103 protein-coding genes and 1 tRNA gene (2 of these 104 cut by a window edge) are annotated in these 113,580 nt (G+C 68.0%); 77 read left to right on the top strand and 27 right to left on the bottom strand.

Annotated elements, in window-relative coordinates; all coding sequences use genetic code 11:
• The 3 genes from ACWV14_RS17750 to ACWV14_RS17740 all read right to left on the bottom strand — a co-directional run.
• Positions 1 to 601, bottom strand: the 5' portion of a protein-coding gene (locus tag ACWV14_RS17750) for a Bug family tripartite tricarboxylate transporter substrate binding protein (RefSeq protein WP_454902873.1). Its footprint begins 392 nt before the window's first position; the window shows 601 of its 993 coding nt (coding positions 1-601); it begins with the start codon at positions 599 to 601; its stop codon lies beyond the left edge, outside the window.
• A gap of 42 nt (positions 602 to 643) precedes the next feature.
• On the bottom strand, positions 644 to 2,482 hold the full coding sequence (locus ACWV14_RS17745) for a CocE/NonD family hydrolase (protein WP_454902872.1): 1,839 nt from the start codon (positions 2,480 to 2,482) through the stop codon (positions 644 to 646).
• A gap of 807 nt (positions 2,483 to 3,289) precedes the next feature.
• Entirely contained in the window at positions 3,290 to 3,916 is a 627-nt protein-coding gene (locus tag ACWV14_RS17740; RefSeq protein WP_454902871.1) for a porin family protein, read from the bottom strand.
• 247 nt (positions 3,917 to 4,163) lie between these two features.
• Here ACWV14_RS17740 and ACWV14_RS17735 point away from each other — a divergent pair, with 247 nt between their 5' ends.
• Both ACWV14_RS17735 and ACWV14_RS17730 read left to right on the top strand, forming a co-directional pair.
• Positions 4,164 to 4,718, top strand: coding sequence for a 2'-5' RNA ligase family protein (locus ACWV14_RS17735; protein WP_454902870.1), 555 nt, complete (start codon positions 4,164 to 4,166; stop codon positions 4,716 to 4,718).
• A 1-nt stretch (position 4,719) separates the two neighbouring features.
• A complete protein-coding gene (locus ACWV14_RS17730; RefSeq protein ID WP_454902869.1) occupies positions 4,720 to 5,259 on the top strand; it encodes an endonuclease V in 540 nt (179 codons plus the stop codon).
• A 21-nt stretch (positions 5,260 to 5,280) separates the two neighbouring features.
• Here ACWV14_RS17730 and ACWV14_RS17725 read toward each other — a convergent pair whose 3' ends face one another.
• Positions 5,281 to 6,195 carry a LysR family transcriptional regulator gene (locus tag ACWV14_RS17725; RefSeq protein ID WP_454902868.1) on the bottom strand — a complete coding sequence of 305 codons (915 nt, stop codon included), beginning with the start codon at positions 6,193 to 6,195 and terminating at the stop codon, positions 5,281 to 5,283.
• Between the two features lie 127 nt (positions 6,196 to 6,322).
• On the opposite strand from ACWV14_RS17725, the gene ACWV14_RS17720 reads away from it, so the two are divergent.
• The 7 genes from ACWV14_RS17720 (at position 6,323) to ACWV14_RS17690 (ending at position 11,361) form a co-directional block, all read left to right on the top strand.
• Complete coding sequence (locus ACWV14_RS17720; RefSeq protein ID WP_454902867.1) at positions 6,323 to 7,312, top strand: 2Fe-2S iron-sulfur cluster-binding protein; 990 nt, start codon at positions 6,323 to 6,325, stop codon at positions 7,310 to 7,312.
• Between the two features lie 21 nt (positions 7,313 to 7,333).
• Positions 7,334 to 8,590 (top strand): aromatic ring-hydroxylating dioxygenase subunit alpha, encoded by a 1,257-nt coding sequence (locus tag ACWV14_RS17715; protein WP_454902866.1) that lies wholly within the window; start codon positions 7,334 to 7,336, stop codon positions 8,588 to 8,590.
• A complete protein-coding gene (locus tag ACWV14_RS17710; RefSeq protein ID WP_454902865.1) occupies positions 8,587 to 9,069 on the top strand; it encodes an aromatic-ring-hydroxylating dioxygenase subunit beta in 483 nt (160 codons plus the stop codon). The genes ACWV14_RS17715 and ACWV14_RS17710 overlap by 4 nt, the downstream gene beginning before the upstream one ends.
• Positions 9,070 to 9,083: 14 nt before the next feature.
• Positions 9,084 to 9,452, top strand: coding sequence for a chorismate mutase (locus tag ACWV14_RS17705; RefSeq protein WP_454902864.1), 369 nt, complete (start codon positions 9,084 to 9,086; stop codon positions 9,450 to 9,452).
• Positions 9,449 to 10,417 carry a Bug family tripartite tricarboxylate transporter substrate binding protein gene (locus ACWV14_RS17700; RefSeq protein WP_454902863.1) on the top strand — a complete coding sequence of 323 codons (969 nt, stop codon included), beginning with the start codon at positions 9,449 to 9,451 and terminating at the stop codon, positions 10,415 to 10,417. The genes ACWV14_RS17705 and ACWV14_RS17700 overlap by 4 nt, the downstream gene beginning before the upstream one ends.
• Before the next feature lie 26 nt (positions 10,418 to 10,443).
• The gene (locus ACWV14_RS17695) at positions 10,444 to 10,764 is read left to right on the top strand and encodes a non-heme iron oxygenase ferredoxin subunit (RefSeq protein WP_454902862.1); all 321 of its coding nucleotides are present in this window, start codon (positions 10,444 to 10,446) and stop codon (positions 10,762 to 10,764) included.
• A 105-nt stretch (positions 10,765 to 10,869) separates the two neighbouring features.
• Positions 10,870 to 11,361 carry a RidA family protein gene (locus ACWV14_RS17690; protein ID WP_454902861.1) on the top strand — a complete coding sequence of 164 codons (492 nt, stop codon included), beginning with the start codon at positions 10,870 to 10,872 and terminating at the stop codon, positions 11,359 to 11,361.
• Here the strand turns inward: ACWV14_RS17690 and ACWV14_RS17685 are convergent, their stop codons facing one another.
• Positions 11,362 to 12,429 (bottom strand): DUF72 domain-containing protein, encoded by a 1,068-nt coding sequence (locus ACWV14_RS17685; protein ID WP_454902860.1) that lies wholly within the window; start codon positions 12,427 to 12,429, stop codon positions 11,362 to 11,364.
• A 62-nt stretch (positions 12,430 to 12,491) separates the two neighbouring features.
• Here ACWV14_RS17685 and ACWV14_RS17680 point away from each other — a divergent pair, with 62 nt between their 5' ends.
• From ACWV14_RS17680 to ACWV14_RS17645, 8 genes are all read left to right on the top strand, one after another.
• Entirely contained in the window at positions 12,492 to 13,997 is a 1,506-nt protein-coding gene (locus ACWV14_RS17680; protein WP_454902859.1) for a sensor histidine kinase, read from the top strand.
• The gene (locus ACWV14_RS17675) at positions 13,994 to 14,635 is read left to right on the top strand and encodes a response regulator transcription factor (RefSeq protein ID WP_454902858.1); all 642 of its coding nucleotides are present in this window, start codon (positions 13,994 to 13,996) and stop codon (positions 14,633 to 14,635) included. Before ACWV14_RS17680 ends, ACWV14_RS17675 begins: the two co-directional genes overlap by 4 nt.
• Before the next feature lie 115 nt (positions 14,636 to 14,750).
• Entirely contained in the window at positions 14,751 to 15,251 is a 501-nt protein-coding gene (locus ACWV14_RS17670; RefSeq protein WP_106934582.1) for a GlcG/HbpS family heme-binding protein, read from the top strand.
• A 2-nt stretch (positions 15,252 to 15,253) separates the two neighbouring features.
• On the top strand, positions 15,254 to 15,952 hold the full coding sequence (locus ACWV14_RS17665; protein WP_454906005.1) for an ankyrin repeat domain-containing protein: 699 nt from the start codon (positions 15,254 to 15,256) through the stop codon (positions 15,950 to 15,952).
• A gap of 43 nt (positions 15,953 to 15,995) precedes the next feature.
• A complete protein-coding gene (locus ACWV14_RS17660) occupies positions 15,996 to 16,640 on the top strand; it encodes an FMN-binding negative transcriptional regulator (protein WP_454902857.1) in 645 nt (214 codons plus the stop codon).
• Position 16,641: 1 nt separating this feature from the next.
• Positions 16,642 to 16,878: a hypothetical protein gene (locus ACWV14_RS17655; RefSeq protein WP_454902856.1), complete on the top strand. Its 237-nt coding sequence runs from the start codon at positions 16,642 to 16,644 to the stop codon at positions 16,876 to 16,878.
• Positions 16,868 to 17,992: a tRNA adenosine(34) deaminase TadA gene (tadA, locus tag ACWV14_RS17650; RefSeq protein WP_454902855.1), complete on the top strand. Its 1,125-nt coding sequence runs from the start codon at positions 16,868 to 16,870 to the stop codon at positions 17,990 to 17,992. Before ACWV14_RS17655 ends, tadA begins: the two co-directional genes overlap by 11 nt.
• Positions 17,989 to 18,963 (top strand): LD-carboxypeptidase, encoded by a 975-nt coding sequence (locus ACWV14_RS17645; RefSeq protein ID WP_454902854.1) that lies wholly within the window; start codon positions 17,989 to 17,991, stop codon positions 18,961 to 18,963. Before tadA ends, ACWV14_RS17645 begins: the two co-directional genes overlap by 4 nt.
• A 31-nt stretch (positions 18,964 to 18,994) precedes the next feature.
• Here ACWV14_RS17645 and ACWV14_RS17640 read toward each other — a convergent pair whose 3' ends face one another.
• Positions 18,995 to 19,330, bottom strand: coding sequence for a hypothetical protein (locus ACWV14_RS17640; protein WP_081270588.1), 336 nt, complete (start codon positions 19,328 to 19,330; stop codon positions 18,995 to 18,997).
• Between the two features lie 336 nt (positions 19,331 to 19,666).
• On the opposite strand from ACWV14_RS17640, the gene ACWV14_RS17635 reads away from it, so the two are divergent.
• The 3 genes from ACWV14_RS17635 (at position 19,667) to ACWV14_RS17625 (ending at position 21,728) form a co-directional block, all read left to right on the top strand.
• Positions 19,667 to 20,617 carry an adenylate/guanylate cyclase domain-containing protein gene (locus ACWV14_RS17635; protein ID WP_454902853.1) on the top strand — a complete coding sequence of 317 codons (951 nt, stop codon included), beginning with the start codon at positions 19,667 to 19,669 and terminating at the stop codon, positions 20,615 to 20,617.
• A gap of 109 nt (positions 20,618 to 20,726) precedes the next feature.
• A complete protein-coding gene (locus ACWV14_RS17630) occupies positions 20,727 to 21,080 on the top strand; it encodes a hypothetical protein (protein ID WP_422086806.1) in 354 nt (117 codons plus the stop codon).
• Between the two features lie 300 nt (positions 21,081 to 21,380).
• Positions 21,381 to 21,728 carry a hypothetical protein gene (locus tag ACWV14_RS17625; protein WP_454902852.1) on the top strand — a complete coding sequence of 116 codons (348 nt, stop codon included), beginning with the start codon at positions 21,381 to 21,383 and terminating at the stop codon, positions 21,726 to 21,728.
• 7 nt (positions 21,729 to 21,735) lie between these two features.
• Here ACWV14_RS17625 and ACWV14_RS17620 read toward each other — a convergent pair whose 3' ends face one another.
• From ACWV14_RS17620 to ACWV14_RS17600, 5 genes are all read right to left on the bottom strand, one after another.
• Positions 21,736 to 22,098 (bottom strand): response regulator, encoded by a 363-nt coding sequence (locus ACWV14_RS17620; RefSeq protein WP_422086804.1) that lies wholly within the window; start codon positions 22,096 to 22,098, stop codon positions 21,736 to 21,738.
• 73 nt (positions 22,099 to 22,171) lie between these two features.
• On the bottom strand, positions 22,172 to 23,395 hold the full coding sequence (locus ACWV14_RS17615) for a hybrid sensor histidine kinase/response regulator (RefSeq protein ID WP_454902851.1): 1,224 nt from the start codon (positions 23,393 to 23,395) through the stop codon (positions 22,172 to 22,174).
• A complete protein-coding gene (locus ACWV14_RS17610) occupies positions 23,385 to 23,987 on the bottom strand; it encodes a chemotaxis protein CheB (RefSeq protein WP_454902850.1) in 603 nt (200 codons plus the stop codon). The genes ACWV14_RS17615 and ACWV14_RS17610 overlap by 11 nt, the downstream gene beginning before the upstream one ends.
• Positions 23,984 to 24,865, bottom strand: coding sequence for a CheR family methyltransferase (locus ACWV14_RS17605; RefSeq protein WP_454902849.1), 882 nt, complete (start codon positions 24,863 to 24,865; stop codon positions 23,984 to 23,986). Before ACWV14_RS17605 ends, ACWV14_RS17610 begins: the two co-directional genes overlap by 4 nt.
• On the bottom strand, positions 24,862 to 28,362 hold the full coding sequence (locus ACWV14_RS17600) for a response regulator (RefSeq protein ID WP_454902848.1): 3,501 nt from the start codon (positions 28,360 to 28,362) through the stop codon (positions 24,862 to 24,864). The genes ACWV14_RS17605 and ACWV14_RS17600 overlap by 4 nt, the downstream gene beginning before the upstream one ends.
• Positions 28,363 to 28,507: 145 nt before the next feature.
• Between ACWV14_RS17600 and ACWV14_RS17595 the strand changes: the two genes are divergently transcribed.
• Positions 28,508 to 29,563, top strand: a complete 1,056-nt coding sequence (locus ACWV14_RS17595; protein ID WP_454902847.1) for a DMT family transporter — start codon at positions 28,508 to 28,510, stop codon at positions 29,561 to 29,563.
• Here the strand turns inward: ACWV14_RS17595 and chrA are convergent, their stop codons facing one another.
• On the bottom strand, positions 29,564 to 30,931 hold the full coding sequence (gene chrA / locus ACWV14_RS17590) for a chromate efflux transporter (RefSeq protein WP_454902846.1): 1,368 nt from the start codon (positions 30,929 to 30,931) through the stop codon (positions 29,564 to 29,566).
• Between the two features lie 159 nt (positions 30,932 to 31,090).
• Between chrA and ACWV14_RS17585 the strand changes: the two genes are divergently transcribed.
• The 12 genes from ACWV14_RS17585 to bioD all read left to right on the top strand — a co-directional run bounded on the left by ACWV14_RS17585 (position 31,091) and on the right by bioD (position 42,744).
• Positions 31,091 to 33,409, top strand: a complete 2,319-nt coding sequence (locus ACWV14_RS17585) for a helicase C-terminal domain-containing protein (RefSeq protein ID WP_454902845.1) — start codon at positions 31,091 to 31,093, stop codon at positions 33,407 to 33,409.
• Positions 33,410 to 33,417: 8 nt separating this feature from the next.
• Positions 33,418 to 34,035: an alpha-ketoglutarate-dependent dioxygenase AlkB gene (locus tag ACWV14_RS17580; protein ID WP_454902844.1), complete on the top strand. Its 618-nt coding sequence runs from the start codon at positions 33,418 to 33,420 to the stop codon at positions 34,033 to 34,035.
• The gene (locus ACWV14_RS17575; protein WP_454902843.1) at positions 34,032 to 34,622 is read left to right on the top strand and encodes a DUF4304 domain-containing protein; all 591 of its coding nucleotides are present in this window, start codon (positions 34,032 to 34,034) and stop codon (positions 34,620 to 34,622) included. The genes ACWV14_RS17580 and ACWV14_RS17575 overlap by 4 nt, the downstream gene beginning before the upstream one ends.
• A gap of 89 nt (positions 34,623 to 34,711) precedes the next feature.
• Positions 34,712 to 35,731, top strand: a complete 1,020-nt coding sequence (locus tag ACWV14_RS17570; protein ID WP_454902842.1) for an acyl-CoA dehydrogenase — start codon at positions 34,712 to 34,714, stop codon at positions 35,729 to 35,731.
• Positions 35,719 to 36,480 (top strand): PIG-L deacetylase family protein, encoded by a 762-nt coding sequence (locus ACWV14_RS17565; RefSeq protein WP_454902841.1) that lies wholly within the window; start codon positions 35,719 to 35,721, stop codon positions 36,478 to 36,480. Before ACWV14_RS17570 ends, ACWV14_RS17565 begins: the two co-directional genes overlap by 13 nt.
• Positions 36,477 to 37,082, top strand: coding sequence for a class I SAM-dependent methyltransferase (locus tag ACWV14_RS17560; protein ID WP_454902840.1), 606 nt, complete (start codon positions 36,477 to 36,479; stop codon positions 37,080 to 37,082). Before ACWV14_RS17565 ends, ACWV14_RS17560 begins: the two co-directional genes overlap by 4 nt.
• On the top strand, positions 37,079 to 37,777 hold the full coding sequence (locus tag ACWV14_RS17555; protein ID WP_454902839.1) for a glycosyltransferase: 699 nt from the start codon (positions 37,079 to 37,081) through the stop codon (positions 37,775 to 37,777). Before ACWV14_RS17560 ends, ACWV14_RS17555 begins: the two co-directional genes overlap by 4 nt.
• A 135-nt stretch (positions 37,778 to 37,912) precedes the next feature.
• Positions 37,913 to 38,224 (top strand): plasmid stabilization protein, encoded by a 312-nt coding sequence (locus ACWV14_RS17550; RefSeq protein WP_454902838.1) that lies wholly within the window; start codon positions 37,913 to 37,915, stop codon positions 38,222 to 38,224.
• Between the two features lie 18 nt (positions 38,225 to 38,242).
• Positions 38,243 to 39,106, top strand: a complete 864-nt coding sequence (locus ACWV14_RS17545; RefSeq protein ID WP_454902837.1) for an NmrA family NAD(P)-binding protein — start codon at positions 38,243 to 38,245, stop codon at positions 39,104 to 39,106.
• Between the two features lie 296 nt (positions 39,107 to 39,402).
• On the top strand, positions 39,403 to 40,782 hold the full coding sequence (gene bioA / locus ACWV14_RS17540) for an adenosylmethionine--8-amino-7-oxononanoate transaminase (RefSeq protein ID WP_454902836.1): 1,380 nt from the start codon (positions 39,403 to 39,405) through the stop codon (positions 40,780 to 40,782).
• Positions 40,766 to 42,001, top strand: coding sequence for an 8-amino-7-oxononanoate synthase (gene bioF / locus ACWV14_RS17535; protein ID WP_454902835.1), 1,236 nt, complete (start codon positions 40,766 to 40,768; stop codon positions 41,999 to 42,001). Before bioA ends, bioF begins: the two co-directional genes overlap by 17 nt.
• Complete coding sequence (gene bioD, locus ACWV14_RS17530; protein WP_454902834.1) at positions 41,998 to 42,744, top strand: dethiobiotin synthase; 747 nt, start codon at positions 41,998 to 42,000, stop codon at positions 42,742 to 42,744. The genes bioF and bioD overlap by 4 nt, the downstream gene beginning before the upstream one ends.
• Here bioD and ACWV14_RS17525 read toward each other — a convergent pair.
• Entirely contained in the window at positions 42,727 to 43,779 is a 1,053-nt protein-coding gene (locus tag ACWV14_RS17525) for an aldo/keto reductase (protein WP_454902833.1), read from the bottom strand. The two genes, bioD and ACWV14_RS17525, sit on opposite strands and share 18 nt — an antisense overlap.
• Positions 43,780 to 44,009: 230 nt before the next feature.
• On the opposite strand from ACWV14_RS17525, the gene ACWV14_RS17520 reads away from it, so the two are divergent.
• The 3 genes from ACWV14_RS17520 to ACWV14_RS17510 all read left to right on the top strand — a co-directional run bounded on the left by ACWV14_RS17520 (position 44,010) and on the right by ACWV14_RS17510 (position 47,331).
• Positions 44,010 to 45,011 carry an AraC family transcriptional regulator gene (locus tag ACWV14_RS17520; RefSeq protein ID WP_422086786.1) on the top strand — a complete coding sequence of 334 codons (1,002 nt, stop codon included), beginning with the start codon at positions 44,010 to 44,012 and terminating at the stop codon, positions 45,009 to 45,011.
• 21 nt (positions 45,012 to 45,032) lie between these two features.
• A complete protein-coding gene (locus tag ACWV14_RS17515) occupies positions 45,033 to 45,974 on the top strand; it encodes a cation diffusion facilitator family transporter (RefSeq protein ID WP_454902832.1) in 942 nt (313 codons plus the stop codon).
• Between the two features lie 121 nt (positions 45,975 to 46,095).
• A complete protein-coding gene (locus ACWV14_RS17510; RefSeq protein WP_454902831.1) occupies positions 46,096 to 47,331 on the top strand; it encodes a class I SAM-dependent methyltransferase in 1,236 nt (411 codons plus the stop codon).
• On the opposite strand, the gene ACWV14_RS17505 is transcribed toward ACWV14_RS17510, so the two are convergent.
• Positions 47,295 to 47,708 (bottom strand): RidA family protein, encoded by a 414-nt coding sequence (locus tag ACWV14_RS17505; protein ID WP_422086783.1) that lies wholly within the window; start codon positions 47,706 to 47,708, stop codon positions 47,295 to 47,297. The genes ACWV14_RS17510 and ACWV14_RS17505 overlap by 37 nt on opposite strands.
• A gap of 135 nt (positions 47,709 to 47,843) precedes the next feature.
• Between ACWV14_RS17505 and ACWV14_RS17500 the strand changes: the two genes are divergently transcribed.
• Positions 47,844 to 48,821 carry a LysR substrate-binding domain-containing protein gene (locus ACWV14_RS17500; RefSeq protein WP_454902830.1) on the top strand — a complete coding sequence of 326 codons (978 nt, stop codon included), beginning with the start codon at positions 47,844 to 47,846 and terminating at the stop codon, positions 48,819 to 48,821.
• On the top strand, positions 48,818 to 50,305 hold the full coding sequence (locus tag ACWV14_RS17495) for an MFS transporter (protein ID WP_454902829.1): 1,488 nt from the start codon (positions 48,818 to 48,820) through the stop codon (positions 50,303 to 50,305). Before ACWV14_RS17500 ends, ACWV14_RS17495 begins: the two co-directional genes overlap by 4 nt.
• Before the next feature lie 6 nt (positions 50,306 to 50,311).
• On the opposite strand, the gene ACWV14_RS17490 is transcribed toward ACWV14_RS17495, so the two are convergent.
• Positions 50,312 to 50,749: a GNAT family N-acetyltransferase gene (locus tag ACWV14_RS17490; protein WP_454902828.1), complete on the bottom strand. Its 438-nt coding sequence runs from the start codon at positions 50,747 to 50,749 to the stop codon at positions 50,312 to 50,314.
• Between the two features lie 253 nt (positions 50,750 to 51,002).
• On the opposite strand from ACWV14_RS17490, the gene mgrA reads away from it, so the two are divergent.
• The 5 genes from mgrA (at position 51,003) to ACWV14_RS17465 (ending at position 53,570) form a co-directional block, all read left to right on the top strand.
• Positions 51,003 to 52,043 (top strand): L-glyceraldehyde 3-phosphate reductase, encoded by a 1,041-nt coding sequence (mgrA, locus tag ACWV14_RS17485; protein ID WP_454902827.1) that lies wholly within the window; start codon positions 51,003 to 51,005, stop codon positions 52,041 to 52,043.
• 127 nt (positions 52,044 to 52,170) lie between these two features.
• A complete protein-coding gene (locus ACWV14_RS17480; RefSeq protein ID WP_454902826.1) occupies positions 52,171 to 52,368 on the top strand; it encodes a hypothetical protein in 198 nt (65 codons plus the stop codon).
• A gap of 109 nt (positions 52,369 to 52,477) precedes the next feature.
• Positions 52,478 to 52,624 (top strand): hypothetical protein, encoded by a 147-nt coding sequence (locus tag ACWV14_RS17475; protein ID WP_454902825.1) that lies wholly within the window; start codon positions 52,478 to 52,480, stop codon positions 52,622 to 52,624.
• Between the two features lie 135 nt (positions 52,625 to 52,759).
• Positions 52,760 to 53,167: a hypothetical protein gene (locus ACWV14_RS17470; protein ID WP_454902824.1), complete on the top strand. Its 408-nt coding sequence runs from the start codon at positions 52,760 to 52,762 to the stop codon at positions 53,165 to 53,167.
• A 142-nt stretch (positions 53,168 to 53,309) separates the two neighbouring features.
• Positions 53,310 to 53,570 carry a DUF1488 family protein gene (locus tag ACWV14_RS17465; protein WP_454902823.1) on the top strand — a complete coding sequence of 87 codons (261 nt, stop codon included), beginning with the start codon at positions 53,310 to 53,312 and terminating at the stop codon, positions 53,568 to 53,570.
• Between the two features lie 32 nt (positions 53,571 to 53,602).
• Here the strand turns inward: ACWV14_RS17465 and ACWV14_RS17460 are convergent, their stop codons facing one another.
• Genes ACWV14_RS17460 through ACWV14_RS17450 form a run of 3 tightly spaced genes read right to left on the bottom strand, consistent with a single transcriptional unit; the run spans position 53,603 to position 59,556 of the window.
• Positions 53,603 to 54,547, bottom strand: coding sequence for an ornithine cyclodeaminase family protein (locus tag ACWV14_RS17460; protein ID WP_454902822.1), 945 nt, complete (start codon positions 54,545 to 54,547; stop codon positions 53,603 to 53,605).
• Positions 54,548 to 54,587: 40 nt separating this feature from the next.
• Positions 54,588 to 58,052 (bottom strand): molybdopterin-dependent oxidoreductase, encoded by a 3,465-nt coding sequence (locus tag ACWV14_RS17455; protein ID WP_454902821.1) that lies wholly within the window; start codon positions 58,050 to 58,052, stop codon positions 54,588 to 54,590.
• A gap of 25 nt (positions 58,053 to 58,077) precedes the next feature.
• A complete protein-coding gene (locus tag ACWV14_RS17450; protein WP_454902820.1) occupies positions 58,078 to 59,556 on the bottom strand; it encodes a short-chain fatty acid transporter in 1,479 nt (492 codons plus the stop codon).
• Positions 59,557 to 59,692: 136 nt separating this feature from the next.
• On the opposite strand from ACWV14_RS17450, the gene ACWV14_RS17445 reads away from it, so the two are divergent.
• The gene (locus tag ACWV14_RS17445; protein ID WP_454902819.1) at positions 59,693 to 60,634 is read left to right on the top strand and encodes a LysR family transcriptional regulator; all 942 of its coding nucleotides are present in this window, start codon (positions 59,693 to 59,695) and stop codon (positions 60,632 to 60,634) included.
• Between the two features lie 16 nt (positions 60,635 to 60,650).
• Here ACWV14_RS17445 and ACWV14_RS17440 read toward each other — a convergent pair whose 3' ends face one another.
• Positions 60,651 to 61,364 (bottom strand): Crp/Fnr family transcriptional regulator, encoded by a 714-nt coding sequence (locus ACWV14_RS17440; RefSeq protein ID WP_422086771.1) that lies wholly within the window; start codon positions 61,362 to 61,364, stop codon positions 60,651 to 60,653.
• Positions 61,365 to 61,488: 124 nt separating this feature from the next.
• Positions 61,489 to 62,229: a Crp/Fnr family transcriptional regulator gene (locus ACWV14_RS17435; RefSeq protein WP_454902818.1), complete on the bottom strand. Its 741-nt coding sequence runs from the start codon at positions 62,227 to 62,229 to the stop codon at positions 61,489 to 61,491.
• 224 nt (positions 62,230 to 62,453) lie between these two features.
• Here ACWV14_RS17435 and ACWV14_RS17430 point away from each other — a divergent pair, with 224 nt between their 5' ends.
• From ACWV14_RS17430 to ACWV14_RS17365, 14 genes are all read left to right on the top strand, one after another.
• A complete protein-coding gene (locus ACWV14_RS17430; RefSeq protein ID WP_454902817.1) occupies positions 62,454 to 62,669 on the top strand; it encodes a hypothetical protein in 216 nt (71 codons plus the stop codon).
• A gap of 9 nt (positions 62,670 to 62,678) precedes the next feature.
• Positions 62,679 to 62,897, top strand: a complete 219-nt coding sequence (locus tag ACWV14_RS17425) for a hypothetical protein (protein ID WP_454902816.1) — start codon at positions 62,679 to 62,681, stop codon at positions 62,895 to 62,897.
• A gap of 134 nt (positions 62,898 to 63,031) precedes the next feature.
• Positions 63,032 to 63,277 (top strand): hypothetical protein, encoded by a 246-nt coding sequence (locus ACWV14_RS17420; RefSeq protein ID WP_454902815.1) that lies wholly within the window; start codon positions 63,032 to 63,034, stop codon positions 63,275 to 63,277.
• A 10-nt stretch (positions 63,278 to 63,287) separates the two neighbouring features.
• A complete protein-coding gene (locus tag ACWV14_RS17415; protein WP_454902814.1) occupies positions 63,288 to 64,412 on the top strand; it encodes a sensor histidine kinase in 1,125 nt (374 codons plus the stop codon).
• Positions 64,413 to 64,548: 136 nt separating this feature from the next.
• Positions 64,549 to 65,553, top strand: a complete 1,005-nt coding sequence (locus ACWV14_RS17410; RefSeq protein WP_454902813.1) for an LLM class flavin-dependent oxidoreductase — start codon at positions 64,549 to 64,551, stop codon at positions 65,551 to 65,553.
• Positions 65,554 to 65,588: 35 nt separating this feature from the next.
• Positions 65,589 to 66,926 carry an LLM class flavin-dependent oxidoreductase gene (locus ACWV14_RS17405; protein ID WP_454902812.1) on the top strand — a complete coding sequence of 446 codons (1,338 nt, stop codon included), beginning with the start codon at positions 65,589 to 65,591 and terminating at the stop codon, positions 66,924 to 66,926.
• Positions 66,926 to 67,474, top strand: coding sequence for a GNAT family N-acetyltransferase (locus ACWV14_RS17400; protein ID WP_454902811.1), 549 nt, complete (start codon positions 66,926 to 66,928; stop codon positions 67,472 to 67,474). Before ACWV14_RS17405 ends, ACWV14_RS17400 begins: the two co-directional genes overlap by 1 nt.
• On the top strand, positions 67,471 to 69,291 hold the full coding sequence (locus ACWV14_RS17395) for an amino acid ABC transporter permease/ATP-binding protein (RefSeq protein WP_454902810.1): 1,821 nt from the start codon (positions 67,471 to 67,473) through the stop codon (positions 69,289 to 69,291). The genes ACWV14_RS17400 and ACWV14_RS17395 overlap by 4 nt, the downstream gene beginning before the upstream one ends.
• Positions 69,292 to 69,334: 43 nt before the next feature.
• On the top strand, positions 69,335 to 70,255 hold the full coding sequence (locus ACWV14_RS17390) for an ABC transporter substrate-binding protein (protein WP_454902809.1): 921 nt from the start codon (positions 69,335 to 69,337) through the stop codon (positions 70,253 to 70,255).
• Entirely contained in the window at positions 70,255 to 71,199 is a 945-nt protein-coding gene (locus ACWV14_RS17385; RefSeq protein ID WP_454902808.1) for an ABC transporter substrate-binding protein, read from the top strand. The genes ACWV14_RS17390 and ACWV14_RS17385 overlap by 1 nt, the downstream gene beginning before the upstream one ends.
• Positions 71,196 to 72,203 (top strand): LLM class flavin-dependent oxidoreductase, encoded by a 1,008-nt coding sequence (locus ACWV14_RS17380; protein ID WP_454902807.1) that lies wholly within the window; start codon positions 71,196 to 71,198, stop codon positions 72,201 to 72,203. Before ACWV14_RS17385 ends, ACWV14_RS17380 begins: the two co-directional genes overlap by 4 nt.
• Before the next feature lie 167 nt (positions 72,204 to 72,370).
• Positions 72,371 to 72,446 (top strand) — tRNA-Ala (locus tag ACWV14_RS17375).
• A 68-nt stretch (positions 72,447 to 72,514) separates the two neighbouring features.
• The gene (locus tag ACWV14_RS17370; RefSeq protein WP_454902806.1) at positions 72,515 to 73,837 is read left to right on the top strand and encodes an SDR family NAD(P)-dependent oxidoreductase; all 1,323 of its coding nucleotides are present in this window, start codon (positions 72,515 to 72,517) and stop codon (positions 73,835 to 73,837) included.
• Positions 73,827 to 74,990, top strand: a complete 1,164-nt coding sequence (locus tag ACWV14_RS17365; protein ID WP_454902805.1) for a hypothetical protein — start codon at positions 73,827 to 73,829, stop codon at positions 74,988 to 74,990. Before ACWV14_RS17370 ends, ACWV14_RS17365 begins: the two co-directional genes overlap by 11 nt.
• On the opposite strand, the gene ACWV14_RS17360 is transcribed toward ACWV14_RS17365, so the two are convergent.
• The 5 genes from ACWV14_RS17360 to ACWV14_RS17340 all read right to left on the bottom strand — a co-directional run bounded on the left by ACWV14_RS17360 (position 74,981) and on the right by ACWV14_RS17340 (position 83,348).
• Positions 74,981 to 76,633, bottom strand: a complete 1,653-nt coding sequence (locus tag ACWV14_RS17360; RefSeq protein WP_454902804.1) for an ankyrin repeat domain-containing protein — start codon at positions 76,631 to 76,633, stop codon at positions 74,981 to 74,983. The two genes, ACWV14_RS17365 and ACWV14_RS17360, sit on opposite strands and share 10 nt — an antisense overlap.
• A gap of 149 nt (positions 76,634 to 76,782) precedes the next feature.
• Positions 76,783 to 77,304 (bottom strand): response regulator transcription factor, encoded by a 522-nt coding sequence (locus tag ACWV14_RS17355; RefSeq protein ID WP_454902803.1) that lies wholly within the window; start codon positions 77,302 to 77,304, stop codon positions 76,783 to 76,785.
• 229 nt (positions 77,305 to 77,533) lie between these two features.
• Complete coding sequence (locus ACWV14_RS17350) at positions 77,534 to 79,456, bottom strand: esterase/lipase family protein (RefSeq protein WP_454902802.1); 1,923 nt, start codon at positions 79,454 to 79,456, stop codon at positions 77,534 to 77,536.
• Positions 79,456 to 80,481, bottom strand: a complete 1,026-nt coding sequence (locus ACWV14_RS17345) for an Lnb N-terminal periplasmic domain-containing protein (RefSeq protein WP_454902801.1) — start codon at positions 80,479 to 80,481, stop codon at positions 79,456 to 79,458. The genes ACWV14_RS17350 and ACWV14_RS17345 overlap by 1 nt, the downstream gene beginning before the upstream one ends.
• A gap of 164 nt (positions 80,482 to 80,645) precedes the next feature.
• Positions 80,646 to 83,348, bottom strand: coding sequence for a bifunctional acetate--CoA ligase family protein/GNAT family N-acetyltransferase (locus tag ACWV14_RS17340; RefSeq protein WP_454902800.1), 2,703 nt, complete (start codon positions 83,346 to 83,348; stop codon positions 80,646 to 80,648).
• Between the two features lie 140 nt (positions 83,349 to 83,488).
• Between ACWV14_RS17340 and gspG the strand changes: the two genes are divergently transcribed.
• From gspG to ACWV14_RS17265, 15 genes are all read left to right on the top strand, one after another.
• Positions 83,489 to 83,959, top strand: coding sequence for a type II secretion system major pseudopilin GspG (gspG, locus tag ACWV14_RS17335; protein WP_454902799.1), 471 nt, complete (start codon positions 83,489 to 83,491; stop codon positions 83,957 to 83,959).
• Positions 83,960 to 83,964: 5 nt separating this feature from the next.
• Positions 83,965 to 84,987: a type II secretion system minor pseudopilin GspK gene (gene gspK, locus ACWV14_RS17330; protein ID WP_454902798.1), complete on the top strand. Its 1,023-nt coding sequence runs from the start codon at positions 83,965 to 83,967 to the stop codon at positions 84,985 to 84,987.
• Positions 84,984 to 86,144: a type II secretion system protein GspL gene (gene gspL, locus ACWV14_RS17325; RefSeq protein WP_454902797.1), complete on the top strand. Its 1,161-nt coding sequence runs from the start codon at positions 84,984 to 84,986 to the stop codon at positions 86,142 to 86,144. The genes gspK and gspL overlap by 4 nt, the downstream gene beginning before the upstream one ends.
• Positions 86,141 to 86,722 (top strand): type II secretion system protein GspM, encoded by a 582-nt coding sequence (gspM, locus tag ACWV14_RS17320; RefSeq protein WP_454902796.1) that lies wholly within the window; start codon positions 86,141 to 86,143, stop codon positions 86,720 to 86,722. Before gspL ends, gspM begins: the two co-directional genes overlap by 4 nt.
• On the top strand, positions 86,719 to 89,334 hold the full coding sequence (gene gspD / locus ACWV14_RS17315) for a type II secretion system secretin GspD (protein ID WP_454902795.1): 2,616 nt from the start codon (positions 86,719 to 86,721) through the stop codon (positions 89,332 to 89,334). The genes gspM and gspD overlap by 4 nt, the downstream gene beginning before the upstream one ends.
• Positions 89,331 to 90,755, top strand: coding sequence for a type II secretion system ATPase GspE (gene gspE / locus ACWV14_RS17310; RefSeq protein ID WP_454902794.1), 1,425 nt, complete (start codon positions 89,331 to 89,333; stop codon positions 90,753 to 90,755). Before gspD ends, gspE begins: the two co-directional genes overlap by 4 nt.
• A 17-nt stretch (positions 90,756 to 90,772) precedes the next feature.
• A complete protein-coding gene (gene gspF / locus ACWV14_RS17305; protein WP_454902793.1) occupies positions 90,773 to 91,978 on the top strand; it encodes a type II secretion system inner membrane protein GspF in 1,206 nt (401 codons plus the stop codon).
• Positions 91,979 to 92,161: 183 nt separating this feature from the next.
• Positions 92,162 to 93,418, top strand: a complete 1,257-nt coding sequence (locus tag ACWV14_RS17300) for a substrate-binding domain-containing protein (RefSeq protein ID WP_422086748.1) — start codon at positions 92,162 to 92,164, stop codon at positions 93,416 to 93,418.
• A gap of 269 nt (positions 93,419 to 93,687) precedes the next feature.
• Entirely contained in the window at positions 93,688 to 94,440 is a 753-nt protein-coding gene (locus ACWV14_RS17295; RefSeq protein ID WP_454902792.1) for an STN domain-containing protein, read from the top strand.
• Complete coding sequence (locus ACWV14_RS17290) at positions 94,437 to 94,991, top strand: RNA polymerase sigma factor (RefSeq protein ID WP_454902791.1); 555 nt, start codon at positions 94,437 to 94,439, stop codon at positions 94,989 to 94,991. The genes ACWV14_RS17295 and ACWV14_RS17290 overlap by 4 nt, the downstream gene beginning before the upstream one ends.
• 8 nt (positions 94,992 to 94,999) lie before the next feature.
• Complete coding sequence (locus ACWV14_RS17285) at positions 95,000 to 96,007, top strand: FecR family protein (RefSeq protein ID WP_454902790.1); 1,008 nt, start codon at positions 95,000 to 95,002, stop codon at positions 96,005 to 96,007.
• A 47-nt stretch (positions 96,008 to 96,054) separates the two neighbouring features.
• The gene (locus ACWV14_RS17280; RefSeq protein WP_454902789.1) at positions 96,055 to 96,426 is read left to right on the top strand and encodes a FecR/PupR family sigma factor regulator; all 372 of its coding nucleotides are present in this window, start codon (positions 96,055 to 96,057) and stop codon (positions 96,424 to 96,426) included.
• A complete protein-coding gene (locus ACWV14_RS17275; protein WP_454902788.1) occupies positions 96,423 to 109,181 on the top strand; it encodes a filamentous haemagglutinin family protein in 12,759 nt (4,252 codons plus the stop codon). The genes ACWV14_RS17280 and ACWV14_RS17275 overlap by 4 nt, the downstream gene beginning before the upstream one ends.
• Before the next feature lie 120 nt (positions 109,182 to 109,301).
• Positions 109,302 to 109,922, top strand: coding sequence for an RNA polymerase sigma factor (locus ACWV14_RS17270; RefSeq protein ID WP_454902787.1), 621 nt, complete (start codon positions 109,302 to 109,304; stop codon positions 109,920 to 109,922).
• Between the two features lie 58 nt (positions 109,923 to 109,980).
• Positions 109,981 to 110,619 carry a transposase gene (locus tag ACWV14_RS17265; protein WP_454912776.1) on the top strand — a complete coding sequence of 213 codons (639 nt, stop codon included), beginning with the start codon at positions 109,981 to 109,983 and terminating at the stop codon, positions 110,617 to 110,619.
• Positions 110,620 to 110,628: 9 nt separating this feature from the next.
• Here ACWV14_RS17265 and ACWV14_RS17260 read toward each other — a convergent pair whose 3' ends face one another.
• Positions 110,629 to 111,072 (bottom strand): type II secretion system protein N, encoded by a 444-nt coding sequence (locus ACWV14_RS17260; protein WP_454902785.1) that lies wholly within the window; start codon positions 111,070 to 111,072, stop codon positions 110,629 to 110,631.
• Between the two features lie 108 nt (positions 111,073 to 111,180).
• On the opposite strand from ACWV14_RS17260, the gene ACWV14_RS17255 reads away from it, so the two are divergent.
• From ACWV14_RS17255 to ACWV14_RS17240, 4 genes are read left to right on the top strand one after another with little or no spacing between them, the layout of a single operon-like run.
• On the top strand, positions 111,181 to 111,666 hold the full coding sequence (locus ACWV14_RS17255; protein ID WP_454902784.1) for a prepilin-type N-terminal cleavage/methylation domain-containing protein: 486 nt from the start codon (positions 111,181 to 111,183) through the stop codon (positions 111,664 to 111,666).
• Complete coding sequence (gene gspI, locus ACWV14_RS17250) at positions 111,663 to 112,046, top strand: type II secretion system minor pseudopilin GspI (RefSeq protein WP_454902783.1); 384 nt, start codon at positions 111,663 to 111,665, stop codon at positions 112,044 to 112,046. Before ACWV14_RS17255 ends, gspI begins: the two co-directional genes overlap by 4 nt.
• Complete coding sequence (locus tag ACWV14_RS17245) at positions 112,047 to 112,664, top strand: PulJ/GspJ family protein (RefSeq protein WP_454902782.1); 618 nt, start codon at positions 112,047 to 112,049, stop codon at positions 112,662 to 112,664.
• A gap of 58 nt (positions 112,665 to 112,722) precedes the next feature.
• The gene (locus ACWV14_RS17240; RefSeq protein WP_454902781.1) at positions 112,723 to 113,217 is read left to right on the top strand and encodes an arsenate reductase/protein-tyrosine-phosphatase family protein; all 495 of its coding nucleotides are present in this window, start codon (positions 112,723 to 112,725) and stop codon (positions 113,215 to 113,217) included.
• 17 nt (positions 113,218 to 113,234) lie between these two features.
• Here the strand turns inward: ACWV14_RS17240 and ACWV14_RS17235 are convergent, their stop codons facing one another.
• A protein-coding gene (locus ACWV14_RS17235; RefSeq protein WP_454902780.1) for an alginate O-acetyltransferase AlgX-related protein crosses the window boundary here: on the bottom strand, positions 113,235 to 113,580 show its 3' portion. Its footprint extends 767 nt past the window's final position; only the last 346 of its 1,113 coding nucleotides appear in the window; its start codon lies off the right edge, out of view — the gene reads right to left on this strand; it ends in the stop codon at positions 113,235 to 113,237.

Below are 113,580 nucleotides of genomic sequence, written 5' to 3'. Positions count from 1 at the left end.
CGGCGGTCAGCGCGGCTGCCGACCCCCTATAGGGCACGTGCATTAACTTAACCCCCGCGGTCGACGCGATCAGTTCCATCGCGATGTGGGTGGAGTTGCCGATGCCAGCACTGCTGAAGGTTAGCTCGCCGTTCTTCTGCTTTGCCAGCTCAAGGAACTGGGCAAAAGTCTTGACGCCGCTCTTGTTGCTCGTCACCAGCACGAAAGGCGTGTCCGCGATCGGCGCAAGAAAGGTGAAATCCTTCAGTGGGTCGTAGGGCAGGCTCTTGTACAAAGCCGGGTTGAAGGCGATCTGCGAGACGCCCGCCAGCACCAGCGTATAGCCATCGGCCGGCGCCTTGGCCACGGCGCCGAGTGCCACGAGGCCGTTGGCCGCCGGATTGTTCTCCACCACCACGGCTTGGCCTAGTTGCTGCGCCAACCGATCGCCGAGCAGGCGCGCAATCACGTCGGAGCCCGAGCCGGCGCCCTGCGGCACCACGAGCTTGACCGGTCGTGAAGGCCAGGGCGACTGAGCCCAGGCCGACAGTGGCATGGACAGGGCTGCCGCGCTGGCCAGTGCCAGCAGCGGAAGGATCGAGCGACGGGTGACGCGAGCCATGGCGTGTCTTTCTTTGAAGTTGAACGAAGGGAAAGCGCGGCGTTATCGCGGCGCGGCGCGCAGCGGAAGATCGAACCAACTGGCGTCGGCGCCGCGAAGAATCTCGAGCCGCGGCGGACGCCCGTGTGGCACCTGCGGGCCGTGGCCTTCGTCGCTGCCACCGATGGACAGTCGCAGGCGGCTGCCGACCGCAAAGGTCCAGGACACCGGCAGCAGCGCGAAGCTCAGCCGCGCGGGCTCAAACGGGATCAGCGGCCGGGCGGAAGCGCGGTCATAGGTGTTCACCGGCCAGCTCGCCACGTAGTCAGAAGAGTGCGACAGCCCCTCGCGGTGCAGGGCGCGCAGCAGACCTTCAGTGACGTAGCGGCAGCTGCCGTCGGCCAGCACCTCGGTGAGATAGACGTAGACGGCGGCGTCGGCCTCTGAAGAGGTCAGTAGAAGGCTTGCGCTCACGTGACCTGTCAGTTCGGCCGGCGCGGTCAGCGGAGCGCTGGTGTAGTGCAGGTACTGCGCCTGGCGCTCGGTCCAGTCGGGATAGTAGTGCTCGACGCCGGCGGCACCGAGCCGCTCCAGGCGTGTTTGGCGGCCCGTCGAGACAGTGAAGTCGATTTGGTAGCTGTCGTGGCCGGCCACCGCAGGGGCTCGCAACGCCAGGACGCCATCGGCATCGGGATGGACGCGGTGGGTTCCCTCGAATGGCGGCCATGCATCGGCGGCCTGCCATTGCTCGTCGTGGATGGTGAAGTAGTGCACCGGCTGCTCCCGCTCGAGACCGGTCTCGATCCCGCGCAGGTGGTGGTCGAAGAAGCGCAGCACTTCGGCCAGCAGCGGGAAGTCCGAGCCCACCTGCTCGCGCCAGGGCGAGACATTGCTGCGTGCGCCGTGGTCCCAGGGGCCGAGCAGCAGGCGGTGCTGGTGCCTGGGCAGCGTCAGGAAGCGGGTGATCGCCGAGTTGCTGTAGCCGGCACCGTCGTACCAACCCGAGATGGAGTAGATCGCTACATCTTCGGGAATTTGGCGTGCATAGTGGCCGGGGCTGCACACGTCCAGGGTCAAAGCGGGGTCGTGCAGCGTTCCATCGTGCTGGAACGGAAGCTCGCGGGCCAGGTCGTTCAGCCGGCAGTTGCTGCGGTGCTGGTGCAGTGCCTGGGCCAGGAGCTGGCCGTCGGTATCGGCATCCACTGGCTGCGGTCCAGCAAACAAGGGGTTGCCGTAGTACGCGAACTTGGCAAGGGCGGGGCGGGCGTCCTGGTCGAGCGCGACCATGAGTTCGTCATATCGACCGGTCCAGATGGTCGAGAGCACACCACCCACATAGAGCTGGTCGGTATAGATGTCGGTCACAGCAAACAGCGGCGCGATGGCCTTGACGGCGGGGTGTCGGGTGCTCGCAAGGAACACCGCCGCTGCGCCAAGGTACGAAATGCCAGTCGCGCCGATGTGCCCGTCGCTCCACGACTGCTGCACGACCCACTCGGCGATCTCGTAGTAGTCGTCGCGCTCCTTCGGAGAGCGCAGCGCATCGCGCGTGCCGAAGCTCGCGCCGGTGCCCCGCACGTCCACCACCACCACCGCGTAGCCATGCGGCACGAAGAAGTCGCGGTAACGGCCGCAGTTGGGGCTGACCTCGACCGAGGGGTCCGTGGTCACGAAGCGCCGGTAGTAGGGCGTGAAGATCACGATGGTCGGCACCCGAGCTGGCGGCGTCGAGCCTGCTTCGATCTGCGGCAAGTAGTAGTCCAGCGCGATCCGGCAGCCGTCGCGCATCGTGATGTAGAGCGACTTCGGCTTGTCGGGAATGCCGAAAGCGGGCGTACGGCTGGCAAGGTAGGCGCTAGGCGGCAGGTGCCAGGCGCTTGTCGTGGCGTCTCGGTCCGACATGGTGCGTGCGGGTGCTTTCTTGAAATGACGGCGGCGGTGTACCGTTCCGTCATTTTTGGTATTTGCACCTGCGCTGAAAAATGCGAAATTACAATTCGTCCATAGGTTATTCCTATGACTAAGTGGCGGCCCGCTGCGTCTGGCTAGCTAAAGCTCAAGATGGCTCAAGATGGACGCGCCAGTGGGATCGATATACGGGGACTTCACGTCTTCACGAGTCAGGAGGGGAAGCGTTCTCACGCCAGGTTGGGAACCTTCCGGGCAGTCAGTCTCCCCTGTCACCACCGTCTAGCCCAACGCTGAAGGAGCCGCACGCGCCGCCGATTTCGCCGACCGCGTCCGCTCCGTCGTAGAACTGCCAGTAGTTTGGTAAACCCCCTTGTGCAACACGTTCAGCGTCTCGCCTTGCCAGCGAAACAGTATGCCCACGCTGCTGTTTCCATCAGCAACAGTAGCTGCGCATCTGATCGGATAGATCGAGCCAAGGGCGATGTCGCCACCGTCGTCCGTGCGATTGCACGGCGTTACCCAATCAAGGCCGGTCGTGCTTGAGCGTGCTTCACCACACACTTACAGCCGAACAGGCGGGATGACGGTAAATGCGACGGTAAAGCACGTTGCCATGACCTTAGAAAGCAATGATCCATGCGGGATTCCGGCTCTCGGAAATCATCGAGTGGGAGTGAGTTGCCGCATTTCGCGGGCATTCGGTCTGAAAATTCCTGTTTCGAGTGCGCTGTCGGTTGCGCATTCGCCGACTACCGCGACTGGCGTGAGTGCGCCAGTCGCTCGTCGCTACACCAGCGCTTAGAAGCTGGCCTTCAAACCCACCGACAGCATGCCGCCCTTGGCCTGCTTCGACAGCTTGCCGAAGTAGTCGTAGTCGGCGGTGATCGCGAGGTTCTGCGTCACGCGGTATTCGGCACCGAAGCCCGCCATTAGGCCGGTCGAACTGCCCGAGAAGCGCTGGCTGCCGGGTTGCCACAAGGAGCCGCCATTGTTGTCGCCGCCGGAGATGCGGCCGCGCGAAACACCCAGGCGGCCGTTGAGGGCGAAGGCATCGCCCAGCGGCAGGCGTGCCGTGGCCGCTGCGTAGAAGGCCTGGCCGGTACCGCTTTGCAGGCTCGAGTAGCCCAGGCCCGCCGCCGTCCACTGGCTCACGCGGCCAAGGCGCGCGTAGCCGACTTCCACGCCGAAGTTTTCCGTCAGGCGATAGCCGCCGTACAGCTTGTAGGCGGTGCCGGCCTTGCTGGCTTTCTGGCCGCCCCACGGGGTGGGCACGGTGTTGGAAGATGAGAGGCTGTAGCTCGAGCGGCCGACGGAGCCGCCCACGTAGAGACCGGTGTCCTGTGCGGGGCCGGCGGCGTAGGCGCCGATGGATGCGGTGCCGAGCAGAAGTGCGGCGAGGACGGTGCAGGCTTGCGTTTTCGTCAAGATGAAATTCCTGGTTGGAGTCGTTGGGATCATTGAGACCGGTGGCGGCTTGAAGCCATGCCATCAGCGCTCAGCGATTCTGAAATTCCAGCCTGAAGACGAGCTTGGTGCTTGCTGAAGAGCACCTGAAGGCACCTGATCGATGGGCGATGATCGAGGGATGTCTCAACAGCTTCTTCTTCCCGGTATCGATCCCCCGCCGCGGCCCTTGCCGCGCCCCCGCAGCAAGGCGCGACGCGCCGAGCCGATGCCGCATTCGCTCTTCTTCGCATTGCTTCCCGGCGCGCAGGACGCCACGACGATTGCAGCTCTCGGCGAGCGCATGAATTTCCAGCACGCATTGAAGGGCACGGTGGTCGAGGCGCACCGCCTGCATGTCACGCTGTTCGACCTGGGCGACTACGCAGAGGTGCCGCGCGACAAGGTCGAGCAGGCCCTGGCCGCCGCAGCGACCCTGCCGCCACCCGCATTCGATGTCGTCTTCGACGAAGCCATGACCTACGCGAAGAACCATGCGCTCGTGCTGTATGGCGACGACGCGGGTGTCGAGGCGCTCATGGCCTTCAGGCAGCGGCTGGGCGAAGCGCTGGCCGACGCCGGCTTCAAGCCCAAGCGCAGCTTCACGCCGCACATGACGCTGGTGTACGCGAGGCGCAAGCTAGAGAAGCACGCCATCGAGCAGCCGATGCGCTGGAGCGCCGGCAAGCTCGCGCTGATCGACAGCCATGTGGGGCAGGGCGTGCACGAGGTGCTCGGCCAGTGGCCCGCCGCGGCGCTCGAATCCGAAGCAACGGAGGCCTGAGATGGAAGCGCCGCTGCTGGTCTGCCTCGACGTCGACTATCGCGCCGAAGGCATCGCCGTGGCGGCCGGTGTCTGGTTTCGCGGCTGGACCGCGGAGCGCGAAGAAACACAGGCCGTGGCCGGCTTCAGCGAGGTGGCGCCGTACGAGCCCGGTGCGTTCTACAGGCGCGAATTGCCTTGCCTGCTGGGTGTTCTGCGCAATGGCCCGCAGGCGGACCTGATCATCGTGGACGGCTACGTGACGCTGGCACCGGGACATCCGGGCCTGGGCGCGCATCTGCATGAAGCGCTGCAGCGCAAGGTGCCCGTGGTCGGTGTCGCGAAGACGCGCTATCACAGCGCGACCGATGCCATCGAGGTGCGGCGCGGCCAGAGCGAAGCGCCTTTGTTCGTGACGGCCGTCGGCATCGACGCTTCGGCTGCCGCCACGGAGGTTGTGCGCATGCACGGCCCGTACCGCGTGCCGACGCTGCTGCGCAATGTCGATCAGCTTGCGAGGCACGGCATGCCCGATCGCATCGAGCCTCTGAAGGCCGACTGATAGCCGGCATCGGCCAACCGGTCAGCCGCCGTCCGCAAAGTTGTCGAACAGCAAGCCACGCATCCACTGGTTGCCCGGGTCGCGGTGCGCCTTCGCGTGCCAGAACAGGTTGATCGCGATCTGCGGCAGCGCCACCGGGTGAGGGCGCCACACCAGCCCGAAGGGCTCCGCGATGCTCTGCGCGAGCCGCTCGGGCACCGTTGCGATCATGTGGCTCGAGCGCAGGATGTGGCCTATGGCCACGAAGTGCGGCACGCGCAGCTTGATGCGCCGCTGGATGCCCTGCGCCGCTATCACGTCGTCGGCCTTGCCGTGGCCGGTGCCGGCGGCCAGGACCTGCACGTGGTCGGCCGCGCTGAAGTCCTTCAATGAGATGCTGCGCTTTTTCGCGAGCGGATGCGCTTGAGAGAACAGGCACACGTAGTGCTGCAGGAACAGCCGGCGCTGGAACACACCCGCCTTGAGCTGTGGCAGCAGGCCGATGGCGATGTCGACGTGGCCGGCTTCCAGCTCGTCGCGCAGGTTGGTCGCGGTGTTGTTGCGCAGGGTGCTCACGGTCACGCCGGGCGCGGCCACCGAGAGTGCTTCCATCAGCTTCGGGGTGAAGTAGATCTCGCCGATGTCGGTCATGGCGAGCGTGAAGCTGCGCGTGCTGGTGGCGGGGTCGAACACCACCTGCTGGTTGAGCGCCGTGTGCAGTGCGCCCATGGCATAGGCCACCGGCTCGGCCAGCTGCAGCGCGAAGGGCGTGGGCTCCATGCCGCGCGCGGTGCGCAGGAACAACTCGTCGCCCAGCAGCTTGCGCAGGCGCGCCAGCGCATTGCTGATGGCCGGCTGCGAGAGGCCCAGCGATTCGGCCACGGCCGACACGCGCTTCTCGGCCAGCATGCGGTCGAACACCAGCAGCAGGTTGAGGTCGATGTCCTTGAGTTGCACGGCGGACCTTTATTCAGCGCAGTGATGAAGAGGATTCACCGAATTCTATTGGTCAATCGGGAAGGCCCGCGCATCATCGCCTCCCAGAGACAAGCCGGCACCCACGCCGGCGCAAGAGAACCCCACGATGGACCTGCACATACATCCCCTTGCCCGCACCCTCGAGGTCCGCCCCGGCGCGAACCTGCTCGAAGTGCTGCGCGAGCATCACGTGCCGGTGTCTTACAGCTGCATGTCGGGGCGCTGCGGCACCTGCCGCTGCAAGGTGGTGTCGGGCCAGGTGCTCGACGGCGGACAGGACGCCATACGCCCAGACGGCCAGGGCGAGCGCTACGTGCTGGCTTGCCAGAGCACCCTGACCGAAAGCTGCACGATCGAGATTCCCGAGCCGGACGAAGTGGTCGTGCATCCGGCGCGCACCCTGAAGGCCGTCGTGACCGGCATCGACGAACTGACCCACGACATCCGCCGACTGCGCCTCAAGCCCAACAAGCCGCTGGAGTTTTCTCCAGGCCAGTACGCGCAGCTGCAGTTCGCCCCCGACCTCGCCCGGCCGTATTCGATGGCGGGTCTGAGCCGCGACGCGGAACTCGAATTCCACGTGCGCCGCGTACCCGGCGGGCGCGTCACGGCGCATATCTTCGAGCAGTTGCGCATCGGCGATTCGGTGCGCGTGAGCGGGCCGCTCGGCACGGCCTACCTGCGCACCAGGCACCGCGGGCCGATGCTCTGCGCGGCGGGCGGCACCGGGCTGGCACCGATTCTTTCGATCGTGCGCGGCGCCATCGCGGCCGGGCTCACGCAGCCGATCCACCTGTACCTCGGCGTGCGTTCCGATGCCGACGTGTACGGCCTGCAGGAACTGCGGGAGCTGCAGGCGCAGCACCCGGGCCTGAACGTGCAGGTGGTCGTCGTCACCGGACCGGCTAACGGAAAGCAGCGCGTGGGCCTCATCACCGACGCGATCCGCGCCGACTGGCCCGGCAGCCTCGACGGCTGGCGCGCCTACCTCTGCGGCTCGCCGCCGATGGTCGAGGCCGTGACGCAACTGGTGCGCGGCCGGGGCCTCGCACCCGAGCAGACGCATGCCGACGCCTTCTACCTGCAAGGCACCTGAACACAACAAAGGAGACCCACGATGACCACGCAAGCCGTGTTCCCCGTCGAACTGAAATGGGAGAGCGAGCAGACCAGCCGCATTCCCTTCATGGCCTACACCGACGAGGCCTTGCACAAGAAGGAGCTGCAGCGCTTCTTCTACGAGAAGCACTGGTGCTACGTCGGCCTGGAGGCCGAGATTCCGAACCCGGGCGACTTCAAGCGCACCGCCATCGGCGAGCGGTCGGTCATCATGTCGCGCGACGAGGCGGGCGAGATCCATGTGTTCGAGAACGTCTGCGCGCACCGCGGCATGCAGTTCTGCCGGGAGCGCCACGGCAACCGCAAGGAGTTCGTCTGCCCCTACCACCAGTGGAACTACACGCTCAAGGGCGACCTGCAGGGTGTGCCGTTCCGGCGCGGAGTGAAGCAGGACGGCAAGGTCAACGGCGGCATGCCCGCGGACTTCAAGACCGAGGAGAACGGCCTCACCAAGCTCAAGGTGGCGTCGCGCGGAGGCGTGGTGTTCGCGTCGTTCGACCATGGGATCGAATCGTTCGAGGACTTTCTCGGGCCCGACATCCTCCACTACTTCGACCGGCTGTTCGACGGCCGCAAGCTGAAGATCCTCGGCTACAGCCGCCAGCGCATCCCGGGCAACTGGAAGCTGATGCAGGAGAACATCAAGGACCCATACCACCCGGGCCTGCTGCACACATGGTTCGTGACCTTCGGCCTCTGGCGCGCCGACAACAAGTCGGAGCTCAAGATGGACGCGCACGGCCGCCACGCCGCGATGATCTCCACGCGCGGCAGCGCCGGCAAGGCCGCGCAGGTGACGCAGGTGTCGAGCTTCAAGGAGAGCATGCAGCTCAAGGACCCGCGCTTCCTCGACATCGTGCCCGAGCCCTGGTGGGGTGGCCCGACGGCGGTGATGATGACGCTGTTCCCGAGCCTGATCCTGCAGCAGCAGGTCAACAGCGTGTCGACCCGGCACATCCAGCCTGTGGGGCACGACGCCTTCGATTTCGTCTGGACGCACTTCGGCTTCGAGGACGACACCGAGGAAATGACCCAGCGCCGCCTGCGCCAGGCCAACCTGTTCGGGCCCGCGGGCTTCGTCTCGGCGGACGATGGCGAGGTCATCGAGTTCTCGCAGGAAGGCTTCGAGCAGAAGCCTTTTCACCGCACGCTTGCCGAGCTTGGAGGCCGGGAGGTCGCCAACACCGACCACATGGTGACGGAGACGCTGATTCGCGGCATGTACCGCTACTGGCGCGAGGTGATGGAGGCATGATGAAGCTCGACGCCGACACCTACCTCGAACTCTCGCGGCTCTACGCCGCCTACGCGCACGCCGTCGATTCCGGCCAGTGGGGCCTGTGGCCGGGCTTCTTCATCGAGCAGTGCAGCTACCGCCTGCAGCCGCGAGAGAACCACGAACGCGGCCTGCCGCTGGCCACGCTCTCGTTCGAGAGCCGGGGCATGCTCGAAGACCGGGTCTACGGCATCCAGGAGACGCTGTTCCACGACCCGTACTACCAGCGCCACGTGGTCGGCCTGCCGCTGGTGCACGCGGTCGATGCCGACGGCAAGATCCACAGCGAGGCCAACTACGCGGTGTTCCGCACCAAGCTCGACCAGCCCTCCACCGTGTTCAACGTGGGCCGCTACATCGACACCGTGGTGCCCACGCCCGAGGGACTGAAGTTCGCGTCGCGCCTGTGCGTGTTCGACAGCGAGATGATCCCGAACTCCATCATTTATCCGATCTGAAACCTGAGTCAGCCATGCAGCAAAAAGAACCAGAGACACACGGCGCGCCGCTGCGCCGCTTCACCGACCCGGCCTATGTGCCGCTGTGCGCCAACCTCGCCGAGGTGCGCGAGAACATCGACCGGCTCGACCACCAGATCGTCGCACTGCTTGCCGAGCGCGGCCGCTACGTGAAGGACGCCGCTCGCTTCAAGCGCGACGCCTTCCAGGTCTCTGCGCCGCAGCGCCAGCAGGAGGTGATCGACAAGGTGAAGGCGCTGGCCGAGGAGAAGGGCGCCTATCCGGAGGTGGTCGAGGCCGCCTACCGCGCGCTCATCGCGGGCTTCATCGCGCGCGAGCAGCAGGACCACCTGGGCATGGTCGCGGTGGAGGCAAAGGCATGAGGCTCGCCCGGCTCGGCATCGCCTTCACGGCACTGGCAATGGCTGCGGCGGCCCACGCGCAGAGCTGGCCGCAGCGCCCGATTCGCATCGTGGTGCCGTTCGCGGCCGGCTCGTCGCCCGACATCCTCGCGCGCATCCTCAACGACAAGCTGGCCGCGCGCATCGGCCAGCCGCTGATCGTCGACAACAAGCCCGGCGCGGGCGGCAACACCGGCACCGACCAGGCCTCGAAGGCGCAGCCCGACGGCTACACCTTCCTGCTGTCGGTGAACGCGCCGCTGGTCTACAACACCGTCCTCTACAAGAACCTGCCGTACGACCCGTTCAAGGACCTGGTGCCGGTGTCTCTCGCGGCCACCACGCCCAACGTGTGCGCGGTGTCGAATTCGATGAACGTCGATTCGGTCAAGGGCTGGCTCGACGCGATGAAGCGCAACCCGGGCAAGTTCAATTTCGCGTCGACCGGCAACGGCTCGATCTCGCACCTGGGCGTGGAGCTCGTCAAGCTCAAGACGAATTCGTTCGCGGTGCACATTCCATACGCTTCGTCGGGCCAGGCGGTCACGGCCATCATCCAGGGCGACGTGCAGTTCGCCTGCCTGCCGCCGGTCTCGGTGATGCCGCAGGCCAAGGCCGGGCGGCTGAAGGCACTGGCCGTTACCTCGGCCGAGCGCTCGGCGCTGTTGCCGGAACTGCCGACGCTGCGCGAGTCGGGCCTGCCCGACATCCAGGCGGTGCCGTGGTTTGCCTACATGGCACCCAAGGGCACGCCGAACGACGTGGTGCAGCGCATGAGCCGCGAGATAGCCGCGGTGCTGAAGGAGCCAGAGACGCTCAAGCGCCTGCAGACCGCGTACTTCGACCCCGTGGGCAGCACGCCCGAGGCGCTGAACAAGTTCATGAAGGAGGAGCTGCGCCGCTGGAAACCCGTGATCGAGCGCGCCGGCCTGAAGCCCGACAACTGACCACTCCACCGAGCAAGGACACAAAAATGAGCACGATGACCTGGGTCGACGCCGCGGCGGTCGACGACGTTCCCTCCGACGACGTGGTGGGCATCGAGGTGCAGGGGCGCGACATAGCGCTGTACGGCACCGAAGATGGCATTCACGCCACCGACAACATCTGCACCCACGGCCATGCGCGGCTGTGCGACGGCTTCCTCGAAGGCCATGAGATCGAATGCCCGCTGCACCAGGGCCGCTTCGACGTGCGCACCGGCAAGGCGATGTGCGCGCCGCTCACCGAAGACCTGCGCAGCTACCCGGTGAAGATCGAGGGCGGCCGCGTCTTCCTCTCCTTGGATCAGTGAAGGGTGCCGCCTCGGGCCATCTGTTGCGGCTCGAAGCGGATCGATCTGTATCTGTTTTCCCGCAGAGCCGCTGGCGACAATGAAGCTCTTTTTCATGGAACAGATATGACAGCGCAGAGCCGAGACCAGATCGCCGACCAGATTGCAGCCGAACTGGGCCACAGCTTCGACGGCGACATCATTGCCGGCGGCCACTACGTGCCGATCGTGCGCGACGGCCGCACGGTCTACCTAAGCGGGCAGGTGCCGCGCGTGGGCACCACGGTGGTCGTCACCGGCCGCGTCGGCGACGCGGTGTCGCTCGACAAGGCCCGCGAGGGCGCCCAGATCTGCGCGCTGCGCAGCCTGGCGCTGCTGCGCCGTTCGCTGGGTTCGCTCGACGCGGTGGAGAAGGTGCTGCGCGTCGGCGTGTTCGTGCAGTGCACCGCCGACTTCACGCAGCAGAGCGAAGTGGCCGATGCCGCGTCCGACCTGCTGCACCGTGTGTTCGGCGACGCCGGCGTGCATGTGCGCACGGCGGTCGGCGTCTATGCGCTGCCGAAGAACGCGACCGTGGAGGTCGAGATGACCGTGGCGGCCAAGCAGAACATCGGCTGACTAGCCGGCCTTCAGCGCGGCAAGGTCGCGCGCGAGCTGCGCGATGGTGAGAGGCGCGCAGCCTTCGGCGTTGTTGCTCACGGTGACGAAGGCGTTCTGCCCCGCGCGGGTGGTGCCCGCGATCACCTTGGCCAGCGCGGCGCGCGTTTCTGGGTCGGGGTCGACGATCTTGTCGAACGGGCCGTAGAGCTTTTCCGCGTCTTCGTAGCCGAAGCGGCCGTGGCGGCGGTGCAGGTTCCAGCGACACACCAGCGGGCCGGGCCACAGCGCGCGCAGCATCGGCAGTTGCTCTTCGATGGGCGGCATCTTGGCGTGCAGGCCCATGCAGAAGGTGGCGCCAACGCTGCGCAGCATGTCGGCGAAGGCGGGGTTCAACAATTGCGGGTCGCGCACCTCGACGGCGATCACCGCATCGGGCGCGGTCTGCTTCAGGTCGGGCAGCGCACCGAGCATGTCGGCAATGCGCGCCAGCAGCGCCGGCTGGTCGGCCAGCAGGTGGCCGGGAATCGGGCTCAGCTGGAACACCAGCACGCCGATGCGATGGCCCAGGCCTTCGAGCGCGGGCAGCACGAATTCCTCCCGCGCGATCTCGCTGCTGAGGAACACCGGGTTGGCCTGCATGCCGCGTCCGCTCTCGTCGCGCACGGTGGCGTCGGTCACGAGGCTGGGCGCCTTCACCATGAAGCGGAAGTCGTCGGGCACCATGGCCGCGTAGCGCGCGTACTGGCTGGCGGTGAGGGCGCGGTAGAAGTTGCGGTCGAGGCTCACGGTGCGGAACAGCGGATGCTGCGCGAGCGCCGAAAGGCCGTTCTTCGAGAGCACCGACTCGGCGTACTCGCCGTTCCACACGAGGTCGGCCCAGCCCGGGTAGCTCCACGACGAGGTGCCGAGCCGCAGGTTGGGCGGCAGCGTGGCGGCGAGTTCGACGAGCGCCGGGTCCGCCGGCGCGGGCTCGACCGTGCCGGCGCGCGGCTTCTTCCTGGCGGGCGCCTCGTCGGGGGGCGCGGGCGGCAGCGCCTCCTGGGGGCGCGGCAGATCGGGGAAAAGGGAGTCCTGTACTTCAGCCATGTCTGGGGCGGCATTCTCGGCCAACACGGGGGCGGCTTGCCACGCCGGGCACAATCCGCGCCATGAAACAGTGGTTGCGCGCGCAAGGTGGATGGTGGCTGGCATGGGTGGTGCTCACCGTGGCCGGTGCCGTATGGATCGCGCGCGCCGAACTGGCGCAGATGCACCAGGACTTCGAGACCGACGTGCGCATCGCGCACCGGCTCATGAGCCAGCAGATGGTGCAGTACGACGCCGTGCTGGCCACGCTGGCGCTGCTGGAGCCCAGCACCGGCACAGACCATCCCGAGCAGCGCCTGCCGTCCGTGTATTCGTCGATCCTGCGGGTGCAGCGCCGTGAGCGCGACGAGCCCTGGCCGGACACCGGACCCGCGGCGAGCGCCACACCCGCCGCGCTGGCCGCCGCCGAGACCCGCTCGCGCAGCCAGCATCGGGCCGATCTCGCCTCGCTCGATTTGGCGCACGGCCGCTATGTGCTGGTGATCGGCGCCACGCCGTTCAGCTACGCGCTCGACATCGACCTGGCCGGCTCGGTGCCCTGGCGCGACTGGCCCATGAACCCGCAGGTCAGCCCGGTGCGGCTGAGCCTGCAGCGTGACGGCCAGCAACTGGTACTGCAACCCGGCCGGCCCACCGCGGGTGGCTGGCGCTTCGACCTGACCAAGCCGCTGGCGTCGCCAAGCCAGCCCTTCGACCTCGTGGCGGAGCGGCAAGTGGGCTGGGGCGAGCTCCCATGGCGCGGCATCGGCGCCTGGGCCGTCGCGACGGCGCTGCTGCTGGCCGGACTGTGGATGGCGCAGCGCCAACGCATCGCGCGGCGCCGGGCAGAAGAGCTGCTGAGGCTCGGGCAGGTCGCGCGGCTCAACGCGCTGGGCGAACTGTCGGCCGGGCTGGCGCATGAACTCAACCAGCCGTTGACGGCGGTGCTGGCCAATGCGCAGGCCGCGCGCCGCCTGCTGGACGACGAGCCGCCGGACCTGGCCACCGCCCGCGACGCGATGGGCCAGGCGGTCGAACAGGCGCGACGCGCGGCGGGTGTTGTCGGCCGTCTGCGGCGGGTGATCGAGCGGCCCGAGGCTGCGGGAGAAGCCAAGCCGCTGGTGCTGCAGGAGGTGGTGCGCAGCGCCATGCACCTGCTCGCGCCGGAGTTCGGCCGGCGCAACATCGTCACGCAGTTCGACCCGACGGCGCAGGCGCCGGTGCGGGTGCAGGCCGAAGCCGTGGCGCTGGAGCAGATCGTGCACAACCTGCTGATGAACGCGCTGCAGGCGCTCGAGCTGGTGCCCGCGGGCGACCGGCGCCTGGCCATCGCGGTAGGCCGCAACGGCGAGGAGGGCGTGCTGACCGTCACCGACAACGGACGCGGCATCCCTCTCGATGCCTTGCCGCGCCTTTTCGAACCCTTCTTCAGCACGCGCGAAGGCGGGTTGGGCCTTGGCCTGAGCCTGAGCGAAACGCTGGCCAGCGGCATGAGCGGCAGCCTGAGCGCGGCCAATGCATCGCCGCGCGGCGCACGCTTCACGCTGTTGCTGCCGCTGGTCGCGCCGCCTGCGGAGCGCGCGCCATGAACGCGCCAGCAATCCACCAGCCGCAGTCGCCGCTGATCCACCTGATCGATGACGACGAGGCGGTGCGCGACGGCCTGTCGCTGTTGATCGGCACGGTCGGCCTGCGCGTGCAGGGCTGGGCGGACCCGGCGGCTTTCATCGACGGCTTCGACCGCGCGAGCGTCGGCGCCATCGTGCTCGACGTGCGCATGCCGGGCATCAGTGGGCTCACGGTGCTCGACCGGCTGATGGTGCAAGGCGTGGACCAGCCCGTCATCATGCTGACCGGCCACGGCACGGTCGAGATGTGCCGGCGTGCCTTCAAGGCCGGCGCGGCCGAGTTCCTCGAGAAGCCGGTGGACGACGAGCAATTGCTCGAGGCACTGCAGCAGGCGGTGCGCCAGCATGTGCGTTCGCGCGAACGCTCGCAGGCCGACAACGCCGCGCGGGAGCGCGTGGCGCAACTGTCGGAGCGCGAGCGCGAGGTGCTGGCTTTCATCGTGCAGGGGCTCACGAACAAGGAGATCGCGCGCACGCTCGCGCTGTCGCCGCGCACGGTCGAGACGCATCGCGCCAACCTGTTCGCCAAGCTCGACTGCGATTCGCTCGCGCAGTTGATCCGCCGCTATGCGGTGCTGGTCGACGGCGGCGCTCCGTAGTTCTACGGAGCGCCGCGCGTAGCCGTACGAATGGCTGCGCAGGCCGGTGTTTTCTAAAGTGGCGAAGCCGTCGGCAACGGTCGGCGCAAACACCATCCACTGGAGAAAACGAACAATGCAATCCATCCTTCGCCTCGGCAGCCTCGCCGTCCTGCTCGCCGCTTCGGTCGCCCAGGCCCAGACGCCGGCACCGGCCGTTCGCACCGAAAAGAACATGTCGCTCGCGCTGGCCAACCAGCTCGCGGCAGAAGCCGTGGCTGCCTGCGCCGCCAACGGCTACAACGTCGCGGCCACCGTGGTCGATCGCGCCGGCACCGTGCGAGCAGTGCAGCGCGCCGACAACGCCGGCCCGCACACGCTGGCGTCGAGCGAGCGCAAGGCCTGGACTTCGGCCTCGGCCAAGAGCCCGACGCAGGCCATGATGGAAGGTTCGCAGAAGAACCCCGGCGGTGCCAACCTGGTGTACCTGCCGGGCATGCTGCTGCTGGGCGGCGGCGTGCCGGTGAAGTCGGGCAACGAAGTGATCGGCGCCGTGGGCGTGGGCGGCGCGCCCGGCGGCCATCTCGACGAGCAATGTGCCAACGCGGCGATCGAGAAGGTCAAGGGCCTGCTCTGATGATGGCGGCGCGCGGTATTTGGTCGGGTGTGCTGGCGGTCGCGCTCGGGCTGTGCGTGCCGTTGGGCGCGCTCGCCCAGGTGCCGCCGCTGGCGGCCGAGGTGCTGGCGTACGACGGGCTGCACCAGGCCGCCTGGCAGGGTGACCTGCCGAAGCTCAAGGCGCTGATCGCTTCGGGCGCGAATCTCGATGCCCGCGACACACGCGGGCGCACGCCGCTGCAGGTGGCCACGCATGCGCGGCAGCGCGAGGCGATCAAGCTGCTGGCCAAGGCGGGCGCGAATCTCGATCTGCTCGAGGACGACCGCTACGACGCAGTCACCATCGCCGCGGTGGCCGATGACGACGCCACGCTTTCGCTGCTGCTGTCGCTCGGCGCCAAGGCCGGGCAGGTCACGAGCCGCTACGACGGCACGGCGCTGATCGCCGCCGCGCACCTGGGGCATGACGAAGTCGTGCGCCGGCTGATCGCGGCCGGTGCGCCGCTGGACCATGTCAACAACCTGCACTGGACGGCGGTGATCGAGTCGATCGTGCTCGGCGACGGCGGTCCGCGCCACCAGCGCACGCTGGCTGCGCTGATCGACGGCGGCGCCAACCTTGCGCTGGCCGACCGGCAGGGCAACACGCCGCTGCAGCTTGCAAAGGCGCGGGGCTACACCGCGATGGTCAAGCTGCTGGAGAGCGCGCGCACAAGATAGGCGGCTCGGGGACAATCGGGCCTCGCCACGAGGAAACCGCCCCATGTACCTGCCTCCGCAGTTCAATGCCAAGGACCCGGCCATCGCGCTGGACTTGATGCGCTCGCATCCGTTCGCGAGCCTGATCTCCAACGACGACGCCGGCCTGCCGTTCGTCACGCACCTGCCGCTGGTGGCCGAGTCGCGAGGGACCGACGAACTGGTGCTGCTGGGCCATTGCGCCAAGCCCAACCCGCACTGGCGCTATCTGCAGGCACGGCCCACGGCGGTGGCCACCTTCCTCGGGCCGCATGCGTACTTGTCGCCATCGGTCTATCCCGACCTGGCGCGGGTGCCCACCTGGAACTACCTGACCGTGCACTGCACGGTCGAAGCCACGCTGATCGAAGACCCCGCAGCCAAGGACGCGCTGCTCAAGAAGCTCATCGGCGACCACGAGCCGGCCTATGCGCAGCAGTGGCGCGACCTGGGCGAGGAGTTCCAGCTCAAGATGCTCGCCGGCATCGTCGGCTTCGAGCTGCGCGTGACGGCGCTTCAGTGCAAGGTCAAGCTCAACCAGCATCGCCGTGAATCGCACGCCGCCATGCACGCGATGTACAGCGCCGGCACGCCGGACGAACAGGCCCTGGCCACCTGGATGGACCGCCTGGGCCTGAATTCGGAAGCTCCTGCTGCGGAGGGCCGCTGACATGCGCGGACTTGGATTGATCGGCCTGTTGTTGGCGCTGCTGATCGTCGGGCTGGTCGCGAAGAAGCAGATGACCAGCAGCGTCGTTCCCGTGATGCCTTCGGTGCCCGGCGTTGCCACGGCCCCGGCCGGCGAGCCGGCGGGCAATGTGCGCGAGCAGTCGCAGCGCGTGCAGCAGCAGGTCAAGGACGCGCTCGAAGCCGCGAGCAAGCCGCGCGAAATGCCGGATGACAACTGAATCGACTTCGCCTCCATCAACCACGGACGATGCGCGCTGGATGGCGCTCGCGCTGGCCCAGGCGCGACTGGCCGCCGAAGCGGGCGAGGTGCCTGTGGGCGCGGTGCTGGTGCGCAATGGCCAGCTCATCGCGACCGGCCGCAACACACCGGTCGCGCAGCACGACCCGAGCGCGCATGCGGAGATCAACGCGCTGCGCGCCGGTGCTGCTGCGCTCGGCAATTACCGGCTCGATGGCTGCGAACTGTTCGTCACGCTCGAGCCCTGCGCGATGTGCGCGGGCGCGATGCTGCATTCGCGGCTGGCGCGTGTGGTGTTCGGTGCGACCGATCCCAAGACCGGCGCGGCCGGTTCGGTGCTGGACCTGTTCGCGGAGCCGCGCCTGAACCATCGCACGCAGGTGAGCGGCGGGGTGCTTGCCGACGAATGCGCCGCCGTGCTTCAGGCTTTCTTCCAGCAGCGTCGCAGCGCAGCGCGCGAGCAGGCAGAGCCGTTGCGCGACGACGCACTGCGCACGCCGGCGGACCGCTTCGCCGCGCTGCCCGACTACGCCTTTGCACCGCATTACGTTCAAGACCTGCCTGCCCAGCGTGGCTGGCGCATGCATTGGGTCGATGAAAGCGGCGAGGGTGGCGAAGGCGATGTCGCCTGCTGCCTTTGCCTGCACGGCCCCGGCGAGTGGGGCTACTTCTTTAGGCATCTCGTCGGCCAGCCCGGGTTGCGCACGCTGGTGCCCGACCTCATCGGCTTCGGCAAGAGCGACAAGCCCAAGCGCGAGGTGGCGCATCAGCTTGAATGGCACCGCGACGTGCTGCTTGAATGGCTGGCGCGCGTGCAGGATGTTTCGACGTTGGTGCTGGTGCACAGCGCGGCAGCGAGTGAACTGGCGTCGCTGCTGCGCGCCGCGGCGCTCGGTCGCTTTGCCGCCTCGCTCGTCGCGCCCGAGGGCCATGAGCACATCAAGGACGCTTGGCGCGCACCTTTTCCCGACCGGGGCTACGAGGCCGCGTTGCGCGCGCTCGGCCCGGTCGCATCTTCCTCCGGGCCGACTGTCGCCCAGGCTCGCACCTTCGTGCAGCATGTGCGAAACGCAATGGGATACTCGACCTCGTGACCAAACACATCTACATCTACTCCCCCTCCAGCGCGATCCGCGACAAGGCCGCGTTCCGGCGCGGCGTGAAGCGCCTCAAGGCGCTGGGCCATGAAGTCGAAATCGACGAGGCAGCGCTTTCGGTGCATCAACGTTTCGCAGGCGATGACGTCACGCGGCTCGCCGCGATCTCGCGCGCGGCGGCCAGCGGTGCCGACGTGGCGCTCATCTCGCGCGGCGGCTACGGCCTCACCCGCATCCTCGATTCGCTGCCGTACAAGGCCCTGGCCAAGGCCATCGAGAAGGGCACCGAATTCGTAGGGTGCAGCGACTTCACCGCGCTGCAGAACGCGTTGTTCGCCAAGACCGGCGCCACCACGTGGTCGGGCCCGGCAGTCGGCGAAGACTTCGGCGCTGAAGGCGGCCCCGACGACATCATGGAAGCCTGCTTCGACGACCTGGTGAGCGGGCAGGGCGAGGGCACCGGCTGGCGCATGCCGGCGCGCGATGTGGATCTGAAGTTCAAGCCCGTGCAAGACGCGGTGCTGTGGGGCGGCAACCTCTGCGTGCTGACCAGCCTGCTCGGCACGCCGTACTTCCCGGTGGTGGAGAAGGGCGTGTTGTTCATCGAGGACACCAACGAGCATCCGTATCGCGTCGAACGCATGCTCGACCAGCTGAAGCTGGCCGGTGTGCTGGCGCGACAGCGTGCCGTCGTGTTCGGGCAATTCACAGGCGCCCGCAAGGTGCCGGGCTACGACCGCGGCTTCAGCATGAACACGGTGATCGACCGGCTGCGCGGGTCGCTCAAGGTGCCGGTGCTGGCGGGCCTGCCGTTCGGGCATGTGCCCACGAAGGTGCTGCTGCCCGTGGGGGCCAAGGTCTCGATGGCGGCGGAAGGGCGCGATGTCTTTCTGGTCTGGGGCCATCGGCACGCGTCCGGCCATGACGACGACCATCACGGGCACGACCACCATCATCACGCCCACTGAAGCGGCCGGCCGGGCAGGCCGCCGCGCGGCTTCAGCCGTTGTCCGTGAAGCGCTGGTGCGTGCGGGGAGCCATCGAGCCAGGCAGGCCGCCCTTGAACATGCTGTTGATGGCTTTCATCTGGCGGCGTGCAGCCGTTTCGCCGTCGATGGCGCTCAGCGCGATCATCACGTCCTGGCGCAGATACCAGAGGGCCTCGACGTCGACCGCAAAGCGAACACGCTGGCTGACGCGCTGTATGGAGTGTCCGCCGTGGCCCTGGAGAATCGACAGCATCGCGGTACGGATGCGCCCCAATTGGTTCTCCGCCACCTGGCGGGACCCGAAACCGGGTACGTTCAGCAGACGAAGAATGCGGCGGAAAAGCATGGGACGAAAAGCGTATTGCCGAAAGCCAGAACGGTCGCTACCTTAAGCCTCAGTTCACGGTTGCACAAGATCCGGAACAATGTTTCTTGTCTGCAAACAACACGCTTTACCTACGATTTAATTCCGCGATTAAATTTTGTTTTCTTAAGTACTACATCTGGTTGTGATCAATTTGTGAATCCGTCTCTCTGTTACTCGCGTATACAACTCCGTCAACAGCGAAGTTGTGCAGATCGTTCCTTTGACCAGGCGTGTGTCAAGGAAAACTGCTTGCGGAGGAACACCAGGAGCGCGGACCATGGTTAACTAAAGATCGCAATCGAGAACCACAACAATATGGGTGTCAATTCCACAGTCGTATTCGCGGACTTGACGGGGAGCACCAGGGTCTTCGAGGCCATGGGCAATGCAAGAGCCACGGAAACCGTGACGCGACTTACTCAATGGATCGGCGGTGTCTGCCAGGCCCATGGCGGGCGGGTCGTCAAGTCGCTGGGAGACGGCGTGTTTGCCATCTTCTCCAGCGGCTCGGCCGCCACGCACGCGGTCATCGAATTGCAGCGCTATCACCAGAAGCGCCTGCTGGTCTGGCCCGCGCCGTTGCGCATGGCGCTGCAGATCGGCGTTGCCAGCGGCGATGTGGTGGAGGTCGAGGGCGATTGCTATGGCGACGCCGTCAACCTGGCATCGCGGCTCAGCGACCTTGCCGGCCCCGGCCAGATCTGGGTGACCGACGCCGTGATCTCGCAGCTGCGCGATGGCGGCGTGCAGCACCGCGACCTCGGGCTGATCAACATTCGCGGGCGCAGCGAAATGTCGGTGGTGCACCGCATCGACTGGCAGGAGGAAGTGACGTCTTTCCTGACCGTGCCCGCGGCGCTCGCGCCTGCGCGCATGCCTGATTCATCGTTCGGCCAGATCGAGCTGGCCTGGCTCGACGTGCGCTCCATGTTCAGCCTCGAGCAGTTGCCCATCCATCTCGGCCGCGTCGACGACGCGCAGTTCGTGGTGAACGATCCGCGCGTGTCGCGGCTGCATGCGCGCATCGAGGTGCGGCAGGGCAGTTGCGTGCTGATCGACGTCAGCACGTACGGCACCTGGGTGCGTTTCCACGGCAATGGCGGCCCCAGCACCGAAATCGCCCTGCGGCGCGAGGAATGCGTGCTGCACGGCAGCGGGGAAATCGGCCTCGGTGCGCCGCTGAGCGACTTCAGCGCCCCGACCATCTCCTTCAACACGACGGGCGGCGACGTGATGCTGACGCGCCGGGAAATCGCGCGGCGGTGACGTTTGGCAACCATCTGTCCGCGCGCCGGGTGCACCGCGTGCGTGCAAGATGCGTTGCGTATGAACCCGGGCGCTGTCCGCCCCGGTCCCTCCTGGCTCTGGAGCCGCAATGAACACCAAAAATCATTCTTCCGTTTTCAAATGGGCCGCCATCGGCGCAATCGCAGCCGCTGCGCTGCTTGCCGTGGGTTCCGCCAGCGCACGCACGAGCTGGTCGGTGCAGATCGGAACGCCGGGCTATGTCGACGCTTATCCGGCGGCGCCTTACTACCCGCCGGCACCGGTCTATTCGTATCCGGCCCCGATCTACTACGCACCTCCGCCGCCGGTCTATTACCGTCCCCCGCCGCCCGTGTACTACCGTCCGGCCCCGGTCTACGTGCCGCCTCCGGGCCGCGTCTACTACGGCCCCGGCTATCCGTACCGTCCGCCTAACGGCGACTATTACGAAGACCGCGACTGACGGCTTTCTCCAAACCATGGCATGCCTTCTGGCATGCCATTTTTGTTTCCGCAAGTGACGAAAAGGTCACAAAAAGTCACATTCTTGGATTCGACCGCCGCGCGCCTCCGTGGTCGCACACCCGAATTCCACAAGGCATGACGCTTGCCTTGAATGCTCCAACGGCACGTAACTGCCGAAGGAGCGAGGAACCATGGTTGAACAGATCAGGGCGGCAACAGCAATAACCGAAGACCTCAAGAGCTTCGGCCTGACGGCGCCGAGCGGCACCGCCTATCCGCGCGACAACGGGTTAATGGCATGACCGGACTCATCGGAATGGAAGGCGGGGCCACCATCAGCTTCGCGCCAGAGCTTCCCAGCCCGCCGCGTGCGCGCACGGGCGATGCAACGTTGATGCCCGTGCACCCCTTCACCAGCGTCGAAACCGCCATCGCCGCAGTGCACGCGCTCGATGGCGAACTCGAGAAGTTCGAACTCGCCGTGGCCGACAGCCTGCAGGACTACCTCGGCGTGCAGATGGCGCAGATCACCGACAGCGCGCTGGCCCGCGGCTGGGAGCCGGTCAGCTTCATGCAGAGGGACGGATTCCGGCTGTATCGCTACGAGGCCATGCGCAGCTACACGAGGCGCGGCAAACGGCGCTGAGCCGTATTCAGCCCGGCGGCTGCGCCAGGATCCGGTCCAGCTTGTCGATATCGATCGGCTTTTGCAGGTGGTGGTCGAACAGGCCCTTGGCCGATTGGCCGCCACTGTCATTGGCCGAGAAACCCGAGATCGCCACCAGCAGCTTCGGTGCACCAGAGGCCGCATTGGCGCGCAACTGGCGGGCCACTTCGGTGCCCGGGAAGTCGGGCAGCGTGAGGTCGATCAGCGCGGCATCGAAGCTCTCGGCTGCGGCCGCGTCGAGCGCCTGTCGGGCTGTGTAGGTGCAGCGCGCCGTGTGGTCCTGCAATGTCAGCAGTTCCTGCAACAGGTCGGCCGCGGCTTCGTTGTCGTCGACGATCAGCACATTCACAGCTTTGTTTCTTTCCGGATTTTCGAAGTAATCAGTATCGCGGCCGCCCGCCCGCATGGGGGTAGGAGCATGCCTACGTTGGTTGCGGGGCGGTGTTGCCGGAATCGGGAATCTGCAGCGGCAGTTCGACCACGAAGGTCGAGCCCTCGCCGGGGGCGCTCTCCACGCCGATGTGCCCCGCATGCAGGCACACGATCTTGCGCGTGATGTACAGCCCCAGCCCCAGCCCCGCCGCATGCCGGCGGCTGTCGTCGGTGCGCTCGAACTGCTCGAAGATGCGCGCGTGGTCTTCCGGCGCGATGCCGATGCCCTGGTCGCGCACCGCCACGCGGGCGGTGTCGCCTTCGAGACTCACAGTCATCTCCACCGGCTTGCCGCCGCCGTAGCGCAGCGCGTTGGTCAGCAGGTTGGTGAGCACCTGTTCGATGCGGAATTCGTCCCACACGCCGCGCAGCTCGGGCGGCGCCTGCAGCGTGATGACCGAGCCGGCGGCTTCGGCCTGCTGGCGCAGGTTTTCGACCACCGCGCGGGAGAGCGCGCTCAGGTCCACCGGCTTGGTCTGGATCGACAGCGCGTCGCGCCGCATGCGCGTCACGTCGAGCATGTCGTCGATCAGACGCACCATGTTGCGGATCTGCCGCTGGTCGCGCTCGATCATCGACGGCAGCCTGTCGGGCGCGAAGTTGGCGAGGTTGCCCTTCGACAGATGCAGCTGGCGCAGCTGCGCCTCGAGGTAGAGGGTGTTGAGCGGCGTGCGCAGCTCGTGCGACACCATCGACATGAAGTCGTCGCGCATGCGCACCGCGCGCTCCAGCTCGCGCTGGGTGTGCTGCAACTGCTGCACCAGTTCTTCCTGCTTGTGGTGGGCGGCCGCGAGCTGGTCCATCTCGTGGCGCAGCGCCTTGCGGTGGCGGTGCAGGTCGACGAACACGTTGACCTTGCTGACCACCGCGTGCGGGTCCAGCGGCTTGTGCAGGAAGTCGACCGCGCCGCTTTCGTAGCCCTGGAAAGCGTAGTTCAGCTCGCGCCCCGCGGCGCTCACGAAGATGATGGGAATGTGCCGCGTGCGCTCGGTGCCGCGCATCAGCTCGGCCAGCTCGAAGCCGTTCATGCCCGGCATCTGCACGTCGACGATGGCCAGCGCGAACTCGTGCTCCAGCAGCAGCGCCAGCGCCGCTTCGGCCGAGGCCGCGCGATACACCACGCGCCCCGGCGCACGGATGAGCGCCTCCAGCGCCAGCAGGTTCTCCGGCAGGTCATCGACGATCAGCAGCTTGCTCTCGATGTCAATGTTCATGGGCCGACTCCAATTGCAGAAGCAGGGCGCGCAGTTCGCGCAACGGGAGCACGTAGTCGGGGGCGTGGCGCGCGATGGCGGCTTGGGGCATGGTCGGGATCTGAGCTTCTGTCGGGTCCTGTACGGCGGTCAGTCCGCCGGCCAGATGGATGCGGTGCAGCCCCTCGGCACCGTCATAGTTGGCGCCGGTCAGCAGGAAACCGGCGAGGGCGGGGCCGTAGGCATCGGCCGCGGAGGTCATGAGCACATCGATCGACGGCCGCGAGAACAGCACGGGCGGCTCGCAGCTCAGCGAGAAGGCGCGCTCGCGCTCGATCGACAGGTGATAGCCCGGCGGCGCGAAGTACAGGCTGCCGGCCGCAAGCGGCATCTTGTCGGCTGCCTCGCGCACCGGAATAGGCAGCCGCTGCGCGAAGATCTCTGCCAGGTGGCTTTCGTGTTCCTCGGGCAGGTGCAGCACCACGGCCATCGGGATGTGCCACGTGGCGGGCAGGTCGCGCAGCAGCGTGTTGAGCGCGTCGATGCCGCCCGCGGAGGCGCCGAGCACCACGGCCTCCACGCGCTTGTTGGTCGAGCGAATCCGCCTTTTCATGTGGCCTTGCGGTAGATGCGCTCCGCGCGCGCGTGGGTGTCGAAGCGGTCCGAATACCCCGAGAAGTCGATGCTCTCCTTCGAGCCCAGCCCCAGGAAGCCGCGGTGCGACAGCGACTCGTGGAACAGCCCCAGCGCCCGGTCCTGCAGCTGCCTGTTGAAGTAGATGAGCACGTTGCGGCACGACACCAACTGCGTCTCCGCGAACACGCTGTCGGTGGCCAGGCTGTGGTCGGCAAAGATCACGTCGGCACACAGCGAGGGGTCGAAGCGCGCGGCCTCGTAGGCGGCGGTGTAGTAGTCGGAGAACGCGCTGCGTCCGCCCGCGCGCTGGTAGTTGGTGGTGTAGCCGCGGATCGCCTCCAGCGGAAAGATGCCCTGGCGCGCCTTCTCCAGCGAGGCCGGGTTGATGTCGGTGGCGTAGATCTGCGTGCGCTCGAGCAGGCCTTCCTCGCGCAGCAGGATGGCGAGCGAGAACACTTCCTCGCCGGTGCTGCACCCCGCCACCCAGACCTTGACCGAGGGGTAGGTGTGCAGGATCGGCACCACGTGCTGGCGCAGCGCCAGGAAGTACGCCGGGTCGCGGAACATCTCGCTCACCGGGATGGTCAGGAACTGCAGCAGCCGGCCGAACAACAGCGGGTCGCGCAGCACGCGGTCCTGCAGCGCCGAGATGCTCGGCAATCCGAGCTGCTCGAGCGCATGCAGCACGCGGCGCTTCTGCGAAGCCATGGTGTAGTTGCGGAAGTCGTAGCTGTACTTGAGGTAGATGGCCTCCATCAGCAGGCGCAGCTCGATCTCGGTGTCGCTCAGGGGCGGCAGCGGCGGCGCGACCGCCGTGAGCGGCGTCGCGGTAGAACCGGGGCGTGATGTGGTCACAGGCGCTCCATTTTCGGCATCCACACCCGCAGCAGCGAGAACAACCGTTCCAGGTCCACGGGCTTGGCGAGGTAGTCGTTGGCGCCCGCGGCCAGGCATTGCTCGCGGTCGTCCTTCATGGCCTTGGCGGTGATGGCGATCACCGGCATCTTCTCGAAGCGCGGGTCGGCGCGCATGCGGCGCGTGGCTTCCAGGCCATCCATCTCCGGCATCATCACGTCCATCAGCACCAAGTCGATCTCGCGCACCTGGTCGAGCTTTTCCAGCGCCTCGCGGCCGTTGCGGCCGATTTCCACGGCCGCGCCGCGCTGCTCGAGCGCGCTGGTCAGCGCGAAGATGTTGCGCACGTCGTCGTCCACCAGCAGGATGGTTCGGCCCTCGAAGATGCGGTCGCGCCCGCGCGCCGTCTTGAGCATGCCCTGGCGTTCGCTCGACAGTTCGGCTTCCACCTTGTGCAGGAACAGCGTCACTTCGTCGAGCAGGCGCTCGGGCGAGCGCGCGCCCTTGATGATGATCGAGCGCGAGTAGCGCTGCAGCTCGGTTTCCTCGTCGCGCGTGAGATTGCGCCCGGTGTACACGATGACCGGCGGGAACGACACGATTTCCTCGGCCGCCATGGCCTTGAGCAGCTCGCTGCCCTGCATGTCGGGCAGCCGCAGGTCGGTGATCATGCAGTCGAAGACGCGGGTGCGCAGCAGCTCCAGCGCCTCTTCGCCGGAGCCCACGGCCACGATCTCGATGTCGTCGTCCTCGATCAGGCGCATCACGCTCTCGCGCTGCAGCTCGTCGTCTTCCACCAGCAGCACCACCTTGACCTTCTGGGTGAGCTTGTCTTCCAGCCGCGCGAACACGCGCATCAGCTCGTCGCGCGTGGTCGGCTTCAGCGCATAGCCGATGGCGCCCATCTGCAGCGCCGCGCCCTGCGCGTTGTCGGCGGCCGAGACCACGTGGATCGGGATGTGGCGGGTGTGCGGCGAGTCCTTCAGGCGTTGCAGCAGGTCCAGGCCGGTGCTGTCGGGCAGGCGCATGTCCAGCAGGATGGCGTCGGGCACGAACTGCGTTGCCAGCTCGAAGCCGTCGGCCGCGCCGTGCGCCACCAGGCAGCGGTAGCCGAGTTCATGCGCCAGGTCGTAGAGGATGTGCGCGAACTGCGGCTCGTCCTCGATCACCAGCACGCGGCGCACCTGGTCGCGCGGCAGCGAGCGGTCGTCCGCGAACTGCGGCGCGGGCACCGGGGAGGGCGGCTGGGGCGGGAGCGGCACGGCTGGCGCGGCCGGTGCCAAGCCAACCGGGGCGTGCGCCGGCTTGGGCGTGTAGACGGCCGACGGCGCGGCCGATGCATTGCCCGAGGCCTGCGGCGCCTTGGCCGGAAGCTGCAGCACGAAGGTGCTGCCCTGGCCCGGCTGGCTCTGCACTGCGAGCGTGCCGCCCAGCAGCTGCGTGAGGTCGCGCGAGATCGACAAACCCAGTCCTGTGCCGCCGTAGCGCCGGCTGGTGGTGCCGTCGGCCTGGCGGAAGGCCTCGAAGATCAATTCGTGCTGCTGCGGGTCGATGCCGATGCCCGAGTCGGACACCGCAAAGGTAGCGCCGCCGTCCGCCGCGGCAGACACCACCAGCGCCACTTCGCCGCGGTCGGTGAACTTGAGCGCGTTCGACAGCAGGTTCTTCAAAATCTGCTCCACGCGCTGGCGGTCGGTCACGAGCGAGGCGGGCGCATCGGGCTTGATTTCGAGGCGGAAGCTCAGGTTTTTCTGCTTCGCCAGCGGCCGGAAGGTGGTTTCCAGGCTCTCGGCGAGCCGGCGCAGGGACACGTCTTCCGGCACCACCTCGAGCTTGCCGGCCTCGACCTTCGAGATGTCGAGGATGTCGTTGATCAGCACCAGCAGGTCGTTGCCCGACGAATAGATCGACTCCGCGAACTTCACCTGCTCCCTGGTAAGGTTGCCCTGCGGGTTGTCGCCCAGCAGCTTGGCCAGGATGAGCGCGCTGTTCAGCGGCGTGCGCAGCTCGTGCGACATGTTCGCCAGGAACTCCGACTTGTAGCGGCTGGCGCGCTGCAGTTCGTCGGCGCGGTCTTCCAGGTCGCGCTGCACGCGGCGCAGCGCGGTGTTGCGCTGGTCGAGCGCCTCGGTGCGCTCCGACAGCTGGCTGTTGGTCTGCTCCAGCTCGGCCTGCTGGTTCTCCAGCATGGCCTGGGAGGCACGCAGCGCACGCGACTGCTCCTCGAGTTCTTCGTTGGCGGTGCGCAGTTCTTCCTGCTGCACCTGCAGTTCCTCGTTGAGCTGCTGGGTCTCGGCCAGCACGTCCTGCAACTGCTCGCGGTAGCGCGCCGCAGCCAGCGAGCTGCCGATGTCGTCGGCCACCACGTCCAGCAGCTGGCTGCCGCGCTCGTCCAGCGGGCCCGGCAGGCCGAGTTCGATCACGCCGTTGACCATGCCGTCGCTGGCCACCGGCAGAAGCAGCACGGCCTTGGGCGTCATCTCGCCCAGGCCCGAATTGACCTTCAGGTAGTCGGCATCGACAGGCTCGATCACCATGCGGCGGCGCTCGGCCGCAGCCTGGCCGACCAGGCTCTCGGTCGGCGAGAAAACTTGCGGCGTGGCCTCGGCCGCGCTCGAGAAGCCGTAGCTCGCGGCCCGGTGCAGCGGCCCGTGCCGCTCGCGCACATACATGGCGCCGACCGACGTGCCCAGGTGGCGCGAGAAGAAGGCCAGGATCTTGCGTCCCATGTCCGGCGCGCTGAGCTCGCCCACCAGTTCGCCCACCAGCTCGGTCTGCGCGCCGCGCAGCCAGGCCTCGTGCGTCAGTCGGTCGGCGTGGGCTGCCTGCTCCTTCAGCACCACGTCGTAGCTGTCGGACAGCCGCATCAGCTGCCGGCGGCCGAAGTAGGCCACCAGCCCGGTGAGCGTCAGCGTGAACAGCAGGAACAGGCAGATCACCCACCACGCGGTGCTGTTGGCATTGTTGTTGCGCTGGAAGCGCAGCGTCTGTTCGGTGTCGATGAAGGCGGTGAACTCGGCGCGCATGTCGTCGGTCAGCCGCTTGCCGCGGCCCAGCCGCACCTGGGCCTGGGCGTCCTCTCCGGCGCGGCGCGCGGCGATCAGGCTGCGCGCGAATTCGTTCCACGTTGCCTGCGTGGCCGCGATGCGGTCGAGGCGCTCGACCTGCTGGCGGTTGTCCGACACCAGCTCGCGCAGCGCGGCCGTGTCGGACTTCATGCGGGGCAGGGCACTCTGGTAGGGCTCCAGGAAAGCCTCGTCACCGGTGATGAGGAAGCCGCGCATGCCGGTTTCCATGTCGATGCTCTGGCGCTGAAGCTCGCTGGCGGCACGGGTCACGCGGTCGGTGTGCTCGACCCAGCCGATGGTGTTGAGCAGGAACAGGATCAGCCCGACGAACACCACGGCGCCGAAGATGCCGCCGATCAGGGGGAGCTTGAGGTTGCGGCTCAGCAGACGGTCGAAGTCTTCGGGGTCTATCGCGGAGTGGGAGTTCATCGGTCGCATTTGTAAGCAAAACTTGTCAAGTTTTGCCGAAAAACGACGCTGTTCCTGTCGGAGAAGACCTCGTCAGGGCTATCCCCTGCGATTTCGCAGAGGAAGCGCACCCATGACAATCCGCTTCGCCACCAGATAACCGACCATGACCGCCCGCCATCTCTCCCTCCCCGCCGTGAAGGGCGGTCTGCTCGCATTGCTCGCTGCCGCTCTTTTCGGCATCAGCACGCCGCTCGTCCAGCATTTCGGGCAGGGCATGGGGGCGTTCACGACCGCGGCGCTTCTTTATGCTGGTGCGGCGGCTGTCGGCTTCGCGACCCGCCAGCGGGTGGAGCGTGAAGCGCGCATGGTGCGCGCCGATCTGCCCCGGCTCCTGCTGATGGCCATGTTCGGCGCGTTGATCGGCCCGGTCGCCCTTGCCTGGGGACTGCAGCACACAGGCGGCACCAGCGCTTCGCTGATGCTGACGCTGGAGGCGCTGTTCACGGCGCTGCTGGCGCGCTTGCTCTACCAGGAGACGATGGACAGGCGCGTATGGGCCGCCATGCTGCTTCTGTTCGCGGGTGGCGTGGCCCTGGTTCTGGACCAGGGCAGAAACGGCGGTGCGCAATTCTGGGGAATGCTGGCGGTGCTGGTGGCGACTGCTGCCTGGGGCGTGGACAACACGCTTTCGCGCGCGCTGGCCGAACGCGACCCTGGGCAGGTCGTGCTGGGAAAGGCGGCCATCGGCGCGGTGGCGGCTACTTTGCTGGGCCGGTTGCTGCAGGAGCCGGCACCTGCGCCGGCTTCGGCGGTGATCCTGTTCGCCGTCGGCGCGACCGGGTATGGGCTCAGCCTTCGCTTCTACCTGCTTGCGCAGAGAGCCTTCGGCGCTGCGCGCACCGGCTCTGTCTTCGCCTTTGCGCCGTTCATCGGTGCGGCCTTTGCCATTGCGCTCGGCGATAGAAGCGGTACCTGGATGATGGCGGCGGGCGGCGTGCTGATGATGCTCGGCGTGGTGCTGCACCTGATGGAGTCCCATGGCCACGAGCATGCGCACGAGCGCCTCGCGCACGAACACGCGCACCGCCATGACGACGGTCACCACGACCACACCCACGAGGTCATGCCGTCGGGCGCCCACAGCCATCCCCATGTGCACGAGCCGCTGCGGCATGCCCATGCGCATGTGCCGGACGCCCACCATCGGCACGCGCACTGACTAGCCAGGGATCAGCAGGGAAAGCACCAGTCCCAGCATCGCGCAGGCACCCAGCAGCGGCAGCACCCTGACCTTGAAGCGGAACAAGGCAATGGCTGCAGCCACGGCTATTGCCGCTGACATGGCGTCGAAGTGGCCGCCGAAGCCCTGCGGCCACAGCACGTGATAGGCGAAGAAGAACGCCAGATTCAGGATCACGCCCACCACCGCCGCAGTGATGGCGGACAGCGGCGCGGTAAACCCCAGCTTGCCGTGCGTTGCTTCGATGGCGGGGCCGCCGGCCAGAATGAAGACGAATGACGGCAGGAAGGTGAAGAAGGTCACCACGGTGGCGGCCAGCGCACCCGCCAGGAAGAGCGAATCAGGCCCCAGCACCCTGTGCAGCCAGCCCCCGACGAAGCCGACGAAAGCCACGACCATGATCAGCGGGCCGGGCGTGCTCTCTCCGAGGGCCAGCCCGTCGATCATCTGCGCGCCTGTCAGCCAGTGGTATTGATCGACTGCCCCTTGGTAGACGTAGGGCAGCACGGCATAGGCGCCGCCGAAGGTCAGCAATGCGGCCTTGGTGAAGAACCAGCCCATCTGCGTGAGGGTCGCGTCCAGCCCCTGGACGGCGACAAGAATGCCCATGGCCGCGAGCCACAGGCCCAGGCCGATGCCCAGGACCTTGACCAGCCGAGAGCGCGAGAAGCGTGCGTGCGGCGGCGTGGGCGTGTCGTCGTCGATCAGCGCGGGTCCGTAGCTCTGCCGGGCCGCTCCGTGGCCGCCGCCCAGCGCGAAAACTCCGGGCGCCCGTTTTGCACCGAAATACCCGATCAGGCCGGCCGCCAGCACGATGGCCGGAAACGGCGTGTCGAACGCGAAGATCGCCACGAAGGCCGCGGCGGCAATGCCGCACATCCACCTGTTTCTCAATGCCCGGCTGCCGATGCGATGGGCCGCATGCAAGACCAGCGCAGTGATCGCCGGCTTGATGCCGTAGAAAACGCCGGCCACTGCGGGCACGTTGCCGAAGCGGAGGTAGATCCATGACAGCGCGATCAGGATGAACAGCGAAGGCAACACGAACAGCGCCCCGGCGACGATGCCGCCGCGGGTCTTGTGCATCAGCCAGCCGATATAGGTGGCCAACTGCTGTGCCTCGGGGCCGGGCAGCAGCATGCAGAAGTTCAGCGCATGCAGAAAGCGCTTCTCGCTGATCCAGCGGCGGCGCTCGACCAGCTCGGTGTGCATGATCGCGATCTGGCCGGCGGGACCGCCGAAGCTGATGAAGCCGAGCTTGAGCCAGAAGCGCAAGGCTTCGGCAAAAGTGACGGGCTGAGGGGGCGCGGAAGGCGCGGGGGGGGCGTCGGGCAAGGCAGTGTCCACGGGATGCTCGGTTGTGGGTCTCCAGCGCTTGGACGGGACACCGTCTTGCTTTGCAGGCCGGGAGGCTGTTTTCCCCGGTGCGGCATCGTAGCAGCCGCCAGGATTGGTCCTTGGCCCCGGTCGGCGATAACATCTGTATATCCATCCAGTTGTTTCGCAATGGACTCCGAACCCCTCCATCCGGCTGCTCACACCGTTTCCGTCAAGGCCCTGTGCGCCTTCGGCGCGAAGGCGGGCGACCTCGACCTTCGCTTCGTGCCCGCGCCCAGCGCGCTCGAAGGCATGGCCGGCCACGCGCTGGTGCAGCACCGGCGCGGCGGCGACTATGAATGCGAGGTCGGTCTGGAAGCCACCTGCGGCGGAGTGCACGTGCGCGGCCGTGCCGACGGCTATGAATTCCACAAGGCAAGGGTGGAGGAGATCAAGACCTTCCGCGGCGACTTCGACGCCATCCGTGGCAACCACCGCGCGCTGCATTGGGCGCAGGCCCGCACCTACGGCTGGATGCTCTGCGAGCGGGACGGCCTCGACGAGATGACGGTCGCGCTGGTCTACCTCGACCTTGCCACCGGTGACGAGACCGTGCTCGAAGAGCACCACACCCGCGAGGCCCTGCGCGAGCACTTCGAACTGCTGTGCGGCCGCTATGCCGCCTGGGCCGAAAGCGAAGCCGCGCATCGCGCCGCGCTGGATGGCACGCTGGCCGCGCTCGTGTTTCCGTACGGAAGCTTCCGCGCCGGCCAGCGCGAGCTTGCCGAGGCCGTTTATCGCGCGGGCGCGGGCGGCCGCTGCCTCATGGCGCAGGCGCCCACCGGTATCGGCAAGACGCTGGCCACCATCTTCCCGCTGTTGAAGGCGCGTGCCGGCCGCAAGATCGACAAGCTGTTCTTTCTCACGGCCAAGACCTCGGGCCGGCCGGTGGCGCTCGACGCGCTGCGGGTGCTCGACAAGGGACGCGGCCAGGGCCGGCTGCGCGTGCTCGAACTCGCGGCCCGCGAAAAAGTCTGCGAATACCCCGATCGCGCCTGCCACGGCGATGCATGTCCGCTCGCCAAGGGCTTCTACGACCGGCTGCCCGCCGCGCGCGAGCAGGCCGCGCAGGTGGCCTGGCTCGACCGGCAGGCGCTGCGCGACATCGGCCTTGCGCACGAGGTCTGCCCCTATTTCCTCGCACAGGAAATGGCGCACTGGGCCGACGCCATCGTCGGCGACTACAACTACTACTTCGACAGCAGCGCCTTTCTCTACGCCACCATGCGCGAGGCCGACTGGCGCGCCGCCGTGCTGGTGGACGAGGCCCACAACCTGCTCGAACGCGCGCGCGGCATGTACACCGCCGAGCTCGACGGCGGCGCGCTGGAGGAAGCCCATCGCATGGCCCCCGCAGCGCTGCGCGGTCCGCTGGCCCGCGTATTCCGCGAGTGGGACACCGTGCAACAGTCGCAGCAGGCCGACTACGAAACCGGCGACGAGATCCCCGAGCGCTTTCTTCGCACCCTGCAGGCGGCCAACACCGCCATGGCCGAGCACTTCGCGGCCACGCCCGATGCCTCGCAAGGGCCGCTGCAGCGCTTCTTCTTCGACGCGCTGCATTTCGCGCGGCTGGCCGAGGCCTTCGGCGACCATTCGGTGTTCGAGCGCACGCTTGGCGCCACGCAGCAGGCGCGCCGGCTGGCAATTCGCAACCTGGTGCCTGCGCCGTTCCTGCAAGGGCGCTTCGTGGAGGCGGCGTCGGTCACCTGTTTCTCGGGCACCCTGTCGCCTTTCGAGTTCTACCGCGACGCACTCGGCCTGCCCGAAGACACCGCGCTGCTCGACGTGGCCTCGCCGTTCCACAGCGCGCAGCTGCGTGTGGAAGTGGCCGTGGATGTGTCGACGCGCTTTCGCGACCGCGCGGGCTCGCTGCGCAATGTGGCGGACATCATCGGCGCGCAGTTCGAGCGCCTGCCGGGCAACTACCTCGCGTTCTTCAGCAGCTTCGACTATCTCGAGAAAGCCTGCGCCGCCTTCTCGATGCGGCACCCCGGCGTGCCGGTGTGGACGCAGACGCGCGGCATGCGCGAGGCCGAGCGCCACGGCTTCATCGCGCGCTTCGAGGAAGGCGGGCAGGGCATCGGCTTCGCGGTGCTGGGCGGCGCTTTCGGCGAGGGCATCGACCTGCCGGGCAGCCGGCTCATCGGCGCCTTCGTGGCCAGCCTGGGGCTGCCGCAATACAACGAGCTCAACGAGATCACCCGCGAGCGCATGCAGACGCGCTTCGGCAAGGGCTACGAGTACACCTACCTCTACCCGGGCCTGCAGAAGGTGGTGCAGGCCGCCGGCCGCGTGATCCGCACCGAGGAAGACAGGGGCGTGCTGCATCTGCTGGACGACCGCTTCGCGCGCGCCGAGATCCGCGAACTGCTGCCGCGCTGGTGGCATGTGCGAATGGCCGGGGACGCAGATGGCGACCATGGAACCGTGACTGAAGGCAGGTGACAAGGAAGATGCGCACCGCCAGACGCCTCGAGCATGCCGCCCAGCCCGACCTGTTCGGCGAGGCGCCGGTGGCGGCCATCGAGGGCCTGCGCTACGAGCGCGGCTTTCTGTGCGCCGCCGAAGAGGCCGAACTGCTGCGAATCGTGCAGGGCCTGCCGCTCAAGGAGATGCGCTACAAGGAATACACGGCGCGGCGCCGCGGCACCAGCTTCGGCGGCAGCTACGACTTCGACACCAACCGCCTCAAGCCGGGCGCGCCGCTGCCCGAGGCGCTGCATCCGCTGCGGGCCAAGGTGGCCGCATGGGCCGGCATGGGGCCCGAAGACCTCAGCCACGTGCTGATCGCCGAGTACCGGCCCGGCACACCGCTGGGCTGGCACCGCGACGTGCCCGACTTCGAGGACATCATCGGCGTCTCTCTGCACAACGACGCGGTGATGCAGTTCAGGCCCTACGTGCTCGGCGCGGCAGCCTCGGGGCCGGCCGCTCTCGAATTCCTGATCGAGCCGCGCTCGGTGTACCTGCTGCGCGGGCCGGCGCGCTGGGCATGGCAACATGCCATTGCGCCGACCGAGGCGCTGCGCTACTCCATCACCTTGCGAACAAGGAAAACAAGCAGACCATGAACCGCGCCGCCTTCCTCAAGCTGCTCTCGCAAAAACTCTATCCGGTGCTGAAGGCCGAAGGCTTCGAAGGCACGGGCCAGACGCTGAGGCGCATCGACGGGCCGATGATCCATGTGTTCAACGTGCAGGGCGCGAGCGGTGGAAAGAACTGCTACCTGAACCTTGGCGCGCACCTCGATTTCCTGCCGACGGAAGGCGGCGGCAAGGTGGCCCCCGATGCGGTGGAAGAGGCGCATTGCGTGTTCCGCGACCGGCTGGAACCTCCGCCCGGCCATGGTTCCGACTGGCTCTATGGCCAGACCAAAGATGAGGCCGAAGCGAATGTGGATCTCGTCGTTCGCGAGTGGGCGGGGCCCGGGCGCGCGTTCTTCGCCCGGTACGGCAGCTATCCGCAGAGCTTCGAGCAGCTGCTGCGCGAGACCGACCCTCACGAGATCCACGCGCGCAACGCCATGCACCTGGCACGCATCGCCGTGCACCTGGGTGATCTCGAACGGGCGCGGGCGCTGGTCGATGCCGGACTGGCACGCGCGCCCGAGCGTGCGACTTCGTTGAAGGCGGACCTGGCCGAAGTTCTGAAAGGCTGAGGCGCCACGAACCCCGGCAGCCGTGCTCCTACAGGGCGCGACGCCGCCCGCCGACGAAACCCGGCCTGGGGTCTCCCTAAGGTCGGCGCATGTTCGATGCCGCACCCGCCGATGTCCTTGCCTCCCTCGCACTTCGGCACGGCCGCGATCTGGCGCTGAAGCAGCTGGTCGACGCGGGCATCGACGTACTGCCGCTACCGGGCAGCGGCCAGACCATCGCGCGCTGGCGCGTGCTGGCAGCGGTCGCGGCGCACGATCTCTCGCTGGTCAAGCTCTTCGAAGGCCACACAGATGCTCTCGCCATCCTGGCCGAGCTTGGTGGTGGGCCGGCCGTTCCTGCGGGCGCGCGCTGGGGCACGTGGTGCGCGGAGCCGCCCGATGCGCGCGTGGTCTTCGAAGCGGCTGAAGGAGCGCGCGATCTGCGGCTGAACGGCACCAAGGCCTGGTGCTCCGGCGCGGCCAGCGTCACGCATGCCGTGGTCAGTGGGTGGAACGCTGAAGGCGAGCCGTGCCTGGCCGCAGTCGCGATGGACCAGCCCGGCGTCCGCGTGACCGGTGAAGGCTGGCATGCCGTCGGCATGGCCGCGAGCGCCAGTGTCGATGTGCGCTTCGACGACGCACGGGCCGTGCTGATCGGCCAGCCCGGCGACTACACGCGGCGCCCGGGCTTCTGGCAGGGCGGGGCGGGCATCGCTGCCTGCTGGTTTGGCGGCGCGCTCGGCATTGCTCGGCGGGTTCGCGAATCCACCGGGCCGAAGGCCGATGCCCACAGGCAAGCTCATCTGGGCGCTATAGAGGTTGCACTCGGCGGGGCCGCTGCCTTGCTGCGCGAATCCGCCGAATGGATCGACCGCCATCCGCGCGACAACGCGCAGCGCGTCGCGATGCGGACCCGGCTCGCTGTCGAGCGGGCTGCCGCAGACCTCATGCACCACGCCGGCCGCGCGGTCGGTGCCGGTCCGCTGTGCCGTGAACCGCAGTTCGCGCGCGCCATGGCCGATCTGCCCGTGTTCCTGCGCCAGAGCCATGCCGAGCGCGACCTTGCGGCGCTCGGCCAGTTGGTCATCACCAAAAGCACCGAAGAGGAGACGTCGCCATGGACGCTGTAGAAAGCCGAGCCATCCGCGGCGAAGGCACGACCGAAGCCGAATGGAGCAACTGGCCCGGCCTGGCAGGCCTGCCCACGGTTGCGCCGCACGATCTGGTTCCCGCAGGTTCGCGCGCGGTCGTCGTGGCGCCACATCCCGACGACGAGGTTCTGTCCGTCGGTGGCCTGCTCGCGCAATTGGCCGACAGCGGCACGCCGGTCGAAGTGATCGCCGTGACCGACGGCACCGCCAGCCATCAGGGGTCCACCGAATGGCCGGCCGAGCGGCTCGCGCAGGCCCGCCCGCGCGAAAGCCTGCGGGCACTGCATCGGCTGGGGCTGGACGGCATCGAGCCCGCCCGGCTGGGCATGCCCGATGGCGGCCTGAAGGCGATGCGGGCGGTGCTCGCGGCGCGCCTGGTGTCGCTGCTGCGGCCACGCGACGTGGTGTTCACCACCTGGCGTCACGACGGCCATCCCGACCATGAAGCCACCGGTGAGGCCTGTGCCATGGCCGCCGCGAGCGCGGGCGCTCGGCTGGTCGAAGTGCCGGTATGGGGCTGGCACTGGTCGCGGCCCGGCGATGCGCGCATGCCGTGGCAGCACGCCTTTCGCCTGTTGCTCAGCGAAGAGGCCGTGCGCCGCAAGCGTGCGGCGGTACAGGCCTTCACCAGCCAGTTGCGGAGTGACGCTTCCACCGGCTCCGGCCCGGTGTTGCGCGACACCACCGTGCAACGCGCCGCGCGGCCATACGAGGTGGTGTTCCTGTGACCGAGGGAAAGCGCCCGTATTTCGACGCACTCTACGCGTCCAGCGACGACCCCTACGCATTGCGCGAGCGCTGGTACGAAGCCCGCAAGCGCAACGTGCTGCTGGCCGCGCTGCCGCGGCAGCACTACGGCAAGGCCTATGAACCCGGCTGCGGCGCCGGCGAACTCACGCATGCGCTCGCGCCACGCTGCGGGCAGTTGCTGGCGAGCGATTTCTCAGACCGCGCGGTTCAGATCACGCAAGAGCGCACCCGCGAACTGCCCAACGTGCGTGTCGAACAGCACGTGCTGCCCGGCGACTGGCCGCGTGACGCCGGCCCCTTCGACCTGATCGTGCTCAGTGAAGTCGGCTACTTCCTGCAGCGCGCGGACATGCAGCGCGTGGCCGAATGCTGCGAGGCCTCTCTGGCCGCCGACGGCACGCTGGTGGCCTGCGACTGGCGGCCCGGCTTCGAGCAGCGAAGCCTGCCGACGGACGAGGTGCACGGCATCCTCGGCGCACTGGGTCTCGCATGCCTGGTGCTTCACGAGGAAGACGATTTCGTGCTGCATGTATGGGCACGCGACGGCCGCTCGGTGGCGCAACGCGAGGGCATCCGATGATCGGCGTCGTGATTCCCGCGCACAACGAATGCGAACGGCTGGGCGCGGCGCTGGCCGCAGTCTGGGCGGCGGCGCGGCATCCCGCGCTGGATGGCGAGCCGGTCGGCGTGATCGTGGTGCTCGACAGTTGCACCGATGGCAGCGACCGCATCGCCGAGCAGCACCGCGTGGCGCGGCTGGCGCTCGACGTGCGCAACGTCGGCATTGCGCGTGCCCGTGGTGCCGAGCTGTGCATCGAGGCCGGCGCGCGATGGCTGGCCTTCACCGATGCCGACACCGTGGTCGCCCCCGACTGGCTGGCGATGCAACTCGCCGAAAACGCCGACGCGGTGTGCGGCTGCGTCAGCGTCGACGATTGGAGCGTGCTCGGCGCCGAAGGCGAGCGGGCGAGGGCGCATTTCGACAGCCGCTACACGCATGCCGACAACCACCGGCATGTGCACGGCGCCAACCTCGGCGTGGCGGCCGAGGCCTATCGCCGTGCCGGCGGCTTCGCGCCGCTGGCCTGCAGCGAAGACGTGGCGCTGGTCGAGGCGCTGCAGGCCAGCGGTGCGCGCATTGCCTGGAGCGCCGGCCCGCGCGTCATCACCAGCGCGCGCACCGATGCGCGTGCACGCGGCGGCTTCGGCGACACGCTGCTGGCCATGGTGGCTTCGCTGGCACCGGCGCCGCTTCTTGCCAGCGCCCCGGCGTGAGTGGCGTAGCCGGCCTCCTGACACCCCCTTGACAGAAGACAGACAGCGCTTACGCGAGGCGCTTGCGTCTTCTTACCCGCAAGGCGGCGTGCGTCTACAGCATCGGAAGCTCCTCAACCTTGCAGGAGCACGAACATGCCAAGAGGCGACAAGTCGTCCTATTCGGACAAGCAGAAGCGGCAGGCCGAGCACATCGAGGAAGGCTACGAACACCGCGGCGCCGGCAAGGCCGAAGCCGAGCGCCGCGCCTGGGCCACGGTGAATGCCGAGACCGGCGGCGGAAAGAAGTCGGGCTCCGGCCGTGGCAGGGCGGAGAACCATGCGCCCGCGCGCAAGGGCGGCCGGCTGGGCGGCGCCGCTGCGGCGCACCGCACGGCCGCCGAGCGTTCCGCGTCGGCCAAAAAGGCAGCCGCCACCCGCAAGCGCAACGCCGAGAAGCGCGGCTGAGCGTCGGGGGAATTGGCGATGCACATCATTCTTGGCGCGACGGGTCATGTCGGCTCGGCGCTCGCGCAGGCCTTGCTCGCGCGCAACGAACCCGTCACCGTGCTGACGCGCGATGCGAGCAAGACCGAGGCGCTGCGCCGCAAGGGCGCGCGCGTGGCGGAGGTCGATGTGTTCGACACGCCCGCGCTGCACCGTGTGTTCCAGGGCGGCAAGAGGATCTTCGTGCTGAACCCGCCGGCGCCGCCGTCCACCGACACGGTCGCCGAGGAGCGCCGCAGCTTGCGAGCGATCCTGGCCGCGCTCGAGGGCTGCAGGCCCGAGAAGATCGTGGCCGAATCGGTCTATGGCGCGCAGCCCGGCGAAGGCATCGGCGACCTCGGCGTGCTCTACGAGATGGAACAAGCGCTGCAGGCCGGGCCGGCGCCGTTCAGCGCGTTGCGCGCTGCCTACTACATGAGCAACTGGGACGCGTCGCTGAAGACCGCGCGTGAAGAGGGCAAGGTGCACACCATGTACCCGCCGGAGTTCACGCTGCCGGTGGTCGCGCCACACGACCTGGGCGAGTTCGCTGCAAAGCTGATGCTGGGGCCGGCCGAGTCTTCCGGCCCGCACTATGTCGAAGGGCCGGCGCGCTACTCGTCCGCCGACGTGGCGGCGGCTTTTGCCGAGGCGCTGGGGCGATCGGTGGAGGCAGTGCAGACGCCACAGGCGCAATGGGTGCCGGCATTCGAGGCGCTGGGCTTCTCGAACGCTGCAGCCAGGTCTTATGCGGCGATGACGCGCCTGACGCTCGAAAGCACGTTCGAGCCGCAGCGGCCTGAGCGCGGCGCGATCACGCTGCGTGGCTACATCACCGCGCTGGTGAGAAAAAGCCCAAGCTAGCGATGTTGGAAATGCGCCAGAAGCATGGCCGAATAGTGCGGAAACACTTCGCTTGCCAGCGAGAACCGGACATTCCACTGCGATCTCTGGCGGAAGCCTGACAACTTGCAACGAGCCCGCATGCTGGCCCGCTTGCACGATGCGGTTGTCTTGCGCGACGCTGACTCCAACGTGCTTTCTACCCCTGCCAACATCGCCCAACACACCGTCTTGTCACGCCCTCGAAGCCCGTTTGCCCGCAGCGTGATGCGTCTATACGATCCCGCGCCTCAGTCCCTCTTCAAAGGAATGCGCTGGTGCCTTCAACGACCGATTCTTCTCCCGGCAATGCCGGCTGGCAGCAACGCAGCCGACGCCATGTATGGCACCCGTGCACCCAGAGCATCCGGCTCGAAGCCGCGCCGCCGCTGCCCATCGCGCGCGGCGAGGGCGTCTGGCTGTTCGACCACGAGGGCAAGCGCTACATGGATGCCACCAGCTCCTGGTGGGTCAACCTGTTCGGCCATGCGCATCCGGCCATCAACGCCGCGCTGAAGGCGCAACTCGATACCCTGCCGCACGTGATGCTCGCGGGCTGCACGCATGCGCCGGCGGTGGAGTTGGCCGAGCGCCTGTCAGCGCTCACGGGCCATGCGCTGGGCCATTGCTTCTACGCCTCCGACGGCGCCTCGGCTGTGGAGATCGCGCTGAAGATGAGCTTCCATGCCTGGCGCAATGCCGGGCGTGGCGGCAAGCAGCGTTTCGTGGCGCTGCGCCAGGGCTACCACGGCGAGACCCTGGGCGCGCTGCACGTCACCGACGTGCCGGTGTTCCGCGACGCCTACGCGCCGCTGCTCGCAAACGCGCATCTCGTCGCCTCGCCGGACGCGCGCGGCGCGTTACCGGGCGAAGGCCCCGCCGACGTGGCGCGCCGCGCCGCCGCCGAACTCGAAGCTTTGCTGGCCGGGCATCGCGACAGCATCGCCGCCGTCATCCTCGAGCCGCTGGTGCAATGCGCCGCCGGCATGGCGATGCACGACCCCGAATACCTGCGCCGCGTGCGCGCGGTGTGCGACCGCCATGAAGTGCACCTGATCGCCGATGAAATAGCGGTCGGCTGCGGCCGCACCGGCAGCTTCTTCGCCTGCGAGCAGGCCGGCATCTGGCCGGACTTCCTGTGCCTGTCGAAGGGCATCAGCGGTGGTTACCTGCCGCTCGCGCTGGTGATGACGCGCGACGACATCTACGCCGGCTTCGTCGACGACGATGCGGGGCGCAGCTTTCTGCATTCGCATTCGTACACCGGCAACGCGCTGGCCTGCCGCGCGGCGCTGGCCACGCTCGACCTGTTCGAAAGCGAAGATGTATTGCGGCGCAACCGCGCCCGCGCCGCGCGCCTGCTGCAAAGGCTGCGCGAAGGGCTCGAGGGCTTGCCGGTCGATCACCTGCGCCAGCAGGGCCTGATCACCGCGTTCGACGTGCGCGAGCCGGGCGCGCGCTTCGCCGAGCGCTTCCATATGGCGGCGCGAGACCACGGGTTGTTGATGCGCCCGATCGGCAACACCGTTTACCTGATGCCGCCGTATGCCATCGGCGACGGCGAAATCGACCTGCTGGTCGACGGCACGTTGGCCACGCTGAAGGCAGTAGAGGTCACCGGCGCACAGGAAGGAGCCCGCGATGTCGCGCTTGCTTGAGCGCCTGCAAGGCGAGATTGCCGCGCTCGACGCGCAATCGCTGCGCCGCCGCCGCCAGATCGCCGAGACCGCCTGCGCGCCCCGGCAGACGCTCACGCTGCACGGAGCCTCGGCGCCGCGCACCATGCTCGGCTTCAGCAGCAACGACTACCTGGGCCTTGCCGCGCATCCCGCACTGGCGGCGGCCTGGGCCGAAGGCGCAGCGCTGTACGGCACCGGCAGCGGCGGCTCGCACCTGATCCTGGGCCATTCGCGGGCGCATGCGCAGCTCGAAGAACGGCTCGCGGACTGGATGGCACCGTTCATCCCAGAGGCGCGCAGCCTGTTCTTCTGCACCGGCTACATGGCCAACCTCGCGGTGCTGTCGGCGCTGGGCGGGGCGGAGGCGGTGATCTTCTCGGAGGCGCTCAACCATGCCTCGCTGATCGACGGCGCGCGGCTGGCCAAGGCCCGCGTCGAGCGCTATCCGCATCGCGACGTGGCCGCGCTCGACGCGCAGCTCGGGGCCTGCGATGCGCCGGTCAAGCTCATCGTGAGCGACGCGGTGTTCAGCATGGACGGATGCATTGCCCCGGTGGCCGAACTGCTGGCGCTGGCCGAGCGGCACGACGCCTGGCTGGTGCTCGACGATGCGCACGGCTTCGGCGTGCTGGGCGCCACCGGGCGCGGCGTGCTCGAAGCCATGGGGCTGCGCTCCGAACGGCTGATGCTGGTGGGCACGCTGGGCAAGGCGGCGGGCGTGGCGGGCGCCTTCGTGGCGGCGCATTGCACCGTCATCGATTACCTGGTGCAGCGCGCGCGGCCCTACATCTTCACCACGGCCGCGCCGCCGGCGGTCGCGCATGCCTTGCTCGCGAGCCTTTCTCTGATCGAAGGCGAGGAGGGCGACGAGCGGCGCGGCCGGCTGCGGGCCCGCATCTCGCAGCTGCGGCAGGGGCTGGCCGAGGTGCTGCCCCGCGATGGCAGCGTGTGGCTGCCGCCTTCGCCCACGGCGATACAGCCGCTGATCGTCGGAGACAACGCACGCGCGATGCAGACGATGGCGCTGCTCGATGCGCAGGGCCTGCGCGTCGGCGCGATCCGCCCGCCGACCGTGCCCGAGGGCACCGCCCGGCTGCGCATCGCGCTGTCGGCCAGCCACACGGAGGCCGACGTGGCGCGGCTGATCGACGCATTGGGGCAGGCGCTCGCGCAGCAGCCTTGCGAGGAGGCCGCATGACGCCGCGCCGCTGGTTCGTCACGGGCACCGACACCGGCATCGGCAAGACGCTGGTCAGCAGCGCGATGCTGAGCCTGCTGGCCGGCTCAGGCCTGCGCGCGGTGGGCATGAAGCCGGTGGCCGCGGGCCTGGAGCAGATCGACGGGGAATGGCACAACGAGGACGTCACGCGCCTGCAAGAAGCCGGCAACGTCGATGCGCCGATGGCGTTGCGCTGCCCGTACCTGCTTCGTGCGCCCATGTCGCCGCACCTCGCGGCCAGGGAAGAGGGCGTGCGCATCGCGCTGCAGCCGCTGCTGTCGGCCTTCTCTCAACTGTCGGCGCGCGCCGATGCGGTGGTGGTCGAGGGCGTGGGCGGCTTCTGCGTGCCATTCGGCGACGACCTGGACAGCGCCGATCTCGCGGTGGCGCTGGGCTTGCCGGTGATCCTGGTGGTCGGGCTGCGGCTGGGCTGCCTCAACCATGCGCTGCTGACCGCCGAGGCGATCCGCGCGCGCGGGCTGGTGCTCGCAGGCTGGGTGGCCAGCATGGTCGATCCGCTGATGCTGTCGCCGCAGGCCAACCTGCAGACGCTGCGGGCCCGGCTCGGTGCGCCGTTGCTGGGCATCGTGCCCCACCTGGCGCACCCCGATGCCGCGCAGGCGGCCCGCCACATCGACTTGCGTGCCCTGCGCGCGACGGCGGCCCACGCCGCGCGCCTCGCTGCCTCGCAAGCGCACGAAGCCTCAGCCGCGCTGGCCTGATTCCGCAAGGCGCGTGGCCCGCGCGCCGCCCTGGCGCTCGAGCATCCAGCCCGGGTACTCGGCGGGCAGCGCGCTCACCTTGTCCAGCGTGGCCAGTTCGTCGGGCGTCAGCTTGATGGCGGTGGCGGCGATGTTGTCGTCCAGTTGCTCGGCGCGCTTGGCGCCGATGATCACGCTGGTCACCACCTGCTGGTGCAGCAGCCATGCCAGCGCGATCTGCGCCACCGACACCTTGCGGGCCTCGGCCAGCTGGCGCATCACGTCGATGCAGTCGTAGGCGCGGTCGATGTTCACCGGCGGGAAGTCGAAGGTGGTGCGGCGGCTGCCTTGTTGCGCCTCGACGTCGCGGCCGAACTTGCCGCTCAGCAGGCCGCCTGCCAGCGGGCTCCAGACCATCAGGCCGACGTTTTCGCTGCGCAGCATGGGCGCCAGTTCGCGTTCCAGGTCGCGCCCGGCGATGGTGTAGTACGCCTGCAGCGACTCGAAGCGCGCCAGCCGGTCGCGCTCGGCGATGCCCAGCGCCTTGGCGATCTGCCAGGCAGCCCAGTTCGACACGCCCACGTAGCGCACATGGCCGTGGCGCACGAGGGTGTCGAGCGCATGAACCGTCTCCTCGATGGGCGTGAGCGGGTCGAAGCCGTGGATCTGGTACAGATCGATATGGTCCAGCTGCAGCCGCCTCAGGCTGGCCTTGACGCCGTCCATGATGTGAAAACGCGAGGCGCCGGCCGAGTTGACGCCCTTGCTGCCAGTCTCGCCCAGCACCTTGGTCGCCAGCACGAAGCTGTCGCGCGGCACCTTGAGGTTCTTCAGGGCCTGGCCGGTTATTTCCTCCGACAGTCCTTCGGAGTACACATCCGCCGTGTCGATGAAGTTGATGCCGGCGTCCAATGCGCGGCCAATGAGCCCTTCGGCCTCGGCCTGCTGCAGGTTGCCGATCTGGCCCCAGATGCCGGAGGAGCCGCCGAAGGTCATGGTGCCCAGGCACAGTTCCGAAACCAGGAGGCCGGTGCGGCCGAATTTGCGGTATTGCATGGCGTGATTCCTTTGCGTTGAAGGCGCTCCGGAGCCGGTCGGCCCGGGGCGACAGCGAAAAGTATCCGGCTGCGGACCCTGGCGAGGCGAGCGCGTTCCTGCAAAGTATTTGCCTGATTCTCCAGAGCTCTTTTGCGGCGCGTGCGAATTTGCGGACGGGGCGCTAAGCTGCAAACCGCTCATTCCTCCACGGGCCGCTACGCGGCCCCCATCGCGACAAGGCCCCGAACATGTCCGACGAAACACCCCAAATCAACGCCGTGGTTGGCCAGCCGGCCCAGCCGATGCCGCTCGAACCCGAGATCGACGAAGCCCGCAAGGAGCTGGTGGCACTGCTCAAGCACGTCATGCGCGGGCAGGACGGCACCGTCATCACCGCCGTGCCCGGCCTGCATGTGTTCTGCATCAGCAAGCCCGAAGGCCCGAAGCACGCCTTCGCGTCCCCGGCGCTCGGGCTGATCGCGCAGGGCTCCAAGCGCATCATCGTGGGAGACGACATCTATGTGTACGACCCCATGCACTACCTCGTGACCTCGGTCGACCTGCCGGTGTGCGGGCAGGTGCGCGTGGCCAGCAACAACGAGCCGTACCTCGGATTGCGGCTGGAGCTGGCGCTGGACGACATCGGCGAGCTGATTCGCGACGAGAAGCTGCCCGCCAAGGCCAACGCGCCGGCCTCGCGCGGCATGTACGTCAACCGCATCGCAATGCCGGTGCTGGAGCCGGTGCTGCGCCTGCTGCGGCTGCTGGAAACGCCGGAAGACGTGCCGATCATGGCGCCGCTCATCAAGCGCGAGATCATGTACCGCCTGCTGGTGAACGGCGAAGGCGCGCGGCTGCGGCAGATCGCGCTGCAGGACAGCCACACCCAGCGCATCGCCAAGGCCATCAGCGCGCTGCGCGTGAACTACGCGCAGTCGCTGCGGGTGGAGGACATGGCGCGCGCGGTGCACATGAGCGTGTCGTCGTTCCACCACCACTTCAAGGCCGTCACCGCCATGAGCCCGCTTCAGTACCAGAAGCAGTTGCGGCTGCAGGAGGCGCGCCGGCAGATGCTGATCGCCGGTGCCGACGTGGCCTCGGCGGCGCACAACGTGGGCTACGAAAGCCCGTCGCAGTTCGCGCGCGAGTACGGCCGCATGTTCGGCGCGCCGCCGCTGCGCGACAAGCGCCGCTGGCTCGGCGAGGCGGGCAACGACGCGCTCGCGGCGGCCTCGATGGAAGCGGCATGACGCGCGCGGCCGGTTCGCTTCATGGCTGAATCGAAGGTCGCGATCTACGGCGCCATCGGTGCGAACGTTGCGATCGCCATCACCAAGTTCGTGGTGGCGGGCATCACCGGCAGCTCGGCCATGCTGTCCGAAGGCATCCACTCGGCCGTCGACACTTTCAACGGCGTGCTTCTGCTGGTAGGGCTTCGCCTGAGCAAGCGGCCGGCCACGCAGGAGCATCCCTTCGGGCACGGCAAGGAGCTGTACTTCTGGAGCCTGATCGTCGCGGTGCTGATCTTCGGGCTGGGCGGCGGCGTGTCGTTCTTCGAGGGCGTTCAGCACATCCGCCACCCCGAGCCGATGCGCGACCCGACATGGAACTACGTCGTGCTCGCGGCCGCGGCGCTGTTCGAGGGCACGAGCTTCTTCATCGCACTGAAGGAGTTCCGCGCGCAGGCACGCGGGCAGCCTTTCTGGCAGGCGCTGGAGCGCAGCAAGGACCCGACCACCTACACCGTGCTGGCCGAAGACTCTGCCGCGCTGGCGGGGCTGGCGGTGGCGGCGCTTGGCATCTACTTCAGCCATTCGCTCGGCATGCCGGAGCTCGACGGCGCGGCCTCGGTGGTCATCGGCCTGCTGCTGGCGGGCGTGGCGGTGTTTCTCGTCAGCCAGGCGCGCGGCCTGCTGATCGGGGAGGGCATCCGGCCCGAGACGGCGCGCGCCATCCGCGCCATTGCCATGGAACAGCCGGGCGTGAAAGACGTGGGCCGCGTGCTGTCGATGTACATCGGCCCCGACGAGGTGCTGGTGGTCGTCGACGTGAACTTCAGGGACGACACGCAGACCGGAGACGCGGCCGACGCCATCGCGGCCATCGAGCGGCAGGTGCGCGCGCGGTTCCCGATGATCAAGCGCATCTTCATTGAGGCGAGCGATGCGCCGGCACCCGACAAGGCGACGCAAGGGCAGCAGGACGCCTTCTAGCACTTGCTGCGATTTCTTGCGTCGTCACGACCATGCAGGACTCACAGAATTTCGCTATTGTTTTGATCGCTGCAGCAGCCCGCTCATTCGAACGGGGGAACCCAACAACACGGAGAAATGCATGCTTTGGGAAAAGAAGCTGGCGCAGTGGAGCGCCGGTGTCCGCGCACGCGCCAACCTGCCAGCGCGGCTAACCTTGTGGGACGGACAGTCCTTTGACTTCGGCACCTTCAGCGGGCCTGCGGTCACGCTGCACGTCAAGTCGCCCGCCGCGCTGTCGCTGATGCTGCAGCCCACGCTCGACAACCTCGGCGAGGCCTATGTCAAGAGCAAGATCGACATCGAAGGCAAGCTCAGCGACGTCATCGACATCGCCTACGGGCTCGCCAGGACCTCCATCGACAAGCCCGGTGGCGCGCTGCAGAACATGGCGCGCTACTTCACGCACACCAGGTCGTCGGACAAGAAGTCGATCCAGTACCACTACGACGTGTCGAACGCCTTCTACCAGCTGTGGCTCGACCCGAACATGGTGTATTCATGCGCCTACTTCGAGAACGGCGACGAAGACCTCGCGACAGCGCAGCTCAAGAAGATCGACCACATCCTCACCAAGATCCAACTCAAGCCGGGCCAGACCCTGCTCGACATCGGCTGCGGCTGGGGCGCGCTGGTGATCCGCGCGGCGCAGAAGTTCGGCGCGCGCTGTGTGGGCGTGACGCTGTCGCAGAACCAGTTCGACCTGGCGACCGAGCGTGTGAAGGCCGCGGGCCTGGAAGACCGCATCGAGATCCGCCTCCAGGACTACCGCGACGTGAACGGCCAGTTCGACCGCATCACCAGCGTCGGCATGTTCGAGCACGTGGGCCGCAAGAACCTGCCCGACTACTTCAAGCGCGTGCAGCAGTTGCTGGCCGACGACGGCGTGGTCATGAACCACGGCATTACCTCGTCGGACCCGGAGGGCGGAGGCGTGTCTTATGGCGGCGGCGACTTCATCGACCGCTACGTGTTTCCGAACGGCGAGCTGCCGCACATCAGCCTCGCGCTGCAGGCGATGCAGCAGGGCGGGCTCGAGGCTTTCGACGTCGAGAACCTGCGCCGCCACTACGCGCAGACGCTGCGCTGCTGGAGCGACGCCTACGAAGCCAACGCAGCGAAGGCGCGCGAACTCGTCGACGAAGAAAAATTCCGCATCTGGCGCATCTACCTCGCAGGCTGCGCCTATGCCTTCGAGAACGACGACGTGGCGATCTACCAGATCGTCGGGCGCAAGGCGGGCAGGGCGGCGAAGACGCTGCCCTGGTCGCGGCGCTACATCTACGACAACACCTCGGCACTGAGCGCCGGGAGCTGAGCGATCACCTTGATCTCGAACTGGAAGCCGTAGAGCCAGGTCACGCCGATGCCCGTCAGCGTGGGGTGCGGCGCTTCGCCCCAATATTCGGGCACCAGCTTCCAGATTTTCTCGAAGTTCTTTTCAGGATCGACGATGAAGACGGTCACGTCCACCACGTCGTCGAAGGTGCAGCCCGCGGCCGCCAGGACCGCGTTCAGGTTGCCGAAGGCGCGGCGCACCTGTGCCTCCAGCTCCGGCTCGGGCGAGCCGTCCTCGCGGCTGCCCACCTGCCCGGAGACGAACAGGAAGCCGTTGGCGCGCACCGCCGGCGAATAGCGGTTCTTTTCATAGAGCGCCTGGCGCCCGGGCGGGAAAACGACGTCGCGTTGGGCCATGGATTGCTTTCTTCCTGCTCTGATTGATGACGATGAAGGGACTTTAGGCAGCCCCGGCGTTCCGATAAACCGGCAAGGCCAACAATCACTGTTTGGAAAAGCCAAACAATCCCGGAAGCTACAGGAGCAGCGCACATGGACCGTTTCGATGCGATGCAGGCCTTCGCCCGCGTGGTGGAGGCAGGCAGCTTCACCAAGGCGGCCGATACGCTGCACATGAGCAAGACCACCGTGACGCAGCTGGTGCAGCAGCTCGAAGCGCGCCTGCGCGTGAAGCTGCTCAACCGCACCACGCGCAAGGTGAACGTCACGGCCGACGGCGCGGCCTACTACGAGCGCGTGGTGCGCCTGCTGGCCGACATGGACGATGCCGAGACCAGCCTGTCGGACGCCTCGGCGTCGCCACGGGGGCGGCTGCGGGTGGACGTGCCCAGCCCGCTGGCACGCATGATCCTGGTGCCGGCGCTGCCGGCCTTTCATGCGCGCTACCCCGACATCCAGCTCGACATGGGCGTGAGCGACCGCATGGTGGACCTGATCGGTGAGAACGTGGACTGCGTGGTGCGCGGCGGCGAACTCACCGACCGGTCGCTGATGGCGCGTCGCGTGGGCGACTTGCAGCTCGGGGTGTATGCGGCTCCGGCCTACCTGGAGCGCGCCGGCACGCCAGCGCATCCGCGCGAGCTGGAAGACACGCATCACCGCATCGTGGGATTCCTGTGGTCGCGCGACGGCAAGACCTTTCCGTACGCGATGCATCGCGAAGAAGGCGGCGAGCACATCGAAGTGCAGGGCCGCTACGTGCTCTCGGTAGACGACGGCAATGCCTACCTCGCGGCCGGCCTGGCAGGGCTGGGGGTGCTCTGGCTGCCGGACTACATGGCCAGGGCGCACCTGGCCAGCGGCGAACTCGTGCCGCTGTTCCACGACTGGCGGCTCGACCCGATGCCGCTGTACCTGGCGTTTCCGCCCAACCGGCATGTCAGCGCCAAGCTGCGCGTTTTCATCGACTGGGTGGCCGAGCTGATGGCGCAGCACGCGCCGGTCATGAGGCCCCGAGAGCTTGAGCAGCGGACAGGGGCTCGTGCCGTCTATAGCATCCACCGCTCATGACATCTCCATCAAGAACAACAAGACGCCCCCTGGTCATTGCGTCGATCATGGCTTCCATGGCCATGGTGGCCATCGAGGCGACCATCGTTTCCACCGTGATGCCGCAGATCGCCTCGGAGCTGGGCGGCCTGCACCTGTACAGCTGGGTGTTCGCATCCTTCCTGCTGGCGCAGACCGCGATGACCGTGGTGTTCGGCAAGCTCTCCGACCTGTACGGGCGCAAGCCCATCATGTTCGTGGGCATCGCGGTGTTCGTCATCGGATCGGTGCTGGCGGGCTTTGCGTGGTCGATGCCGGCCATGATCTGCTTCCGGCTGATCCAGGGCATCGGCGCCGGCGCAATCCAGCCCGTGTCGCTCACCATCGTGGGCGACCTGTACCCGGCGCGCGAGCGCGGCAAGGTGCAGGGCTACCTGGCCAGCGTATGGGCGGTGTCGGCGGTGGTGGGGCCGATGATCGGCGCGCTCATCGTGCAGAAGCTGTCGTGGGCGTGGATCTTCTGGGTCAACGTGCCCATCGGGCTGGCCGCCGCCGCGGGTTTCTGGCTCTACCTGCACGAGGCGCCTACCGTGCGGCGCTCGTCCATCGACATCGTGGGTGCGGTGCTGTTCACCATCGGCATCGCTGCGCTGATGATCGCGCTGACCGACTTCGGCATTGGCGACACCGGCAGTGCCGTCTTGTGGACGGTGGTTTTCGCCATCACGCTGGTGCTGTTCGTGATGCAGGAGCGCCGCGCCGCCGACCCGATGGTGTCGCTCAAGCTGTGGGGTGCCCGCATCATCGCCACCGTGAACGGCGCGGCCATGCTGGGCGGCATGGTGCTGATCGGCATCACCACCTTCCTGCCGATGTATGTGCAGGTGGTGCTGCAGCGCTCGTCGGTCACGGCCGGGCTCACCCTCACCATGGTGATGCTGGGCTGGCCCATCGGCGCGACGCTGACCTCGCGCACCTTCCACCGCATCGGCCTGTGGCGCATGGTGCTGATCGGCGGGGCGCTCATTCCGGTGGGCACGGCGGCGTTCGCGCTGCTGTCGGCCGGCAGCACGCCGCTGCTCGCGGCTGTCGGCTCCTTCATCATGGGGCTGGGCATGGGCGTGATGAGCCTGGCCTCGCTCATCCTCATCCAGGAAGCGGTGGACGTGGCGCAGCGCGGCGTGGCCACGGCGTCGAACGTGTTCTCGCGCAACCTCGGCAGCGCGCTGGGTGCGACCTTCTTCGGAGCGGTCTTCAATTTCGGGCTTACCCGCGGCGACGGGGCCATGGCCTTCACCGACGACCAGTTGCGCCTGCTGCTGCAAGGCTCGCACGGCACGGCCGCAACGGACGCCGGCATCCGCCTGGCGCTGGGAGGCTCGCTGCACCTGACCTTCGTGACCATGCTGGTCGTGAGCCTGGGCGTGGTAGTGCTGGCCTTGCTGTTGCCCAAGGAAGGCCTGGAGAGCCACGCGATCGGGGCCGGTAAGCCTGCGCCGAAGTAAGCAGGCTCAGCCGGCCGCAGCCACCAGCGGCTTGCGCATGAACTGCAGGTAGTAGCCCGGCGCGTAGTCGTCGATGCGGGCGTAGTCCTCGTAGCCGTGCTTCAGGTAGAAACCGCGCGCCTGCCACTCGAAGGTGCTCAGCTTCGCGTTCTTCGCGCCCAGCGCAATGCCTCGGCGCTCGGCGTCGGCGAGCAGCCGGCTGCCCAGGCCGGTGCCGCGCATGTCTTCCTCGACGAACAGCACCTCGATGTCGAGCCAATACAGAAACAACGAGGCGCGCAGGCCGCCGACCAGCCGGCCGGACTCGTCACGCGCGTTGATGCGCACGTACTGCTCAGGCGGATACTCGCCGACGAACCCGTAGTTGAAATGGCGCAGCTTGAGGCCGAGTTCACCGGAGCGCAACTCCTCGGGCGAGGGGGTGGAGAAGGTGATGTTGTGCATCTGATGCGGCTGAACGAGTCCGGAAGGGGCCGCATTCTGCGCCTTCGCGGCGCCGCACCGGGCAGTTGCTTCATGACCGCATATCGATCCACGCTTTCCTTCTTTGTGTCCGGCCCCCCCGTTGATACGGTCACCTCCTTTGCATTTGCGGAGCGCGCCTTCGCGCTCGCGCAGTGGCGCGCGCCGCAGTATGGTTGCGCAGTGCGCCTTGGCGTGCCTCCTTTCATTGTTCATTCATCGCATGGAAATCCCCATGACCTACCTCGCCGCTTCTCGTCGCTACGACGCGCTTCCTTACCGCCGCGTCGGCCGCAGCGGGCTCGTGCTGCCCGCCATCTCGCTCGGTCTCTGGCACAACTTCGGAGACACCACCTCCATCGCCACGCAGCGCCAGTTGCTGCGCACCGCCTTCGACCTGGGCATCAACCACTTCGACCTGGCCAACAACTACGGCCCGCCGTACGGCAGCGCGGAGACCAACTTCGGCCGCATCCTGCGCGAAGACTTCAAGCACTACCGCGACGAACTCATCATCTCGAGCAAGGCCGGCTGGGACATGTGGCCCGGCCCCTACGGCAAGGGCGGCGGATCGCGCAAATACGTGCTCGCCAGCCTCGACCAGAGCCTGCAGCGCCTCGGGCTGGACTACGTCGACATCTTCTATTCGCACCGCTTCGACCCCGACACCCCGCTGGAGGAAACCGCCTCCGCGCTGGCCCAGGCCGTGCAGCAGGGCAAGGCGCTGTACATCGGCATTTCTTCGTACTCCGCGGGCAAGACGCGTGAGATCGCGGCGCTGCTGCGCGAATGGAAGGTGCCGCTGCTGATCCATCAACCGGCCTACAACCTGTTCAACCGCTGGATCGAGAAAGACCTGCTGAACGCCACCGAAGAACTGGGCGCGGGCGTCATTGCATTCACGCCGCTGGCACAGGGCCTGCTGACCGACAAGTACCTCAACGGCGTTCCGGACGACGCGCGCATCAACCGCCCCGGCGGCGGCTCGCTCAAGCAGGAGCATCTGTCGCAGGCCAACGTCGAGCGTGCCCGCGCGCTCAATGAGATCGCCAGGCGCCGCGGCCAGAGCCTGGCCCAGCTCGCATTGACATGGACCCTGCGCGACCCGCGTGTCAGCTCGGCGCTGATCGGCGCGAGCCGGCCCGAGCAGATCGTCGACAACGTGGCGGCGCTCGCGCATGCGCCGCTGAGTGCCGAGGAACTGGCCGAGATCGACAAGTACGCGGTGGAGGGCGGTGTGAACCTCTGGGAAAAGCCGTCGACCGATTTCGCCTGAGCCCGGGTCGTCTCGTCGCGTATCGTCTCGAATCGAGGACCGCATCAGGAAACTTGGAATCCGTCTTTGGCAAAAGCCGGTGCGCTTTGCAGAATCGAGCCCAGGCTCTCATTCGATTCTCTGCACCATGCAATTGCGCACCCACTATGTTTCCCCGGCCGCCCAGGCGCGGCGTGTTCTCGACCTGACGGTCAAGGCCTGGTGCATTCCCGCGAGTTCGCCGCGTGCCCTGGCGCGACGCGCTCCGCACGGCTACCTGCCTGTGCGCGCAATGCGCCGGCTGCAGGCGGCTGCGGTGCTGGCGCTTTTGCCGCATTCGTGGTGAGTTCTTCCCGCTTGCCTACCCTGATGGCCGGCAAGCGCCTACAGGCGTGGACCTCTCGCGGCGCTGAATGCATGGGCAGTCAACATCGTCTGCGCCACAGGAAATCGCCATGTCCAACCAAACAGACAAGAAGCCCGCCCAGCAGCCGCAAAAGCAGCAGGACCAAGCCCAGCCGGGCAAGCAGAACCAGCAAGGGCAGCCGCAGCACAAGCCCGAACAGCAGAAGAGCAACCCCAACCAGCACGGCAAGGCCTGATCACTGCCGGCCGGCCCATCGCCCATAGGCCGGCCAGGAGTTGGCAGGGTCGGTGGCGCACCGTACAGACGCGCGGCCTATGGGGGCCTACAACCGGAAGTCATCTCCGAGCAGTTGGCTTCCTCCTGTACTCCCATGACCTACCCCGTGCGCTCCGCCTTTTCCCGCCTTGTTTCCGTTCCGACCGTCTCGCCCATCCATCACTTGCCGTCCGGCGAGAGGCATGACGACGACCTTCCGCACTACACCGACCTGCTGCAGGCACTGACCGCGCGGTTGCGTTCGAGCGTGCGCGCGGGGGCGGCAGACGCTTCCGCCGAGAGTGCTTTCAGGCTCCAGCATGTCGTGCTGGATTGCGCATCGGACCTCGACTTGCTGCACCGGGCGCTGCGCACAGAAAGCGCGCGGCAGCAGCAGTTGCACAAAGACGTTGTGCAAGCGATCGCAGGCCTGGGTGAGCCGCTGCCGCAACCTCTTGCCGCGGCAGGGGAGAAGCCTTGGTGGGGCAAGCGGCCCTCGGCGTTCTACAAGATCTTCAGCTGAAGGCCGCCGCAGGGCAGGCAGAAACCGGCACCTCGGAGCGCTACCGCACAGACGCGAGGCCGGGGATCTGCCACAGTGCGCCACGCCCCGGCTTGCTCCTGAGGCCCGTGCGCCATGACTGCTTCCCAGAAAGATCTCCAAGATGTCCGATGCTCCCTACTTCCATGACGCCTCCGGCACCGTCCGCTTCTGGGTGGCGGTGGACGGCGGCAACGCCGTCAGCGCGAGCATCGGGAGGGAGGCGCTGCGCTACCACTTCCGCACCGCGGAGGGCGCCGATTCGCTTGAAACCTTCGGGCAGCATGTGCCGGAGATCGAGGCGGCCGTGCGCCGACGGCTGGCCCAGGGCTCCATGGAGCCCGTGATGCTGCGCGAGCACGACATGCGCAGCACCCAAGGCTGAACAGGCCCTGGAGCGATGCGACGCCAGGCGCCTCAGTTCGAATCGGAAGCTTCGTAGATCAACACTGCGGCAGCCAAGTCTTCCAGCGCGGTACCTACAGCCTTGAAGACGGTCCGCCCGTCACGCTCGGCTCGCCCCTGAATCCTGCCCGCGGCAAGATCGGCCAGTTCCCCCGCCACATCTGCGGCCGCGAATATGCCGCGCGACATGGGCCCGCGCAGTTCGCCGCTCTTCTGCAACGCTTCCTGCGTATCGACAAAGAGGCGTGCACCGGCAAAGCAGGCATCGTCGGCTTCACGCATTTGAGGCGTGAAGCTGCCGATCAGGTCGAGGTGGCTGCGCGGCCGCAGCCACGCGCCCTGCACCAGCGGCTGCGTGGCGAGCGTGGCACAGCTCACGACGTCGGCTTCGTTCACCGCCTTGGCCAGGTCAGGTGCGACGGTCGCCTCGATGTCCTGCGCGCACAGCCGCGCAGCGAGAGCCTTCGCCGTATGTTCGTCGCGGTCCCACACCACTACGCGTTCGATGGGGCGCACGACCCGATAGGCGGCGGGAATGAGACTGCCGACACGCCCGCAGCCCACGACCAGCAGGCTGCGCGCATCGGCGGGTGCGAGATAAGAAGCGGCCAGCGCCGATGCGGCAGCGGTGCGCCGCGAAGTGATCTCGTTGCCGTCGATCTGCGCCAGCGGCTCGCCCGTGCTTGCGTCGTAAAGCACATAGGTCGAGAACAACCCGGGCAGGCCGCGCTGCGCGTTGTCCGGGAAGATGGTCACGGTCTTGATGCCCAGGTAGCGGTCGTGCTGCCACGCCGGCATGACCAGCACGGTGCGGGGCGGGTCGTCCGCCTCGGCCTGGAGCGAATGCGTGTGCCGCAAAGGCACCTCGCAGCCAGCGACGAACATCTCCCGAAGTGCCGAGATCAGGCGGTCGAAGGGCAGGGCACGGCGGGTGCTTTCCGTATCGATGATTTTCATGAGGTTGCGGATGGAATCGAGTGGATGGAAGTGCCGGCAGTCATGCATCAAGCACTACGTCTTCAAGGGGGACGGCCTGGCAGGTCAGGCACATGGCCGGGTCTTCAGGCTCGCTGCCGTGCAGGTGGCGGACCTTGCCGGCCAGCAGGCGCACGGCACAGCTCTCGCATTGGCCCACGCGGCAGCCGCTGGCCATCTGAAGGCCGAGCGATTCGCCCAAGGTCAGCAGCGTGCCCTGCCTGGGCGTCCAGGTCCCGGGGGCGTGGCCCGAGCGCGCGAAGCTGACGGTGAAGCGCTGGTCGCCGTCGGTGGGCGGCGCGGCGGGCGAGCGGAATATCTCGCTGAAGATGTCGAAGCGCGGAACGCCCCGCGCCACCAGTCCGGCGGTCACGGCGTCCATCATGGCGGGCGGGCCGCACATGTAGAAGCGGGCGCGCTGTGCGATCAGCGCATCGTCCACCACGCTCGCGTCGATGTAGCGGTCCGACTGGTAGTCGATGCCCTGGCGCTCCTGCGGCAGTGGTGCGTTGTAGTGGTCGACGACCCGCAACTGCGGCAGCCGTGCGCGGTGCCGCGCAATACGCTCGCGAAAGGCGTGGGTCGTGCCGTTCTGGTTGGCGTAATAAAGCCAGATGGCCGGCCCCTGCGCGCCGTCGGGCAACGATTCGAGCAGGCTGATGAAGGGCGTGATGCCGATGCCGCCCGCGAAGAAAACCAGCGGTTGCGGCGAGTGGCGCGGCAGCACGAAGCCGCCTGACGGCGCACGCAGCGCAAGGGTGTCGCCGACCTTCAGCGCGCGATGCAGATGGCTCGACACGCGCCCCTCGTGCGGCGTTCCGTCGGCCGAGCAGCCGCGCTGGTGGCGAACGGCCACGCTGTAGCCGCGCCGGCCAGTCACCTCTGCCGCGCCCGTGAGCGAATAGGCGCGTGCGACTTGCGTGCCGTCGTCCAGATGCAACTGCATTTCGACGTGCTGCCCGGGGCGGTAGTCGGGCAGCTCGCCGCCATCGACCGGCTCGAAGTGGATGCCCAGCACACCGTCGGCCTCGCGCCGCAGCTCGCTGATGCGGAAGGGACGGTAGCCGGGCCACTTGCGCTGCCGCGTCTCGGTAGCCGGGTCGCGTTCGATGTCGCAGAGAAAGGAGCGATGCGGCACCGAGCCGCTCACCGGGTCGCAGCTGTCGGCGGATATCAGCGCGTTGAAGTTGCTGCTCAGCGCTCCTTCAGCCGGCAGGCCGTCGCGGTCGAGCTCGGGGCAGCCCTGCCACCAGCCGAATTCGGCCACGATGACGTCGTCCGCCAGTCGGGGCGTGACGCGTGCGACGAAGCGGGCCTCGCCCACGCGAGTGCGGATGCGCATCCAGTCGCCGTCCACGATGCCTTTTGCAGCCGCCAGCGCGGGGCTCAACTCGGCCACCGGATCGGGCGCGCGCTTGCGCAGCGAAGGCAGGCTGCGGTGCTGGCTGTGGCAATAGAAGCCGTTCTTGGCCGAGCTCAGCACATAGGGGAAGCCGCCCTGGCGCGTGGCCTTGGCGTCGCGCGGCGTGTCGGCCGGTTCGACGAAGGTTGCGACCGGCGGCTGGCCGTGGCGCAGCAGGGTTTCGGAATAGAGCTCGACGCGGCGCGTCGGGGTGTCGAAGCCGCGCACGCCGGTGGGCGTGGCGCGGGCGTATTTCTGCTCGCTCGCGTCGATGGCGCAGGCAATGCCTTCGGGTCGGGCGCGCAGCTGGTCGACCGTGAGGCCGAGCGGCTCGAGCATGTGGTTCCAGCCGGCGTCGAGGCTGCCGCCAAAGAAGCCGTCACCCATGCCAAGGCGGGTGGCCAGTTCGAAGACCACATCGTTGTCTGAGCGCGATTCGCCGCGCGGCGCAACCATGCGCTGGCGCAACTGCACCCAGCCGGCTGCGCGGTCGTCGATCTCGAAGCCGATGCGCAGGCCTTCGCGCTCCCATGGCGTATTGACCGGCAGCAGGATGTCGGCGTACCGGGCGGCGGGTGTCTCGAACAAGTCGCAGTGCACGTGGAATTCGAGCTGCGACAGCGCCCGGTGCGCGAGCGCGGTGTCTGCCTGGGACACGGGCAGGTTGGTGCCGAAGGCCATCATCGCGCGCACCTTGTAAGGCTCGCCTTCGAGAATCGCGCGGTAGGTGTCGCGTGCCGTCACCCAGCCATGCGCGGGGGGACCGATCGGGCGCTCCGCCAGGCCGAGCGCCTTGGCGCGCTGCGCGTCGGGCAGCAGTGAGAGCGAGTTGACGGCGTTGACGCCCGGACCGACGCGAACGCGGTTCGCCCCGATGCGGTCGAAGCTGCCGCACAGCGCATACAGCGTGGCGACCGCGCGTTCGGCTTGTGTGGCGTTGGTGTGCTGGCCGATGCCGGTCCAGGCGTGATAGGCCACGCGGCGGCAGGTGCCGAACAGGTCTGCGACCGCGCGCAGCGAGGCTTCAGCAACGCCGGTGATGCGTTCGACATCCCGTGGCGTGTAGGCGGCGCAGCCCTGGGCCAGCAGCTCGAAAGCCGGAGCGCACGACAGGCGACGTGTGCCCACTTCGATCTCGACCGCGCCGCGCAGGCGGAAGTGGTCTGCGTCCTGGGCTTGCGCCGCCTGTGCCGTGTCGTAGGGCACCGCGCAGTCCAGCGCGTCGTTCCACGCCACGAAGCGGTTGCCCTCGGCATCGGGCCACAGGTCCTGCTCGCGCAGGAAGTGTCCGTTGTCGCCGCGCACCAGCAAGGGGGCATTGGTCCAGGCGCGCACGAAGTCTTCGTCGAAGCGCGCGTCCGCGATCAGCAGGTGGATCAGCCCCAGCGCCAGTGCCGCATCGGTGCCGGGCCGCACGGGCAGCCAGCTGTCGGCCTGCCGCGCGAGCGCGGTGGGGCGCGGATCGATCACCACCATCTTCGCCCCGTTCGCGCGGCCCCGGCCGATGGCATTGGCCTGTGCCAGCCAGGTGTTCGCGGGGTTGTGGCCCCAGAGCACGATCAGTTCGGCCTGCGCATAGTCGGCCGCGGGCATGCCGCAGCCGAAGGTGAAGGCGTGCGCGAAGTCCTTGTGCCAGTTGCAGACTTCGGTCGCGTAGCAGATGTTGGGGCTGCCGAAGAGGCGCACGAAGCGCTCGATCCAGTCGATGCTGTCCGTCAGCGGCGTGCCGCTGGGCGTGGTCACGGCGAACACCACAGACTCGGCGCCGCTCTCGGCCTTGATGGCGCCCAGGCGCTGCGCGGTCTCGGCCAGCGCCTCGTCCCAGCCGATGCGCACCCAGCCCGGATCCGCTTCGGTCTTGGGCCTGGTGCGGCGCATCGGGTAGCGCAGGCGGTGCGGGCTGTGCACAAGCTCGGGCGCGGCCTTGCCCTTCATGCACATCGCCTGGCCGGTAGGGTGCGAGGGGTCCGGTCGTACCGACACCAGCATGTCGTCGCGCACCTCGTTGAGCGTGCCGCAGCGCGAGCGGCAGAGCGTGCAGTAGCCCTGCCTGGTTTGGGTTGCCGTCGTCGTCGTCACTTGCATCCGGAGCCTGCCTGACTCAATGCATTCAAGGAATCACCGGAGCGACATAGCTCAGCGTGCGGCCGAAGACCCACAGCATGAAGAGCACCAGCGGCGCGTGCACCAGCAGTTGCAGAAAGGTGAAGCCCACGATGTCGCGTGCCTTCAGCGACAGCACGCCGAGCAGCGGCAGCATCCAGAACGGGTTGATAAGGTTGGGCAACGCCTCGGCCGCGTTGTAGACCTGCACGGCCCAGCCCAGGTGTACCTTCAGGTCATTGGCCGCCTGCATGACGTAGGGCGCCTCGATGATCCACTTGCCGCCGCCCGAGGGAATGAAGAAGCCCAGCACGGCCGAATACGCGCCCATCACCACGGCGAAACTGTCGACGTTGGAGATGCTCACGAACAGGTGCGCGATGCGGTCCGACAGCGTGATGCCTGCGTCGCCCTTGGCGCCGGTCAGCATGGCCGCGATGGCGCCGTACAGCGGGAACTGGATGATCACGCCCGCCGTGGACGGCACCGAACGCGACACCGCGTCGAGAAAGCTGCGTGGGCGCCAGTGCAGCAGCAGCCCGATCATGAGGAACAGCAGGTTGTAGGTGTTGAGGCCCGAGATCGCGATCAGCGGGCTCTTGGCCATGAACTCCTGCGCCAGCCAGCCGAAGCCCAGCGCGCTCAGGAGCAGCGTGAGCAACGGGCTGCGTTCGAACCATTCGCCGGGGCGGCGCGGGGCGGACTCAGTGGAGGCCGGCTTGGCTTCCGAGAGGTCCACGCCCAGGTCCTGCGCCGTGACCGCGTTCTTCGCGTCGGGCGCCGACCACAGCGCGATGGCCACCGACACGACGATCAACACCAGCGCCATGACGACCGACTGCCACAGGAAGATGGTCTGGCTGAACGGAATCACGCCGGTGATGTCGAGAATGCTCTTGGGCAGACTGCTGGCGTTGGCCTGCAACTGCGCCGCCGAGGAACTGAGACCCAACGCCCAGGTCGCGCCCATGCCAAGGTAGGCGGCAGCGCCGCCGGCACGGTAGTCCATGCGCAGGTCGAGGCGGCCGGCCAGCGCACGCACGTAGAGCGCACTGAAGATCAGCGAAATGCCCCAGTTGAAGAGCGACAGGATCATGCTGATCGCCGCCACGTACGCGATGGCCTGGCGCCCCGACACCGGTAGCGCGGCCAGCTTGCGGATGAGCCGTGCGGCCGGCGGCGAGGTCGCCACCACGTAGCCGCCGATGGCCACCAGCGCCATTTGCATCGTGAAAACAATGAGGCTCCAGAAACCGTCGCCGAAGGACTTGGCCACCGCCTGCGGGCTGGACCCGTTCAGGAGCGCGGCGCCCGCGACCACCACCACGGCGATGGCCGCGAACACGAAGGCGTCGGGAAACCAGCGCTCGGCCCAGGCAGTGAAGCGCAGGCCCAGGCGGCTCAACAGCCCGGGATCGGCCGGAACGTCTTGGGGGATACGAGCGTGGGCGCCGGTGCCGGCGGAAGTCTGTGATGTCGATGGCATGGGTTTCTCCTGCTACTGCTGCTGGAACTGTGAGCGTCCTCGTCACACGCATGACATGGCGTGCTGCCCGGATGTTAGGAATTGCCGTCGACAATTCATAATCTCTATTTTCGATAGAGCGATATAGGACGTATCTATGTCGATAACCATCAAGCAGCTGCAACACTTCGCGGCTGCCGCGCACACCGGGCAGGTGTCCCGCGCGGCCCAGCGCTGCTATGTGAGCCAGCCCTCGTTGACCACTTCGCTCAAGAACCTGGAGTCGACGCTGAAGGTGCAGCTCTTCACGCGGCACTCCGACGGGCTGCGGCTCACGGTGCAGGGCGAGGGTTTTCTTCGGCACGCGGAGCACATGCTGCACACACTCGAGGCAGCGGTGGAGGAAACGCGAAATTCGGTGTCTTCGGTCGAGGGGCGAGTGCAGATCGCCATCACCGACACCGTGTCCGAATACATGCTGCCGAAGATCATCGGCGCGATGCGCAGGCAACTGCCGCTGGTCGAGTTCGAGCCCGTGGAGCGCAACCGGCTCGAGATCGAGGACGGCCTGCGCAGCGGCGAGTTCGACCTGGCCGTGGTGCTGGTGTCGAACCTCTCTCGCGCGTCGGACATCCGGCGCGAGAACCTGCTGAAGTCGCAGCGCCGCCTGTGGACGTCGTTCGACCATCCGCTGGTGGCGCAGAAGTCGGTGCCGTTGCGTGAGATCGCGCAGCTGCCCTTCGTGCTGCTGGACATGGACGAGCACGTGGATACCGTGGGCCGCTACTGGGGCGCGATGAAGCTCAAGCCCAAGGTCGTGTTCCGCACCAAATCGATCGAGGCCGTGCGCAGCCTCGTCGCGCAGAACGTGGGGGTGACCATCCTGTCCGATCTGGTGTTTCGCCCCTGGTCTCACGATGGTGGGCGAATTCGCAGGACGGTGGTGTCGAGCGCGGTGCCCTCGATGGACCTGGGGCTGGCCTACCGACGCGGGGCCGTTCTTTCCGAGGCCACCGAAGCCTGTGCGAGCACCTTGCGGCTGCTGGCCAAGACGCTGACTAGAGAGTCGCAACCGCTTATGGACGATGAGCCGCAGTAGATTGACTGGTCGTCGGCTAGCCTGAGGCGATCAGGTCCGAATAGCTGCGCCGGTTGGCGCGGTAGCAGTCGCAGGCTGCGTTCTCCAGCCCCTGGCGGTCGGTGATGGTGATGACGCCGCGGCGGTAGTCGATGAGGCTGCGCGTGTGCAGCGCCGTCGCCGCGTTGGTGATGCCGACCCGCCGCACGCCCAGCATGCGCCCCAGCACCTCGTGCGTGAGCGCCAGGTGCGCCGAATGCGCACAGTCTTGCGTGGTGAGCAGCCATCGCGCCAGGCGCTCCTCGATCTGGTGGAACTGATGGCACAGCCCCGAGCGGCCGAATTCGGCCAGCAGCACGCACACGTAGCGATGGAGCACGCGCTTGAGCGGTGTGTTGCCCGCCAATTCCTGCTCGAACGACTTCGCCGAGAGCCGCCATGCCAGGCCGTCTCCCTGCACCAGGGTGCGCAGCGGTGCGCGCTGCGCGTTCAGCGACAGTTCGTAGCCCAGCACACCCTCATTGCCCACCATGCCGGTCTGCAGGCCGTCGTGGCCGTCCGCCGTGGACACCAGCGACACGAAGGCGGTGGTAGGGAAGTGGACGTGCCGGATGGCGTCACCCGGCTCGTACAGCACTTGCGCAGCCACCAGCTGCACGTGGTCGCAGCGCGCGAGCAGCCGCGCGCGGTCCGAAGGCGGCAAGGCCTGGAGCAGCCGGTTGAGCACAGGGGTCGACGGATCAGAAGTCACGAAACTGCCTGTCGATAAGAGGAAAGAGCCAGGAGCGCACGCGCTGCAAAGCGACGGCCGATGCATTCTTGCCTGCCGATGCACCGCTCTCTGTGCGCCGCCGCACCCACGCGCGCACACAGGCTCAGGTGGCCGGCAGTTGCGGCAGCAGCCGGTCCGTTTCGCGCTTGACCACTTCGTAGCATTCGCACACCTGCCGCTCCAGCCCGCTGCGGTCGAGCACCGTGATGTGGCCGCGCGCGTACTTGATCAGGTTCAGGCGCTGCAGCTTGCCCGCCGCCTCCGTCACCCCTTCGCGCCGCACGCCGAGCATGTTGGCGATGAGCTCCTGCGTCATCACCAGCTCGTTGCCGGGCAGGCGGTCCAGGCTCAGCAGCAGCCAGCGGCACAGTTGCTGCTCCAGCGAGTGGTGCCGGTTGCACACCGCAGTCTGCGACATCTGCGTGATGAGCGACTGGGTGTAGCGCAGCAGCAGGTGCAGCAGCGGGCCGCCCTTGTCGGTCAGTTCCTTGATGTGGGTTGCGCCCAGGCGAAAGGCGCGGCCGGCGCTTTGCACCACCGCGCGGTTGGGCGTGCTGCCCCCGCCCATCAGCAGCGACACGCCCACCATGCCCTCGAAGCCCACGACGGCGATTTCTGCGGACTGCCCGTTTTCCAGCACATACAGCAGCGAGACGATGCAGTCGATCGGAAAGAACACGTGCTGCTGAACTGCGCCCGACTCGTAGAGCACCTCTCCCAGGCTCAGCTGCACCAGTTCCAGGAAAGGCTTCATCCGGGCCATCACGTCGGGTGGGATGACTTCCAGCAGGCCATTTCGCGTGGTGGCGGCAGGCGGCGAGGACGAACGCGGGAGCAATGCCATGACTGGAGTGGCCTTCCAAAGTTCACATGATTCTGCGGCGCGACCCTGCGTGTCTGTGCAGTGGCGCACAAAGCACCGATTATTCATTTTCGGGGCCTGTCGGTGCGCTGGCGAACGGTGCCAGTGCTTCTTTCCAGCTAGCGTGGAAGCCCGCCACCCAATCCAGGAGGACATCGACATGCACTCGATGAGCCCCTTGGGAATACCGGGAGATTGAAATGCCCATGCAACTGCTCGGCCGCCTGTGCTGCGCGCAACTTCCCCTGAAGATCGACGACCAGGATGAGATCCTGAAGTGCGGGGTGCTGCGCGATGCGGGCCTGATCGAAGCCGAACTGCCACCCGTGCTGCACCAGCGCGGACGAACCGTCTATTCAGGCCAGGCCACGGTGATGCGCGTGACCCTGAAGGGGCAGGCCGCCTTGACCGGGAAGCACTGAGCCGCCGACATGGCCAAGCGATTCATGCACACCGCCACGGTGACGCTCAGGCTGCCTTTCGGCATCGGTTCGGATGAGGAGATGGCGGCGCTGCGTTCCGCCGGAATTCCGGTGGATGCGCTGGGCAACCCGGAGTCCGGCTATCTGTTCGTGCGGCTCGGCAACAAGCGCTGCAACATCTTCCGGTGGTTTGCCGCCACGCCGGACGCGAAGGCTCCTCAGGCCTGAGGCCGGGCGCAGCTCGCCGGAACTGCGAATACCGATGCGTATGTACGCAGGCGCACAGACAATCCGCGCCCTTGCGAACATGCTGAACCAAGCACCCTGCGGCACCGCCGTGGTTATCACCTCGGAGAGCATTCATGGACATTCAACTGTTGATGCGCCTCGACCGCATGCTGCCGCCGCGAATCCTGACGCTGCAGGCCGACTTTGCCGGGGCAAAGCGGCTCCTGGACGAGGGGTTCATCGAGGCCTCGCACCAGATGCGGTCCGACAAAACCGGCATCGGGCTGCACGCCATGCTGGTGCGGGTCATCACCGCAAAGGGAAGCCTGGCCATCGCACAGGAAAAGGCCCGTTCCCGTATCAAACAAACCAGCACCTGAAGCGCCATGTATGCATCGTTTTCTCTTCAGCAACCGCGACGAACTGGTCGCCAGGTGCAAACTGAAGGTTGCCCAGCGCCCCCAGCGCGCGGCAACGGAGAAGCAATTGGCGCACGGAGTGCCGATGTTCCTGGACCAGCTCACGCGAACACTTGCGGCGGAGAACGATGACAACGAGGCTGCGAGCATCGCCATTTCGGGCCCCTCCGGCGGAGACTCGCTCGCGCTGTCCGAAATAGGGTTGAGCGCCACGGCGCACGGCAAGGAGCTGCTGAACCTCGGCTACACGGTCGATCAGGTGGTCCACGACTACGGCGATCTCTGCCAGGCGATCACCGACTTGGCATTCGAGCGCAGCGCGCCTTTTGCCGTGAGCGAGTTTCGTACGCTGAACCGTTGCCTGGACAACGCCATTGCGGATGCGGTCACCGAATTCAGCTTTCAGCGCGATGCGCAACTGGCGGTGCAGCGAACGGCGGGCGAGAAGCAGCGACTGGGCTTCCTGGTTCACGAACTGCGCAACGCGCTTGGCACCGCCACGCTCGCCGTTCGGGCGCTCGAACTTGGCAACATGCAGATCAGCGGCGCTACCGGCGCGATCCTGAAGCGCAGCCTTTCCACGCTCGGCCTGTTGATCAGCAGGGCCACCGCGGAAGTGCGGGGCGAGGGCTCTGACCAGCGCCAGACTTTCCCTGTAGCGGCGTTCATCGCCGACGTCGAGCTGGCGGCCCGGCTCGACGCCAGCACCAAGGGCGCCGTCTTCGAAGTACGCGCCGTGGACCCGTTGCTGGCGGTCCTGGCCAACCGCGAACTGCTGCACGCGGCCCTGGCCAACCTGCTGCAGAACGCCTTCAAGTTCACGCGACACAACTCCCTGGTGACGCTGAATGCATACGCCTTCGGCGACCATGTGCACATCGACGTGGAGGACCACTGCGGAGGCTTGCCGCCCGGCGGCGTCGCAAAAATGTTCGTGCCTTTCAAGCCCAACGACGACAGCAGGGCCGGCCTGGGACTCGGGCTGTCCATCGCCCGGCAGAGCATCGAAGCCGACCAGGGCACATTGACGGTGCGCGACGTGCCGGGATCGGGATGCGTCTTCACCATAAGTCTGCCCCGGCACCCGCTTCACTAGCCTTGCCGTGCCTGCCATCGGTGGCCGGCTACCGAGCATCCAGCAGATATCGATATAGAAATTCAGCGCAAACGGTGCGCGCCATGCCCGAGAGAATTCGCAGCAATTCTTTCAAGGGCGTCTCCCGCCGCACACCGTGTCCTACTCGCTGTCCCTGCTCGACAAGAGCCTGATCCCTGAAGGCGCAGATGCCGCCCAGGCGTTCCAGCACACCATCGCGCTGGCGCAGAGCGCGGAGCGGCTGGGCTACCGCCGCTACTGGCTCGCCGAGCATCACGGCAACAGGAACTATGCAGGCTCGGCGCCGGAGGTACTGGCGTCGCACCTGCTCGCGAAGACCTCGCGCATCCGCATCGGCACGGGCGGCGTCATGCTTCAGCACTACAGCCCGTTCAAGGTGGCAGAAACCTTCCGCGTGCTGGCCTCGCTGGCGCCGGGCCGCGTGGACCTGGGTATCGGCAAGGCGCCTGGCGGCCTGCCGCTCACGAGCAAGGCGCTGCAGTGGCTGCACGACCCGGTCCGCAGGCGCGAAGACTTTGCCGTACGGCTCAGCGAGCTCGATGCCTTCCTGCACGACGGCGTGGCAAGCGGCCATGCGCTGGCCGGCGCTGTGGCCACGCCCAACCCGCCGCAACTGCCGCAGCGCGTGCTGCTCGGCGGCAGCCCCGAGAGCGCGGTGCTCGCGGCGCAGCTCGGCTGGGAATTCGTCTATGCGGGGCACTTCAACGGCGACCCGGTGAACCTTGCGCAGTCGGTCGAGGCCTATCGCGAGCGCGCCGGCCGTGCGCCGCTGCTCGCGCTCTTCGCCTTTGCGGCCAAGACGCACGAGGAGGCCGCCCGACTGGTGGGCGCGCTGCGCAGCTTTCGCGTGCACCTGCCCACGGGCCAGAACGTCAACCTGCCCAGCCTCGAGGCCGCTGCGGAGTTCGCGCGGCAGGCCGGCGTGAGCGACTACCGCACCGAGGAGCGCCGCCCGCATGTGATTGCCGGCACCGGCGAAGAGGTGCGCGATGCGCTCGACGCATTGAGCGAACGCTTCGGCATCGAGGAGTTCGTCATCGACATTCCCGTCGCCGATTTCGCGGCCCGCCACGCTTCAGTCGAACTGCTGGCCAGGGCGCGCGAGACGGTGCCGGCCTGAGCCTTTTCCTCCATCAAACAACAAGAGCGATCGTCATGAGCAACATCAAGTTCGGCGTCATGCTGCAAGGGGCCGGCAGCCACATGAACTCCTGGAAGCATCCGGGCGGGCCGGCCGACGCCAGCGTCAACCTCGGCTTCTTCGTGCGCACCGCGCAGAAGGCGGAGGCGGCGGGCATCGCCTTCGCCTTCGTGGCGGATGGGCTCTACATCAACGAGAAATCGATCCCGCATTTCCTGAACCGCTTCGAGCCGATATCGATTCTTTCGGCGCTCGCGGCCGTGACCTCGAAGATCGGCCTCGCGGGCACCGTCTCCAGTTCTTACAGCGACCCGTTCACCGTGGCGCGCCAGTTCGCTTCGCTCGACCTCATCAGCGGCGGCCGCGCGGGCTGGAACGTGGTGACCACGCCGCTGGAAGGCAGCGCCAGGAACTACAGCCGCGCGCACCCGGAGCACGCGCAGCGCTACGAGATCGCGGACGAATACCTGGCCGTGACGCAGGGTCTGTGGGACAGCTGGGACGACGACGCCTTCGTGCGCAACCGCGAGACCGGCCAGTTCTTCGACCGCGAGAAGCTGCACACGCTGGACCACAAGGGCCGCTTCTTCGAAGTGGCGGGGCCGCTGAACATCCAGCGCTCGGCGCAGGGGCAGCCGGTGATCTTCCAGGCCGGTTCGTCGGACGCGGGCGTCGGGCTCGCGGGCAAATACGCAGACGCCGTGTTCACCCACTCGCCCTCGCTTGACGAAACGCGCAACTTCCTGCGGCAGGTAAAGGCCAGCGCGGTGGCGCAAGGCCGGCAGGCCGACGACGTGAAGATCTACCCCGGCATCGGCCCGGTGGTCGCGGCCACCGAGGAAGAAGCCGAGGCCAAATACCGGCTGATCCGCGAGCTGCTGACCATCGACGAAGCGCTGGCCTACCTGGGCCGCTTCTTCGACCACCACGACTTCAGCCAGTACGCGCTGGACGCGCCGTTCCCCGAACTCGGCGAGATCGGGCGCAACAGCTTCCGCTCGACCACCGACCGCATCAAGGCCAACGCGAAAGCCAAGGGCCTGACCCTGCGCGAAGTGGCGCTGGAAGTGGCAACGCCGCGCACGCAGTTCGTGGGCAGCGGCGAGCGCATTGCCGACGAGATCATCCGCTGGGTGGACGAGGGCGCGGCCGACGGTTTCATCCTCGGCTTTCCGGTGTTGGGGCAGGGGCTGGACGACTTCATCGAGTTCGTGATCCCGGCGCTGGAGGCGCGCGGGCGCTACCAGCGCGAACTGCCGGGCCAGACGCTGCGCGACCACCTGGGACTTCCGCGCAAGGCGAGCCGCTACGCGGCGCAGCAAGGCACGCCGGCAGTACGGAAGGCTGCCTGATGAGCGAACAGTTTCTCTACACCACGCCGCTCGACTCGCGCGCAAAGCCGCTGATCGAAGGCCTGGCCTTCGAGTACGACAGCCGCTACGGCGACGTACTGCGCGAGCCGGGTGCCCCGCGCGAGATGGACCGCTATCCGCCCGAACTGTTTGCGCCATCGCATGGTGGCAACTTCGTGCTGCTGCTGCGCGACGGCGTTGCCATTGGCGGCGGCGCATTCATGCGTCACGACGAGCGCACCGCCGAGCTGAAGCGCGTGTGGACCGACAGCGCGTTGCGCCGCCAGGGCCTGGCGAGCAAGGTGCTCGCGGAGCTGGAGGCGCAGGTGCTGCGGCAGGGCTACGAGCGCATCTATCTGACGACCGGCTTTCGCCAGCCCGAGGCCGTGGGCCTGTACCTGGGCCACGGCTACACCGCGTTGTTCGAACCGCCGGACGATCCGGAGACGCCGCGCAAGCTGCCGTTCGAGAAGCATCTCGACGTGGGCGCCTCACGGGTTATTGCCAACACGCGCGTCACGGCAACAGCAGAGGCGGCGCGGCGATGAACACGACTGTTCTAGACACCGCATCGGCCCACGCGCCGCAGCCGCAGCGCGTCGCACCCGTAGCCCCGACGCCAGCGCCGGCCAACGGCGACTACTCGCATTTCCGCGTCGTGCCGGCCCGCTACCCGGCGCGCACCGCCGGCACCGTCTTCGCGCTGCTGGTCATCGGCATCGTGCTGCATTCGACACTCACCAACCCGCGCTGGGGCTGGGGCGTTTTCGCCGAGTGGTTCTTCGCCGAACCGGTGCTGCAAGGGCTCGGCCGCACGCTGCTGCTCACGGCGCTGGGCGCGCTCTTCGGTTTCTTCTTCGGCACCGCGCTGGCGCTGGCGCGGGTGTCGCGCTCGCCGCTGCTGTCGCGGCTGTCGTGGGTGTTCACCTGGATCTTCCGCTCGGTGCCGGTGATCGTGCTGCTGCTGATCATCAACAACCTGGGCTACCTGTACGAGACGGTGACGCTGGGCATACCGGGCACCGAAGTCACCTTCTTCTCGTATCCGACCACGCAGCTCATCAGCCCCTTCGTGGCGGCGCTGCTTGGCCTCACGCTGAACCAGGCGGCCTTTGCGTCGGAGATCGTTCGGGGCGGCATCCTGTCCGTGGAGCAGGGGCAGCTGGAGGCGGCGGCGGCGCTGGGGCTGTCGCGCCGGCGGCAGTCGTTTCGCATCGTGCTGCCGCAGGCGATGCGCACCATCCTGCCGACGGCTTTCAACGACATCATCGGGCTGGCCAAGGGCACGTCGAACCTCTACATCCTGGCGCTGCCCGAGCTGTTCTACACGATCCAGATCATCTACCGGCGCAACCTGGAAGTGATTCCGCTGCTGATGGTGGCGACGGTGTGGTACCTCATCATCCTCACGGTGCTGTCGGTGGCGCAGCACTACATCGAGCGGCATTTCGCGCGTGGCGCGCTGCGAAATCCGCCGGCTTCCTGGCTGGGCGGAGTGCTGCGCGGGCTGCGGCGCACGAAGGCACCGCAGGCGGCTCCCGAGGCCGAAGCGCCTCCAGCAAAGGCCGCGGCGCAGGTGCCACGCTGGACCGACCCGCTCACGCGGGGCGGCGAGGTGACGATCCACGGCGTTTCCAAGAGCTTCGGCGCGCTCAAGGTGCTCGACGACGTGACGCTCACCGTGGGCAAGGGCAGCGTGACGGTGATCCTCGGGCAATCGGGCTCGGGCAAGTCGACGCTGCTGCGCGCCATCAACCACCTGGAGCGCGTGGACGACGGCTTCATCGCCATCGACGGCGAACTCATCGGCTACCGCCGCGACGCGGACACGCTCTACGAGCTGCACGAGAAAGAGATTCTCAAGCGCCGCGTCGACGTGGGCATGGTGTTCCAGAGCTTCAACCTGTTCCCGCATCTCACGGTGCTGGAGAACATCGTCGAGGCGCCGGTGTCGGTGCGCGGCCTCTCGCGGGCCGAGGCCGAGGCACTGGCCTCCGAGCTGCTGGTGCGCGTCGGGTTGGGCGACAAGACGCACGCCTATCCGCGCCAGCTGTCCGGCGGTCAGCAGCAGCGCGTGGCCATCGCGCGGGCGCTGGCGCTCAAACCCAAGGTGCTGCTGTTCGACGAGCCCACCTCGGCGCTCGACCCCGAACTGGTGGGCGAGGTGCTGGCCGTCATCAAGGAGCTGGCGCGCTCGGGCACCACGCTGGTCATCGTGACGCACGAGATCGGCTTTGCCCGCGAGGTGGCCGACAACATCGTCTTCATGGAGCGCGGCCGCATCCTGGAAACCGGCACGCCCGACAAGGTGTTCAACGCGCCGGAGCATCCGCGCACGGCGGAGTTCCTGGCCAAGGTTCTCTGATTCCTTTCTTTTCTTTCTTTCTTTTCTCACTGCATCGCACTTCATGACCCACCGACGAAACATCCTGTCCGCTCTGCTCGCTGCGCTGCTGGTGCCGCTGGCCGTCTCCGCGCAACCGGCGCCCGACCTGAGCCCGGAGCAGGCAGGCCGGCCGCGCGCGCAAAAGATCGAGCAGGTCGTCGCGCTGGCCAAGGACTTCAAGTTCCTGAAGGAGGGCGTGCTCGTCGTCGGCACGACCACGGGCCGCCTGCCGTTCGCGGCCTATGCGACCGACACCAAGACCCCGGTGGGCAACGCGCCCGACATCGCGCAACTGGTGGCCGACAGCCTCGGGCGCAAGCTGGAGCTGCTGTCCACCGCCTGGGCCGACTGGCCGCTGGGACTGCAGTCGGGCAAGTTCGACGTGGTGGTGTCGAACGTGACCGTGACCGAGGAGCGCAAGGAGAAGTTCGACTTCTCGACCTACCGCAACGACCAGATCGGCGTGTACGTGAAGTCCGACAGCAAGCTGGGCGCCATCAAGGAGCCGAAGGACATCGCGGGGCTGAAGGTGATCGTGGCCGCCAGCACCAACCAGGAGCAGATCCTGTTGCGCTGGAACAAGCAGAACCTGGCGGCCGGGCTGAAGCCGGTCGAAATCCAGTACTACGACGACGATGTGGTGCAGCGCCTGGCGCTGCAATCCGGCCGGGCGGATGCCTACGTTGGGCCGAACGCCATTGCGGCCTACGAGGCGCGCGACGGCAAGACGCGGCTGGCAGGCGTGTTCTCCGGCGGCTGGCCGCTGAACGCCGAGATCGCCGTCACCTCGCGCAAGGGCTCCGGCATTGCCGAGGCGATCACCGTGGCGCTCAACGCGCAGATCAAGAACGGCAACTACGCCAAGGCGCTCACGCGCTGGAGCCTGGAATCCGAGGCCATTCAGGCCTCGCGCACCAACCCGCCCGGACTGCCGAAGAACTGATGACCATGAATTTCAAGAACATCGCCCGCGGCCTTGTCGCGCTGAGCGCATTCACGCTGGCAACTGGCATGGCGCACGCCGCCGACAAGTTCGACTTCAGCGCGGAGCAGAGCGCCCGTCCGCGTGCCGCCAGGGACACCGAGGCCGTCCGTGCCATTCCACCGAACTACAAGTTCGTGAAGGAGGGCGTGCTGACCGTTGCCATTGCACCGTTCGCGCCGCCCATCTCGACCTACGCGAGCGACGCAAAGACCGTGGTCGGCTTCGACCCCGACTTCGCCTTGCTCATCGCCGACGCGCTGGGCCTGAAGCTCGACCTGCAGCCCATCGCCTGGGCCGACTGGCCTCTGGGCCTGAGTTCGGGCAAGTACGACGCGGTGATCTCCAACGTGGGCGTGACAGAGCAGCGCAAGGAGAAGTTCGACTTCTCCACCTACCGGCTGGGCCTGCACGGGTTCTACGTGAAGGCCGACAGCCCGATCAAGTCGATCAAGGAACCGAAGGACATCGCGGGCCTGAAGATCACGACCGGCGCGGGAACCAACCAGGAACGCATCCTGCTGGAGTGGAACAAGCGCAACCTCGCGGCCGGCCTGAAAGCCGCCGAGCTGCAGTACTACGACGACGATGTATCGCGCACGCTGGCGGTGGTCACCAGGCGGGTTGACGCCAATTTCAACCCCAACGCGCCGCAGGCCTACGAGGCCGCGAAGAACGGACAGATCCGGCTGGTCGGCACGGTGAACGCGGGCTGGCCGCTGAAGTCCGACGTGGCCATTGCCACGCGCAAGGGCAGCGGCCTGGCCGTGGCACTGACCACGGCCGCCAACGGCCTGATCCGCAACGGCTTGTACGAGAAGGCGCTCGCGCGCTGGAGCCTTGCGGAAGAGGCCCTGCCCAAGTCCGAGACCAACCCGCCCGGCCTGCCGAAGTTCGCACCGTGAGCATCCGGCACCTTGGCTTCCTGACGCCCGGCAACTTTGCCGAGGGCGACGCATACGCCGGCTTCGAGGCCGCGCTGAAGCTGTTCGAGTTCGGCGAGAAGCTGGGCTTCGACGGTGCCTGGGTACGGCAGCGGCACCTGGAGCGCGGCGTGTCTTCGGCCGCGACCTTCCTGGCCGCGGCGACGCAGCGTACCCGCCGCATCGAACTGGGCGCGGCGGTGATCCAGATGGGCTACGAAAACCCGTTCCGGCTCGCCGAAGACCTGGCCACGGTCGACGTGCTTTCGCGCGGCCGGCTGCAGGTGGGCCTGAGCGCGGGTGCGCCGTTGCATGGCGCGTTGCTGGGCAACCGCTTCCACGACACGGCACCGAACATCGTCGACTTCACGCACAGGCGGGTCGGGCGGCTCAAGGCCAACCTGGAAGATGCATGGCTGGGCGACGAGGAGACCTTCGTCGAATCGGCAGGCGGGCGCGTGCGCCCGCGGGTGCAGCCACATGCGCCGGGCCTGGTCGACCGGCTCTGGTACGGCGGCGGCTCGCTGCGCTCGGTGGAATGGGCGGGGCGCAACGGCTTCAACCTGCTGCTGGGCAATGTGCTCTCGGGCGAGACCACCAGCGACTTCCTGAATGCCCAGCTGGGCCTGGTCGAGCGCTACCGCCAGAGCGAGACGGACACCCGCCGGGGCCGCATCGCGCTGGGCCGCGTGATCGTTCCCCTGGACGGCGCCGATGCCGCCACGCGCAAGCGCTACCGCGCGTTCGCGGCCGGCCGCGTGGAGCGCACGCTGGAACCGCAGGGCGAGCGCCGCACGCTGTTCGCTACCGACCTCGTGGGCACCGCCGACGAGATCCTGGAGCGCCTGCGCAAGGACCCGGTGCTGCCGCACGTGCACGAATTGCGGGTGGAGCTGCCCTACAACTTTTCGGGCGACGAGTACGAACAGATATTGAGCGAACTGTCGCGGCGCATCGCGCCCGAACTCGGCTGGCGCTCGTTTTGAAGGAAGGGAAGAGGGGAGAGGAAGAGTGGAAATGAGTTCGAGGTGAGTCGGAGCCGGGCTGTGCTTCCTGCAACCCGGTGGGCGACTTTTGGGCGGGCTCGCGAGGCCCGCTTTTTTTGCTGCAGACGGCCGAGAGCACCGTGGATTCGTTCTTAGAATCGCTGCCGGAGAGCGGTGGTGTAGCGGAAGCACATCCTCCTTGCAGGAGGGGAGCGCTGGTTCAAATCCAGCTCGTTTTCCCCACGCGGATTCGGCGTGGATACGGTCGATGCGCATCCGGGGAGTGATTTTTGATCGATGGTCTGCCAGACGTGGGCTTCACGGACGAAGAGCTGGCGATTGCCTTGCGGGTGTTGCAAGCAGTCTCGGACGATCCCTCCAGCATGGACGACCATCCGCGCTTCAAGACACTGGTTGCCAAGATCCGGAGACAGTCCAAGCGCGTCAAGCGACAGGCGCTTCAGGCGACGGCCGCCGCGCAATTGCAGGATGCACGCCTGCGGACCGGCCTGGTGCGCGCACAGGAGGGAGCGACCGCACTGCCGGATTCTTCCGCTTCTTCCAACGCGAGCGGAGCGCTGTTGCGGCTGCAGCGCTGCTATGTCTGCAAGCAGCCCTACGGCGAACTGCATCACTTCTATCACTTGCTGTGCCCCGGCTGCTCGGAGAAGAACTGGGCCAAGCGAGCCCAACGTGCAGATCTGCGCGGGCGCGTTGCGTTGGTGACGGGCGGGCGGGTGAAGATCGGTTTTCAGACCGCATTGCGCCTGCTCCGCGATGGCGCCGACGTCGTCGTCACCACCCGCTTCCCGAAGGATGCACTGCAGCGATTCCTCGCGATGCCTGATGCCGACACGTGGCGCAGCCGGCTTGCGCTGGAGGCCCTGGACCTGCGCAACATCCCGTCGGTGGAAGCTTTTGCCGACGAGCTGTGCCGGCGTTTGCCGCACCTCGACATCTTCGTCAACAACGCGGCCCAGACCATCAAGCGTCCTCGCGAGTTCTATGCGGCGCTCATGGCTGCCGAGCCGACGCCATGGCTGCTGGAGGCCAAGGGCAACTACCAGGGGCAGCTGCCGGGCTATGGCGAGTACTTCGCGCCGCAGGAGCTGGACAGCTACGGTCAGGCGCTCGACAAGCGGCCGGAAAATTCCTGGTCTCAGCGGCTGCACGAAGTGTCCACGCTGGAACTGCTGGAAGTGCAGCTCGTGAACGCCGTGAGCCCTTTCCTGCTGACAAGCCGGCTCAGGCCGGCGTTGCTTCGTTCTCCATATCCCCGCCGTTTCGTGGTGCAGGCCTCGGCGATGGAGGGGCAGTTCAACCGCATCGACAAGACGGAGTTTCATCCGCACACCAACATGGCCAAGGCTGGGCTGAACATGCTGGTGCGCACCAGCGCCCAGGAGTGGGCCCGCGACGGCATCTACATGAACGCCGTCGATACCGGCTGGGTGACGGACGAGAAGCCTTACCCGCGGGCCATGCACGCGCGCGAGGCGCGGCATTTCCACACGCCGCTGGATGTTGTCGACGGCATGGCCCGACTGTTCGACCCGATCGCTCGCGGTATCAACGAGCCGGACACTCCGCTGTTCGGGCATTTCCTCAAGGACTACGAACCCTATGCCTGGTGATCTGCGGATGGACGAGAGCCCGGTGCATTGCCCTGTTCATCGCGTTGCGATCACGCCATGCGAGGTGCGAGAGTTGGCGCCCCTGCTCGATTACCTGAGTGCCGACAGTGCCGTGCAGGGCAGCCGGAGCTTTCCGCGCGGAACCATGCTGGACGACGGCCGGCTGGATCTGTGCAAGCAGAGCCTGGGCACGGACAACTGCCTGCAGCTGGTCGCGGCGCTTCGGCACAACACCCGGGTGCGCAGCCTCATGCTGGGCACTGACGCCATTGGCGATGCAGGTGCGGGGGCGGTCGCCAGGTTGGCGGCCGCAAATGCGCACCTCGAGGTGCTTTACCTGGGCTGCAACAACATCGGCCCCGAGGGCGCGGGCGAGCTGGCGGCTGCTGTGGCGCAGGCACCGCAGGTCACATGCCTCTGGCTCAAGCGCAACCCGCTGGGGCCGGAAGGGGCGCAGAGCATCGCGCGCATGCTGCGTGGCAACCGAAATCTTCGAGTGCTCGATCTGGTCAACACCGATCTTCGCGGCGCGGGCGTGCGCGCGGTGGTCGACGCACTGTGCGCGGGCGGCAGCGGCCTGCGAAGCCTGTACTTGAGTGGCAACGGGCTTGGGCCTGCGGTGGCAGCAGACCTTGCGCGGCTGTTGCGCGAGGCGCCGCAGATCGAAGAACTGTACGCAAGCGCGAATCACCTTGGCGACGCAGGCGCGATCGAACTGGCGCAAGCCCTGCGTGAGAACAGCACCTTGCAAACGCTCGAACTCGCGAGCAACGGTATCGGGAGCCAAGGAGCCAGTGCACTCTTCGAGGCGGCCCGGGTTTCGAGCCTGCTTTCCCTCAATCTTGGCCATGCGGCTTCGGCCAAAGCACTCGGCGCACCCGCCAACCAGATGGGCGATGAGGGCGCAGCTTGCGCGGCCAGGCTGATCGGGGCTTCGCCCGTATTGCGCAAGCTGGATCTCATGCGCAACGGCATCACCGAGTGTGGCCAATCGGTGTTGATGGAAGCTGCGTTGCACAGCCGGTGGCTTGGCCGCCTGATCGTGGAAGGCAGCCAGCCGGAAGCACTGGTGCAGCATCTGGCCCTGAACAGGGCCGCCCACGGGGGCGACGTGCCGACGGATCGAGCCCTGATCAAGAGCGTCTATCGCTGACCAGATGCGCCCAGCAGATAGTCCGTGACCTCTTCCGAGAACCGGTAGCGCTGCGCACCGATCAGCACGCCGTCAGTGCCCGCAGGGTCCGGCCTTGCCGCGGGCATGCCGTGCGCGACCAGCGCTTCGGCGCAGCCGACCCAGTCGCCGCCCTCGACCGGCTCGTTGACCGAGGCCCATGACAGCGAACCGCAGGCGTTGTCGTCGAAGCCGTGCCGTTCTTCCCAGCTGGAGCCATGTTCGAGCAGGAAGCGGGCGAGCGCTGCGTCGCCGCGAAACACGGCGTGGTTGAGGGCCGAGCCGTCCCAGTCGCCAGCGCGCACGGCGACCGGCCAGCCGAGTTCGACCATGAGCTTCACCGCATCGTCGCAGCCCCCCTGGGCCGTGAGTTCTGGCAGCAGCCTGAGCTGGCGTTCGGACAGCATGCCGATGAGCTTCGGGTTCTTGTCCAGCATCCGCCGCGCGGCCGCTGCGTCGGCCCGTGCGCAGGCGGCGACGAAGGCTTCGGTCTCCGGCAGCGCCGAACCGCCGCCGGCCTGCTGCAGCAGCCGCGCAAGCTCCGGCAGCCCGAAGCGCAGGGCGACGGTGTAGGCGCTGGTTCCGTCCGGCGTCGTGGCCGAAGGGTTTGCGCCCGCAGCCAGCAAGGCCTCGATGTGCGCAGGAGAGCGCCTTCGGCGGATGGCCCACAGCAGCGGTGTGCCCCAGTCGGACGCGAGCGAACTCCCGGCGGGTTCGTTGGCGTCGCCGCCGTGCGAGAGCAGCAGCCGCAGGGCTTCGAGCGCATCGAGGTCGAGCACGCGATACAGCGCGTTCGTGCCGGTGACGCGCGCGCCGGCCTTCAGCAGAAGCTCGACGCAGGCCGCGTTTTCCAGCGAGTGGTAGAGCGATTCGTTGTCGTTCGGATCGGCGCCGGCCTGCAGCAGCAGCCGGGTGAGTTCGGCGTCGCGGTTCTGGCCGGCGGCGCCGTAGAGCGCGGAAAGGCGCTCGTTCTCGTCCGGTGCCTCGAGCGATGCCGGCGGCCAGCGGTTGCCGACCGACTGGTTGGCATCGGCGCCGGCTTCGAGCAGGAGCCGGGCGCAGGCCAGCAGGCCTTCGCGATAAGCCGGCAGTTTCAGCAGGCCGGAATGCGCGACCGCGACGAGCGGCGGCAGCTTGAGAGGTCCGCCCGGCCGGTGAATCCAGCCCGGGTCTTGCGCCGTCGCGCGGCGCACAACGGCTTCATCGCCAATGGCGCATGCGAGGTAGGGGTCATCGCCGAGCAGCCCGGGGCTTTCTTCCAGCAGGCGAACGGCGACTGAGGGCCTCGAGCGGTCGGCGCCGCCGGCAATGTCACCCGCATACACGCAGCGCAGCCAGTGCAACACGGTCTTCGCGGGATCGTCCGCCTGTGCCCTGCGTGCGAGTACGAAGCCTTGCAGGTCGGCCCAGGAGGCGAAACCGTATTCGCGCGCGATGCACGACTGCGCGTCATGCAGGCGCAAGCCGAGCGAGGCGATCGCGATGTCGCCTTTGCCTGCGGCGGCCGGCAGTGCATCGCGGAATCGGGTGGCGGCTCCGGGGTCGTTGCCCCGGTAGAGAGCAAGCAGCTCCTTGGCTTGCTTCTTCAGGTGGCCCAGATCGGGCCGTGCGGGAATGCGCTTCATGAAAACCTCCGTGCATCAGACGCCGAGGACCCGCAATTCCGGCTGCACAAAAGGCTGATGAATCAGCAACACATGGAGGCAAGTGGGTTCAACCCTTCCCGCGGGCCCGGGCGCGGCTTGCAACCGCGGCCCGCATCTTAGCGCGGCCTTCAGGCCCGCAAGCCGACCGGGCCTGCGTCGTTCATCGCCATGGCCGAAGGGTCGCCGCTGTTGGAGCGCCAGATCAGCAGGCCATGCTTCATCGCCTCGCGGATCGCCTGGGTGCGCGACTTGACGCCCAGCTTGCGATACATGCTCTTGAGCTGCGCCTCGATGGTGTTGATGGAGCGATGCGTGGCCTCGGCGATCTCGCGGTTGCTCCAGCCGCGCGAGATGAGCCACAGCACCTTGAGTTCGCGCGACGACAGCAGCGCGTTCGCTTCCGCGGGTGGAAAGTGCTGCATGGCCTCGACGTCCGCGTCCACCGACGCTGGCGGCGTCTGCGAGGGAAACGCGATGGGCCTGAGGATCTCGTGCGCCAGCCGCGCCGCGGCCGATGCATCGCCCTGTTCGATGGAGCGCAGCAACGACGCGAGTTCCGGCTCGCTGGCCTTCGTGAACAGATGGCACAACGCACTCGCGACCGCCGCTGCACTGGCGGTGCGCGCATCGGGTTCGTCGTGGTCCGTCACCAGGTGGAGTTCTGGTGGCGGAGGCCTGTGTGCGACAACGGTATCGGAAGAAGGAGAGGGCGGCATCTTGAGCAAATCGATTCGATGCAAGCGGTGAAGCCGGGAGCCGGTTCACGCGCCAATCGAAGCGAAGCCGATCGTATGAATTAAGGCCGCCGCGCGCAGCCTGTTTCGTGGCGCGGATGTGTTCTCCATCACATCCGCGCGCAATCGGCGAAGGGCACGCGATTCAGCGTGCGATTGCGGGCTCCATGCGCAACTGCTCCTTGAGAATCCGCCGGATCTCCAGGATGGCCAGCGGGTTCTCCTGCACGCTGTGCTGCGACGAAATCACCAGCTCCGACGCCGCGCCTTCGAGGTGCGCGCTCTCGTACGGCACGATGCCGTCGCTCGACCCGGCGAGCGGCGCGCCCGGCGTGTCGTTGCCGATGATCGAGTGATAGCGCACGCGCGGATTCATCGGCAGCCCTGACGACAGCCGCACGAAGGGATCGCGGTCGCTGAGGTTGTCGATGCTGTTCGGAATGCGCAGCGGCCCCAGGTCCTGCTTGCCCGGTGCGATGCGGATCAGCTCGCGCGAGATGTCGCTCAGCTGCCCCAGCATGGTGACCGGCAGCGTGATGAGGTTGGCCACCCAGCGCGAGATGCGGTTGTTGGCAAAGTCGGTGCCGCGGTGCGGCGACGCGATGAAGATGGCGTCGCTGACCTGCGGCAAGGGCTCGAAGCGCAGGTAGGGCGCAAGCCGCTGCTCGATGCGCTGCTGCTGCGCGCCCTGCATCGGGTAGCTTGCAAGCAGGGCCTCCCACAGCTTGTCTTCCGATGACGACACCATCAGCCGCGACAGCACGCCGCCCATGCTGTGGCCGATCAGCGTGATGTTGTTGGACGCGCGTGCCTTGCCAGTGGGGTCGAAGTGCGCAATGGTCTGCTCGACGGCTTCGCGTATGGCGAGGTTGTTGAGCGGCAGCGGCGCATTGGTCGGGTAATACACCTGCCAGATCTGGTAGCTGCGGCGCAGCGTCTCGTCGCCGAGCACTTCATTGGCGACGTTGATCCATGCCTCGGGGCTGCTGGCCAGGCCGTGCAGCATGATGATCGTGCGGCGGTTCGGGTCGTAGGGCTGCATCAGGTAGATGCGCGGCCTGGTGAGCCCGTCGGCGCTGCCGAAGAGGCTGCGCAGCGCCTGCAGCGCGAAGTCGGAGCGCGCGAGCCACAGGCCGTAGCCGGAGGTGAAGTTGGCCGCCAGCGGAATCTCCTGCCCGCCGAGCTGCACGCTCGATGTGCGGTAGGGGTCGAACACCACGATGCGCAGGTCGCGCGTGGCCAGCACCTGCCGCAGGTCGGCGCCGTCGAACTCGAGCAACGCGGTGAGCGCGGGGAAGGGCGTCTCGCGGTAGGGCGGCGCGTTGGCGCCATGGGCGGGCTCGTCGGTCATGGCCACCAGTTCGGCGCCGAAGCCATCGCGCCGGTAGATGTTGCGCAGGCCCGAGAAGGTGAGCGAGGCGGCGGGAATCAGTTCTTGCGGGAGCGCCGCGCCAGGCGGCAGCTGCAACGCCGACACGTCGCTGTCGATATGCCAGTCGCCCACCTGCGGAATGGTGGGTGGACGGGTGCTGTCGCGCTCGCGCCGGTTGTTCTTCTGGTAGCTGCTGTACAGGCCGGTGATGGCCTGCTGCACCGCATAGTTGTAGTAGTCGCGCACCTGCGTCTGCCGGTCCTCGAAGGCCCGGTCGCGCGGATTGCGGGCGGTGAAGAACAGGTAGGCATAGGCATGGCGGGCGGTTTCGAGCCATGCGTCGATGGCCTTGTCGGCCGATGGCCCATCGGTCGTGCCGCCCCTGTCCGCCGACAGCGCCACCTGCAGCCAGACTTCCGACAGCGCCGACAGCCGCTGCTCATCGGTGATGCCCGCCGAGTCGGCCAGGGCCTGGCGGCAGGCCTGGCCGTCGCGGCGGCACAGGTCGGCGTCGGAGCCGATCACGCGCAGCACTTCCTGCGCGGAGGTGCTGAGCTTGCCGGTGGTGAGAATGTCGCCGCGGCGCTGCGCGAGGTATTCGGCAGGCGAGATTGAGCCGACCTTCACGCCCGCGCAGCCGGCCGCCAGCACCGTTGCGCACAGCAGGGCCGCGAGCAGATGAAAACGCGCGCGCATCACGGCGCCGCTTTCAGCGCTGCGCCCGGCAAGCCTTGCCGGATGGCCTGCGAGAAATCGGCGCCGGGCGTTTTGTCGGTGGCGATGGCGCGGTCAGTGATTCGCCCGGCGGCTCGCAGTGCCTGCATGTCGTAGCCCGGCGTGAGGCCGACCACGTCGTACAGGTAGTCGGGCAGGTAGCCCGATGCGAGCAGGCGGTAGTCCATCGGCAGGCCGGGCACGATGCGCTTGGCCAGCGCATAGACGATGGTGGTGCAGTTGGCCGTGAGCGTGTTGTAGAAGCTGGGCGCGCGCACCAGCGCGTCGGCCTCGCCCAGGTAGGCGAGGAACAGCGAGCGCATCTCGCGCTGCGGCAGGCGCACGCGGTACATGTAGACGTCTTCGCCGCGCACATTGGTTCGCACGCGCAGGATGTCGTGCTCGTCGGCCGCGACCAGGCTGGTCTCGAACTGCTTGAAGAAGCCGCCGACCGACGAGAAGCTCTCGCCGCGCTCCTTGCGGATTTCGATGGAGAAGGTGACGAACTTGCCGTCGTCGAAGCCGAATGACACCAGCGTGTGCGCGATGGCGGGGCCGGTCCAGTAAGAGAGCGACACGTCGACCGTGCGCAGGCGGTCGAGGTCGTAGCGGCGCGTTTCCCAGCGCTGCGTGTAGTCGGTGTCGCTGCGCCATTCGAAGTTGCGCACGTTCTCCATGGTGACGATGCTGCCGTCCACGCGCGCATGCAGCTGGCGCGACACGTCGTCGGCCCATACACGGTCTTGCGAAGGCAGGATGGTGCCCCACCATGCAAGCAGCATCGCGAAGCCCACGACGTAGGAGAGCAGGGCGCGCCCGGCGCTGCCGCGCCACAGCAGCGCGATGGCGGCAAGGCCGAAGCCGGCCCACAGCACGCCGGCGCCGACCTTCACGAAGGCGGGCCCCGGCAACTGGTACCAGAGCGCAAGGCAGGTCCACAGCGCCGTGAGCACCACGGCCAGCGACAGCAGCAGGCGGCCGGAGAAACGCAGGATCGCGCGGATCATCGGGTGATCTCTACCATCGACTGGGGCGACTGAGAGGTGGGCTTTGCATCCATGGTTGGAGAGTTCGCCAAAATGATTGAAGTGAGCATCGAGGAAGCCTGCGCCAATGCGCGGCTGTGCGCCAGCGACGGCATGCCGAAGGCCTGAGCGGGCTGCTCGCCGCGCTACAGCATGTAGGTCACGAGCTTGAAGTCCGGATCCTCGGGGAAGGACTTCACCGTGAACCCCAGCCTGCGCACCAGCTTGAGCATGTCGGGGTTGTTGGCGAGCACAAGCCCGTCGATTTCAGAAAGGCCCTTGTCGCGCGCCACGTCGATGATGCTTTCCATCAGCCGCGAGCCGATGCCCTTGCCGCTGAACTCGTCGGCCACCACCAGCGAGAACTCGCAGCTGGTCTGGTCGGGGTTGGTGATGTAGCGCGACACGCCCACGATGCGCTCGCTCTCGAGCACCGTGCCTTCGGGCGACACGCTGCGCTCCATCACCACGGCCACCAGCGCCATTTCGCGGTCGTAGTCGATCAGCGTGAAGCGCGACAGCATCGACGGCGGCAGCTCGTGGAAGCGCGAGACGAAGCGGAACCAGCGGCTTTCGGGCGACAGGCCCTGCACCAGCGCCTGCAGCATCTGCGCGTCGTTGGGGTGCACCGGCCGCACGATGTAGATGCCGCCACCCGGCAGCGGCCATTCGCGCCGGTAGCGCGCGGGGTACGGCATGATGGCCAGGTGGTGGTAGCCGTTGGCCGCGTTGCCCAGTTGGCCCGCCACCGCCTGCGTGCTGCTGTCGACCACGATGCGCGCATCGACCGAGATGGCGCCCGACTCGTCCACGATGATGGGGTTGATGTCCATCTCGCGCAGCTCGGGCAGCTCGCACACCATTTCCGACACGCGCAGCAGCACGTGCTCCAGCGCCTCCATGTCCACCGCGCTGGCGCCGCGCCACTCGCCCAGGGTTTCGGCCACGCGCGAACGCTCGATGAGCCGGCGCGCCAGGAACTGGTTGAGCGGCGGCAGCTCCATCGCGCGGTCGTTCAGCAACTCGATCATGGTGCCGCCCGCGCCGAACACGATGACGGGGCCGAAGGGCTGGTCTGTCACCAGGCCCACGTAGATTTCGCGCCCGCGCCGTGCGCGGACCATCTTCTGCACGGTCACGCCATTGATGCGCGCCTCGGGCGCCAGGCGCGCCACGCGCTCCATCATCTCGACGTAGGTGTCGCGCGCGCTGGTGCCGTTCATCACGTTGAGCGCCACGCCCTCTACGTCGGACTTGTGCGGGATGTCGGGGGAGTCGATCTTCAGCGCTACCGGAAAGCCCAGCTGCGTGGCGATCATCATGGCCTCGTTGGCGCTGCGCGCCAGCAGCGTACGGGTGATGGGAATATGGAACGACGACAGCAGCGACTTCGACTCCATCTCCGTCAGCACGCGGCGCCGCTCGGCCAGCACGCTTTCGATCAGCAGGCGCGCGCCTTCGATGTCGGGCTTGGCCAGCGCCGACAGCGGCGGCGGCGTCTGCTGCAGCAACTGCTGGTTCTGGTAGAAGGCCGCGATGTTGCCGAAGGCGCCCACGGCCGCCTCGGGCGTGCGAAAGCTGGGAATGGTGGCCTCGGCCAGCACAGATCGCGCCTTGCCCACCGACGAGTCGCCCATCCAGCAGGCCAGCAGCGGCTTGTTCATGGGGCGCGGAATGTCTGCCAGCGCCTTGGCCATGGCCGCCGCGTCGGCACCCGGCTTGGGCGAGAAGATGGCCAGTACGCCGTCGACCTGGCTGTCTGCCGAGGCTGCGTCGATGGCGGCGCGGTAGTGCGCTGGCTGCGCGTCTTCCGAAAGATCGATCAGGTCGGTCAGCGAAGCCAGGGGCGGCATCGACGGCAGCATGAGCTTCTGCACGGGCGCGGAGAGCTTGCCCAGGTCGAGCCCGATCTCGTTGATCCAGTCGGCCGCCAGCACGCCGGGGCCGCCGCCGTTGGTGACCACGGCCAGCCGCTTGCCCACCGGCCGGTAGCGCGAAGCCAGGCACTTGGCGGCCGAGAACAGTTCGACGAAGGAGCGCACCCGCACCGCGCCCGCGCGGCGCAGCGCGGCGTCGAACACGTCGTCGCTGCCCACGATGGCGGCGCTGTGCGTCTGCGCGGCCTCGTTGCCGGCCGGCTTGCGGCCGGCCTTGAGCACCACCACCGGCTTGGCGTGCGAGGCCGAGCGCAGTGCGCTCATGAAGCGGCGCGCGTCCGCAATGCCTTCGAGGTACACGATGATGCTGTGGGTGGCCCGGTCGTTGGCCAGGAAGTCGAGCACCTGTGGAATGTCGACCGAGGTGTGCGGGCCCAGCGACACCACGCTGGAGAAGCCCACGCCGTTCTGCCGCGCCCAGTCGAGCATCGACGCGGTGAGCGCGCCCGACTGCGACACCAGCGCCAGCGGCCCGGTGCTGGCGAGGGGACCGGCCACGCTGGCATTCAGGTGCAGCGGCGGGCGCTGGAAGCCCAGCGAGTTGGGGCCGAGCAGGTGCACGCCTTCGCGCTTCGCGATCTTGCGCCACTGGGCGGCCTGGTCGGCGCCGATGCCGCTGGAGATGACCGCCGCCGCTGTGCAGCCGATGCGGCCTGCGATCTCCAGGGCCGCCGCCACGTCGCGCGGGGCGAGGGCAATCAGCGCCAGGTCGGCATGGGTCTGGGCCAGTTCTTCGAGCGTGCCCTTGGTGCGCACGTCCAGAAAGCGCAGCGTGCCGTCGAAGCGGTCGGCGCGGAAGGCTTCGCGCAGCGTGCGGCCGGCCGGCGTCTGGCCGCCGGGGTCGTCGGCGTGGCCGACGAAGGCCGCGATGGAGGCCGGGGCGAAGAGCGGATTCAGGAAATGCTTGTCCATGCCCCCAAGTCTGCACCGTTCGGGGGCGGGTTTGTGCGGCGGGCGGAGAACTCCCGAGGATTTTCAATCCGACTGACATGCGGCACTGCGAGGATCGGCGCGGTGAAAGCCCTTGATGTCCTTTGTTCCGGGAGTGGAAGATGACCGCAGGTTCAACCCGTCGCCACGCAGGCAGCCGGCGCTTCCCCTTCCGGATTCTCCCGATGTGCCAGCGCGGGTTCACCCTGATCGAACTGATGGTGGTGCTGGTGATCATCGGCGTGCTGGCCGCGCTGATCGTGCCCAGCCTGATGGACCGGCCCGACCAGGCCCGCGCCACCGCCGCCCGGCAGGACGTGGCCGCGATCATGCAGGCGCTCAAGCTCTACCGGCTGGACAACGGCACCTATCCCAGCTCCACCCAGGGCCTGCAGGCGCTCGTCGCCGAGCCCGCCACGGGCAAGGCGCCCGCCAACTGGCGCCCCTACCTGGAGCGCCTGCCCGCCGATCCGTGGAGCAACCCCTACCAGTACCTGAACCCCGGCACGCACGGCGAGGTCGATGTGTTTTCGCTGGGCGCAGACGGCGAGCCCGGGGGCGAGAAGGCCAATGCCGACATCGGCTCCTGGTAGGCGCCGTGGCTGCGACGGCGGGTAGCAAGGCGGGCGGCGGTCCCGCCCCGGCAGGCCGCCACCGGGGCATGGCGGTGGTGAGCGCGCTGCTCATCGTCGCGGTGATTGCGGCGATGGCGGCAGCGCTGCTGGGGCGGCAGTCGGCGTTCATCCGCACCACGCAGGGCGACCAGTTCCGCACCCAGGCGCGCTGGCTGCTGCGCGGCGAAGTGAGCCAGGCGCAGCGCACGCTGCGCGGCGACGCCTTGCGTGAACCGACCACGCGGCTCGATGGCGCATGGAACCGGCCCTACGGCCGCCCGGCCTCCGGGCAGGTGGCGGCGGAGGGCGGGCGGCTGCTCAGCGAAATCACCGACGAGCAAGGCAAGTTCAACCTGCGCAACATGGTGGACAAAGGCCGCATCGACCCGGCGGAAGCCGAAGTCTTCATGCGGCTCTGTGCGCTGGTGGGCGTGCCCAGGGCGCCGGCACAGGCGATCGTCCGGCGCGTGGCGTTGAGCCTGGGCGGTGCGGACGCGTCGCAGGCGGGCGCCGTGTCCGAGGACATGCGCAAGGAGGCCGCGAAGTTCGCCGAAGGCATGGGCCTGCCGCCCGAACTCCCGGCCAACCCGCAGGCGCCGCGCCTGCGCGCGCTGGAAGACCTGCTGGCCGTGCCCGGCGTGGATGCCGGCGTGCTCGCTCGCCTGATGCCCTTCGTGACCGTGCTGCCCGAGCGCACCTGGCTCAACGCCAACACCGCACGCGCGGAGGCCGTGGCCGCCGGCGTGGAAGGGCTGTCGCTGGACCGTGCGCGCGCGCTGCTGACGGCGCGCGACAAGGGCCAGTGGTTCATCAACCGCGGCGACTTCGCGAACCGGCTGCGCATGCCCGAACTGGCGGTGGACGAGGTGCGCATGGGCGTCACCAGCAACTGGTTCCGCGTGTCGAGCGTGCTCTCGACCGGGCGCACGCAGTTCGTGCAGAGCGCCTTGCTGCATGACGACAAGGCCACCCTGCCGCGCGTGGTGTGGCTGCGGGAGGGCGTGTGAAGGCCGATGCACTGCGCTTGATGTTGCCGCCGTGGCCGGGTGGCGAGGCGGCCGGCGTGCACGTGCGGTTCGGCTATCGGCAGCCCGATGGCACGTGGCGCGACGGCGGATTGCGGGCGCTGGAAGGTCTTGTGGAGAAGTTCGCCGCCAAGCGGATAGAGGTGTGCCTGCATCCGGGCGATGTGCCGATGGCCGTGTTCACGCTGCCGCCGTTGTCGGGTGCGCGCATGCGTGCTGCAGTGCGCGGCGCCATCGAGCCTTGCGCGCTGCAGCCGCTGGAAACCCTGGTGACCGGCTTCGGTCCGCGCGCGGCGGACGGCACCGTGCCTGCCGCGTGGATATCGCGCGGCGTGATGGATGGTTGGCTCGCGCTGCTGCGAAAGCATGGCTTGCAGGTGCGCGAGCTGCATCTTCCTTGCGCGTTCCTGCCGTATTCGGCGGAGGCGATCGTGGGGTACCGTGTCGATCGATGGCTGGTCGTGCGAACCGGCAAGAGCCAGGGCTTCGTGCAATGGCTGCCGGAAGGCGTGGACGAGCTGGCGGCAGACGTGCAATGGCTCGGCGAAGACGAAGACCAAGACGAAGCCGACAGGCGCTGGTCCGGCGAGGGCTGGGGTTGGTCGCTGGCGGGTGGCGAGTCGGCTGCAGGAGGGGTGGGCGCCGCGCTTATCGGGCCTGCAGTCGGCTGGGGCGCCCTCGCATTGGCAGTCTGGCTGACCGGTCTCAACGTGTACGCGAACCAGTTGGCGGCGCAAGGCCAGGGCCTGAAGCGGCAGATGGCCGCGCGCGTGAAGGCCGCGTTCCCCGACATACCGGTCGCGGTCAACCCCGTGCAGCAGGCGAAGCAGCAGAAAGACACGCTCGCGGCCGGCGCAGTGCCCACGGCCAGCGGAGATGCGGCGAGCCTTCTGCGCGCGACCGCGACGCTGCTTGCACAGACACCGGCCGGGCAAGTGCAGGGCCTGCACTACACCGCCGGGGAACTGCATATCCGATGGCGCGACGGCGGTGCGCCGGGTGCCGAGGAGCGGCGCGCATTGCAGGCTCGCGCCACCGAGCAGGGCCTGTCGGCAAACGCCGATGCGGACGGACTCCGCCTGACGGTTGCTGCTACCGCTGCTACTGAAGACGCCTCCGCCAGGAAGGCCACGCCATGAAGCCCTTGCGCTCGCATCCAGCCCTGCAGTGGCTGCGCGAAGGCAAGGCACGCTGGCAGGCGCTGCCGCCGCGCGACCGTCTGGCGGCAAGCGCCGCCGCCATCGTGCTGGTGCTGGCCGTGCTGTGGCTCTTCGCCACGAAACCCGCGCTGGAAACCCTGTCACGCTGGCAACGCGACCTGCCCAGGCTGCAAGCCCAGTCGCGTGAACTCGACGAGGTGCTCTCCGGCATGCCCGCGGCGCATGCGGCCCAGGGCACCGGCCTCAGCGAGCCGCCCCAGACCGGGCTGGATCGCGCGGGCCTGCAGGGCGCCTACCGCATCGAACTCATCGTGGCCGACGCGCCTCCGGACGCCGGCAAGGCACCGCCCGCGAAGGCGTGGCGAATCGCTTTCGAGCGACCCGCGCCGGCCGACAAAGTCTTTCCCTGGCTGCTGGCGATTTCCGCCCGCGCCGACCTCGAAGTGACCGGCGTCGTGCTCGACCGCAAGGACGGCACCGATGGCAACGACCCGCAAGCCAGCGTGCGCGGCGTGGTGGACCTGCAGTCCACCCAACTCTACAAGGATGGCCCGTGAGACGAGATCGACAGGGCGCAGCGATGCGCCGATGGACCCTGGCGTGCTGCATCGGGCTTGCATGCACCGCCGCCGTTGCGGCCACGACCGCGCCTGCTCCCGCCACGGCGCCGCCGCAGGCCGCGCGTGCCGGCAGGGACGACAGGGTGGTCCTCAACTTCGTCGACGCGGACATCACCTCGGTGGTCTCCGCGCTGGCCCGCTTCCTGGGCCGCAACTTCCTGTTCGACCCGCGCGTGAAGGGGCAGATCACGCTGGTCTCCGAAGGCGAGGTGCCGGCCGCAACCGCCTACGGCATGCTGTCGACTGCGCTGCGCATGCGCGGTTTCGCGATCGTCGACGTGGGCGAGGTGAGCCGCGTCGTGCCCGTTGCCGACGCCAAGCTCCAGGGCGGCGCGGTGAATACCCGCAACCCCGGCGGCGGGCTGGCCACGCGCACCTTCCGGCTGAACTACGAGAACGCCGAGGCGATGCTGCCGGTGCTCAAGCCGCTGATCGCGGCCGAGAACAGCATCAACGCCTACCCGGCCAACAACACGCTGGTGGTGACCGACTACATCGACAACCTCGAGCGTCTCGCGCGCATCATCGAGAGCATCGACACGCCCACCTCGCTCGACTCCGAAGTCGTCAAGCTGCGCAACGGCGTGGCGGTGGACATCGCCGGGCTGGCCACCGAACTGCTCGACGGCAGCGGCGAGAAGGGGCGGCGCGACATCGTGGTGCTGGCCGATCCGCGCTCCAACAGCATCGTCATCCGCTCGAGCAGCCCGGGGCGCACGGCGCTGGCGCGCGAGTTGGTCGCCAAGCTTGAGAACGCGCAGAGCGACCCCGGCAACCTGCACGTGGTGTACCTGCGCAATGCGCAGTCGGTGCACCTGGCGGGTGTGCTGCGCGGGCTGCTGACGGGCGAGTCGCCGGATGCCTCGGGCACGGGCGGTGGTTCGGTGCGTGCGGCGTTGGGCGCGGGCGGGATGCTCGGCGGCGCCGGCGCAGCCAATGGCACCAATGGGAGCCCGGCCAATGGAAGTTCGACGAACCGCAGTTCGACGGGTGCAGCCGGTACGGGCGCCGGCGGCGGCACCGCTTCGAGCGGCGGCCTGCGCGGCGTCGCAGGCGGTGCGAGCACCGGAACTCAGGCCGGCCCTTCTGGCAGCAGCAACGGCGCGGCATTCTCCGCCGGCGGTGTCACCGTGCAGGCCGATGCCACCACCAACACGCTCATCATCGCCGCGCCGGAACCCATGTACCGCAGCCTGCGCCGCGTGATCGACACGCTCGACCAGCGGCGCGCTCAGGTGCTGGTCGAAAGCCTGATCGTCGAGGTGACGGAGCGCGACGCTTCCGAACTCGGCATCCAGTGGATGGCCGGCGGCGGCAACGGGCGCGGCGTGCGCGCGGGCACCAATTTCGGCGGCGCCATGCTCAACGCCAGCGCGCGCAACACCATCGAGGCGATGCCGCGCGGGCTCAACATCGGCATCGTCGACGGCACCGTCAACCTGCTGGGCGTGGGCGAGATCCTCAACCTCAAGATGCTGGCGCGCGCGCTGCAGGCGAAGGACGGCGCCAACATCCTCTCGACACCCAACATCCTCACGCTGGACAACGAGGCCGCGTCGATCATGGTGGGCAAGACCGTGCCCTTCGTGAGCGGGCAGTACGTCACCAGCGGCAACAGCAGCACCAACCCGTTCCAGACCATCCAGCGCGAGGACATCGGGCTGAAGCTCAACATCCGGCCGCAGATTTCCGAAGGCGGCACGGTCAAGCTCGACATCTACCAGGAGGTGTCAACCATCGACACGCAAGCCTCGGACATCTCCGGCATCGTCACCAACAAGCGCGCGCTGGACACCAGCATCCTGGTGGACGACGGGCAGATCATGGTGCTCGGCGGTCTCATGGAAGACAGCGTGGCCAACGGCACCGAGGCCGTGCCGGGCCTGGGCGCGCTGCCGCTGGTGGGCAACCTGTTTCGCTACGACAAGCGCCAGCGCGTGAAGACCAACCTGATGGTTTTCCTGCGGCCCTACGTGATACGCGACGCCAATGCGGGCCGCGGCCTCACGCTGGACCGCTACAACTTCATGCGCGCCCAGCAGGGCCGCGCACGGCCGGTGCCGCATGGGCTGCTGCCCGATGTCGGCGGCCCCGCGCTGCCGCCGGCAGACCTGCCCGTTTCCGGGCGCTCGCCCGAGGTCGACCTGCGCCCGCAGAGCTGGGAGCGCACGCGCGAACAGCCGCCGCCGCCCACCGCCACTGCCAGCGCGGTGCGCCAGCAGCCGGCCGAAGCGGCCCCGCCGCCGCCCGTGCTGCGTTCGCAACTGCCCAGGGGCGTGACCGTCGATTCAGACCCCGCCGTGCTGTACGGCGGCACGAACGACAAGGTCAGCGTGCTGCAGATCGCCGACGTGACGAGCGAGCAGGACGCGGTGCGCATCGTCAAGCGGGTGCGCATCAGCGGCATCGGCGCCTACATCGTCGGCGGGCCGGGCGGGGAGGGCAACCTCGTGCGCGCCGATGTGCCGCGCGATCCGCAGGCTGTCGACAACGCGCTGAGCGTGTTGCGCGAACTGGGCTACCGGCCCGAGCTGGTGGTGACGCCGTGAACGCGCTGCCGCATGCGTGGGCGCGCAGTCACCGCATCGCGGTGCGGCAGGAGGGCGACAGCCGCAGCCTCGTGGTCTGCGAGCGCACGCCGGGCTGGGCCGTGGTCGAGGCGAGGCTGCTGCTGGGCGAACTGCCTTTGAAGCAGATCGCGCCGCCGGAAATGGACGCATTGCTCGGCGCCACCTATGCCGAGACCGGCGATGCAGCCTCGGTGGTGGGCGCTGTGGAGCAGCAGGTCGACCTCGACCGCCTGATGCAGGACATTCCGGCGGTCACCGACCTGCTCGACGCGCAGGACGATGCGCCCGTCATCCGCATGATCAACGCCTTGCTCGCGCAGGCCGCCCGCGACGGCGCGAGCGACATCCACCTGGAATCCTTCGAGACGCATTCGGTGGTTCGCTACCGGGTCGACGGCACGCTGCGCGACGTGGTGGCGCCGCGCAAGGCGCTGCATGCGGCGCTGATCTCGCGCATCAAGATCATGTCGCAGCTCGACATCGCGGAAAAACGCCTGCCGCAGGACGGCCGCATCACCCTGCGCGTGGGCGGCCGGCCGATCGACGTGCGCGTGTCTACCGTACCCACCGCGCACGGTGAACGCGCCGTGCTGCGCCTGCTGGAGAAGGACGCGGGCCGGCTGCGGCTCGAACGCCTGGGCATGGCGCCCGACACACTGGCCGAACTCACGCGCCTCGTGCGGCAGCCGCACGGCATCGTGCTGGTCACAGGTCCCACCGGCAGCGGCAAGACCACCACGCTCTATGCGGCCCTGGGCCAGCTCGACCTGAGCACCAGCAACATCCTCACGGTGGAAGACCCGGTGGAATACGACCTGCCGGGCATCGGCCAGATACCGGTGCACAGCAAGATCGGCATGACCTTCGGTGCGGCCCTGCGCGCGGCGCTGCGGCAGGACCCCGACAACATCATGATCGGCGAGATCCGCGACCTGGAGACCGCGCAGATCGCGGTGCAGTCCTCGCTCACCGGGCACGGCGTGCTCGCGTCGCTGCACACCAATGACGCCGTGTCCGCCGTCACGCGCATGACCGACATGGGCATCGAGCCTTTCCTGTTGTCGTCGTCGCTTCTCGGCGTGCTCGCGCAGCGGCTGGTGCGCTGCCTGTGCCCCGCCTGCAAGGCGCCGCAGACCCGGCCCGACGGCAGCGTCGTTTACGTGCCCGTGGGCTGCGCGGCCTGCGGAAATTCGGGCTTCAAGGGGCGCACGGGCATCCATGAACTCTTCGTGGTGCACGACGACGTGCGACGGCTCATTCACGAAGGCGGCGACGAACAGGCGATGCGTGCGGCGGCAGCGAAGAGCGGCATGCGCTCCATGCGCGAAGACGGCCAGCGCTGGGTGCGCGAAGGCATCACCACCGCCGAGGAGATCCTGCGCGTGACGCGCGACGCCTGAGGAGGGCGCACCCCACCATGGCACGCTTCGAGTACGAGGCCGCGAGCGCCAGCGGCGAGCTTCAACGCGGCAACACCGAAGGCGAGTCCGCTCGCTCGGTGCGCGCGCAGTTGCGAGACCGCGGCCTCACGCCGCTCGACATCCGCGAGAAGGCCGCGAGCGGCAGCGCATTGGCCTGGCTCAGCCCGCGCCTGGGCGCGGCCGACCTGTGCTGGGCCACGCGCGAACTCGCGAGCCTGCTGGGCGCGCGGCTCACACTGGAGGCCGCGCTGGTCGCCACCATCGAGCAGGCCGAGCGCAAGCACGTCGCCGAATCTCTGAGCGCCGTGTGCGACAGCGTGCGCGCCGGCATGCGGCTGGCAGATGCACTGGCAGAACGGCCACGCGACTTTCCGCAGATCTACCGCGCACTCGTCAGCGCGGGCGAAGACTCGGGCGACCTCGCACGCGTGATGGAGCGGCTGGCCGACTACCTGGAGAACCGCGACAACCTGCGCGGCAAGGTGCTCACCGCTTTCATCTATCCGGCCATCGTCGGCTTCGTGTCGCTGTGCATCGTGGTGTTCCTGCTGGGCTACGTGGTGCCGCAGGTGATAGGTGCCTTCGCGCAGGCGCGGCAGGAGCTCCCGGCCATCACCCGCGTGATGCTGGCAGCGAGCGCCTTCGTGCGCGAATGGGGCTGGCTCACCGCGGGCGTGATCGTGGGCGCGTGGGCGGCAGCGCGTGCATCGCTGCGCGACGCGGGGCGCAAGCTGAAGTGGCACGGACTCATCCTGCGCATGCCGATGGTCGGGCGCTTCGCGCTCGGCGTCGACACCGCGCGCTTCGCATCGACGCTGTCGATCCTCATGGATGCCGGCGTGCCCTTGCTGCGTGCACTGGAGGCCGCGCGGCAGACGCTGGTGAACGAATGGCTCAAGCGCTGCGTGCTCGAGGCCACCGGCCGCGTGAAAGAGGGCACGCCGCTCGCGGCGGCGTTGAAAGCGCAAAAGATTTTTCCGTCGAACCTCGTGCACCTGGTGGCCAGCGGCGAGAAGACGGGTGCGCTGGCAGCCATGTTCGAGCGCGCCGCGCTAAACCTTTCGCGTGACCTCGAGCGCCGCGCCATGCGCCTCACGACGCTGCTGGAGCCCTTGATGATCCTTGCGATGGGCGGTGTCGTGATGGCCATCGTGCTCGCGGTGCTGATGCCCATCATGGAGATCAACCAGATGGTCCGCTGAGCCCTTGTTCGGGAGTTTTCAGCGTCGTGTTCCCGAGCTTTTTTCGGGCTGCTGTCACTGCGTAAATCGAAGATTAACTCCGTCGCCAGAGGGGCGACTCAGGTAGCGAAAAGGCGGCGTGCTCGCAACGAGATCCACCGTCTTTGGTAGCTCATTTCTCTTGGTCCAATCAAAGGAGTTTCCATGAGTGCAAAGTTCAAGTCGGTCGCCCTGTCGGCCGTGATGATGGCGGGCCTGCTGGCCGCCGGTGCCGCTTCCGCCCAGATCGCCGTCGGTGGTGGTGCCACGCTGCCCGAGATCCTGTATGACGAGATCCTGCCCAGCGGCGTGGGCCTGACCGACTTCACATACACCGGCACCGGCAGCGGCGCAGGCAAGACGGCCTTCTACAACAACAACGCCACCGTGTTCGACAACGAATCCCTGTCGCCCGCGCCCACGGCCGCGGTGCCGCTGCCCAACCCCTGGCCCGCCACGCAGTCGGTGCACTTCGCCGGCAGCGATTCCGCCGTGACGTCGACGGAACTGAGCAACTACAACACCGTGACCACCGGCACGCCGGCAAGCCCGCTGACGCGCCTGGCCGCCTGGGGCCCGCTGATCCAGATCCCCGCCGTGGCCACCTCGGTGCTGATCCCCTACAAGCGCACCGGCATCAGCAACCTCGACCTGACCGACGCGAAGATGTGCGCCATCTTCTCCAAGAAGTCCGGCGGCCAGACCTGGGGCCAGGTGCGCGGCACCACCGACACCACGGCAGTCCAGGTGGTCTACCGCACCGACACCAGCGGCACGACCGAACTGCTCAGCCGCTACCTCGTCGCCGCCTGCCCGGGCTCGGGCTTCGTCGTGTCCAACAGCTTCGCGACGATGGTTGCGGGCGCTCTGCCCAGCGGCACCACGCTGGCCACCACCGGCTGGCTCGGCGTGAACGGCAGCGGCGGCATGTCGGGTGCCTTCGGCACCAACGGCCGCATCGGCTACCTGAGCCCCGATTCGACCTACACCGGCAGCAGCAACGCAGTCGTCTCGAAGATCAACGGCAACCTGCCGGTCGCATCCTCGATCAAGGCCGTGCTGGGCGCGGTGTCCCTGCCGGTGGGCGGTGCTTCGCAAGCCAGCAACCCGCTGGCCTGGGTCCCGGCCTATGCCAAGCCGGCATCCGGCTATCCGATCTTCGGCACGACCAACCTGCTGGTGAACCAGTGCTACAAGGACGCCGCTGTGCAGGCCAAGATCAAGGCCTTCCTGGTCGACCTGTTCGGCACGACCTACGACGCGCAGATCACCGCCCACAACTTCGTCAACCTGCCTGACGGCACCGCAGGCACGAACAACTGGAAGGCAGCTGTCGCCAGCACGTTCCTCGATGCGTCCAGCAACCTGGGCATCGGCAACACCAACGTCTGCAACGGCATCGGCCGTCCGCTGAGCAACTGATCGGTTGCCGCCAGCGTGTTCCGAGTCGTCTTGCAGGCGGCTCGGAACCAGCAGGATCAGCCTCGGGGAAAGGGCCGCGCGATGGTGCGGCTCGAACCCTCGGGGCTTTTCCCGTCTGCGCGACGGAAGGCCTCGACGAATGCCACCAACCACCCCGCCAATGTCATGCGACCGTCACCGCCGACGACTAATGTTGCTTGGGTTTGCCAATGTCTCCTGCGGGTTTCCTGGCGAACGAAGCAACTCAGGAGCACGCGCGCCAACCCGGTATGACAGCGAATTCGGCATCGGTCAGTGTCCTGGCACTGGCCTTGTGCCTGGCCAGCGGGGTCTCGGTGCTTTGCGCAGGCAACGCGTACGCGCAACAGCCGGATTCGCCCGCACCGGCGTCACCCGCGGTGCGTATCGAATTCGATATCGCGGCGCAGCGCCTGGGCGATGCGATCGATGCCTACAGCAGGGCGTCCGGGCTGGACATATTGATCGACGGCCAGCATGCGCAGCGAACGTCGAACGCAGTGCGCGGCCTGCTGACCGCGCAGGAGGCCCTGGAAGCGATGCTGGCCGGAACAGGCCTGGAGGCGCGCCACGCGAACGCGACTTCGGTGGTGATTCATGCGTCCCGGCAGTCCGGCATTGCCGCGATGCCCGAGGCCGCGGGCATGGAGGAGTCGGGATTCAAAGAGGGGGAAGTCTTGCATCAGTCGTACGCCGCCCAGGTCCAGCAGGCCTTGCGCAGAACCTTGTGCAGTTCGGCCGAGACGCGGCCGGGCAGCTATCGCCTGGCACTGCAGTTGCGCCTGGACGCGCGCGGTGCGGTGGAGCGGTTCCGCCTGCTGAGCACCACCGGCGATGCGCGCCGCGATGCGGCCGTGCAGAGCAGCGTGCGCACGGTGGCCATCGGCAGCCCGCCGCCACCATCGTTGCCGCAGCCGTTGGTGATCCTGTTGTTGCCCGAAGGTCCGGGCGCCGAGTCCGATTGCGGGCAGGCCGCCTACCTTGGACAGGCGCGCACACCATGAGCGAGAACATTTCGTCCACGCTGCGTGCGCGCATGGTCGCGCGCTATGTCGAGCTGCGCGCAAAGCTCGAACGCATCGTCGGCTCGCGCGACGACGCGGCCGACGCGATGCAGGAAACATGGCTGCGGCTCGCAAGCGCAAGCGCGAGCGACGCCGCAACCGTCCACAACACCGACGCCTACCTGCTGCGCATGGCCGCAAACATTGCCACCGACCACTACCGCCAGAACAATGTGCTGCTGGTGCGCGGCGAGATCGACGAACTGGTGCACATGGTGGATGAGGCCGGCGACCCCGAGCGCATTGCCGGTGCGCGCAGCGACGTGCAGGCGCTGAGCCTCGTGCTGGCCCGCATGCCGGCCCGGCGCCGCGCGATCCTCGTGGCGGCGCGGGTCGAGGGCCAGCTCAACAGCGAGATCGCACAGCGCATGGACCTGTCGCTGAGCACGGTCGAGAAAGAGCTGCGCGCAGCCCTCGAATATTGCAAGAAGCATTTGCCCGATCTGGAGGCCGCGCAGCGTGGCCGCTTTGCCGGGCCGAGAAAATACTGATGAGCGTCATGTCTTACACCGAACCCGAATCCGGCTCGCTTCACCGACAGGCACAGGCCTGGTGGGTGCGGCTGCACTCGGGCCAGGCCACCCGCGCCGACGCCGATGCATTCCGCCAATGGGCGACCCTCAGCACGGCCCATGCGCAGGCCTGGCGCGAAGTGATGCGCGTCTGGTCCGCGCTCGATCCGCTGCTGGCCGAAGAGGCGGCGCGCCGTGCCTCGGGCGAAAGGTCTCTCTTCTCGTGGCTGCGCATGCCTCAAGCCCTGCAGGCCCGGCAGGCCCTGCAGTCGCCGGGGCGCAGGGCATTCCTGGGCGGCGCTGTCGCGGCTTCGGTGACCGCCGGCGTGCTCGCGGTCGAGCCTCCGCTGGGTCTGTGGCCCTCGGTAGGTGAACTGGCGGCCGACTACCGCACCGCCACGGGCGAGCAGCGGCAGGTGGCGCTGGACGGCGACGTCAGCGTGCGCATGAACACGCAGACGCTGATCAACCGCATCGGCACCGGCACGCTCGCACGGGGCATGGCGCTGGTTGCTGGAGAGGCAGAGATCGTGGCGGCGGGCGCGCACGATTTCTTCGTCGAAACCGGCGGCGGCCGGCTGCAGGCGCGCGCCGCGCGCTTCAACATCCGCCACACCGGGCCTCAAGTGTGCGTGACCTGCCTCGACGGCCGCGTGCTGGTGTCCGTGAACGGAGAGAAGCGCTCGCTGGAAGCCGGGCGGCAAGTCACTTACGACAAGAACGGCATGCGCGAGATCGTGCGCGCGGACGTGGCCAGCGTGAGCACGTGGCGCACGGGCATCCTGTCCTTCGACCGCACGCCGTTGTCGGACGTGATCGACGAGATCAACCGCTACCGGCCCGGCAAGGTCTTCTTGCGCAACGACGAACTGGGGCGCACGCTGGTCAGGATGCAACTGACGCTGCGCAGTGTCGACAACGCGCCCGTGATGATTCGCGAACTCTACGGCGCCCGCATGCGCAGCCTGCCGGGCGGCATCGTGGTGCTGAGCTGATGCGAAATTAATTTACGGGTTGCCCCGCGCAGGCTCGTCATGGAGGTATGGAACCGACGCCTCTTGACGACCGGACACGCAACGCTCGCAGCGACGACACCTGCCTGAGCGAGGCGCTGGACTGGATCGTGCGCCTGAACCGTCTTCGCGTCAGCGAGGCGGAGATCCAGGCGCTGGGCGTCTGGTGCGCGCGCAGTGCCGCGCACGCGCGGGCGTGGCGCCAGGCCATGGCCTTGTGGCAGTTGCTGCTGCCCGTTGCCCGCGAGCTTCCGCAAAGAAGGCACCGCCGCGGCGCGGCCCGCCATCCGCGCATCGCCCGCAGGGCGGGCGACATCCGACCCTTCGATCGCAGTGCCGAAGCCGGCGCCGCGCCAGACACACCGTCTTCGCACTTTCGTCCCAGGCAATCATGGTCTTGAATCCGCACACCACCCGTTCGCGCCGATCCGCGGCAGCGCAGATCCGCGAATCCGCCAGTGGCGGCGACTTCCTGTTGACGCCGTTGTCGCGTTCGGTGGCCGTGGCGCTCGCCGCGTTCGGTGCATTCGGCCCGGCGCATGCGGGCCAGGCTTTCAGCCCCGCATGGTTTGCTGACAAAGGCGCGGCGCAGGCCGGCGCGGTGCAGAGCGGCCGCCTGCCCAACGGCATGCCGGCCTCGAACCTGACGAATCCGACGGCACAGCAACAGCAGGCCAATGCCCAGCTGCAACGCTCTATCAGCAACCTGAACCTGGCAGCGCAGGCCATAGCTGCGCAACAGGCCGCGCAAGCGGCGGCGCGCGATGCGGCCCTGAAATCTCCTTCTTCCGTGCCCGACGGCCTTGCCGACGGCGGCCTGAAGATCGACACCAACAGCCTCACGGCCGGCTGGCAGAACGCCAATTCCCCGGTGCAGACGCAGCAGGCCGACGGCCGCACGAACGTGGCGATCCAGCAGACCGCCGACAAGGCCATCCTGAACTGGGAGACCTTCAACGTCGGGCGCAACACCACGGTCGATTTCAAGCAGCAGGCCGACTGGGCGGTGCTCAACCGCGTCAACGACCCGGCTGCGCGCCCGTCGCAGATCCAGGGGCAGATCAAGGCCGACGGCACCGTGCTCATCGCCAACCGCAACGGCATCGTGTTCAGCGGCAGCAGCCAGACCGACACACGCAACCTGGTGGCCGCCGCCGCGCGCATCGGCGACGAGCAGTTCAAGGCCCGGGGCATCCACAGCGCGAAGACCGGCGACAGCTACGCGCCGAGCTTCACCGACGCGGGCGGGGCGGTGCAGGTCGAAGCGGGCGCGCAACTCGCGACGCGCACACCCACGTCAGTGAAGCAGGGCGGAGGCTACGTGCTGCTGATGGGGCAGGAGGTAAACAATGCCGGCACCATTACCACGCCGCGCGGGCAGGCGCAGCTTGCCGCCGGCGATTTCTTCATCGTGCGGCCCGGCCAGGGCACGGCGGCCAACAAGGCTTCGAGCACGCGAGGCAATGAAGTGGCACCGCAGTTCGTTGCCGACAGTACGGCAGGCCTGTTGGCCAACACCGGCTTGCTGCAGGCTCCGGAAGGCGACATCACGCTGGCCGGGCGCAGGGTCGTGCAGGACGGCGTGGCGCTGGCGACCACCACTGTCGACACGCGCGGCACCATCCACCTGCTGAGCTCGGCCAGCGACAAGCTCGGCAGCGTCACCGTCACGCAGCGTGCGCTGAACGCGGTGCTGCTGGACGACAAGAACGGCCGCACCGCGCTGGACAGCCAGCGCGATGCGCTGATCACCGAATCCGCCCGGCAGGACAGGCAGCAGGCCGCGTCCGGCGTCTTCGACAATCTTTCGCTGCTGGACGATCGCCGCGACCTGTCGCGCATCGAGATCGTCTCCGGCGGCAACGTGCTGTTCGAGGGCGGCTCCACCACGCTGGCCACCGGCGGGCAGCTTGCCGTCAGCGCCGGCAAGACGGGGGGACGCAGCACCGTGGCGCAAGGCGCGCGGCTCGATGTGTCGGGCGCGGTCGGCGTGCAGGTGGCCATGTCCTCCAACAACGTGAAGATCAACATCCAGGGCAACGAGCAGCGCGATGCGCCGCTGAACCGCGACAGCTCGATGCTGAACAACGCCAACGTGTGGATCGACCGGCGCAAGCTCACGCGCGTGGCCGCCGGCACGGGCGGCTACGACAAGGAACGCTGGTACACGCCGGGCGGCCTGCTGGAGGTCGGCGGCTATCTCGGCCTGCAGGGCCACGGCATCGGCGAGTGGGCGGCGCAGGGCGGCAGCGTCACCTTCAGTGGCGGCGAGCTGGTCACGCAGGCCGGATCGAACATCAACCTCTCCGGCGGCACGCTCGACGTGCAGACGGGCTTCATGCGCCAGAGCTGGCTCAAGGGCGCCGACGGGCGGCTCTACGAAGTCTCGAACGCGCCCGCCGATATTTCCTACACCGGCCTCTACAAGGGCTTCGAGGACGAGCACAAACGCTGGGGCGACAAGACCACGGGCTATTTCTACAACCCGCTCATCGGGCCGCAGCAGCGGCTGGAAAACGGCTACACGGTGGGCCGCGACGCGGGCCGGCTGGTGGTGGCCACCGGCGCCGCGGTGATCGAGGGGGACATCACCGCCAACGCCTACCAGGGGCCGCGGCAGTCGGTGAAGCGCGACGCTTTACTGGATGGCTATGCCCAGTCGCAAAACGCGGCAGCCCAGCCTGCGCAACTGATCCTCGGCAGCTACACGACCCGCTACAACGAGGATGCCAAGCTGGGGCCCGTCGGCATCACGAGCAACGTGACCCCCACCTTCGAACGCATCGTGTTCGACCATGTGCAGCCCGAACTGGCTGCCAGCCTGGCGCCGGGCGATGCGCTGCCGCAGGCGCGCCAGGAAGCGTTGTATCTGGACAGCGAACGGCTGAGCGCATTCGGGCTCGGCTCGATCGTGGCGCTCGGAAGCGAGAACGTCACGGTGAACGGTGCGCTCGCGGTCGCGCCGGGAGGCAGCATCGCGCTTCATGCGACGCAGGTGGCCGTCAATGCCGATCTCACGGCGCGTGGCGGGGCCATTGCGCTGGGCAACGTGGTGGGCGGCTTCGCCGCTGCGGGCCTGCCGGTCGAGGCCATGCTGCCAGTGGCCGAGAAGACACCGGTCGAAGTGATCGTGGCAAAGGGCGTGACGCTGGATGCGCGAGGCCTCTGGACCAACCTGCAACTCGACCCGGGCAACAGCCAGGGCCTGCCGTACCTCGACGGAGGTTCGGTGTACATCCGCAGTTCGGGCGCGGTCACGCTCCAGAACGGTTCGCTGATCGACGTGTCTTCGGGTGGCGCCGTGCTGGCCAATGGCAAGACGCGCGGCGGACGCGGCGGGGACGTGACCCTGTTTGCCGATGTGCAGTCGTCGACGCCCTCGATCGGCGGTGTCCTGACTGTCGATGGCGATGTTCGCGGCTATGGTGTCAACGGCGGAGGAACCCTGCGGATGGCGTCGGGCACCGGCATCCTCATCGGCGGCAAGGACGCAGGTGCCGGCGGCAGCCTGCGTGCCGGCGAGGCGGCAACCACGGACCTGATCCTGCTGCAGGACTACCGGGTCCACGCCGGCGAAATCCTGCCGGTGGACTACAGCTACGTACGCGATCTTGCCCGGCCGGGCGAGGCCGTGGCCTCGACGCCGCTCTTCAACACCACCACGAGCGCCGTCACGCTCGCGGCGGACTGGAAGCTGCCCGACGCCGTGGGCAACAGCAACGCTTCGTACACCGTAACGACCATCATCAACGGCCGCTCGCGCTCGTTCGTGGCCTACGCGAAAGACGATCCAGGCGGACGCGAGAGCGCGACGATACCGGCGGGCGCCAAAGTGACCCGGCTCATCAACGGCACCATGTTCCCGCTGGACTATGTCGTGCAGGCCGCCGTGTTCCCCACCGGCGTGCCGATCACGCCCGAGACCTTGACGGTAACCGCCGGGCAAACTGCGCCGGCTGATTTCACGGTGGCGAGCGGTGCGCGGCTCGTGGCGGGCAGCGTGCTCAACCAGACAGTCGACGTTCGCGCCAATACGAGGGTCGACCCGGCCCTTTTCCAGTCGGGCTTTTCGCGCTACGACGTCAATGCCCACCTGGGACTCGTGGTGGCCGACAACACCCGGCTGGATCTCGCGATGCCTGTCTATCGCTTTCCCGCCGCGGCCAGGCAGGTTGCCACCGGCACCGATCCCGCGCGCGCGCTGGAACTCTGGACGCCGCCGGTGTGGACCGAAGACCCGGTGCAGGGTGTGCTCACGCAGCGCGGCGGTGCCAGCCTGGTGCTGCAATCGACCACGGGCTCGGGCAAGGCAATCGTCACCAGCGGTCCGGTCGACGTCAGGCCGGGCGTGGAGATCATGGTCGATCCGGGCCAGTCGATCGCGCTCACGGGGCGCGATGTCACGGTGGACGGCACGCTCAGCGCGCCGGGCGGGTCGATCGCCATCGACGGCGGCAGGCAGGGCGGGCCGCCCCGCATGATCTGGATCGGTGACCGCGCCGTGATCGACGTGGCGGCGCGCGCGGCAGTGGCGCAAGACAGCTTCGGCCGCACTTACGGGCGCGTTGTCGATGGCGGAACGATCAGCATCGGTGGCGCGCTGGACTGGGAGAAGACGGGCGCGGCCGATGTACCCGAAGCCTTTGTCGTCGTGCGTCCCGGCGCGCTGCTCGACGCATCCGGCGCCAGCGCGGTGCTCGCGCGGGGTGCCGGCGCCGCGACGCCGGTAACGGTGGCCAGCAAGGGCGGCTCGATCATCCTGAAGTCCGGCCAGGGCCTGTACCTGGACGGCACGCTGCGCGCGGCCTCGGGCGGCGCCGGGGCGGCGGGCGGCACGCTGGCGCTGGCGCTGGAATCCACGGCCTACCCGACCGCGACCACCCGGGGCGATGTCTTGCGGCATCGCGAACTGGTGGTGGCGCAGGTGCAGGGCGACAGCCCGGTGGCGGCGGCGCAGACCATGTCGCAGGCCATGAGCATCCTGCGCACCGGCACTGCGCGCGTGGGTGTGGACCGCATCGAGGCAGGCGGCTTCGACAACCTGTCGGTGCTTGCGCACGGGCCGCTGGCGTTCGACGGCAACGTGTCCCTGCACATGGGGCAGAGCCTGCGGCTGTACGCAGGCACCTATGCGCATGCCGAGAACGCTGCCGCAGGTTCGAACGTCTCGCTCGGCGCGCCTTATGTCCGGCTGGCGGGCGTGACAGCTCTTCCTGGCGACGGCAACACGCTGCCCCAGGCCAACTGGTCGAACGGCCCTTCGCTGCAAGCCGCCGATGGACGCTTTTCGGTCGAGGCCGACCTGATAGAAGGCCGCAACGTGGTCGGCTTCGGCACCCATGCCGATATCGGCCTGTACACCTCGAAGTACACGGTGGACCGGCGTGGTTTCGCGAATGTCGAGCTCACGAGCCGTGGCGACATCCGCTTCCTTGCTTCCCCTCAGCCGGTGACGGCGCTTGCGACGGCACTGGAGACGCCGGGCAACCTGACGCTGACCGCCACGCAGATCTACCCGGTGACGGGCGCGGATGCCCGGGTCGTCGCAGGCTATGCGCTGCGGACAGTGGATGGAGCGAACGTCGAGGAATTCGTCCCCGGAACCGTCCTGGCCATCCGCCGCACCGGCGACGGCACACCCGCCATGCCGGACTCGGCATTCGGCCGTCTCTGGCTGAATGCCGAGACCATCGAGCAGGGCGGGGTCGTGAGGGCACCGCTGGGGCAACTGGTATTGGGCTCCAATGCGACCACGCGCACGACCGCGCGAGTGAGCCTGCTGCCCGGAAGCATCACCTCGGCGAGCGGCGCCGGGCTGGCAATGCCCTATGGCGGAACCGTCGATGGACTGAGCTATCTCTACAACGGCCAGCCGTTGGTCCTGGACGGCGTCGGTTCGCCGATGCGCGGTATCCAGCTGGCGGCCAGCCACGTGGATGCGCAGGCCGGCTCGGTCCTCGACCTGTCGGGCGGAGGCACGCTGGCCGGCGCCGCTTTCGTGAGCGGCCGTGGCGGCTCGGTCGACATCCTCACCACGCCCCTGGCCAATGCCAATCCCGCCAACCGCTACAGCAGCGCGGGGAATGCCGTGTATGCCATCGTGCCCGGCAGCAAGGCGAGCTATGCGCCGGTGTCGCCCGAAGCCGGTTTCGGCGCGCCGGCCATCGGCCAGCAGATCACCGTGCCCGCCGGGGTGCCCGGGCTACCGGCCGGCACCTACACGCTGATGCCCTCGAACTACGCGCTGCAGCCTGGTGCGTTCCGGGTGGAAATCGGCGCGGTGGACCGCCTCGGTCTTCCGGGCGTCACGGGCATCGGCAACGGCTCGTACGTCGCGGCCGGTTACCTGGGTACCGCCAACACCTCGTTCCGCGAGGCGATGGCGAACCAGATCGTCGTGACCCCGGGCAGCAAGGTGCGTGCGCATTCAAGCTACAACGAAACGGACTACAACGCCTTCGCACTAGGGGAGGCCGCGCGGCGCGGCTTCATGCGGGCCATGCTCACCTCGGACGCGAAGACGCTCGACATCTTCCTGGCCAAACCGGCCGACCTCGATGCGGAGCGCACGGGCCTGAGGTTCGACGGGGAGTTGCGCCTCGGCGCGCAGGCCGGCACCCAGGGCTTCGCGGGAACGGTGAACGTCCGCAACGTCCGCGAGATTCTGGGCGCCGGACAGGCCGCGGCAGAAGGCCTGGAGGGCGCCTCCGTTCATGCGGACGAACTGAACAAGCTCAACGCGCCGCGCCTGGTGATCAACGGCAGCATCAGCTCTGCGTATGGCCAGCGCGGCCGGCTGGTCTCCATCTTGGGCGACGGCGAACTGATCGTGCGCAGCGGCGCCAGCCTTTCGGCCGGGGACGTCATCCTGGCAAGCAGCCCCAGCTTCGTGGGCGATCAGGCCATCACCATCGAGGAGGGGGCGTCGATCAGCACCATCGGACGCGGGCGTGGCGGCTTCGACTCGAGCTCCGGCTATGTCTTCACAGGCAATGGCGTGCTGGCCCTGTCCAATGGCTGGTTCGACCTGCGGCTGGGGAAGGATGCAAACGCGCCGACCAACACGGTGGCAATCAATATCGGCAGCTGCGTGAGCGCGGCCTGCGACGGCACGACCCGGCTGCTGTCCGAAGGCACGCTGGCCATCGCCACCGAAGGCGCACTGACCCTGGCCAACAATGTCTCGTACGGCACGCGCAATCTGTCGCTGGCCTTGGCCACGGTCAACCTGGGCGAAGACCGCAGCTTTGCCGCGGCAAGCGAAGCCGGGCGACTGCCGCGCGGCCTGCTGCTCAACCAGTCCAGGCTCGACCGGCTCCTGGCCGGCAACACCGCCACCGGCGTGCCTGCGCTGGAGACGCTGATCCTCAATGCGCGGGATGCGGTAAACGTCTTCGGCCCGGTCAGGCTCGACGCCTCCAGCCTGAGCCGCTTCGTGCTCGGCACGCCCGCCATCTACGGCTATGGCGCGTCCGGCGACGTCGCCGCGATCCGCGCCGGCGAATTCGTCTGGACGGGCTCGCAGGCCGTGCCCGGCGCCGCCATGGCCGACCAGTTGGGCAGCGGAACCCTCGACATCGCGGCACGCCGCATCGTGCTGGGCTACGGCCCCAACACACAGCCGGACAGCACCGCAACCGATGCGCGTCTGGCGCTGGGCTTTGCCGACGTGAAACTGACCGCTGCCGAAAGCGTCACTTCCGGCGGCAAGAGTTCGCTGTCGGTGTACCAGCAGCAGGACGCCTATGTGCCCGGCGAAGGCTATTCGTACAGGGGCGGCAATCTCGCCATCACCGCGCCGGTGCTGACCGGGCAGTCGGGCTCGAAGAACGTGATCACGGTGGGCGGAGCCATCACCGTCGCCAGGCCCGAGGGCGCCGATGCAACGGCATCGGTCGACGCGCTGGGCGCCACACTTGAACTGAGGGGGAAGAGCGTCGGCCTGGAGGGCAGCATCGTGCTGCCCTCCGGCAGGCTGGTGCTGACAGCCACCGATGATGTCGTGCTGGGCAATGCCTCGCGCGTCGACCTGTCGGGCCGGAAGGTCTCGATGTTCGACGTCGACAAGTACAGCTGGGGAGGCGACTTCCTGCTGTCCAGCGCGGCTGGCAACATCACCCAGGCGACGGGCTCGCTCATCGATGTTTCGGCGCGCTTCAACCGGGGCGGCACGGTGGAAGCAACCGCGCTGGGCGCGGATGCGGGCCGCGTCGACCTGGCGGGCGCAATCCGGGGAAGCAGCAGCGGCACTTACGACGCGGGCGGCACGGTCGTGCCCTACGGCGCGGCCGAACTGACCGTGCGCGCCCAGACCCTGGGCGACTTCGCCGGCCTGAACAACCGGCTGAACGAAGGCGGCGTGACCGGTGCGCGTCGCTTCCAGATCAAGCAGGGCGACCTTGTCGTGGGCGACGGCGTGAAAGCGCGCGAAGTGTCCATCGCGCTCGACGGCGGCAGCCTGCGCGTGGACGGCCGCATCGACGCCAGCGGCTATCAGGTCGGCTCGATCCGCCTCGCGGCCAAGGGCGATCTCACGGTCAACGGCACGCTCGATGCGCACGGCACCGGCCTGCGCGTGGACAGCTACGGCAAGATCATCGACAGCCCGAACCGCGCCGTGGTCGACCTCACCAGCAGCGAAGGCATGTTGACGCTGGGCAGCGGTGCGCGCATCGACCTGCGCGCCGGCACCGATGTTCCCGTGGGCAACGCCGCAGGCCAGAACGATGGCCGCCCGCGCGGCACGCTCGACCTGAATGCGCCGCGTGTCGGCGGCAACGATGTGGCGGTCACGGTCAACGGCGCGCCTGTCATCCAGGGAGCGAAGACCGTCGGCATCAATGCCTTCCGCCGCTACGACGATGCACCGCTGGCCGATCAGCCCGATGTGTCGGGCTACAAGCCGCAGCTCATCACGCAAGACATGCTCGATCGCATCGACGGCGACAGCCAGGCCTTCATCAATGCGGCGCTCGGCAACACCGCGTTGAGCCGCCGCCTTGCGGGCCTGGGCAGCTACCACCTGCGCCCCGGTGTGGAGATCGTCAGCAACAGCACGACGAACCCGCATGGCGATCTCACGGTGTCCGGCGACCTGGACCTGTCGGGCTACCGCTACGGCCCCAACGCCAACCCCGCCGTGCGCGGCTCCGGCGAGCCAGGCCGGCTGGTGATCCGCGCCGCGGGAGACCTGAGCATCCACGGCAGCATCAACGATGGCTTTGGGCCGCCAGCCGGCACGCCGGACGACAACGGTTGGCAGCTCACCACCGGCACCAGCGCACTGGGTGGAGACATCGTGGTGCCGATCGACGGCGTGGTGCTCGACGTCGGCACGAGCTTCCAGCCCGGCGCGGTACTCAACTACGCCATTCCGGTGGACGCCATGACGCTGCCGGCCGGCACCGTGCTGCCCGTGGACACCGTTCTCGCGGACGTGCTGACCCTGTCGGGCGGGACCGTGGTCGCGGCCACCATCTACAACGCCGACGGCTCGCCCGCCTACGCGGCCGGCTCCGTGCTGGCTGCCGCCGTGACGCTCGACGCCGGCATGCGCCTGGGCGCCGGCACGGTGCTGCGTGGGGATGCGGCCGTGGCCGCGATGACCTGGCCCAAGGGCGTGGCGTTGCCGACGACCATGGTGACGACGGAACAGGTCGCGCTGATGCGCGGCTCGCGCATACCGTCGATGACCACAGTGCAGCTGCCGGACGGCCTGCCAGTCAATCTGCGGCCCGTGGTGGATGGTGCGCAGGGCCGCAACTGGGCCGTGGCGCCGATGCTGGGCGAGGGGACCGCCTCCTGGGACCTGAAGCTGGTGGCGGGTGCCGATCGTGGCTCGGCCGACCGGCGCGCGCTCAACCCGGCTTCGAACGGCGCCATCAGGCTGGCCGACTCGCACTATCTCGTGGACCCCAACAGCACGGGCGTCGCCGACGGCAGTTCCATTGCACCCTCTGCATTCAGCGTGGTGCGCACCGGCACCGGCGACCTGGAAATGATCGCGGCGGGCGACATCCGCATGGATTCGCTCTACGGCGTCTACACGGCCGGCTCCGCCACGCCCGCCGATGCCGCATACCTCCGCAGCCGGAGCATGGCGCCCGACGGCACCTTGATCGGTGCCCAGTTCGACGCATTCGACTACGGCGCCAGCCTGGCGGACTACCGCGCTTGGTATCCCGACCAGGGGGGCAACGTGCTTGTTTCCGCGGGCGGCAACCTGGTGGGCGACATCGCCGGCGCGCAATCGTCGAGCGTGGTGCCCGGCAACTGGCTGTGGCGCCAGGGCTCCGGCAACGCGGGCATCGACACCCCGATTCCTGCCGCCTGGTGGATCAACTTCGGCGCCTACACCTATGCCGGAAGCGATGCAATGACGCCCAACCTCGTCGGCTTCACCGGAATCGGCGCGCTGGGCGGCGGGGACGTGAAGGTGCGCGTGGGCGGCGAGGCCGGAACCATCGGTCTGCGCGGGTCCACGGCCGCCAACCTGGGCAAGGCGGACCGCAGCGAAGGCCTGGTGGTCGCGGTGGGCAGCACGGGCCGCGTGGGCGCCGACGGTTCCCTGACCCTGACAGGCGGCGGCGACATCGACATGCACATTGCCGGTGCCCTCAATCCGCAACGCAAGCTCAGCGACGGCGCCGAAAAACTCGTGCTCACCGGCGCCATCGCCAATCTGCGGGGTGCCACGCTGGTCAGCGCGGCTTCGATCGGCAGCATAGGCCTGCAATATCTGGCGAGCGACTTTGCGTTTTCCGACCCCATCGACGCGCGCGGCATCGACCCGTTCAAGGCGACGTACGCCAACGCCCGCGGCGGCATCAATCTCGTGCCGGGCGACACGGCGGTCTATCTGCAGACGCTGGGCGACCTGGCGCTGGGCGCGGCGGCGGACCCGGGGCGCAGTACCACGCCGAACAGCTCGGCCTTCTCGCTCGGCGGGGCAGACTTCACCTCAGGCGGGCAAGGCTGGTTCAGCCTCTGGACCGGCCGCAGCGCGATCAATCTCGTCTCCGCGGGCGGCAACCTGACGCCGAGCATGGCGATCGGATTCAACAGCGACCGGATCCAGACCACGTCGACAGATGCATGGATCGTGTATCCGTCCATCTTCCGGGCGGCCGCGTTGACGGGCAATGTCCACTATGGCTATGCGGCGCTCCCGCCAGCCTTGTGGGCGCCCGACCAGATCAGCTACGGCCTGACACTTGCGCCCTCGGCCCGGGGCGAGCTGGAAATGCTGGCGGGGGGATCGATCTACGCGGGGCAGTACTCGGTCGGGATGTCCGGCTCCGGTACGCCTTTGCCCACGCCGTTCAATCCCGCATTCGTGGGGCGGCCCGACATTGCCGGCGACATCCTCGTCACCAATGCCTCCGCTGACGGAACGGCCTTCTCGGGCAGCGGCTTCTCCCGCATCTTCAACGGCCCCGTGCTGTTCGCCTTCGGGGCGAACACGGCGTCAGTGAGGCTCGAGCGCGCGGCGGACGCACCGCCGGCGCGCTTCTATGCGGCCGGCGGCGACATCATCGGGCTCAAGACGGGCGAAATCGTGAGCTTCGAGGGAGACGGCGCGCCGGCCACCGGCTACAACGCCGCGGCGCCGGTTCGCATCAGGGCGGCCCGGGACATCGTCAACACGGGCGATGCACCCGGCTTCCTGAACGTGCGCGGCCCGGAACTGGGCGGCGCCAAGCTGCACGGCAACCTCATCGTGCACAACAACCCGACCGATGTTTCCATCGTCTCCGCCGGACGCGACATCCTCTACGCCAACTTCGACATTGCCGGGCCCGGCACGCTCGAAGTCTCGGCTGGCCGCAACCTGCTGCAGGAAGCCAGCGGCGGCATCACCTCGATCGGCCCGATCGTGCCGGGCGACACGCGCCCCGGCGCTTCGGTCGCATTGATGGCCGGCATCGGCGCCTCGGCGCTCGACATGTCCGCGATCCGCGCGCGCTACCTCGACCCGTCGAACCGCGCGGAAGCCGGCACGCCGCTGGCGCAGCAGCCGGGCAAGGCCGCGAAGACCTACGAGACCGAGCTGGCTGCATGGCTCCAATCGCGCTACGGCTTCAGCAGCAAGACCGCGCAAGAGTCGCTCGCGTACTTCGACGCGCTCGCACCGGAGCAGCAGCGCATCTTCCTGCGCGAGGTCTACTACTCCGAGCTGCGCGCCGGCGGCCGCGAGTACAACGACGCCACCAGCAGCCGCGTGGGCTCGTACCTGCGCGGCCGCGAGATGATCGCCACGCTGTTCCCCGAACGCGCGCGCAGCGGCGACATCACGATGTTCGGCGGCTCGGGCGTGCGCACCAATTTCGGCGGCGACATCGAGATGCTGGCGCCGGGCGGCAAGATCATCCTGGGCGTGCAGGGCGCGGTGCCGCCGGCCACCTCGGGGGTGATGACGCAAGGGCAGGGAGACATCCGCCTGTACAGCGAAGACAGCCTGCTGCTGGGCCTTTCGCGCATCATGACGACCTTCGGCGGCAGCATCCTGGCGTGGTCCGCCAAGGGCGACATCAACGCAGGGCGCGGCTCGAAGACCACTGTGCTGTTCACGCCGCCGAAGGTGGTCTACGACAACGTGGGCAATGTCGAGATCTCGCCGCAGGTGCCAAGTTCGGGCGCGGGCATCGCGACGCTGGCACCCATCGCCGAGGTGCCGCCGGGCGACGTGGACCTGATCGCGCCGCTGGGCACCATCGACGCTGGCGAGGCCGGCATCCGGGTGTCGGGCAACGTGAACGTGGCCGCTTTGCAGGTGGTGAACGCGGCGAACATCCAGGTCAAGGGGCAGTCGGCCGGCCTGCCGGTGGTGGCAGCGGTGAACGTGAGCGCGCTGACCAATGCCAGCGCCGCGGCATCGCAGGCAACGGTGGCGGCGCAAGAGGCCCTGCAGCGCGATCGTGCTGCCGCGCGGCAGGCGCTGCCTTCGGTCTTCACGGTGCGCGTGCTGGGCTTCGGCAACGAGCCGGCCAGCGGCGGCTCGAGCGACGACAACAGCGGCAACGGCAACAAGCCTTCGGCCACGCCGGTCAGCTACAACCCGCGCAGTGTTATCCGCGTGCTCGGCGGCGGAGGCACGCTGCCGCCCGCCGCGAGCCGGCAACTGACGGACGAGGAGCGCGCCAACCTGCAACGCTGATCCGCGTCCGGCGCCGCCCACGCGTGGCGCACCTGTCGTCCCTCTTTTCCCAAGGCCCGGCCTTGTCCGCCGCCGGCGATCCCGGCCGGCGAGCAGGCCGGGCGTTCAGCGAAAACCAACATGACCCTCGACACCCAGGCGATTCGCAATGCGCCGGACCGGTTCTCCGGACTGCTTTCATCGTTTTCCTCGCGCACGCCGATGCCGCTGGCATGGCGGGCGTACGAGGAGCGCATCGAACGCATCGAGCTGCCGACCGCCCCCGAGGTCGACTTGCAGGCGCACCTGACGGCCAACTACCAGTCGCTGCACCGCCGGCTCGAGCGCCAGTTCGGCTGCGCCGATCTGGCGAGCGAATGCCTGCACGACGCATGGCTGCGCCTGGGCGAAAGGCAGCCGAGAGAGACGCCCGCGAACCCCGACGCCTACATCTACCGCGTGGCCTGCAACCTCGCAATGGACGGCATGCGCGAGCGCAAGCGCTGGATGGGGCTGAACGAAGACTGCGAGGACGTCGACGTGATCGCGGACCTGCAGCCCGGCCCCGACATGATCGCGGAGGCGCGCTCCGAGGTGGCGGCGCTCGACCGCGCGATGCAGCGCCTGCCGGGGCGCCACCGCTCGGTGCTGCTTGCATTGCGATGGCACGAAATGTCGCGGCAGGAAGTGGCGCGGCGCCACGGGGTGTCGCTGCGCAAGGTGGACACCGCGCTCAGACAGGCCCTGGGCGTGCTGCGCTGATGGAGCGCCGCCGCCGCGCGTCCTGTTGCATGGTCATTCAGGAAGTGGAGGGAGTCAGATGATGAAGTGGATGTCGCCCCTGCGGGTCACGATGCAGGAGCTGGATGCGAAGCTCTCGAAGATCGTCGAGCGCGCGCGCGAGGAACCGGTCGCGGTCAACCGCTACGGCTCGCCCTGGGTCTGGATCGTGAGCCACCATGCCTGGGTGCAGGCCGACAACCTGCGCGCGCTGGTGCCGCAGGGCCACCCGCTGGTGCCGCTGCGCGACCAGGTCGAAGATGCCTTGCGCTACGAGCGGGACCTGCTGGCCGACCTGGAGCGCCAGCACGGCATCACGGTCGGCGCCGCGACACTGTTCAAGTGCCTGATGCTGCAGATCATCTATTCGCTGGAAGACGGCGAGAAGGTGCACGAGAGCCTCACCTACAACATGCTCTTCCGCTGGTTCGCGGGCTTCGAGAAGTTCGCCGACGAGCTGCCGGCGCGCGCCCGGTTCACGCACGAGCTGAATGCGGTTGGGGCCGACGCGCGCGCGGTGCGCGTGATCACGCGCTGCCTGTCGCACTCGTTCCTGCCGGAGTCGGGCGACGGTGATTTCAGAGTGAATCGCGGCTTGTTGCACGCGCTGTCGGCCTGGGCTTGCGCAGCGCCCGGCACGGTGGGGCCGGATGCAAGGCCGCACGCCGTGGCGCGCTAGATGCCCGGGCTAGCGCGCGGGGCGGGCGATGCCCGGTGTCGCGGGCTGCGGCAGCACGGGTGCGGCGATGCGCTCGGCAACGCCGGCCTTGTCGATGACCACCGCGTCGGCCTCGATGGACTTGAGGGTGACCGAGCGGGCCAGCGTTTCGCCGACACGATAGGGGCGGGCGGCACCGTCGTTGACGGCCAGCACGGCCACGCCCTGGCCGTTGCCCTTGATGAGACCCTTGACCGCGACATTCGCGCGCAGCTCGCCGGGGCCGAACCATGCGGCGAGTGCATCAGCGGTGGGGTCTGCCTGGGAGCTTTGCATCGGTGCGGCGGGCGCCTGCTGCGCGGGGCGGGTCAGCAGCTTGCCCCAGGTCACGAAGCCCGCCACCACGAGCAGCAGGCCCGCCGTATGAACGATGTACTTCGCGGATGCCGCGGACGGCTTGAACGGAAAAATCACGGCAGCTTCCTCGGCGGGCTTTGGAGTGTCGTGTCTATCACAGGGGCATTGGTGTTTCGTGTCAGGCCCTTCATGGGTGCATCACATGCGGTGCCTAGCATCGCCGCCATGAAAGTGCGCAACCGCGAGAGCGGCTTCTCGCTGATCGAACTGATGGTCGTGATGGTCATCGTCGGTATCGCGACCGCGGCCATCAGCCTCAGCATCGCGCCCGATCCGGCGCAGGAACTGCGGCGCGATGCGCATGAGCTGGTGCGGCACTTCGCGGTCGCTCAGAACGAAGTGCGCGTGGACGGCCGCGTGATCGCATGGCAGGCCGACAGCGAAGGCTACCGCTTCGCGCGCGGCACTTGGCAGTCGGTGCCCGGCAGCGCGATACCCGTGGTGTCGACGGCGGGCACGCTCGACACCTTCGCGCGCGACGACGAACTGCGCCCCCGGCAATGGCGCGAAGGGCCGGTCGAGGTGATACCCGCACGGCCCGTGCTGCTCACGTCCGAGCCAGTCGGCGCCGAATGGCAGTTGGCGCTGCGGCGCGGCGATGTCACCGTCACCGTGCGGCGCGATGCGGCCGGCGGCTACGAGGTGCGATGAGCATGCGCACGCCGCGCCGCATCAGCACCGGCTTCACGCTGATCGAAGTGCTGATCGCGCTGACCATCGTGAGCGTTGCGCTGGCCGCGATCGTGCGCGCGTCGAGCCTCACGATTTCGAACCTCGGACTTCTGCAGCAGCAGTCGCTGGCCATGCTGTCGGCCGAGAACCGCGTGGCGGAGCTGCGCATTGCAGCAGGCCCGATGGTGCCGGGCACCGCCAGCACGCCGTGTCCGCAGGGCGGCGTGCGGCTGGTCTGCCGGGTCGAGACAGGGGCCGTTGCCGACGGACTGCGGAACGTGACGGTGGACGTGTACCTTGCGGAAGAAAGCGGGCAGCGGCTGGCTTCGCTGCAGACGCGCCTGGCGGAGCCACGCTAGATGCAAGGCTCCCGCAACCGGCAGCGCGGCTTCACGCTGATCGAAGTGATGATCGCCATCACGCTCATGGCCGTGCTGAGCGTGATGGCCTGGCGCGGCCTCGACAGCGTCACCCGTGCCAACGCCATGCTCGAGCAGCGCACCGACAACATCGCCCGGCTCATGCGCGCGCTCGACCAGCTGGAGCGCGACGTGGCTCTGCGAGCCACCACCGAACTGCCGCCCACTAAAGCCGTCGACCTGCTGCCCGCCGCGATGACGGCGCGGCGGCAGGCCGACCTTCCGTTCTTCGTGGAGATCGTGCGTGCCGCACCCGCGGCGCCGGGTTACTGGCAGCGCGTGCAATGGTGGCAGCGCGGCGGTGCGCTCTATCGGGCGGCGGGTCCGGCGGCGGCGGCGTTTCCCTTGCCGCCGCCCGATGAAAAGGCGCGCGTTGTGGTGCTGGAGGATGTTTCCGCATTCCAGCTGCGCGCCTGGGAGCCGGGGCAGGGCTGGCGCAACCTGCCGGCCGTGGCGCCGGCGCGCGCAACCGCGACGGGGATCGAACTCGTGCTTGGCATGCGGGCAGAGGGGGAGAGCGGGGCGCAGAGTTTCCGGCGGGTCTTCGCGCTCGACTGATTGCAGTGCGCGATGAGGCATGGCGGAATCCCACCGTGCTTCGCTATAGTCAAGGGTCATGCAAAAACGAATCGGCGTGATCTTCGTCTCTCGACGAAATTCACTGCGCAGCATCCTGGCAGAAGCATGCCTCTCGCACCTGGACCCCAAACGGTTCTCGGTTTCCTCCTGCGGCCAGCCCGGCCACGTCGGGCGCGAGTTCCATCCCGCGGCCATCGGCGCTCTTCACAGCGCCAGCATTCCAGTTCCACACAGGCAGCCGCGCAGCTGGGACGAGCTGATGCGCGGCCACCCCTCCGGCGTGGATTTCGTCATTACGCTGGACGCGGCCACCGAGTCGTTGCAGCCTTCCTGGCCCGGCCAGCCCGATGCGGCACTGTGGGCCTATCCGGACGTGGCCGCCGATACCGACCCCGAGCAGGTCGCGCATGCGGCGGTGCAGATGCTGTTCTCGCTGCGCCGCCGGCTCGAACTGCTCGTCAGCCTGCCGATGCAGGGCGCAGACCGCGCGGCGGTGCGCTCCGACGTGCGCGACCTGGGCTACATGCGCTGAAGCGCGCCAGCGCAAGCTCAACGAGGCGCGAGGGGCCGGCGCATCCACTGCCTCTCTGCCTCCGCGATGGGCGATTCGAGCGCCCGCTCGGGCACTTCCCAGACGACGGCGCGTGGCGGGTTGTCCGTGAAGGCCGGGCCCGGAAAGTAGCGCCGGGCGGCGCCGGAGAAATCGCCGCCATCCATCGCGAAGTCGGCGACCAGCGACTGGCCGGCGAGCTGAAGGAAGGGCAGGAAATTGGCGCGCCGCGAGAACGAACTGCCGATCAGCACGATGGACGGCAGCGCGGCAGTGCCGAACAGGTCGGTGCTCTCGTTGCGGGTCTCGACGGTCGATTGCCAGTCGGTGTCGGGCGCGGGTTTC

The organism is Variovorax durovernensis, from assembly GCF_977011995.1.
The sequence above is the reverse complement of the archived record's forward strand: the minus strand, read 5'-3'. Positions and strand labels throughout refer to the sequence as shown.

Bases quoted from the DNA above. Each gene is read 5' to 3' on its own strand.
- ACWV14_RS17660 (WP_454902857.1), top strand. From the start codon at position 15,996: ATGTACCTGCCTCCGCAGTTCAATGCCAAGGACCCGGCCATCGCGCTG.
- ACWV14_RS17680 (WP_454902859.1), top strand. From the start codon at position 12,492: ATGAAACAGTGGTTGCGCGCGCAAGGTGGATGGTGGCTGGCATGGGTG.
- ACWV14_RS17715 (WP_454902866.1), top strand. From the start codon at position 7,334: ATGACCACGCAAGCCGTGTTCCCCGTCGAACTGAAATGGGAGAGCGAG.
- ACWV14_RS17300 (WP_422086748.1), top strand. From the start codon at position 92,162: ATGAGTGCAAAGTTCAAGTCGGTCGCCCTGTCGGCCGTGATGATGGCG.
- ACWV14_RS17525 (WP_454902833.1), bottom strand. From the start codon at position 43,779: ATGCAATACCGCAAATTCGGCCGCACCGGCCTCCTGGTTTCGGAACTG.
- ACWV14_RS17545 (WP_454902837.1), top strand. From the start codon at position 38,243: ATGCACATCATTCTTGGCGCGACGGGTCATGTCGGCTCGGCGCTCGCG.
- ACWV14_RS17265 (WP_454912776.1), top strand. From the start codon at position 109,981: ATGATGAAGTGGATGTCGCCCCTGCGGGTCACGATGCAGGAGCTGGAT.
- ACWV14_RS17565 (WP_454902841.1), top strand. From the start codon at position 35,719: ATGGACGCTGTAGAAAGCCGAGCCATCCGCGGCGAAGGCACGACCGAA.
- ACWV14_RS17625 (WP_454902852.1), top strand. From the start codon at position 21,381: ATGACCGGACTCATCGGAATGGAAGGCGGGGCCACCATCAGCTTCGCG.
- ACWV14_RS17270 (WP_454902787.1), top strand. From the start codon at position 109,302: ATGACCCTCGACACCCAGGCGATTCGCAATGCGCCGGACCGGTTCTCC.
- ACWV14_RS17500 (WP_454902830.1), top strand. From the start codon at position 47,844: ATGGACCGTTTCGATGCGATGCAGGCCTTCGCCCGCGTGGTGGAGGCA.
- ACWV14_RS17295 (WP_454902792.1), top strand. From the start codon at position 93,688: ATGACAGCGAATTCGGCATCGGTCAGTGTCCTGGCACTGGCCTTGTGC.
- ACWV14_RS17390 (WP_454902809.1), top strand. From the start codon at position 69,335: ATGACCCACCGACGAAACATCCTGTCCGCTCTGCTCGCTGCGCTGCTG.
- ACWV14_RS17445 (WP_454902819.1), top strand. From the start codon at position 59,693: ATGTCGATAACCATCAAGCAGCTGCAACACTTCGCGGCTGCCGCGCAC.
- ACWV14_RS17350 (WP_454902802.1), bottom strand. From the start codon at position 79,456: ATGCGCGCGCGTTTTCATCTGCTCGCGGCCCTGCTGTGCGCAACGGTG.
- ACWV14_RS17455 (WP_454902821.1), bottom strand. From the start codon at position 58,052: ATGCAAGTGACGACGACGACGGCAACCCAAACCAGGCAGGGCTACTGC.
- bioF (WP_454902835.1), top strand. From the start codon at position 40,766: ATGTCGCGCTTGCTTGAGCGCCTGCAAGGCGAGATTGCCGCGCTCGAC.
- ACWV14_RS17475 (WP_454902825.1), top strand. From the start codon at position 52,478: ATGTCCAACCAAACAGACAAGAAGCCCGCCCAGCAGCCGCAAAAGCAG.
- ACWV14_RS17340 (WP_454902800.1), bottom strand. From the start codon at position 83,348: ATGGACAAGCATTTCCTGAATCCGCTCTTCGCCCCGGCCTCCATCGCG.
- ACWV14_RS17580 (WP_454902844.1), top strand. From the start codon at position 33,418: ATGCGCACCGCCAGACGCCTCGAGCATGCCGCCCAGCCCGACCTGTTC.
- bioD (WP_454902834.1), top strand. From the start codon at position 41,998: ATGACGCCGCGCCGCTGGTTCGTCACGGGCACCGACACCGGCATCGGC.
- ACWV14_RS17460 (WP_454902822.1), bottom strand. From the start codon at position 54,547: ATGAAAATCATCGATACGGAAAGCACCCGCCGTGCCCTGCCCTTCGAC.
- ACWV14_RS17365 (WP_454902805.1), top strand. From the start codon at position 73,827: ATGCCTGGTGATCTGCGGATGGACGAGAGCCCGGTGCATTGCCCTGTT.
- ACWV14_RS17710 (WP_454902865.1), top strand. From the start codon at position 8,587: ATGATGAAGCTCGACGCCGACACCTACCTCGAACTCTCGCGGCTCTAC.
- ACWV14_RS17425 (WP_454902816.1), top strand. From the start codon at position 62,679: ATGGCCAAGCGATTCATGCACACCGCCACGGTGACGCTCAGGCTGCCT.
- ACWV14_RS17255 (WP_454902784.1), top strand. From the start codon at position 111,181: ATGAAAGTGCGCAACCGCGAGAGCGGCTTCTCGCTGATCGAACTGATG.
- ACWV14_RS17695 (WP_454902862.1), top strand. From the start codon at position 10,444: ATGAGCACGATGACCTGGGTCGACGCCGCGGCGGTCGACGACGTTCCC.
- ACWV14_RS17570 (WP_454902842.1), top strand. From the start codon at position 34,712: ATGTTCGATGCCGCACCCGCCGATGTCCTTGCCTCCCTCGCACTTCGG.
- ACWV14_RS17400 (WP_454902811.1), top strand. From the start codon at position 66,926: ATGAGCGAACAGTTTCTCTACACCACGCCGCTCGACTCGCGCGCAAAG.
- ACWV14_RS17415 (WP_454902814.1), top strand. From the start codon at position 63,288: ATGCATCGTTTTCTCTTCAGCAACCGCGACGAACTGGTCGCCAGGTGC.
- ACWV14_RS17575 (WP_454902843.1), top strand. From the start codon at position 34,032: ATGAACCGCGCCGCCTTCCTCAAGCTGCTCTCGCAAAAACTCTATCCG.
- ACWV14_RS17655 (WP_454902856.1), top strand. From the start codon at position 16,642: ATGCGCGGACTTGGATTGATCGGCCTGTTGTTGGCGCTGCTGATCGTC.
- ACWV14_RS17285 (WP_454902790.1), top strand. From the start codon at position 95,000: ATGTCTTACACCGAACCCGAATCCGGCTCGCTTCACCGACAGGCACAG.
- ACWV14_RS17290 (WP_454902791.1), top strand. From the start codon at position 94,437: ATGAGCGAGAACATTTCGTCCACGCTGCGTGCGCGCATGGTCGCGCGC.
- ACWV14_RS17470 (WP_454902824.1), top strand. From the start codon at position 52,760: ATGACCTACCCCGTGCGCTCCGCCTTTTCCCGCCTTGTTTCCGTTCCG.
- ACWV14_RS17700 (WP_454902863.1), top strand. From the start codon at position 9,449: ATGAGGCTCGCCCGGCTCGGCATCGCCTTCACGGCACTGGCAATGGCT.
- ACWV14_RS17595 (WP_454902847.1), top strand. From the start codon at position 28,508: ATGACCGCCCGCCATCTCTCCCTCCCCGCCGTGAAGGGCGGTCTGCTC.
- ACWV14_RS17610 (WP_454902850.1), bottom strand. From the start codon at position 23,987: ATGAAAAGGCGGATTCGCTCGACCAACAAGCGCGTGGAGGCCGTGGTG.
- gspF (WP_454902793.1), top strand. From the start codon at position 90,773: ATGGCACGCTTCGAGTACGAGGCCGCGAGCGCCAGCGGCGAGCTTCAA.
- ACWV14_RS17635 (WP_454902853.1), top strand. From the start codon at position 19,667: ATGGGTGTCAATTCCACAGTCGTATTCGCGGACTTGACGGGGAGCACC.
- ACWV14_RS17730 (WP_454902869.1), top strand. From the start codon at position 4,720: ATGGAAGCGCCGCTGCTGGTCTGCCTCGACGTCGACTATCGCGCCGAA.
- tadA (WP_454902855.1), top strand. From the start codon at position 16,868: ATGACAACTGAATCGACTTCGCCTCCATCAACCACGGACGATGCGCGC.
- ACWV14_RS17495 (WP_454902829.1), top strand. From the start codon at position 48,818: ATGACATCTCCATCAAGAACAACAAGACGCCCCCTGGTCATTGCGTCG.
- ACWV14_RS17420 (WP_454902815.1), top strand. From the start codon at position 63,032: ATGGACATTCAACTGTTGATGCGCCTCGACCGCATGCTGCCGCCGCGA.
- ACWV14_RS17240 (WP_454902781.1), top strand. From the start codon at position 112,723: ATGCAAAAACGAATCGGCGTGATCTTCGTCTCTCGACGAAATTCACTG.
- ACWV14_RS17685 (WP_454902860.1), bottom strand. From the start codon at position 12,429: ATGGCTGAAGTACAGGACTCCCTTTTCCCCGATCTGCCGCGCCCCCAG.
- ACWV14_RS17345 (WP_454902801.1), bottom strand. From the start codon at position 80,481: ATGATCCGCGCGATCCTGCGTTTCTCCGGCCGCCTGCTGCTGTCGCTG.
- ACWV14_RS17280 (WP_454902789.1), top strand. From the start codon at position 96,055: ATGGAACCGACGCCTCTTGACGACCGGACACGCAACGCTCGCAGCGAC.
- ACWV14_RS17430 (WP_454902817.1), top strand. From the start codon at position 62,454: ATGCAACTGCTCGGCCGCCTGTGCTGCGCGCAACTTCCCCTGAAGATC.
- ACWV14_RS17395 (WP_454902810.1), top strand. From the start codon at position 67,471: ATGAACACGACTGTTCTAGACACCGCATCGGCCCACGCGCCGCAGCCG.
- ACWV14_RS17505 (WP_422086783.1), bottom strand. From the start codon at position 47,708: ATGGCCCAACGCGACGTCGTTTTCCCGCCCGGGCGCCAGGCGCTCTAT.
- ACWV14_RS17405 (WP_454902812.1), top strand. From the start codon at position 65,589: ATGAGCAACATCAAGTTCGGCGTCATGCTGCAAGGGGCCGGCAGCCAC.
- ACWV14_RS17450 (WP_454902820.1), bottom strand. From the start codon at position 59,556: ATGCCATCGACATCACAGACTTCCGCCGGCACCGGCGCCCACGCTCGT.
- ACWV14_RS17640 (WP_081270588.1), bottom strand. From the start codon at position 19,330: ATGCTTTTCCGCCGCATTCTTCGTCTGCTGAACGTACCCGGTTTCGGG.
- ACWV14_RS17550 (WP_454902838.1), top strand. From the start codon at position 37,913: ATGCCAAGAGGCGACAAGTCGTCCTATTCGGACAAGCAGAAGCGGCAG.
- ACWV14_RS17630 (WP_422086806.1), top strand. From the start codon at position 20,727: ATGAACACCAAAAATCATTCTTCCGTTTTCAAATGGGCCGCCATCGGC.
- ACWV14_RS17720 (WP_454902867.1), top strand. From the start codon at position 6,323: ATGGACCTGCACATACATCCCCTTGCCCGCACCCTCGAGGTCCGCCCC.
- ACWV14_RS17465 (WP_454902823.1), top strand. From the start codon at position 53,310: ATGTCCGATGCTCCCTACTTCCATGACGCCTCCGGCACCGTCCGCTTC.
- ACWV14_RS17615 (WP_454902851.1), bottom strand. From the start codon at position 23,395: ATGAACATTGACATCGAGAGCAAGCTGCTGATCGTCGATGACCTGCCG.
- ACWV14_RS17735 (WP_454902870.1), top strand. From the start codon at position 4,164: ATGCCGCATTCGCTCTTCTTCGCATTGCTTCCCGGCGCGCAGGACGCC.
- ACWV14_RS17745 (WP_454902872.1), bottom strand. From the start codon at position 2,482: ATGTCGGACCGAGACGCCACGACAAGCGCCTGGCACCTGCCGCCTAGC.
- gspG (WP_454902799.1), top strand. From the start codon at position 83,489: ATGACCGCAGGTTCAACCCGTCGCCACGCAGGCAGCCGGCGCTTCCCC.
- ACWV14_RS17705 (WP_454902864.1), top strand. From the start codon at position 9,084: ATGCAGCAAAAAGAACCAGAGACACACGGCGCGCCGCTGCGCCGCTTC.
- ACWV14_RS17490 (WP_454902828.1), bottom strand. From the start codon at position 50,749: ATGCACAACATCACCTTCTCCACCCCCTCGCCCGAGGAGTTGCGCTCC.
- gspM (WP_454902796.1), top strand. From the start codon at position 86,141: ATGAAGCCCTTGCGCTCGCATCCAGCCCTGCAGTGGCTGCGCGAAGGC.
- gspI (WP_454902783.1), top strand. From the start codon at position 111,663: ATGAGCATGCGCACGCCGCGCCGCATCAGCACCGGCTTCACGCTGATC.
- ACWV14_RS17245 (WP_454902782.1), top strand. From the start codon at position 112,047: ATGCAAGGCTCCCGCAACCGGCAGCGCGGCTTCACGCTGATCGAAGTG.
- ACWV14_RS17385 (WP_454902808.1), top strand. From the start codon at position 70,255: ATGACCATGAATTTCAAGAACATCGCCCGCGGCCTTGTCGCGCTGAGC.
- ACWV14_RS17515 (WP_454902832.1), top strand. From the start codon at position 45,033: ATGGCTGAATCGAAGGTCGCGATCTACGGCGCCATCGGTGCGAACGTT.
- ACWV14_RS17665 (WP_454906005.1), top strand. From the start codon at position 15,254: ATGGCGGCGCGCGGTATTTGGTCGGGTGTGCTGGCGGTCGCGCTCGGG.
- ACWV14_RS17600 (WP_454902848.1), bottom strand. From the start codon at position 28,362: ATGAACTCCCACTCCGCGATAGACCCCGAAGACTTCGACCGTCTGCTG.
- ACWV14_RS17510 (WP_454902831.1), top strand. From the start codon at position 46,096: ATGCTTTGGGAAAAGAAGCTGGCGCAGTGGAGCGCCGGTGTCCGCGCA.
- ACWV14_RS17360 (WP_454902804.1), bottom strand. From the start codon at position 76,633: ATGAAGCGCATTCCCGCACGGCCCGATCTGGGCCACCTGAAGAAGCAA.
- ACWV14_RS17675 (WP_454902858.1), top strand. From the start codon at position 13,994: ATGAACGCGCCAGCAATCCACCAGCCGCAGTCGCCGCTGATCCACCTG.
- ACWV14_RS17555 (WP_454902839.1), top strand. From the start codon at position 37,079: ATGATCGGCGTCGTGATTCCCGCGCACAACGAATGCGAACGGCTGGGC.
- ACWV14_RS17435 (WP_454902818.1), bottom strand. From the start codon at position 62,229: ATGGCATTGCTCCCGCGTTCGTCCTCGCCGCCTGCCGCCACCACGCGA.
- ACWV14_RS17520 (WP_422086786.1), top strand. From the start codon at position 44,010: ATGTCCGACGAAACACCCCAAATCAACGCCGTGGTTGGCCAGCCGGCC.
- mgrA (WP_454902827.1), top strand. From the start codon at position 51,003: ATGACCTACCTCGCCGCTTCTCGTCGCTACGACGCGCTTCCTTACCGC.
- ACWV14_RS17670 (WP_106934582.1), top strand. From the start codon at position 14,751: ATGCAATCCATCCTTCGCCTCGGCAGCCTCGCCGTCCTGCTCGCCGCT.
- ACWV14_RS17480 (WP_454902826.1), top strand. From the start codon at position 52,171: ATGCAATTGCGCACCCACTATGTTTCCCCGGCCGCCCAGGCGCGGCGT.
- ACWV14_RS17585 (WP_454902845.1), top strand. From the start codon at position 31,091: ATGGACTCCGAACCCCTCCATCCGGCTGCTCACACCGTTTCCGTCAAG.
- ACWV14_RS17690 (WP_454902861.1), top strand. From the start codon at position 10,870: ATGACAGCGCAGAGCCGAGACCAGATCGCCGACCAGATTGCAGCCGAA.